The organism is Streptomyces graminofaciens, from assembly GCF_030294945.1.
In the GTDB taxonomy this organism is placed as follows: domain Bacteria; phylum Actinomycetota; class Actinomycetes; order Streptomycetales; family Streptomycetaceae; genus Streptomyces; species Streptomyces graminofaciens.
The window spans coordinates 6,543,113-6,658,455 of sequence record NZ_AP018448.1 but is presented as its reverse complement, the minus strand read 5'-3'; the positions used below and the strand labels follow the sequence as shown (position 1 = coordinate 6,658,455).

Sequence of the window (115,343 nt, the reverse complement as noted above, 5' to 3'; positions counted from 1 at the left end):
GAGTGCCGGGGTGGTCGGGTCCGTGGAAAGAGCGGCCACCCCGGCGTGCGCGGGTTGGGCCTGGTCAGAACCAGCCGGACGACTTCTTGGCGGCCTTGGCGCGGGCGGCCTCGGTGATCAGGCGCTGACGCTCGCCGTGCAGGGCGGTCAGCTCCGCGTTCAGCCGCATCTCGACGGCGGAACCGATGGAGTCCATGCGGTCCTCGGCGCCGGTGGTGCTGCGGCCCTTGTGGACGCTGCGCGCGCCGCTCGCCATGGCGCGGGTCATCGACAGGCGCTCACGGCTGGTCAGCGGCCACCACTCACCCCGCCGCACGGCTTCCAACTTCTTCATGGTCTTGCTGATCTCGCGGTCAAGGCGGCGGATGTCGGCGTTGGCCATGGTCAGTGGCTCCCTTCCGGCCCGTGCGGGTCGGGGTAGGCGCAGGGCACGCACGTGCCCAGCGAGGTCGGGATGCAGTAGCTGTAGGTGATCCGGCAGCGCGGGCAGGTGCGGCGGGCGAGCATCGCCAGGGCGAGGGCGCCCCACTTGCGCGACGTCATCGGCCGCACCGGCACCGCGAGGTCGACCCGGTAGAGGTAGGCGACCAGGGGGCCGCGCCGGTGCCGGCCGCGCATCACCTGCGCGGCCACCGGCTGACCCCCCCGGACGCAGCCCCAGCGCGCGCAGACCGCGCCGGGTGGCGTAGCCGTCCGGCGCGCACCGCCACGGGTAGGTGGGGATGCCGTAGCGGTCGCCGGTCGGGTCGAAGAACGCGGCACGGGCCACCATCAGGCGACCCGCTTCCATGCGGCGCGCAGGCGGACTTCGGATGCGGAGTGGCCGGCTGCGCGGAAGCGGGCGGACATCTCGCGGTAGGACAGGGCGGGGGTCTGGCTGTGGCGGATCTCGTCGACCAGCGCGTCAAGCTGAGCGTCCGTGAGCGCGGGCACGGACTCCAGCGCGGGAAGGGTCTCGGTGGGGCCCCACACGGGCAGTTCCCACCGGGGCGTGACGTCGGGTGTGACGCGGGTCGTCACGCTGGTCAGCGCCCTGCCGGTGTCCTCGCCGTCGCGTGCTTCCTCCAGCGTGGACCACGCCCCGGCGAGGGTCTGCGCGGTCTTGGCCTGGACGCGTGCGACGCGGGCACCGGCCTGCGTCACGGCCGTCAGCCGGGTCTCCTCGGTGGCCGCTTCCGCCCGCAGTCGGGCGCGGGCAACGGCCGCTTCGTCGCGGGCCTCTTGCTGGATTCCCCGGATCGCACCCAGCGCGGCCGGGGTGAGCGCGGTGCGCTCCCACAGCCCGTGAACCAGCCACAAGGCTTTGGCCGCCAGCGGCAACCAGGCCACGGCCAGCCACGCGCCGACGGAAGTCTCGGCGGTCAGGGCGTGCGCGACGAGAACACCGGTGGCGACCAGACCGAACGACCAGCCGACACCCGTCACCGTGCGGTTGTGGTCGCCCTGCGCGGCCAACCTGCGCTCGTAGGCGAGGGTGGCCAGCCATCCGCCGTCGATCCCTAGACCGACGACCAGCGCGACCGGCCACGGCATCGCCGTGCCCAGCCACATCAGCACCACGGCCAGGGTGAGGATCATGGACACCGCCGTCATCGCGACGGCGGGAAGAACGGTCTTTCCCCTCATGCCGCACCCCCGAGGGGAGTGGGGCCGTCGCTGTAGCCGTACAGGTGGATTTCAGCGCCCGCGTACACGGCCGACGCCTCCAGCACGCGCGTCGTGCCGTGCCCCTGCACCCGGTGCGTCACGTCCTCGGCCGGTACGGCCAGGGCCTCGCGCCACGTCTCGAACGCGTGCAGCCCGTCGTGGAAGCGCAGCGTCAGCCGCTCCGGGTAGACGTTGGACAGGTCCACGCTCGGCGCGGGCAGGTGACCGAAGTCGACCGCCAGAAGCCGCAGCACCCGCAACGGCGCGGCCATGCCGTCCAGCGTGAGCATCCCGCTCATGCCGCACCCCCCACCACAGCGACCACGACCGCGAGGACGAGCAGCGCGCCACCAGCGCACGTCAGATCGACCGCACGGCGCAGACCGGTGAACTTCACGACCGCCAGCCGGGACAGGCCCGCGATGTCGGTGGCGAGGTCCCGGGACGCGGCGGTGTCGGTGATCTGCTCAGGGGTGAGCGTCGCCCACAGCGGGAAGCCGTGGCGCCCCTTGATGTTGGGGCGCACCGACCGCAGCAGCACACCGGCCGCCGCGACCAGCACCACCATGCCGACCCCGCCCGCGACGTAGGCGGGGAGGTTGAGCGGGGTGTCCTTGGCGACCGTCCACGCACCGGCCAGCACCGCACCGATAAACGCCAGCAACAGCCCGGTCTTGGTGTCGGTCCGCGCGATCTCCGCCTTCACCTCGGCGAGTGCGGCCGTCAGGTTCTGGTCGGCGGCGCTCACGCGGCACCCCCGGGCAGGCTCGCGCCGGCCGCGCGGTTGAGCAGCGCGACGCGGGCGGCCAGCGCCCGGCGACGGGCCCGGCGGACACGGCGGATGTCCAGCTCGGTCGGGGTGCGGTCGAGGGTGATGATCTGCGCGTCCAACAGGTCGACGTCCGCCAGGATGACGGGCATCTCCTGCTCGATCGCGTCCAACTCAGCCGCCGTCGGCTCCATGAAGTCGGCGAACGCGGTAACAGCGTCCTGAACAGTCACGATGGAACTCATTGGGTCGTGTTCCTCTCACAGGGCGGAACGGCCCGTGGCGGTCCCCGGGGTGCCTCCCGGGGACCGCTCGCCGTTGTGGGTGAAGCCGCATACGACCTGCGGCACGGCCGCAGAGCAGCGGCCGGAGTGCCCCGGGCGAGATTCGATCTCGCGCCCTCACGGCTTGATGCCGGGGCGGGTGCGCGGGCCTGAGCCGCGCCGGCCACCTTTTGCGGGAGGTGACGGCCCGTACTGCGCGATATGGATCTGTGCCTCAGTCCCGCTCCTCCGAGGAATCACATCTCGGTCTCTTCGCGCGGCGTTCGTGCCCTTGGGCAGATCCGTTCTTTTGAGTCGGCGCGTGTCCCTGACGGGAGATGACCGACTGGTCTCCACTCGCCTCAGCCGGTGTCGTCACGGCCGTCACATCTGCGGTGGATCACGCTGTGGAGTTGTCGGAGCAACCCAAAGAAGGCCCTCCTGCGCTCGCTGTCCTGGGACTGCGGGGCGCTGATAAGAACCATGGCGCACAGTCCCAGGACTGTCAACAGTCCTGGGACTGTGTTTCACTTGGAGGCATCGAAGGGAGTTCGGCTGTGGCACCCAAGTGGCGTGAACTGGCGGATCGGATCGCGCAGGAGATCAGGAACGGCGAGCGGGCACCCGGGGATCAGTTGCCCCAGATCAGAGAGCTGGTCGAGGCCGGGGAAGGCTCGAAGTCCACGGTTCATCAGGCATACAAGGCACTTGAGGCCGAGGGGCTCGTGACGTCGTCACGCGGGCACGGCACAGTCGTGCGCGCACGTACGCCCCTCAAGCGGCTCGGCATTGCCCGGTACGACAAGGCGAAGTGGCGGGACGGCGACGAAGTCGCCTTCATCGCGGACCGCGTGGCGTCCGGCCGCACGTACAGCCGGAACGAGCAGACCCAGAAGGTGAGCCGGGTGCAGGCGCCGGCGGCCGTGGCCGAAGCCCACGGGCTCCCCGAGGGTGCGGACGTCTACGCGCGCGCCCGGCTCGTGAAGGAGGGAACCCAACCCACCCACACACTGACCAGCTACTACCGACCCGAGCACGTGGAAGGCACACGCATCGTCGACCCGACCCCGGGCCCGGCCGGCCGTGGCGGCGGCTTCCGTGTCCTCTATGACGCCGGATACGAGATCGACCACATGCGCGAGGAACTGTTCGCGCGCGTGCCTAGCGCCGAAGAGGCTCAGCTGCTCCAGCTCTCGCCGGGTGAGTGGGTGGTAGAACTGCACCGCACCACGTACACAGCGGACGGGACGGTCGTAGAGTTCGCCGTTGGAGTCCACGCGGCATCGCGCTTCGCGTGGTCGTACGACTTCAAGGTCCCCGACTCGGCAGCAACGGAGGGCGAGAGCGAGTGATCTCGGCTCAGGCATGGGCGGATGCTCAGCGGCTCTGGGACTTCCAGCAGATGGGTCATGAGCCGCGTCCATGCTCGGTGGCCGTTGGACTCGGCAGCCATGACCTCGGGGTGGCCGACGCCACCGCAGATCTCTTCCACCGGGGCATGGCGCCGGTCCTCCTCTTCACCGGAGCGACCAGCCGGACCACCCGCGACCGGATGCCCCGTGGCGAAGCCGAGCACTACCGGGACCGCGCGATGGAGCTGGGGGTTCCCGCGAGCGTCATCCTTGTCGAGCCGAACGCCCGGAACACGGGCGAGAACATCCGCTTCTCGCGGGCATTGCTCGAAGAGCGGCGCATCCCCGTCTCATCCGCCCTACTCGTCAGCAAGCCGTACGAGGAACGCCGGGCGTACGCCACGGCCCGGAAGCTCTGGCCCGAGATCGAGTGGGTGAGCGCGTCCACCCCCATGACGCTTCCCGACTACGTCGACTCGATCGGGGACGCGCGTCTCGTCATCGACATGCTTGTCGGTGCTCAGCAGCGACTTATGGTGTACCCCCGGCAAGGGTTCATGGTCGAGCAAGAGGTTCCCGAAGACGTTCTAGCCGCTTACGAGCGACTGTGCGGCGAGGGCTTCACGAGCCGTCTCGTGCCCGAAGCGGCGGATCGGTTCTGATGGCGGCCCATTGGCTCCCTCTTACACCGTCACGCGGACATGAAGTTTCGCAGAACCGCGCTTAGTTCCGTAGGCGGCTCGCCGATCTCCAGCGCCAAGTTTTTCCCGTCCACACGTTTTTTGAAGCGCCTCCCAAGAAAGTGAAGATAAACAGCGTGTAGGATCTCTTCGCCCGGAGCCCATTTAATGAGCTGATCGCTAGACATTTCCGAGACTTCCAGAGTTGCCGATTCCCAGTGCTCTTCGATTTCCCTGCGCAGTCCTTCAGGTTCAGGCAAGCGAGCATTAACAGCTTCCCAGATTTCCTCGGCCGTAGTGGCGTTCTTTGCGAGCTTTCCCCTCGTCTGGTGATCCATGAGCCGCACCGTTGGGATTTTTCGCGCAACTCGATTCACAATCATTGACTGACGCAGGCTCTGTGCAGCATGGATGATCTGTTCGCGCACCAATGCTGAATTGATCTCAACCTTCAGTTGTGCATCTCGCGAAATAGTCGAAGAAATTGCCTCTGCGTTAAGGAGGTAGTTCTCAATTTCGCGACAATCGAGGACGTAGACACTTCCTTTCCGCGTAAGGTCGTCAACCGCCTGGGGTGGTAGCTCATCTCTGTCGCGCAAGTACAGGACGCGGCGTAGTCCGAGGCGATCGACATTCGTCAACCACTTAGAAAAGCGATCTGCGATTCCAGCATTGTCGCCACCGCCGCCAGAGATGACAGTAATTCTCGGGTTTCTCATCACTGCGGGGAACCATGCGCTCAGGATGTCTTCATCTGACGGGCCTTCTACGAATAGCAACCGGTCAGCCGACAGTACATCAGAAATTCGTACACCTAGAGACTGGAACAATTCAACTGGATCATCTTCCACGGCCGTTAGGAAGGAGGACCCTCCCGACCTCGTTACATGCCAAAGAGACTTCTCTCCTGGGGCCCAGTCCAGCATGACTGGGCTGTGTGTAGCGGCAACGATTAGTCGATCGCTTGCCCAGGAATTAAGGAGACCCAGCAAAGCCCGCTGAGCTGCAGGGTGGAGGTTGGTTTCAGGTTCCTCTATCACAAGTGTGGACGGCGTTTCTTCGGTGAGCCCTACAACCAAGGTAAGGAGTAGTTGTTCTACTCCCGTACCCAGCTCCTTGAGGTTATGTCGAACCCCGGGAGAAAAGGGATCGGAAAATGCTACTTCCAATACATTGTTGAGCGTCGGCGTCTCTAGTCGGCCCACTTCAGGCACCATCTGCGAAATAACACTGCGAAGCTCTTTCATGGCTTGCGATCGGTTGGTCTGCAAGTTTAGGAGCACGGCAGGAAGATTACTTCCCGTAGGATCTAGACGGGGCTCACTGGCGAGACTACTTGAACGCGGCGGACCACTCCTCAATGCTTTAAAGTGGTAATATCTGGAACGCCATGATTCCAATTCGCGCATGAATTCATTAGCCTCTCCTAGCTGTCCTCTAAGTGATTCGAGTGTCCGATCGCTCTGATGTGAACTCCAGCGTTTCGAAAGGGTGATCCGTCCATCAGGAGTGCCAGACTGGCTAGGAGCTACTGAGCGGAGAGTGTGCTCTCCTGAAGCTTCTCGATCAATCCGTGCAACGCTAATCTTTTCCGAAGTGGTCCAGGTGGCCCTAATTTCTGCAACGGAGAATCCTGCGTCTGGGGCCTTTCGGAAAATAAACTCAACTTCTTTGAAGGCCCAATCGGATTCCTGTACGTGCTGCGGTACGCCATTCAGCATGGACAGGATTCTTTTACGTCTAGCGTCAGGCATGACGAAAGTTGCCGTAATCGTAGGTTCGGAATCAGCGTGAGCATTGCGATAGCCAAGACCTGGCTCGTAGCCCATCGTGCCTGCGATGACATCGAGAGATGAAAGAAGGGATGATTTTCCAGAATTGTTAGCACCAGCCACGAGAATCAGCCCTGTAGCTGGGAGATCCCATTCAGCGTGCGGAAAGGCCCGAAAGCTTTCGATTGAGACGCGACGCAGATCCATAGAGAGATAGTGCCATCTGTGTGGCTACAGCGGGTCCTGATTGACCAGCAGACCTTGCGCGTCGAGAGCAACAGGCAGCACCCAACTGCCAGGCCAGCGCAGCCGCTCGGGGCTAGCACATGGCGGCACGGCTGAGACAGGGAGATGTGCAGCGAGGCACACACGCACCGATCAGGAGGCTCAGCAGTAGCTGAGCCCCTCCCGGCCAACCTCCGGCCAGGATCGGCTATCCATGATGCCTCCAGCAGGGGAATGCACAGGTCAGCCGTAGCAGGAGTTCGTGCGACGGAACGGTCTTGAAAACCGTCGTGGCGCGAGTCACCGTGGGTTCAAATCCCACACCCACCGTAAGGTGAGAGCCTCTGGCCAGCGAAAAGGGTCGGGGGCTCTCGTCGTGTCCGCACCCCCGTGAGCGACCGCGGTTCCCCGTCGGCCGCCGGCCGATCGGGCATGGGCGGGCACGGTCATGCTTCATGCATGAGACACACGAACTCATGAGCGGGAATGACGGGCTCTCCGGGTGTGGGATCGATGGCGCCGATCCTGATGGCCACTGTCGCCACAGAGATCGGGGTGTTCGCTGCCCTCGGGCGCATCAAACGCCAACGGTGGCGCGGAGGGACCTTCTTCGCAGGCAGCTCGAACGTGGCCAGTTCGACCCAACGGTCATAGTTGGTCGGGTAGCAACGCACCGGCGCATCGCAGTGCCGGCATGTACGGGGCTCGACCCATTGCACGTCGTCCGGGTCGAACTCGGGCTCCGGTGCCGCTGTGGCGCCCTCGCTCAGGGCAAGATCGTTGGCGACCTTGTTCCAGCACCTGTCGCAGAGTTCGGATGACAGGGGAATGATCCGTCCGCGCTCACGAACGTCGGGCCCGTTCGAGGAGCACAACAGGCACTCAGGCCGGCTGACACTGTGGAGAACCGCCATTTTTTGAGTGTGAGTGCCCGGTACACCATTCAAACAGGGCGCCTTTCGGCCTTATTCGGCAAAGTCGCACTTCAGTGGCCAGATCGGCTCGCAGGCGCCACTACTGCCTCAAACCACCACTCACCACTCGCGCGGGATCACTCGCCGAAGTCGAACGCCAGGATGCACGAGGCCGCATCCAGAGTCGTATCGACCTTGCGGCCGGTGGGTTCGTGGCGACCGGGCCGGAACCAAAGGTCGGCTCAGTCCTCGTCGGAGGCTTCCCTGGCCGCCATGATCTCGGTCTCGTAGCGGTCCACGATCTGTTGTGCCGTGCGGCCGGTGAGTTTCGCGAGTTCGTCGATGGACGCGACCGCCCAGTTCGCGAGGGACAGGGCGAAGGCCATCAACTGGTCGTCGCCGTAGGCGCGCTTGATCGTCAGCAGGTAGGTCAGGTTGAGGTACGGCACGAGGTCGGGCTCGTCGGTTCGGCCTGTGTTCGTGCGCATCAGTTCGATCGTGGTCCGGGTCGCCTCCGCGCGCAGTGGCAACAGCCGGTCCCGCTCCGCGTGCACCTCCGCGAACAGTGCTCGGCGCTCTTCCCGCTCCAGTTCGTCATCCGTCGCGTCTGCGTCCACGTCGTCATCCCTCTCCGGGGACGTATGGCAGGAAACGTGCCGCGGGAGGGTGGGCGGTGCGGGCCGGCCCTTGTGGGCGGGCCGCACAAGTGGTTGTTGCTGCCTGGGGCCGCAATGGACAGGGCTGGACGGGGCCGATGACCTTCTCGCCCCGCGGCGTCAGACGGACGGGCTCGGTGGCGGGCCGCTGTCGTAGGTCCAGAGAGCCGGATGGCTGCAGGGTCGGTCCGGCCCATCGCGCCCGTCACCCTGCCCGTGCGGCTCTCACCCTGCTCGCGCCCTCAGTCGACCCGCCTGGCCAGCACCTGTCCCGGCCAGGCCCCGGACAGGAAACTGTCGGTGGCAGTGAAGCCGTTGCGCTCGTAGAACGCGACCAGTTCGCCCCCGCCGCCCGCCCAGCAGTCGACGCGCAGGAGTCGTACGCCGGCCCGCCGGGTCTCCGCCACCGCGTGGGACAGCAGGGCCGCTCCGATGCCCAGGCCGGCGTACCGGCGGTCGGAGATCAGCAGTCGGACGTACCGCTCGGGCTCCTCGGCCGGTGCGATCGGCAGCTGCGGGCTGGGGCCGGAGTCCAGCACCAGGGCTCCGACAGGGGTGCCGTCCGACTCCGCGATGTAGGGAGAGTTCTCGGTCATGTACCGCTCGACCCGCGCCACCCCGCCGGGCTTCTTCGAGTACGGCGTCGTGCCCCATTGCTCGGTGTTGCCCCGGTCGTTCATCCAGACCACCGCCGCGTCGAGCATGTGCAGGATGGCCGGTGCGTCAGCGAGGGTGCCCGGTCTGATCCGGACGTCGTCAGCGGTGTCGTTCACGGCGGGAGCTTAGGCGCTCCCCAGAGCTTGTGGCCCTGTTCCCGCCGCCCCGACATCCGTGACGCCGAAGCGACCGTCGATCTCGCCTCCCGTTCTGTGAGGCCCGTGTGGAGTGCGGCTTCGATCAGGGCGGGGGACAGTTCCTCGCCCAGGCCGTTCTCGTAGGCCCGGCAGGCTGCCCAGAAGAGGCGGGTGTTGCGTTGGCCCTCGTGGGCCGTGCGGACGAAGTGCACCAAGCCGTGGCCGTGGTCGTGGTCGTGACCGGCGTCGTGGAGAGGGCGCCGGGGTGAGGCGTGGCGGGGTGGCAGCAGGAGGCGGAGCAGCTCCGGTGGGCATGGCGCCGGTGTCAGGTGGGCCGTCCCCGGTGCCGTGCCGTAGACGCCCTGGTCCGTGCGGGAGCCGGGGCCGACCAGGTAGCCGCCGGCGCCGCGGATGTCGATGCCGGGGGCCAGGCGGCTCGCGGAGTTGGGGACGACGGCGTCGGGTGGGCCGGTGAGCCAGAGGTGGCGGCCGCCGCTGGGGGTCAGGATCACGACCGTGTCCGGGATCGTGAAGAGGTGGCGTAGGGCGAGTTCGCGCAGGGCGGTCGAGGAGTCCGTGCCCGACTTGGTGTCCAGGTCCACCCCGATCAGGTGATGGGGGCGCACACCACAGGCGATGCCGTAGCCGGTCGCCCAGGGGGCCGCGGCGAAGAGTTCGCGGATGCGGTGCGGGTCGGTGGAGGCGTCGTACACCCCGTGCCCGAAGCGGCCGCACTCGCCGTGACAGGGAGGGGGTGACGGGTCGTCCCGGTGGGGCGAGCGGAGGGCCGGGAGCTTCGAACGGGACAGGGGGATCACCGCCAGTCCGCGCTCGGCGGCGGAGAGGGCGTGTGCCAGGGCCAGCGTCGTGGCCTGCCGATCCGTGGTGGCCATGGTTCTATGTTCGTTCAGATGTTCGATAAGGGGAAGGGGGCTCGGCCGCTGTTTTGCGGTTCCAGGTCTGTTGTGCGGATCGATCGACGGTATGACGGAACGCTTCCTCCTTCGCCGGGCTTGGGGTTGCCGAGCCCGATCTCTCAGCTCGGGCGACCTCGCCGCCCGTCACGCCTCCTCGCGCGACCTTGACAGTTCCGCCGCCGGTTCCTTCAATCTGACGGGTAGTCAGAAAGGGAGGCCCCGGTGAGCGACGATCTCTCCGTACGGCTCGACGATCTCTCCGCACGACTCAAGGCGTACGAAGGCCGGCCCGCCGTGCTCGACGGCCACGGCAAGGACCCCGTCAACGCGCCCATGATCCGCCACTGGTGCGAGGCCATGGGCGACACCAACCCGGCGTACACCGGACCGGACGCCATCGCTCCGCCCACCATGCTCCAGGTGTGGACCATGGGCGGTCTGAGCGGGCACGAGGGGCGCTCGGAGGCGTACGACGAGCTGCTGGGGGCGCTCGACGACGCCGGGTACACCTCCGTCGTCGCCACCGACTGCGAGCAGGAGTATCTGCGGGCGCTGCGCCCCGGGGACGAGATCACCTTCGACTCGGTCATCGAGTCGGTGTCGGGACGCAAGACCACCAGGCTCGGCACCGGGTACTTCGTGACCACGAGAATGGATGTGCGGGTGGGGGGCGAGTCGGCCGGCACCCATCGCTTCCGGATCCTCAAGTACGCCCCGGCCAACCGGAAGAGAAAAGAGCCCGAGCCCGAGCTCGAGTCCGAGCCTCAGCGGTCCCAGCGGCCCCCACGCCCCCGCCCCGTCGTCAACCGCGACAACGCCGGGTTCTGGGAGGGCGTCGGCCGACACCGACTCCTCATCCAGCGCTGTGCCGACTGCGCCACCCTCCGCCTCCCCTGGCTCCCCGGCTGCAACGCCTGCGGCTCGCCGGACTGGGACACCGTCGAGGCGGGCGGGGAGGGGGTCGTGTACTCGTACGTCGTCATGCACCACCCGCCCTTCCCGGCCTTCGACCCCCCGTACGCCGTCGGGCTGATCGAGCTGGTGGAGGGCGTCCGGATCGTCAGCAACGTCATCGGGGTGCCGTACGACAAGGTGCGGATCGGCATGCCCGTACGGCTGGAATTCGTGCGGTACGACGACGAGTTGCAGTTGCCCGTCTTCCGCGCATCGGACGACGCCGAGGAGGTCGTGGCGTGAGAGTCGGCGACGGACTGCCCCCGCTGGAGATCCCGATCACCCGCACCCTCGTCGTCGCCGGCGCCATCGCCTCACGCGACTACCAGGACGTGCACCACGATCCGGAGCTGGCCGTACGGCGTGGCTCGCCGGACGTCTTCATGAACATCCTGACCACGAACGGGCTGGTCGGACGGTATGTCACCGATCATTTCGGGCCGTACGCCGTCCTCCGCAAGGTCGCCGTCCGGCTCGGCGCGCCCAACTATCCCGGCGACACCATGGTGCTGAGGGGGACCGTCGAGGCGATGGACGGGGACACGGCCGTCGTGCGGGTCGTCGGGGAGAACGGGATCGGCAGGCATGTGACCGGCACGGTGACGGTGATCCTGGGAGGTGCGTCGTGAGCGTACGGACGAAGGACCGGCTCGGCGGGCGCGCTGCCGTCGTCGGTGTCGGCGCGACCGACTTCTCCAAGGACTCGGGGCGCAGTGAGCTGCGGCTGGCCGTGCAGGCGGTGCGGGCCGCGCTCGACGACGCGGGGCTGACGCCGGCGGACGTGGACGGGATGGTCACGTTCACGATGGACACGAGCCCGGAGATCACGGTCGCGCAGGCGGCGGGCATCGGGGAGCTGTCCTTCTTCTCCCGCGTCCACTACGGCGGGGGCGCCGCCTGCGCGACCGTGCAGCAGGCCGCGCTCGCGATCGCGGCGGGCGTGGCCGAGGTCGTGGTCTGCTATCGGGCGTTCAACGAGCGGTCGGGGCGGCGGTTCGGCGCCGGGGTTCGGCAGCGTGAGCCCTCGGCGGAGGGGGTGGCGCTCGGCTGGACACTGCCGTTCGGGCTGCTCACACCCGCCTCGTGGGTCGCCATGGCGGCCCAGCGGTATCTGCACGCGTACGGCCTGACCCCGGAGGCGTTCGGACACGTGGCCGTCGTGGACCGCAAGTACGCGGCGACGAACCCGGCGGCGTACTTCCACGGACGCCCCATCACCCTCGCCGAACACGCGGCCTCACGCTGGATCGTCGAGCCGTTGCGGCTGCTGGACTGCTGCCAGGAGACGGACGGCGGTCAGGCGATCGTCGTGACCTCGGTCGAGCGGGCCCGGGAGCTGCCGCATCCGCCCGCCGTGGTCGTGGCCGCCGCCCAGGGCGCGAGCCGGGGTCAGGAGCAGATGACCGGGTTCTACGGGGGTGACCTGACGGGGCTGCCGGAGATGGGCGTCGTCGCCCGCCAGTTGTGGCGGACCTCGGGGCTCGGCCCCGGCGACATCGACGTGGGCATCCTCTACGACCACTTCACGCCGTTCGTGCTGATGCAGCTGGAGGAGTTCGGGTTCTGCGGGCCGGGCGAGGCCGCCGGCTTCGTCGCGGAGGAACGGCTGCCGCTCAACACCCACGGCGGGCAGCTCGGGGAGGCGTATCTGCACGGGATGAACGGCATCGCGGAGGCGGTACGGCAGTTGCGGGGGACCTCCGTGAACCAGGTCGCGGGGGCCGAGCGCGTACTCGTCACGGCGGGCACGGGCGTGCCGACCTCGGGGTTGCTGCTGGGGGCGGACGGTACCGGGTGTCACCGGTAACCGATTAAACCGGTTACCGGTGATCCCGGGCCAGTGCGGTGAGCCCGTGTACGACGTGGGCAGGTCCCTCTCAGGGGTACACCCTCAGTAGATAAGGGCAGTTCCTCCACCTCCAGTAGGTGGGGCCTGCCCCACCTCTACAACCTGAGGGGGATCAGGCTTCGGGACCTGCGGCCGATCCGCCGGGCCGGGCGCCACTTCTAGCGTGGAGCCATGACCACACCCGTCTGCACCAGCGCTTCGGACGCCGCTGCACCGGCGACACGGATCCGTCCGCCCGGTCCGCCCCGTCCGACCCGGTCGGCTCTGCCGACGCTGACGAACCTGACGCGCGCGTCGTATCCGTCGTACCCGTCGTTCTCGGCCTATGTGAAGGCACGCCAGCCGGTGCTGCTGCGGACCGCCCGGTCGCTGACCGCGAACCCGAGCGACGCCGAGGACCTGCTGCAGACCGCGCTGGCCAAGACGTACGTCGCCTGGGACCGCATCGAGGACCACCGGGCGCTCGACGGCTATGTACGGCGTGCCCTGCTCAACACCCGGACGTCCCAGTGGCGCAAGCGCAAGGTGGACGAGTTCGCGTGCGACGAGATGCCCGAGCCGGAGCCCGTGCCGGGCGGGAGCGACCCGGCCGAGCAGCAGGCGCTGCATGACGCGATGTGGCGGGCGATCATGAAGCTGCCGGCGCGCCAGCGGGCGATGGTCGTCCTCAGGTACTACGAGGACCTGAGCGAGGTGCAGACGGCCGAGGTGCTCGGAGTGTCGGTCGGCACGGTGAAGTCGGCGGTGTCCCGTGCCCTGGGCAAGTTGCGCGAGGACCCTGAGCTGGAACCTGTGCGGTAGCTCGCTCGTTGGCCTGTCGTGCGGCTCCGCGCGGACGGCCCGCTCGTAGGTTCCCTCTGATCGATCATGTCGCCCCCTAGTGACATACCGATCGGTATGTGAGCAGAATCAGCGCGACCGTTACCACCGCGTAGGCAGAGCCGCCCCGGGAGGACGCCGTGCTGAGCACCATGCAGGACGTACCGCTGTTGATCTCCAGGATCCTGACCCACGGACAGGTGATCCACGGGACGTCGCAGGTGATCACCTGGACCGGCGAGGGCGAGCCGGAACGCCGCTCCTACGCCGAGATCGGCGCCCGTACCGCCCAGCTGGCGCACGCCCTGCGCGAGGACCTCGGCGTCGAAGGCGACGAGCGCGTCGCGACCCTGATGTGGAACAACGCCGAGCACGTCGAGGCGTACTTCGCGATCCCCTCCATGGGTGCCGTCCTCCACACCCTGAACCTGCGGCTGCCCCCCGAGCAGCTCGCCTGGATCGTCAACCACGCGTCCGACCGGGTGATCATCGCCAACGGTTCGCTGCTCCCCCTCCTCGCGCCGCTGCTCCCGCACCTCAAGCCGGTCGAGCACGTCGTCGTCGCCGGGCCGGGCGACCGCTCGCTGCTGGCCGGGGCGAGCGTCCAGGTGCACGAGTACGAGGACCTGATCGCCGGCAAGCCGACCACGTACGACTGGCCCGAGCTGGACGAGCGCTCGGCCGCGGCCATGTGTTACACCTCCGGCACCACCGGCGACCCCAAGGGCGTCGTCTACTCCCACCGCTCGATCTACCTGCACTCCATGCAGATCAACATGGCCCAGTCCATGGGGCTCACGGACAAGGACCTCTCACTCGTCGTCGTCCCGCAGTTCCACGTCAACGCCTGGGGCGTGCCGCACGCGACCTTCATGACCGGCATCAACATGCTGATGCCGGACCGGTTCCTGCAGCCCGGGCCGCTCGCCGAGATGATCGAGACGCTGAAGCCGACGCACGCCGCCGCGGTTCCCACCATCTGGCAGGGACTGCTCGCCGAGCTGACCGCCCGCCCGCGTGACGTCAGCTCGCTCACCCAGGTCACCATCGGCGGCGCGGCCTGCCCGCCCTCCCTCATGCAGGCCTTCGACAATCTGGGCATGCGTGTCTGCCACGCCTGGGGCATGACGGAGACGTCCCCGCTCGGCACGATCGCCCGGCCCCCGGCCCATGTGGAGGCCGACACGGACGAGGAGTTCGCGTACCGGATCACCCAGGGCCGCTTCCCCGCCTCTGTCGAGGCCCGTCTCACCGGCCCCGCCGGCGAACGCCTCCCCTGGGACGGCGAGTCCGCCGGTGAGCTGGAGGTCCGCGGCCCCTGGATCGCGGGCTCGTACTACAGCGGCCAGGGCGCGGAACCCGTCCGGCCCGCCGACAAGTTCAGCGAGGACGGCTGGCTGAAAACCGGCGACGTCGGCACGATCAGCCCCGACGGCTACCTGACTCTCACCGACCGCGCCAAGGACGTCATCAAGTCCGGCGGGGAGTGGATCTCCTCCGTGGAGCTGGAGAACGCCCTGATGGCCCACCCGGACGTCGCCGAGGCCGCCGTCGTCGCCGTACCGGACGACAAGTGGGGCGAACGCCCGCTCGCCACCGTCGTGTTGAAGGAGGGCGCCTCGACCGACTTCGCCGCCCTGCGCGCCTTCCTCGCTGAAGAGGGCCACATCGCCAAGTGGCAGCTGCCCGAGCGCTGGACGATCATCGAGTCCGTACCGAAGACGAGCGTGGGCAAGTTCGACAAGAAGGTGCTGCGCAGGCAGTACGCGGAGGGCGCGTTGGACGTGACGCAGATCTAGGGCGTCGTCGAGCTACGCGACTCGGGGCACTGTTTCACGTGAAACAGTGCCCCGAGTCATGTGCCCCGAGTCATGTGCCGGAAGCCATGTGCGGGGTCGGCTCAGTTCGTGCCGATGCGGGCCAGCAGGTCCACGATCCGGGTCTGCACGTCCGGGCTCGTCGAACGTTCCGCGAGGAACAGGACCGTCTCGCCCGAGGCCAGGCGCGGGAGTTCGGTCTGATCGACGGCGGCGGTGTAGACGACGAGCGGTGTGCGGGTCAACTGGCCGTTCGCACGCAGCCAGTCGATGATCCCGGCCTGGTGGCGGTGCACCTGCATCAGGTCCATCACCACGAGGTTGGGCCGCATCTGAGAGGCGAGCGTGACGGCGTCCGGGTCGGACGCGGCTCGCGCGACCTGCATCCCGCGCCGCTCCAGCGTCGAGGTAAGCGCGAGTGCGATCTCCGCGTGCTCCTCGATCAGCAGGACGCGCGGCGGGTGCTGCTCGGAGTCCCGCGGCGCGAGCGCCTTCAGCAGGATGGCCGGGTCGGCACCGTACGCCGCCTCGCGCGTCGCCTGGCCGAGTCCGGCCGTGACGAGGACGGGCACCTCGGCGGCCACGGCGGCCTGCCGCAGCGACTGCAGGGCCGTCCGCGTGATCGGGCCGGTGAGCGGGTCGACGAAGAGCGCGGCCGGGTATGCGGAGACCTGGGCGTCGACGTCCTCGCGGGAGTTCACGATGACCGGCCGGTAGCCGCGCTCGCTCAGCGCCTGGTGGGTCGTCATGTCCGGCGCGGGCCACACCAGCAGCCGACGTGGGTTGTCCAGCGGCTCCGGCGGCAACTCGTCGTCCATCGGCTGTGGCTGGGGCCGGTCGGGGATCTCCACGGCGCCACCGGGCCCGTCGAGCGGCTCGGGCCCCTCGGCGGCGTTCTCGTCCGGGGCCCCTATGGCGTACGACCGCCCGGCCCCGTCGGTACCACCCACCAGCCGCGACTGCCCGGCGAGGGACGGCTGCGGCGGGAGGGGGACCTGTCCGGCGAGGGAGGGCTGGGCTACCTGGGGGGTGGTCTGCGCCGGTTGCGCTGCCTGTGCCGCCTGTGCTGCCTGTGCTGCCTGCGGTGTGAGCGGGCCCTGCCCGGCCAGGGATGGCTGGGCGACCTGCGGCTGTGCCTGGGCCGGGAGCGGGATCTGGCCGGTGGCGTGGACCTGCCCGGGCTGCGGGTGCGGGCGGGCCGCCGTCTCCGGGCGCTCGGCGGTGGGCTCGGGAGGCGTCCCGAGCTTGCGGCGCCGACCGGAACCGCCGGGCTGGTGAGGCGCGGGGGTGGCGGTGGACTGTGCCTGCGCCTGGACCTGTGCCTGGGGGGCGGCCTGACGGGCGAACGGTACGCCCTGGCCGAGGGTCCGCACGCTGATCGCCCGACCGTGGGTCGAGTTGGGGTCGAGGGGTGCGGCGACGGGCTGGGCCGCCGCGACGGGCTGGGCGGTGGCGGCAGGCGCGGCAGGGGCGACCGGAGGGGCCGTCTCGGCGGGCAGCGGCTGCGCGGCACGCGGTTGCTGCACGGTCTGCTCCGGCGGCAACGGGGTGCCCGAAGCGGGCGTCGGCTGTGGAGCCTGCCCCGCCTGTGCGGGCTGCTCGGCCGGTACGGCGGCGGGTGCGGCCGCTACCGGGATGCCCGCGCCAGAGCTGTCCTGCGCGTCCGGCCAGGGCTGCGGCTGGGGTTGGGCCTGAAGCGGGGGCTGAGGAGCGGGCTGAGGGGCAGGCTGTGCCGAGCCGGGAGACGTGGCCTGCGCGGGGACACCGGCCGCGGGGACCGGGCGGGCGTTGGCGACGGGGGCGGCAGCCTGGGCGGGCACGGGTTGGGCGGGCACGGGTTGGGCGGGCACCGGCTGGGGTGGTACCGGCTGAGGGGTGCCCGGAACGCCCTGCGCGGGCACGGGCTGCCCGGGGACGCCTTGTGCCGGAACGGGTTGTCCGGGGACGCCTTGTGCTGGAACGGGCTGCCCGGGGACGGCCTGACCGACGACGGGCTGCGCGGCAGCGACCGCCGCCGGGACGCCATGCGCGGGCACAGGCTGCTGTACGGCCCCCTGAACACCTTGCGCGGGAACCGGCTGGGCACCCGCCGCAACGCTCTGGCCCGCAATGCCCTGGCCCGGAACGCCCTGAGCCGGTACCCCCTGAGTCTGTACCCCCTGAGCCTGTACCCCCTGAGTAGGAACACCCTGCTGAGCCACGGCCTGGGCCGGGCCACCCTGCGGCGGAACGCCCTGCGCGGGCGCCACAGTGGCGGTAGCGGTCGCGGTGGAGTCCCCCTGCTGCGGAGCCGGCGCGGGGCGCGCGGCCCGGCGGCGGCCCGTGGGCGTAGGCACCGGGTGAGGCTGCGGCGGGGTGTGGTCGGCGGACGGGTCGTGCAGCGCGGCGTCATGGCGACCGTCGTCCACGCCACCGTCCGGCGCACCCGGCACCACCGGTGCCTGACCCGCACCCGGCACCACCGGCACTTGACCCGCACCGGGCCCGCCGGCGACGGCCTGGGCGCCCGGCACTGCGGCCGCGACCGCACCCTGGCCGCCGTCATCGTCGTACGAATCCTGCTGCGCGGGCAGGGCCGCGGGCGCGGGAGCAGGCATGGCGGCCGGAACCGGACCGGGAACAGGAGCCGGACCGGGAACCGGAACCGGACCGGGAACCGGAACCGGACCGGGAACCGGAACCGGACCGGAAACCGGAACCGGACCGGGAACCGGAACCGGACCGGGAACCGGAACCGGACCGGAAACCGGAACCGGACCGGAAACCGGAACCGGACCGGGAACAGCAGCCGGCAGAGGAGCGGGCGCGGGCATGGCGGCAGGCACCGGCACGGGTCCGAGCCCGGTGCCGCCGGCCTCGGCGTAGTCGGGACCCCGGTCCGCCTCGGCCGGCGGCAGTGCGAACACGGGGCGAGGGCCCTGCGCGGGCGCGGCGGCGCGCTCCTCCGCGTTGGCCAGCGCACGGCGACGTCGCCCGGTCGGCTGAGAGGAATCGGTGTCGCCGGAGGAAGCGGAAGCTGCGGCGGAACCGTCCGCACCGCTCGCCGGAGCCGCGGGGAGCGCCGGCGGCAGGGCGTTCGGGATGTGCTGTTCGGACTCCGGACGGCGGGCGCGTCGTCCGCCCGGCGGAGGCACGGGCACGCCCTGCGGCGGTACCGTCCCGCCCAGCCCGGTGGCGTTGGCGGCGGCCCCCGCGGCATGCTCGGCCGCCGTGACCACCGCGCCCTCGGCCACCGCCTCGCCGGAACCGTCGTCGCCCGTGGCCGGCAGCCCACGCCGCCGCCCAGTGCCTCCGTCGCCCTCGCCACCCCCGGCCTGCACCGGAACCGGCGCGTCAACGGCGCCCGACTCCTCGGCCCGCCGCCTGCGCCGCCCGGTGGGCGCGGGCGCGGCCTCCGCCTCGGGACCGGGGCCGTCCTCGCTCTCCAGGAACGCGTCCACCGACGACCGCCGGGCCCGCCGCCGCCCACCGGAGGCCTGCTCGGGCAGCGCGACCTCGGCCCCGCCAGCGCCCTCCGCACCGGTGGCCGCATCCGAACCCCCGCCACTCTGGGCAACCTCGATCTGGGCCGCGGGCACCGCCCCGGCGCCACCGCCGAGCGGCACCTCCAGCACATACGCGCTGCCGCTCATCCCGGGCACTTCATGGGTCTGGAGCACACCGCCGTGCGCCCGCACGATCCCCTGGACGATCGGCTGATGCACCGGGTCTCCCCCGGCGTACGGCCCGCGCACCTCGATCCGCACGACCTCACCGCGCTGCGCGGCCGCCACGACGACGGTGTTGTCCATGTAGCCACCGGCGGACATGGGGGAGTTGCCCGTCGCGTCGACCCCCGCGACATCCGCGATGAGATGCGCGAGCGCGGTCGCGAGCCGGGTCTGGTCCACCTCGGCCTCGATGGGCGGGGCGTGCACGGCGAACTGGATCCGCCCCGGCCCGATCAGCTCCACGGCCCCGTCGACACCGGCCGCGACGACCGCGTCGAGCATGACGGCCGTACGGACGAGGCCCTCCTCACCGGCGTCGATCCGCTGGTAACCCAGCACGTTGTCGATCAGCGTCGTGATGCGCGAGTACCCGGCGGTGAGGTGGTGGAGCACCTGGTTGGCCTCGGGCCACAGCTGCCCGGCGTCGTCGGCGGCGAGGGTGCCCAGCTCGCTGCGGAGCTGGTCCAGCGGGCCGCGCAGGGAGGTGCCCAGCACGGCGAGCAGCTGCTCGTGCCGCGCCGCCAGCGCCTCGTACCGGTCCTTCTCCCGCTCCCCGAGCGCCGCGTACCGCTCGTCCCCGGCGGCGAGTTCCTCGGCGTGCTGCTCGGCCAGCTCGCTCAGTTCGGCGGTGTGCTCCTCACGCGCCTTCTCCAGTTGCTCGGCGTGCTCCTTGACGAGCCGCTCCATCGCCTCGGCGTACGCCTCGGCCTCGGCGTCCTTCTCCTCGGCGAGCTTGTCGTACGGCCGCCGGTCCGTGAACGTCATCACGGCGCCGACGAGCTGGTCCCCGTCGCGCACGGGCGCGGTCGTCAGATCGACCGAGACCTTGTCGCCGCCCTTCGACCACAGCACCTGCCCGCGCACCCGGTGCTTGCGCCCGGACCGCAGGGTGTCCGCCAGCGGCGACTCGGCGTACGGGAAGGGAGAGCCGTCGTCACGCGAGTGCAGAACGAGGGTGTGCAGCTCCCGTCCGCCGAGATCACTGGCCCGATAGCCCAGTATCTGAGCGGCGGCCGGATTGACGAGAACGATCCGCCCGTCGGTGTCGGTCCCCACCACTCCCTCGGCGGCGGCCCGAAGGATCATCTCGGTCTGCCGTTGCGAACGCGCGAGTTCGGCCTCGGTGTCGATGGTGCCCGACAGATCGCGTACGACCAGCATGAGCAGCTCGTCATTGGCGGAGCCGTAACCGTCGTACGCCTGCTGCCCGTTCTCCAGATTCGCGCTCGTGACCTCGACCGGGAACTCACTGCCGTCGGTACGGCGCGCGATCATGCGGGTCGGCTTCGTCCGCCCGGTCGGGTCCATGGTGTCGGGCCGTCGCATCGAGCCCGGGATGAGCCGTGAGTCGAACTCGGGCAGCAGATCGAGCAACCCGCGCCCGACCAGGGCGGTGCCCGGCGCCTCGAAGGCCTCGAGCGCGATCGTGTTGGCGTTGACGACGGTCCCATTGGCGTTGACCAGCACCAACGCGTCGGGGAGCGCGTCCAGTATGGCTGCGAGGCGAGCAGCGCCTCGGGATGGCCTGCTGCTCACGAGACGCTTCCTCCCTGTTACCGCACCTTGCCGACCGCGGGGGCCATCTTGCCAACCGGCCCGCAGCGTGTCACGCGAGGGAGTCTACGGGCAGTGGTTGCGCTCGCGACGCCGGATGAGAGGGAGGTCGCACACCGAAATCACGGAGACGCTGTGACCGTGCGTTTCGTCCGAAGCCCTACGCGCGCGGCACGCGTACGAGGACAGGCGGGACACCTGTACGGGCGCGGCGGGCGCGGTCGCGCCGATGAGCCGGCCCTATGAGCCGAGGTCGGGCAGCAGGGGCACCAACGCGTCCCAGCGGGCGATCTCGCAGCCGTTCCCCCGGTCGAACCGGGCGTCGACGCGGCGCCCGGCCCAGGTCCCGGTGACATGCGCGGTGGCCGGACCGCCGTACTTCATCGTGCACATGCTGCCGGGCGCCACCGGGGCGAAGGGGTCCTTTCCCCAGATGGTCCGCCGGTCGAGCCGCCCGCAGGCGTCCCGTACGTCCGGGTGGTCCCCGCCGTCGGGATGGCATCGCAGCTCGAACCGCCCGTCCGCCCAGCGCCCCGCCTCGCGCACGGTGACGGTCAGCCGGTCGCCGGGCTGGGGCGCGGGCAGCAGGGCGCGCGGGGGGATGGCGCGCGGGGGGAGGGGGTGCGGCGGCACAGGGCGCGAGGGCACGTCGGCGTACGCGGCCGGGGCCGCCGGCAGCAGGGTGCCGACGGTGGCCGCGGCGAGGGAGGCGGCGGCCCCGAGGAGAAGCCGGCCGAGGGCGGCCGGGCGGGGGGATGCGGAGACGGTCTGCGACATGCCCTGACTAACGGCGGGGCGCCCACGCGGTTGCGGGACCGCGCCGGCTCGCCCCCGTTCCTCACGTTCCGGAGCCGAACCCCCTCCGACGTGCATACGGCTTTGCCCTGCGGCCTCTCCGCCTAGTACCGTGGGAGCCGATTGGTGACAGCCCACTCGGCTGTGACATCATCTGCACGCACCACTCGCGCTGGCGCGAGAGGTTGTGCTGGAGGCGTCGCCTAGTCCGGTCTATGGCGCCGCACTGCTAATGCGGTTTGGGACTTACATCCCATCGAGGGTTCAAATCCCTCCGCCTCCGCGCTTGATCACCGAAGCCCCGGTCCAACGGACCGGGGCTTCGTCGTCCCCAGATGCCGTTTTTGCAGGTCACAAGGGGTGCGGCAAACGGATTTCACATGGCGACGGCAGTCATGTAATGTTCTTCCTGTCGCCGCGAGCGGGCCGAAAGAACCGCGAGCAGCAGAAAACAAAACAAGCACTCGTAGCTTAACGGATAGAGCATCTGACTACGGATCAGAAGGTTGCAGGTTCGAATCCTGCCGAGTGCACAGCAGACCAGAGGCCCTGTGGAGTGATCCACAGGGCCTCTGGCTTTTGCGTTGACGGCAGTGTTTGACGGCAACCACTTCAAGAGTGGATTCAAGGGTGTCCAGTGATCCTGGCTCGGCGGCCCTGCTTCGCCGGGCCCGCCCCTCGCTAGGATCCCGGCTCATGGACACCAGGGGCGGGGAATCCTCACATCAGGACACGGAGAGCGGTACGGCCGTCGAGTTCGTTTACCAGCCGACGGCTGCGGACTTCGAGGAGGCGCTCCGCGGGCGAGCCCGTAGGTCACCAGCGGGCCGGGTCCAGGCGCTCATGGCGCCGCTGGTGGCGGCAACCGCCGTGGTCGTCTTCTCGGTCCTCCGGGATGCCCCGCTGCCCGTGTTGATCATCTCGCTGGTGCTCTCCATGGCAGTTGCATCCTGGGGCACCGTACGAGGGCTGCGCACCATGGCCCGCCGGATGTTCAGCGTCGTGGAGCCCTACGGGCAGTGCCGAATGGTGGCCGACGACCGTGGCGCGGTCAGTACCGGTGAGCGGGTGTCCTTCACCGTGGACTGGACTGTCTTCCGGGAGTATCTGGAGACGCCCGGGCTCTTCGTGCTGCTGGGCGGCGACCGCGCGGCCGGAGTCGCGGTACTGCCCAAGCGGGGCGCCCAGAACCCTGCGGACGTGGATCGGCTCCGGGCGATCCTGGACCGGAGCCTGAAGCGGCTTTAGACGGCTACAGGGACACTGGCCGGGCCGTCGTCATCGTCCGGATCGTTGCCGTCCCCCTCAGGGCTTTCCCGACGCGGTCGAAGGCGGAACGCTGGGAGTCGAGCCGTACGAAGGTATAGATGTCCATGGTCACTCGGATCGAGCTGTGGCCCAGGACTTCCATGATCATGCGGGCATCGGCGCCCTGCTCGTGGAGGAGGGACGCGCAGGTGTGGCGCAGGTCGTGGAAGCGGACCTTGCGGATGCCGGCGCGGATGCACAGCGCCTCGAAGGAGCGGTTCAGGTTGCGCGGCTCGATCGGGGTTCCGTTCCGTGTGGTGAAGATCAGGCCCTGGCCGTCCCCTTCCAGTTACTGCCCGCTCCCTTCCGGTCGGCGATCTGCTGGGCGCGCTGGGGACTGAGCGCGGTGACGCACTCGGCAGGCAGGGCGACGCGACGGGCCGAGCGCTGCGTCCGAGCGGCCGGGAGCCAGCGGCAGCGGAGCTGTCCAGAGTTTCTTTACTGGATCAAGGCGGCCCGCCTACGGCGGGCCGCGCGCGCTGGCGGCCATGGGCCGCCGCCGCTCCATGTCTCCGCCACCGCTCCGGCGGCCCCCACCCGCTCGTCGCGCAACATCGCCGGGGCGGACAGCCAGACCGGCGGGCAACCCAACCACTCCGAGCACCAGGACCAGGCCGACACCCACCAAGCGAGACCACGCCGCCCAACGGTCCACCGCTCCATGCCACATGCCCCACAGAGCCGCAGCCCGAGCCCAGTGGACAAGCCACGTCGGCAACGCCCAGGCCGGAGCGGGGCGCAGGCCGTGACGTATGGAAGCAGCGTGGCTGGGGCCGGTACGGGGTTGCTGGAAACACACGTGACGGGTGATCGTTCGGCGCACCCGCCGCCGTGGCTGGCTTTCGGTGGCTCAGGTCAGAACCCTTCTTCAATTCGACAACATGAGGCGGGGTTTGTGGCAGCGCCCGAATCCGAGCACGCCAACAGCCCCGGTACCATCGGCGCCGGGGTCCTGATCAGGGATTCCGCGCCGGACCACCCGGAACGCTGTCCAGGCTGAGGGTGGTCCGGCTTTTGTTGTTCGGGAGTCAGCTCAGTGCCTTGCCCACTTCGTAGACGGTGGGCCGGTCCTCCGGAGCGTGGCTGAGCATTGCGTCGATCAACTCGCCCAGCTCACCGGGCGCCTTCACAGGGCGACGCTTGCCGTTCGCCACAGCCTCCCTCTGGACCGGACGGGGGGCGTCGTCCGGGTACTCGACCGCCCGCCAGCCAGTAGCGGGTCTGTCAAACGAGCGGTGTAACTCGGGTTGTTGGAGTTACTGACGGGCTACGGAGAGGCGTCCGTCGAAGGTGATGTCGAAGGCGTTCAGCGCGGTCTTCCAGCGCATGGTCCAGCGGGCCTGTCCCTTGCCGGTGGGGTCGAGGGACATGATCGCCATGTAGACGCATTTCAGGGCGGCCTGCTCGTTGGGGAAGTGTCCGCGGGCCTTGACCGCCCGGCGGATACGGGCGTTCACCGACTCGATCGCGTTCGTCGTGCAGACGATGCGACGGATCTCGGTGTCGAACCGCAGGAACGGGGTGAACTCCTCCCAGGCGTTCTCCCACAGTTTCACGATCGCCGGATACTTTCGGCCCCAGGCATCGGCGAACTCGGCGAACCGGTCCAGGGCGGCCTCTTCGGTGGGAGCGGTGTAGATGGGCTTGAGAAGCTTGGCGATCTTGTCCCAGTCCTGGCGGGCGGCATAGCGGAAGGAGTTCCGCAGCAGATGCACGACACAGGTCTGCACGATCGTCCGGGGCCAGACGGTCTCCACCGCTTCGGGCAGGCCCTTGAGCCCGTCGCAGACCAGCATGAGCACGTCGCTGACGCCGCGGTTCTTGATCTCTGTGAGGATGTGCAGCCAGTGCTTGGCGCCCTCGCCGCCGTCGCCGGCCCACAACCCCAGGATCTCCCGTCGGCCCTCGGCGGTGACGGCCAGGGCGACATAGATGGGCCGGTTGGCGACCGAGCCGTCGCGGATCTTGACGTGGATGGCGTCGATGAAGACGACCGGATAGACGGCGTCGAGCGGGCGGCCCTGCCATTCGGCCATGCCCTCGAGCACCTTGTCGGTGATGGTGGAGATGGTCTGGCGGGAGACCTCGGCTCCATAGACCTCGGCCAGGTGGGCCTGAACCTCGCCGGTGGTGCACGCCGGAGGCTACTTCCAGGAGTACAACACCACCGTGTACCACGTGCACGCGAACGCCGGCCTCCCCAGGCGTGACGCCAACCGGATCGTCCGCAACGTCCGCACCGGTGACGTGTGGTGGACCGACGACCACTACGCCTCCTTCCACTACATGGGCCGGCACTGATGAACGAACGGGACTTATGGCCTGGCCAGTGGTCCCGGACGACTGAACGCAGGGAGGGCCGGACGTCTCCGGCCCTCCTTTGCCTTGCACCGGGAGGCCGGCCGTCCGCTGTCCGGCGGCACCCTGCGCCGCATTCAGGCCACCCTGCGCGCCGCCCTCAACGCCGTCGGCAGGCGGTGATCTCCGAGGGATCGTCCGGGGCGGGCCGCCGAGACCCACAGCAGGCGGCCCCGGTCGTCGGTGAGCGCGACCACCAGCAGGCCGTGGCACTTGTGCTTGCCGGAGTGGATCTTCCGGTTCGCCGTGCCTGTGCGCCGCCGGGTCCGTATCAGGGTGCCGTCGAGCAGGACCACCCCGCCACCCGCCCGGGTGATCTTCTTGAGCGCGCGGTCCAGGCGTGGGCCGCGGGCGGCGAGCAGGCCGACGGCCTCCCGCACCCACCGGGTGACGGTGGTGCGGTGCACTCCGTTTCCGCCGGCGAGGTCGCCGGGCCGCTGGCCACAGCGCAGCACGGCCGGCACGATGCCGGCGATCTTCCCCGCGGGCAGGGCCCGCCACCGCGAACCGATCTTCTTGCAGTGGCCGCGTATCAAGGTGGCGAGGTAGTTCAGGGTGGCGCTCGACAGCGGCAGGCGGGCGGTGCAGACAAGGCCGTCAGGCCCTCGACGGGGCTGGTGCTGTTCTTCACAAAATACGTCAACTGCCGTCGGAGGCCCGCCGGTCACGACCCGTCGCCCCGTCCCGGTGTGGCTACCGGCGTGCGGTGAACCGTCCGTCGGGCCGTTTGCGCAGCCAGCCACGATCGGCGGGCTTGGTCATCTTCGCCCGCAGCGGTTCCAGCTTCCCGCGCACCGCCGTCTCAAGTCCCAGTTCCTCGCCCACCGTCCCTCGCGAGTTTGTCGGTTCGTGTGGCCAGGCCATGCCACTGCTTGAGGCGGTTGATGCACCGCTCGACGGCGTTCCGCTGCTTGTATGCCTCGCTGTTGAAGCCGGGTGGACGGCCACCGAAGCGACCTCGCCGCAGGCGGTGGCCGACTTGGTCGGACGGCTGCGGGCTGACCGCACGGATGCCCCGGCGCCGCAGGTGGGTGCGGATATCGCGTGAGGAGTACGCGCGGTCGGCCAGAACGGCCAGGGCCTGCCCGGGCCAGAGCGGGGCACACGGATGCGGGACATCACCCTTCGAAGGCGGGTGCATCACCTGCCTGGCCTGCGGTGACGGTGAAGGCGAGGGGCCGTGCGCGGCCGTCTGCGGCCAGGTGGATCTTGGTGCTCAGCCCGCCGCGCGAGCGTCCGAGCGCGTGGTCAACGGGCTCGCCGGAGTGGGCCGCCCCTTTTCGAGTGCTCCGGCAGCGTGCTGGTGAGCTCGGACGACCATGGAGTCCACCGACACCGTCCAGTCGATGTCGTCGTCGGCGTCCGCCGCTGCCGCCGCCCGTCGGCATGCCGGCGAGTGACGTGAGTGACGAGTCATGGGGGAGGACGTGACGTGGTCCGTGGGCGTCATGATCGAGGCGTCGTCGATGTTCGGGTCGTTGACACCGTCGGACAGGAGCCGGTCGTCTTCTTCGTCATGGACCACCACCAGGGCGGGGGCCGGGCGAAGTGCCCGCCGGCCCAAGGCCGGCGGGCACTTCGGATCTCAGGGGTGCCGCCACGTGTCAGTGGCAGTCGCTCCACTTGTTGGCGCGCCCGTGGAGGATGAAGCGGAACGTCGGCTTGTTGCTGCTGTTGGTGACATTGGCCGTGCCGTCGTAGTAGTAGTCATGGTCCACGAGGGCCCTGTAACCGTAGCCGCCCCAGTTCTGGGAGGTGTGGTTCCCGCCGGCGTACCACGTGTAGCTGTCCAGCCAGAAGTGCGGGTTGACCCGCACCACGCGCTTGATGGGTCTCGCGCTCATCCATTCCGTCCTGCCGGCCGGGACGCTCATGCCGACAGTGCGCGACCAGCCCTCGGACTTGCCGTAGGACCACGAGTACTCGAACTCGGCGCCGAGGCTGAGATCGAATATCTTGCCGACGGCGCGGCTGCCACTGACGGAGCCGCCCACCGTCTTGGTGGTGGTCGTCGTGGTGGTGTAGCTCTGGGTGACGTTGTAGGTGAGGGGGCCGCCGCTGTCGCAGTTGCTTGCCGGCTCGGACCAGGCTGTTTCGGCCCCCTCATACGTCCAGGAGGACGATTGGGGGTAGTAGCAGTGGCCCTTGATCTCGCGCCAGTTCGGGTTCAGGGTGTGAAGGGTCGTGCGAGGACCGCCGTACTGGCTCGAATAGACCGGGGCCTTGCCGTAGTAGCTCCTGTCGTGCAGCTCGTGCGTGGCGATGTTGTAGTACCAGACGCTCTGGCCCTTCCGGTTGGAGCCGTCCTGGCAGATGTTCGGGAGCAGATTGTCCCATTTGCCGTTGAGGTCCGTCTCGTTCGCCGCGCTCGCGGTCGTGGCGGAGGCCAGGCTCAGGCCGCTGAACGCCAGGCCGCAGGCTGCGATGGTGAGCAGCCACTTCTTGACAGGGGTGGGGACCATTTTCGAGTTCCTTCGCTCGGTGGGACCAAACGCGGGTGAATCGGGTAGGTGGTGGTCAAGGGGGGTGTGAGCGATATTTCGCGGCCGTGAGTTGTCCGGCAACCCGGTTCAAGGGCCTAAACAAACAGGTCAGCGGCGTGTTCCCTGGAATCCGGCCCGTCGTGTCACGCGAGGGATCGCGGGGGCTGGACCGGCATACGTGTGCCCGGGCCGCCCGGCGACAGGGCGGCTCGGCGGCCGGAGGCCACTCCACCGTCAGGGAACCGACCGTCGGGGAACGTGGTGCGGCTCGTCATCGACACCAGTTGGAGCCGGTACCGGCCCGGCCGCAGCAGCGGACCGCCTCGCGGGCGCCGGTGCGGTGCAGCGGTGGTCAGTGTGGGCGGCGTGTGTCGCAGACGGGGTGGTAGGGCGCGTCGGGGATGTACAGGTGCCATTGGGCCGCGGTGAGGGTGGTGCCGGTGCGTGTGCAGGCCCGGGTGATGGCGTGGGAGGGGGTGATGGGGTACCGCTGGAGCGGAGTGTGGTCGCTGGTGGCGTAGAGGGTGGCGCTGTCGGGGCTGAAGGCGAGGGAGCGAATGGGCTCGCCGGGGGTGGGCAGGTTGCCGCCGAGGGGTTGTTGGGTGGCGGTGTCCCAGAGCTGGAGAGTGCCGGAGTCGCCGGCGACGGCGAGGGTGCTGCCATCGGGACTGAAGGCAAGGGCGTTGACGGCTTCGGGGGTGTCGTCGAGCGCCGCTGGGAAGAGGTTCGGCAGGACGCCCGTACGGTGGCGGAGGGTTCCGTCCCACAGGGCTACGCGGCCGGTCATGTCACCCGCCGCCATGCGGGAGCCGTCGGGGCTGAAGGCCAGGGCGTTGATCTGCTCGCCCTGGCTGAGGGTGCGCCGGGTGACCGGGCCGGACGGTAGCTCGGTGAGGTCCACGTCTCCGGCGAGCAACCAGCCGTCGGGGCGGACGGCCAGGTGGATACTGTCGAGGTCGTTGAGCGTGGCCGCTCTGCTGTGGCGTGCGGTGTTCCACACCTCGCCGCTCCGATGACCGATGTCGCGCGTCCTCGAGGCCACCAGTGTCCGGCCGCCGGGACCGAGCCCGACCGCGAGGACCGCCGCGGTGGATGACTGGTGCGCCAGGTCCAGCGTGGTCTGTTCGCGGTTGCGGGTCAGGTCCCAGATGACGAACCGCTGGGGGGAGGCTTCGCGGCCCGGGGCGGAGACGCTGTAGGTGAAGGCCGTGCTGTCGGGGCTGAAGGCCATCAGCGGCATGGTGTCCTGTGTGTCCAGCTCCACGGCCGGCTCGGCGGGATCGAGGGAGGCGGGCGACGGGGGTGAGGGCAGCGTACGAAGCAGGTGCCCGTCACGGGTGTCGCGCAACTGGAAACGGTAGCCGCTCCCGGACCGCTCGGCGGTGGCGAGCGTGCCGCCGTCCGGGCTGAGCAGCGCGTTGTCCAGGGGGTGGCTGCTCCACGGGGCGGTGAGGGCCGCCCCGAGGTCGAGGGAGTGGACGGTGCTGCCTTCGAGGTAGCGCAGGACCGGCCGACCGGGATCCCAGGCGAGGCCGCCGTAGAGGAGCTGTCCGTTCAGAGGATGGCGGAACACCGGGGCGTCGGGGGCCGACAGCCGCCATACCGTGATCTCGTCGTGTGCTGAGACCGCCAGGAATGCCCCGTCGTGGCTGAAGGCGATGTTCTGAATGTCCGGTTGGGTGATATCGGCGAATTGCCGTCCGGAAGCGGTGTTCCAGACGCGCACGCCGACGCTGGAGACGGCGGCGAGCCGGTCGCCGCCATCGTCGAACGCGAGCGACGAGTTGTCGTCGTCACAGTGGCTCGCTCCGGGACGCCGCCAGCCGCCGGGGAGGCTGCGGTGGCGGACGATGTCCCGGACCGTCATCGGACCGCCGTGGGGGCAGACGGCCACCAGCCGGTCGTCCGCACGCAGGGCCACGTTCGTCGGGTCGTCCGTCGCCGCCCGGAACAGCACCCGGCCGTCCGCGACGGAACGCAGCTGCACCTGATCGCCGTCGAGGTTGCTCACCAGGTAGCTGCGGTTGCTGGAACCGAAGCTGGGAAAGTCGGACGACGGCAGACGCTGCCCGGTACCGCCGGTCCACTTCCCGGCCGACGTGTCCCACAGGCCCGCGCCGCTGTCCGCAGCGACGGCCAGCACCCGGCCGTCCGGACTGGCCCCCGTCACCGGGCCGTCCGGCAGTAGCCCCGAGGCGATACGGCGGTGCGTGATCACGTCCCAGGTCTGCCACTTCCGGCCGTCCGAGCTGAGCAGCGTACGGCCGGAATCGACGAGCAGGCGCAAGGCGCCGCTGCCGGGCCCGGAGTCGGTGAAGGCGTCCAGTTCGGTTTGGGCGGCGGCGCCGAGCAGAGCCGAACGGGTTTCGGGGAGCGGGGCGATCCGCCAGGCGGCGACGCTGAGCAGCATGGCGGTCCTGGGGTCGGTCGTCCGCATCGCATCGGCAACCGCGGCGACCCGGCGGGCGGCCGTGTCGGTTGCTTCCTGCCGACTGGTCCGGTGCTGCTGCCAGGCGACCATGCCGGCGATCAGCGCCACAGCCAGGGTGGCGGAGAGTGCGGCGACGAGGCGACGTGCCCTGCGGGTGGTCCGGGTGGCGGCACGGCGTTCCGCTTCGCGGGCATCGAGCGCGGCGGTGAGGAACGCCCGCTCGGAGGAGGTCAGCTCGCCGCGCTGCCCGGGACGCCCGAAGAAATCCTCAGCGCGTACCAGGTGGGTGCCCCGGTACAGGGTTCCGGGGTCGCGGCCGAGTTCCTGCCAGGTGCGGGCGGCCTCGGTGAGGCGACGGTGGTGGCGCAGCCGCTCGCGGTCCTCCTCGATCCAGTCGCGCAGCCGCGGCCAGCAGGTGATCAGGGCCTCATGGGCGAGTTCCACGCCGTTCGCGTCCGCGGTCACCAGCCGGGCGCGGGCCAGTTGCTCGACGACCGCGGGCACCTCGGGATCCGCCCACTCCTCCAGTTCGGCGCGCTTGACCGGGCGCCGGGTGTCCGCGGCGCCCTGTCCGGGTTCGATGAGCCGGAGCAGCACCTGTCGGGCCGTCCTGGCCTGGGCGGGCGACAGCTGTCCGTAGACGTGTTCGGCGGTGGCGGCGATCGCGCCGTGCACACCGCCGGCCATTTCGTAGGCGGCCATCGTCAAGGTCCGGCCCCGGCGCCGCCGCCAGGTCTCCAGCAGGGCGTGCGAGAGCATCGGCAGCGCGCCGGGCTGATCGACGACCTCTCCGACGAGCCTGGCGGTCAGCGCCCGCTCCACCAGCAGCCCGGCGGCCGTGGCCGGCTTGACGACCGCCTCCCGCAACTCCGCCGGGGTCATCGGCCCGACCAGCAGCTGGGCGTCCCGCAGCGTATCCACGAGCCCCCGGTGTTCGGCGCACCGCCCGTAAAAGTCCGCCCGTACCGCGACGACCACCCGCAACCGGCTGCCCGGTTCCCGGGCGGCCAGGAGCAGATCAATGAATCGCGCCCGCTCGGCCCGGTCCCGGCACAGCGTGTATATCTCCTCGAACTGGTCGACGACCACCCAGCTGTCCGGCTCGCCCTCCTGCGGGGCCAGCAGCCGGCCGTGGGTCGCCGCCGGAGTGGCCCCCGGGGTGAGCACCCGGAGTACGGCCGGGCGCCCCAGTTCCCGCACGGTCCGCTGAAGCAGGGGTATCAGCCCGGCCCGCAACAGCGAGGACTTCCCGCTGCCGGACGCACCGAACACCACCGTGAACCGGTGCTCGTGCACCAGATCCGACAACTGCGCCACAAGCCGGTCGCGGCCGAAGAACAGCCCGTGGTCACCGGGCTCGAACCGCACCAGCCCCCGGTAAGGTGCCTGCTGCTCCTTCTCCTCCGCGCGTGCTGCCGCTTCCTCGTCCGCTGCTTCCTCGGCCGCCGTCTTCCACCGCAGCTCCCACTCGGCCGGGTCCGCCCCGCACGCCTGCGCGTACGCCAGCACCACCGCCAGCGACGGCAGCCGCTCGCCCGACGCCGCCTGCGCCAGCACGCTCACCGAAAAGCCCGCCCGCGCGGCCATCATCCGGTACGTCGGCTTCCCGGCCGCCTCGCGCAGCACCCGCAACTCATGGGCGAAACGCTGCACAGCACCGGCCCGAGGATCCACCGGCCGTTCAGGACGTCCCATAACCGCACCGTTCACTCGCCTCACAAGACGGAGGCAAAGCTAACCTTTGGTCGTTACGGGGCAATGACGCCCTTCGGTTCCAAAACGCTCATCGCCCTCGGCGCCGACCGCCACCCACTCGGTGGGCCGCGCGAACGCCTCCGTGCCGGTCTTCACCCGGCGGGCCGTGCCTTCACTCCAGGCGGATGCGGTGCACGTACCAGCGGTCGATCAGTGTGTCGCGGTCCACCGGCACGGACACCCCCAGCACCGGCTCGCTCCCCTCGTCCCGCACCGGGGCCACCGCCCCATCCAGGTGCACCCGCAGCCCGCGGTCCTTGAACTGGATGTCCACGACGGAGCCGACCGGCGCACCGCCGGACCGGGTGAAGCCAAAGCGGGCCTGCTCGCCGCGCCGCGCAACCAGGCGGCGGCCGCGGACTTCACGTTCCCTGTCAAGACCGTGTGTTCAGTTGGGTCCCTGCCTTCATGCCCGCAGCCAGTTGCGATCACCCGATCGAGACTCCTGTTCGACGCACACCCCTCAAGATCGGAACGACAACAGTTACTTAGTTGGTACCAGCGCACCAGGTTCTTTTGGCTCCGACAGTCGTTCGACCGCCGGCCGGTGGAGGGTCGGCACACAGGCGCAGCCAGCGAGAAGAGGCCGTCAGGGGCCGGGGTGAACGGTCGGCCACCGGTTCGAAGGTGGTACCAAAACTCGTCCGTACCGTGGAGCCCATTCACGTGCCCACATGTGAAGTCAGGCAGCCCACCTGGTCGGCGGGAGTCAGGACGGCGCACCTTCCGCTGTACTTCGCTGCTGTACCGCAACAGCCAGACCAGGGCGACGAGGGCCGTCAGCCGGGACCGTCAGGAGATGTGGCTCACCATGTAGGCGGTGCCCACACTTTCTTCCTCGGGTGAGTCCGCCTGGATCGTGAGACCCGGCCCGGCCGTGGTGAAGTCGAACCCGTTCGTCATCGGCTGCGTGCAGTCGACGCGCTTAGCTGTCTTGGCGGTGCCTGAGGCGACTGTGAAAGTGACCGTGCCCTCCCCTGCGCATGCCACCTCCACCCGCAGGGCGGTGCCGGACTTGATGGTCTTGTCCAAGTTCTCCCCGGGCACCGCGAGGGAGCCGGACGAGACCAAGCCCTCGTCCGACTCCAAGCGATCCGTCATGTCGAGCAAGTCGCGGGCTTCCTTGTTCAGCTGCTCCCGGCCGGACTGAGAGGGTGACTGCGCTGTGGGAGCCGCGGTGGAGCTCGCCGTCTTCTGGGACTGCGGAGCCTTGGACGTCGCAGGCGAGTCAGAACAGGAAGTTGCCATGCCGGTAATCAGCGCGACGGCAGTCAGAGCACTGCCAGTGTGGCGGGTGAAGCGGTACATGAGGTCCCCCGAAGTGCACTCAGAAGCCAAGCAGGTGTACAGAACCATGTGATCATCCCGTGTGAACACCCGCGTCACGCATGCAATCTGGGCACCCACGGGGCCTCGGCCACGGTAGCGAGGTAGCCCGCGGGGAACCGCCGCCGCGATCCGGCCTCTTCGGTAACCCAAAGCGTCGTTGACCTGGTGGTGCGGCAATCCCCTGTACCTGATGACCCCGGTGCTTGGTTCTTGGCCGCTGCTGGTGGCGACGGGCGGGCGGCGGTGCGCGGCCCTCGCTCCCCTGGGATCGATCCCAACTCCGTTGGGCTGCTCGGGTCTTATGGCCTTGATGGGGTGTCTTGTGCTCGTGCGCCTTGTGGTCCCTGCGGGTGCTGATGGGTCTTCCATCCCTAGGCCGGATCGCGGCGGCGGTTCCCCGTGGGCGTGCCCTGCGTCACCGGAGCAAGAGCCCCAGGTCATAGGGCGGTTGGCGCTCGCGGCCGGAGCATGACGGCTGCGAGCGCAGCGAGCCTTGACCAGGTAGAGAAAGTTGTAACTCTCAGCCGGGCTGGGCCTGAAGTCCTGCGCACGCTGCGATTCGGCGCTAGCCGGTGCCCCCTGTTCAGCGCTGACGGCAACCCTGACGGCAACGACGGCTCACAGAGGGTGTTGATCACGATCATCAGCGATCAGCCGGGAGGAAGGCGGAACCGCCGCCCAACAGCCTGCCCGATCCTACGGATCAGAAGGTTGCAGGTTCGAATCCTGCCGAGTGCACACAGGTGAGAGGCCCCGGAGAGATCCGGGGCCTCTTGCGTTTGAGGGGCGTACAGCAGCGATGTACAGCAACGGGCTCGGGGAGGAGCCCGTTGCTGGTAGGTCGCGAGACTGGGGGGCGACTGCTGTCTCCTACGTGAGCATCACCGCCACGATCACAGCGGCCACGGCCGCCGCGAGGGTCAACGCCGGCACCACGGTCGGGTGCACCTTGGCGACGTACGCCACGAAGGCCGCGCACAGCAGGGCGATGATGAGTTGGTCGGTGGTCACGCACGTGCCTTTCGACGTGGGACCCGCCCTGAGGCCTGGCAGCTGGGGCGGGTCCCCTTCCTCGGACCCGCCGCGGCATGCGGAAGGCCCCTCGTCCCTTTCGTGGGACGAGGGGCCTTCGACGGCATTGGCTATCGACCTACCTGTCCCTGAATAAGGAGAGGGGAGGTCTTCGATGTGCAACGTGTCGGGCGAGAGGCGGTTACGGCCTCGTCTTCACTTTCCACCCCTAGTGGGGTACAGAATGTGTGCTTCTACCGAGTCGTTATGGGCTGGTCCACGAGTCCTCAGCCGTTCCCAGCAGCGGTGCCGCCCATCGCTGCCGACAGCTTGCCCAGAGCCTTCCGCACCTCCTCCTCGCTTGCCTCGGCGTAGACCTCCATCGTCATGGCGATCTGCGAGTGGCGGAGGATGCGCTGAGCGGGATCACACGAAGTCTGGCGCGGCGGGCGCGCAAGGCGAACATGCGGGTGAGGTTGCCCGGCTCGATCGGGGTGCCGTACTTCGTGGTGAAGATCAAGCCCCGAGTGTCCTGCCGGAGCTCCCCGGCCGCTTTCCGGTCCCCGGTCTGCTGGGCGCGGCGCATGCGCAGGGTTTCGAGGCAGAACTCGGGCAGCGGTAGGAAGTCGTCCGACTCCTCCGTCTTGGTCTCGAGAGGCAGGCACACAGTGCATGAGGTCAGAACACGTCGTGGCTGGGGCGGTCGGCTCCACGGCTTTAGGCAGCCACTTTGGGGCGAGCCTCTAAGATCATGGCCCCAACGTCGTGCTTTAACGGGCAGGTCAACAGACTGCCCGACTCGCCGCAAGCTTACGGGGCCATGATCACTCGCCCCAAAGCAGCTCCAGCCCAAAGCCGCTCCACCGCCCGCGCGGGCACGCTCCCCGTGTCTTCGACCAGGGCTATGATCGCCAGAGTGGATGACACCCTGATACCTCGAGCTCTGACCAGCGAGGCGCAACTCCGAGAGTTGTACGCGGACCCCGGAGAGCGGGCGGTTCGCAAAGAACTCGACCACATCGACGAAATGTCACGCCGCCTTATCGCGGTCTCGCCCGTGGTGTTCGTCGCCACCAGCGATGCCAATGGCCGCTGTGACGTGGCCCCTCGGGGCGGCACCCCCGGTTTCGTCACAGTCCTCGACGAGCGTCATGTAGTGATTCCGGACGCGACGGGGAACAATCGGCTGGACAGCTACCGCAACATCCTGGCCAACGGGCACGCCGGGCTCAACTTCGTCATCCCTGGCCGGGACACGACGCTTCGTGTCAACGGCGCAGCCTGGATCACGGCCGATGAAGATCTACTGGCGCGGCTGACCCCGATCGGCAAGCCGCCGAAAACTGCCCTGGTCGTGCGGACCGACGAAGTGTACGTCCACTGCGCTAAGGCGTTCGTCCGGTCGAAGTTCTGGCGCCCCGAGGCCTGGCCGCTCAAGGCGGAGCAGCCGACGCCGGCCGAGGTCGCTCTTGCTCATCAGCGCGACCCCAACTTGACGCTCGCCGAGGTCGAGCAGGATCAGCGTGACTCCCTCCTGCATCGACTGGCCTGATATCGGTCCGCCGCGGCGACAGGCATCAAGTGTCGAGTCCTGGTTGCCGGGCCGTCCCTGGGCCGCCCGAGGCGAACCGACGTTGACAAACGATGACAGTCGGCGACCATGTCGGCGCACGTCAGAGCGATACCCCCTGGCAGGACCCGAGGTGGGAGACTCGGCCCATCACTTCCAGAAGAACTGGCAGCAGATCTGTCAAGAGGGAGTCGGTCGGCTGACATCAACGGCTGACACCAACAGGGGCGGACAGCGCCGACTAACGCCGAATGGCAACGGCCGATCAGCCAAGGAGACCGGCCGGTTGACCGAGGTTGCCGACTCCTCATGATCGACCTGATAAGGAAGCGGACCAAGTGCAAAGCGTCCGTGTGCATTCCACATCAGTCTTCAGCGTCGCTGAAGTACACCGTAAGACTCGGCCAACCGCCGTCCGCAGTGACCTCCGTATGCATGACGAGATCCTGAACCTCAACCAAGCCAAGGCTTTCGATCGAGTCTGCGACCCTACGGAGCAGCGCAGGCACGTCATCCTGCCCCGTTCCCGCCGGGTTGGCCTGCGAGAAGTGTTTGATCGTCCACGATTCCATGCGCTCATGATCGCGCAAGCCCCGACCATCACGCTGTCCCGCCGGGGCAGACCTTCCTGAGGTGCCGTACAGCAGTGGAGTACGGCCCGCCGTGCCAACGACCGGACCGCCCTCAAACCCAAGCAGCCAACTGACGCGCCTCGGAGACCTCAGCGACCATCCCGCCCATAGTCCGGGAGGAAGAGGTCCGTGCCAGACGCGTGCCAGATCCAGCGGGGAATCACGGGGAACAGCGGGGAATCAAGCGGCGATCCACCAGAGCGGCAGCGCCCTTAGTGGTCGCCGCTGGAAGTTCTTCGGGGGTTGACGTGACGGTTGGTTATGTGGTCTGGGGTGCTCAGGCGGGCAGACCGCTAAAGGGCCGCGATCACTATGCTTTTAGCGGGGTAGCCCCAGCTCCCCTGCACGCAGTCCCGCCTGGAAGCGGGAGTCGGCCTCGAGCTTGGTCATCAGCTCGGCCACACGCCGCCGGTAGGTGCGCAGTGAGACGCCGAGCCGTTTGGCTGCCGATTCGTCGGTGAGGCCCGAAGCGAGGGCTTTGAGGATCATGCGGCCGTCGGCATCGAGGTGCGGGACGTCGCTGCGCAGATAGGTTTCGAGATCGACGGCGGCGTCCCAGATCGCCCGGAACAGCGAGTGAACGCCGTCGACCAGGATCTGTGACGTCGTCACGGTGTACTCGCGGCCGGTGGAGGTCTCCTGGCCGGCAAGGATCATCACCCGCCGGTCTATGAGGATGGTCTCGTGCGGCAGCGGCGAACGGCTAATCCGAACGAAAGCGCCCTTACTCCGCACCAGCCGCAGGTGCGCGCGGGCCTCCTCGTCGGCGAGTGCCACCGGGCTGAGCAGCTTCCGAGGGGTGAAGTCAGCGGGATCCGCCGTGCGCATCCGATTCCGGACCGCGGCCCTGGCCCCCGGTTGCGACCAGGTCTGGAGATCTCGGGCGGCGCACAGGAACTCGGTCCGCGCGGACTCGAACAGATGACCTGCGCGCGCGATTAACTCTGCGTCTCCTCGCACTGAAAACACCTCTTCGTTCCGCATCCCGCCAGTCTGGCATCAAGCTGCCACGAGCTCGCTGGGAGTCGTGCCGGCGGACACCATGAGCGTCATGACGATCAAGACTTTCTCCCTCGGCGGAGAGCTGACGATCAACCGGCTCGGCTTCGGCGCGATGCGCCTGGCGATGGGCACCTTCGCTGGTCCGGCGCGAGATCCCGAGACGGGCATCGCGGTGCTCCGCCGGGCCGTGGAGCTGGGCGTGAACCACATCGACACGGCCGGCTTCTACGGCAGGGACGCGGTGTGGGCCAACGAGCTGATCCATACGGCATTGACCCCCTACCGTGACGACCTGGTGATCGCGACGAAGGTGGGGCCGTTGCCCGGACCGAACGGTGTGCCGAGCGGGCAGGCGACGGCTGATCAGCTGCGCGGCCTAGTCGAGGCGGATCTGCGCTGTCTAGGTCTCAACCGGCTCGACCTGGTCTATCTGCGGGTCGGCGGGATGACCGGGCCAGGTGGCGAGTCGATCGCCGAACGGTTCGCGGTCCTGGCTGAGCTCCGCGCGGAGGGGCTGATCAAACACCTGGGCGTCAGCAACGTCGACGGCGCCCAGCTCGCCGAGGCCCGGGCGATCGCGCCCGTCGCGGCGGTGCAGAACAGGCACACCGGTGACATGGGGCTGCTGGCGGAAAGCGAGGAAGCGGGCATCGCGTACGTGCCGTACTTCCCGCTCGGCGGCGGAGTCGGCAGCGGCCCGCTCGACGCCGAACGGCTCGGCAAGGTCGCAGCACGTCTGGGCGCGACCACAGCGCAGGTCGCGATCGCCTCGCTGCTGGCGACCTCGCCGACGGTGCTCGCGATTCCGGGTACGGGTTCTCTCGAACACCTGGAGGAGAACCTAGCGGCGAACGATCTCAGTCTCAGTGACGAGGACCTGTCTGACCTGCGAGGCTAACTGGTCGGCTCCGTAAGTCAGCTTGCCTGCCATGCCCGCTGCCGCCGCCCGCCCGATATCCTCCACTGCCACCGAGCGGCACCGGTTGAAGAAGGCAGCCTGGGGCCACAAGACCGAGTACCGGCTTCGAGTGCGCGCGCAGATCGTGCTGCATGCGGCCCGCGGGCTGCCGAACGCGCGGATCGCCGAGCTGGTCGGCGTGCACGTGGACACCGTGCGCACGTGGCGGAGCCGCTTCGCCGAGCTGGGCATGCCGGGCCTGGCCGACCGCAAGCGCACCGGACGCCCGCCCTCCTTCACCCCGCTACAGGCCGCCCAGGTCAAGGCCCTCGCCTGCCAACTGCCTGCCGAGACCGGCACGCCGCTGTCCCGCTGGACCACCCCCGAACTGGCCCGCGAGGCCGTCAAGCGCGGCATCGCGCCCTTCCTGTCGGCCTCCACCGTGCGCCGCTGGCTCGCGCGGGACGCCCTCAAGCCCTGGCAACACCGCTCCTGGATCTTCATCACCGACCCCCACTTCCGCGCCAAGGCCGCGCGCGTCCTGGATCTATACGCCCGCACCTGGAACGGCGAGCCGCTCGACGCGGACGAATTCGTCGTCAGCGCCGACGAGAAGACCTCGATCCAGGCCCGTTGTCGCTGCCACCCCACCCTCGCCCCCGGCAAGGCCCGCGCGATGCGCGTGAACCACACCTACGGCCGCGGTGGCGCACTGGCTTATCTGGCCGCCTACGACGTCCACCACGCGAAGGTGTTCGGTCGCACCGAGCCCCGCACCGGCATCGACCCGTTCATGGCTCTGGTCGCCCAGGTCATGAGCCAGGAGCCGTACGCCAGCGCCAAGCGCGTGTTCTGGATCGTCGACAACGGCTCCTCCCACCGCGGCAAGAAGGCCGCCGAACGGTTGGCTGCAGCCTTCCCCAACTCGGTGCTGGTCCACACCCCGGTGCACGCCTCCTGGTTGAACCAGGTGGAGATCTTCTTCTCCGTCGTGCAGCGCAAGGTCGTTTCGCCCAACGGCTTCACCGGCCTGAGCGAGGTCCGGGACCGGCTCCGAGCCTTCGAAGACCGCTACAACGCCACGGCACAGCCGTTCCAGTGGAAGTTCACTGCCTCCGACCTGGACGACCTGCTGGCCAGGCTCGACCAGCACACCGTCGACCACCCGGAAGAAGCCTCCGTCGGACTGGCAGCTTGACCAACCCCCGAAGGACTTCCGGAGCCGACCACTTAGTCGCAGGTCAGCAGGGCTTCCCAGGCCGGGAAACACGAGCTTCCCAAGCTGAGAGCTTTGAGGGGTGAATACCCTCCGGCGTTGTCTTCACGGACCGGCCGTCGCGGCCTGCTCTGGCCGACGACACCGGCAGCGTGGCTGAGGCCAGTGGGGGTGCAGCGAGACACACGCGCGCCCGGTCGGGCGGCCGACCCACCGCTGTGGCTGGCTGTCGTCGGCTGAGGCTCAGACGGGCCGCATCGGAAGTGCCCCGCCGTCAGTTGAACGCGGGCCTGCACCGATGGAAGTTCCGGCGGGCGTGGGCGCCTGAAGGGCGGTCCTGAACATGCCGAGCTCGGTTCGGAGATGGCCATCGCAGGCGCGTCGGTCGGGATTTATGCGGATCTTGGCTGCCACAATATGGAAACCAGATATCCTTCGCGGTTCAGATTGGCGCTATGGGCATTCGATCCACATGGCAGGCATGGAAGCGCCTGCCGTCCATGGAGAAAGTAAATCTCGGTACCGAGATGGCCACCGCAGTGGGTGCGGTCGCAGCCCTGGCCATTTCTATCGTCAGCATCAGCGTGTCGGTGTCCGCGTCGAATAAGGCTAGCTCGAACGAAGAGCTGGCGAATCGCCTTGCGGGCATGGCCTACGCGAACGATCGGATCACGAATCGCTTGGCGACCGCGTATCGCGTCGCATGGCACGTTCCTGAAGAAGGCAACGGCGCACGGCACCTCCTCATCGAAAACCGCAGTCTGGTTCCGGCCTACCGCGTCCTGCTGCTCGATGCCACAGCCAACAGGTTATACAAGATTTCGGTCCTCGGACCCTGCACTCAGTTCTCGGTCGACCCCCCTGACGGCATTAAATTCGACCAATTCACCATGCACTTCCACACCGCAGGCCAGTGGTACAAGACAGACGCAAATGGCAAAACCGTTCCCAGTAAAATCAGCGAGAAAACATTCGCCGACTACAAAGACCACAAGGACACGGCTCAAACAAGCAAGCAGAAGCCAATGTTCGAAGACCTACAAGGGTGCGGATAGTCGTCGCTGTAGGCGCGGCTAAGGGTTCCTTACGCAACGTCACACAGCCCTTGGGCATGGCGCCACACCCGCCTCGAAGGCCCGCCTCCTACGAACGCAGGTGAACACCCCTACACATAGCCCGCCACCCGCCCGCGCCAAGCCGGAGGTCTCCCTGCCCCTCCGAAGGGTGTGACGGAGTCGGCGCCCGTAGACCGTCGCAAGCGACTCGGCTGACGTCGTTCCGTCCCAGACAACGTGAGAAGCGCCAGCGCGGAGAGCAGACGGAGCGGCCAACGACGCCTCGTCGCCACCGCCCAGCAGCCGTTCGAGCTGTTCCCGCTCCAGGACCTCACCCCCGGTCTGGATCCTGCTGTACAGCAACGAAGTACAGCAACCCCAGCAACCGGCAGCGCCCAACACCAACCCTCACGGCCCTCCCCGCAGCTTGTATGACCTTCAATGACCGATCTCTACAGAGCTGCGGATCAGAAGGTTGCAGGTTCGAATCCTGCCGGGCGCACACAGGCGAGAGGCCCGGAGAGATCCGGGGCCTCTTTCGTTTGGTCGCCTTGCGATTGGGGCCCGGCGGCGGGCCGGTGTCGGGTCGGGATGGGTGACGGGTGAGGGTTACTCCGTCTTGCGTAGTTCCTCCAGGTATGCCGTCACCAGGGTTCCCGTGCGGGTGAACAGGTCGTGGAGTACGGCGATTTCCTCGGGGGTGTAGTCCGCGAGGAGTTCGTTGAGGCGGGCGTAGTACGGGAGGTAGAGGGCCTCGACCCGGGCTACCGCGGCCGGTACCGCCTCCACTCGGACCCGGCGGCGGTCGTTCGGGTCGGGGCGGCGGGTGATGTAGCCGGCGCGTTCGAGGCGGTTCAGGACGCCGGTCACCGCGCCGGTCGTGACGTGGGCCCTGGCCGCCAGGTCGCCGGCGGTGAGGAGCGTGTCACCGGCCTCCAGTACGAAGGCGAAGCAGGTCAGGTCCGTGATGTTGAGGCCCAGGCGCTGGGCCATCTCGTGCTGGCCGATGTGGCTCGTGGCGATGAGGTGATCCATCGCGGTCATGGCCTGCGCGGGTGTCGCGGTGGGGCGGGGCTTGCCCGGCATGGGTTTCCTGTTCCCTGTTCCTACTTCTCTTAGTTTGTGAGAAGTTTATGATATGAACTTCTTAGTTCGTGAGATGCCTTTGGGGTTCTTGGAATTCTACGGAGCACGGGGAGGGGCGTAGCCGCATGGCTGGTCATCTGTATGACGAGGGGCACACCGTCGCGGGGTGGGTCGGGACCGGGATCGCCACCGTGGGGAGCGTGGTGGTGGGGCTGGGGGTGTGCGTGGTGAGTGGGCCCCTGGTGGGGGGCGGGCTCGCTGTCGTCGCCCTGAGTGCGCTGGTCACCTGGGCGCTGCACCTGCGCGGGTGGGGGAAGCCACCGGGGGCGCGGCCGCGTGCGGAGTGGGGGATGCGGGTGCGGGACAGCGGTGCTCGGGGCGGCCATCCCGGGTGTCTGGGGTGCCGGATGGCCGGGCGGGGGGCGAGGGCCGGCGTGGTTGTTGTGGGTGGTGAGGGGGCTGGGCGTGTGGCGGTCGGCTCCACGGAGGGGAGTCCCGGGGGCGTCGGCTGAGGGGGCGATCGCTCCGGCTGGCGTTTTTGCTGGTCACGGGCATTGTCAGTGGCGTCCTCTAATGTCGTTGGGGATGGCACGGGCGTGGAGATGTACGGGGCTGCGGTGGGTCGGCGCTGAGCCCCTGCTGGTCTGGGAAGGCGGGCGGAGGAGTCCTCTGCCACGGGGGAAGGAAGTCGCCTTTGGGGTGGTGAACGGGGGCGTCCGGACGTGTGTCGGGGCGCGGGGGAACGCGTGTCCGCTGCGGGCCGGGGTGTCGGGGCGGAGTACGGGAGCGCGGTGCGACGAGTGTGCTCGGCTGGACCGGGCGCATTCCGTGGCCGCCGACACCGTCGCCGATGATCCACGGCCGTACCACGTGTATCTGGCATGGTTCGGGCCCGGCATAGTGAAGGTCGGGATCACGGGGGTCGAGCGCGGGTCCGCGCGGCTGTTGGAGCAGGGGGCGGTCTGCTTCGGCTGGCTCGGGCGGGGGCCGTTGATGGCCGCGCGGCGCGCCGAGGAGGTGCTGCGGGCCGCGCTCAAGGTGCCGGACCGGATTCCGTACGCCGACAAGCGGGCCGTACGGGCCGAGCTGCCCGGGGTCGGCGAGCGGGCCGGAGAGCTGGAGGCCCTGCACGGGCGGGCCCTCGCGCTCGACGGGTGGCCGGAGTCTTTGGAGCCGGTGCCGTTCCGACCGGTCGACCACGCCGGGGTGTTCGGGCTCGACGGGTTGCCGGCCGTCGACGGGGTGGTGAGCGAGCTGGTCGCGGGCGGGGCCGTGGGCGGTGAGCTGCTCGCCGTCGCCGGGCCGGATCTGAATCTGGCCACCGGGCGAGGGGTCGTCGTGCTCGACACCCGGCTGATGACCGGGTGGGAGCTGACGGCGCCGGTGGATGGGGGCGCGCGGGACGTACTGACCGTGCCGGTGCGGGAGTTGAGGAGAGGTGGGGGCGTGCAGGGAGGGTTGTTCTGAGGGGCTTGCCCGGGTGGGCCGGGGGGCGATGGTAAAGACTTTGATCCCGTTTGGATCCCGTTCGGAAAGGTGGTGGACGTCGTCCGAGGACCAGGTCGAGAGTGGTGACATGAGTGACCAGCAGATAGCACCTGTTGCCCCTGTCGCGTCCGTCGCGCCTGCGGCCTCTTCCACGTCCGTCGTGTCTTCCGCGTCCGTCTTGCCTGTTCCCGCCTTTGAACCGCCCTACTACGTCACGGTCTTCACCTCCGTGCGGACCGAGGATCAGACCGGGTACGGCGAGACCTCCGAGCGGATGGAGGAGTTGGTGCGGAAGGTGCCGGGGTTCCTCGGGATGGACAGTGCGCGGACGCCCGGCGGGTTGGCCATCACCGTGGGGTACTTCCGGGACGGGGAGGCGCTGAAGGAGTGGCGGACCAATGCCGAGCACCGGGCGGCGCAGCAGCGGGGGCGGGCCGAGTGGTACGAGCGGTACACACTGCACATAGCCAAGGTCGAGCGGAGTCATGGTTTCGAGCGGGACGGGAGCCAGGGGTGAAGCGGGAGCCGGTGGGGTGATCACGGTCGTGGGCGCGAAGAATGACCGCGCTTGCATAAGGGCGGGGTCAAGCCGTGTTCGTACGGGGCTTCGGGGGTGATCGCGAAGCTGTGGGGCGTCGGTGAGTCTCCCTAAGGGACGCCGTGGGAAATCCCTGGTCGGCGGGGTTGCTGTCCGAGAAGTCAGGGATCTTCCCAGGGGTTCCCTGAGAGGAGCCTGTGCGTTTCTCAGAAAAATCACAGGTTCCAGAAAGGGTGTTCTCAGGGGACCCCGACATGGTGTTCAGCATGACCACGACCTCGCCCCAGGGGCGCACCGAACTGCTGAGGCCGGACGGGAGCCCCGTCCGAGTGCTTGTGGTGGACGACGAACTGTCGATCACCGAACTGCTCTCCATGGCTCTGCGCTATGAGGGATGGCAGATCCGGAGTGCGGGGGATGGCACGGGTGCCATCCAGACCGCGCGGGAGTTCCGGCCCGACGCCGTCGTTCTCGACATGATGCTTCCCGACATGGACGGGCTGACCGTTCTCGGGCGGCTGCGGCGGGAACTGCCGGAAGTGCCGGTGCTCTTCCTGACCGCGAAGGACGCCGTCGAGGACCGGATCGCCGGGCTCACCGCCGGTGGTGACGACTACGTCACCAAGCCGTTCAGCCTGGAGGAGGTCGTGGCGCGGCTGCGCGGGCTCATCCGCCGTTCCGGTGCCGCCGACCGCCGCTCGGACTCCGTGCTCGTCGTCGGCGACCTGATGCTCGACGAGGACAGCCACGAGGTGTCCCGCAGCGGGGAGAACATCCACCTCACCGCCACCGAGTTCGAACTGCTGCGCTTCCTGATGCGCAACCCGCGGCGTGTGCTCAGCAAGGCGCAGATCCTCGACCGCGTGTGGTCGTACGACTTCGGCGGGCAGGCCAACGTCGTCGAGCTGTACATCTCGTATCTGCGGCGGAAGATCGACGCCGGGCGTGAGCCGATGATCCACACCCGGCGCGGGGCCGGCTACCTGATCAAGCCCGCCGCGTCATGAGCGGGCGACGACGGACGCGTACGCCGAGGCGGTTGAGGCTGAGGCGAGGACGGCAGCCGCGGACGCTGCGTACGCGGCTCGTCGTCTCCGCGGTGGCGTTGATCGCGGTGGTGGCTTCCGTCATCGGGACGGTGACGACCTTCGCGCTGAGCGAGCATCTGTACGAGCAGTTGGCGGAGAAGGTCGACGACGTCGGCAAGCGCACCGACGGGCCCAAGGGGCCGTTGCCGGACGGCGTGCAGGCCGGGGCCCCGGGCGGCACCGGCACCACCACCACCCAGACGACGGACGAGAAGCTCCAGTTCGTCACGAGGGGCGGTTTGCTGGAGGGCACGATCGGTGCCGTCGTGGAGAACGGGACCATCGTCAAGGGCGTCGTCGGCGAGCTGGCGAACTCCACCACCACGGGGCTGCCGGACATGACGGCCGTCACGCTGAGCAAGGCGGATCTCGCCGCGCTCGCCAAGGTCTCGAAGGACGGCAAGGCGCACAAGGTCACCCTTCCCGACCTGGGCGACTACCTGGTCAAGTACGAGACCAACCGCGACGACGACACGTTCTACGTGGGCCTGCCCACCGTGTCCGTCACCAACACCCTCAACACCCTCATCGTCGTCGAGCTCAGCGTCACCGGTGCCGGGCTCGTCGCCGCCGGTATCGCCGGTTCCGTGCTGGTCGGGGTCGCCCTGCGGCCGTTGCGCAAGGTGGCGTCCACCGCGACGCGTGTCTCCGAGCTGCCGTTGCACACCGGTGAAGTCACCCTCAACGAGCGGGTGCCCGAGTCGGAGACCGATCCGCACACCGAGGTCGGGCAGGTCGGGGCCGCGCTCAACCGGATGCTCGACCACATCCACAGTGCCCTGCACTCGCGGCAGGAGAGCGAGACGCGCGTACGGCAGTTCGTGGCGGACGCCAGCCATGAGCTGCGGACACCGCTCGCTTCCATTCGTGGGTACGCCGAGCTGACCAGGCGGGGCAGAGAAGAGATAGGGCCCGACACCCGGCACGCGCTGGGGCGGATCGAGTCCGAGTCCAGCCGTATGACCATGCTCGTCGAGGATCTGCTGCTGCTCGCGCGGCTCGATGCCGGGCGGCCGTTGCAGTTCGAGCAGACCGACCTGATCCCGCTCGTCGTGGACACCGTCAGCGACGCGCGGGTGGCCGGGCGGAGCCACAACTGGCGGCTCGATCTGCCGGACATGCCCGCGCTGGTGTCGGCGGACGCCGCACGGCTTCAGCAGGTGCTGGTCAATCTGCTGGCGAACGCGCGTACGCACACACCACCCGGTACGACCGTCACCGCGCGCGTACAGCGGCGCGGGCCGTGGATGTGCGTGGACGTCGAGGACAACGGGCAGGGCATCCCGCAGGAGTTGCTCCCGCATGTGTTCGAGCGGTTCGCGCGAGGGGACTCCTCGCGGTCCAGGGCCTCCGGTTCGACCGGTCTCGGGCTCGCCATCGTGCAGGCCGTGGCGGCCGCGCACGGCGGTGCCGTGACCGTCGACAGCGTGCCCGGCAGGACCGTGTTCACCGTGCATCTGCCGGCCCTCGGCCGCGACATGCCCCTGCTCGACGACGCCGCCAACTGGCAGCTCGACGACGCGGAGTACGGCCTCGACCACGGCGCCGACCAGGCTGTAACCGACGCAACAAACTGGCAATCGGACTCACAGGCACAGCACAGCGTCACCACACGGGCATAACAGAGCCGTTCGCGAATCTCGGTGTCATGCGAACCGACTCTTCTCCCGGCAACCTGCCGGCGCGGGAGCACCTCCCGGCCGGAAACGCCGGTACGCCTGTCCTGGACGTAGTGATCCCCGTCTACAACGAGGAGAAGGACCTCCAGCCGTGCGTCCGCAGACTGCACGAGCACCTCGCGCGCACGTTCCCGTACGCGTTCCGCATCACGATCGCGGACAACGCGTCCACGGACACCACTCCTCAGGTGGCCGCGCGGCTGGAGGCGGAGATCCCCGAGGTCACCTCCTTCCGCCTGGAGCAGAAGGGGCGCGGGCGGGCGCTCAGGACGGTGTGGTCCGCGTCCGACGCGCCGGTCCTCGCCTATATGGACGTGGACCTGTCCACCGACCTGAACGCGCTGCTGCCGCTGGTGGCCCCGCTGATCTCCGGTCACTCGGACCTCGCGATCGGCTCGCGGCTCGCCCGCTCCTCCCGCGTGGTGCGCGGCCCGAAGCGGGAGTTCATCAGCCGCGCGTACAACCTGATCCTGCGCGGCTCGCTCCAGGCCCGCTTCTCGGACGCGCAGTGCGGGTTCAAGGCGATACGCCGGGACGTGGCCCAGGTGCTGCTGCCGCTCGTCGAGGACACCGGCTGGTTCTTCGACACCGAGATGCTGGTGCTCGCGGAGCGGGCCGGGCTGCGGATCCACGAGGTGCCGGTCGACTGGGTCGACGACCCGAACTCGACCGTCCACATCGTGAAGACCGCGACCGACGACCTCAAGGGTGTGTGGCGGGTCGGCAGGGCCCTCGCCACCGGATCGCTCGCGCTGGACCGGATCGCACGGCCGTTCGGGGACGACCCCCGCGACCGCGAGATCCAGGACGTACCGCGCGGCCTCGCCCGCCAGCTCCTCGGCTTCTGTGTCGTGGGCGGCCTCTCCACCCTCTTCTACCTGCTGCTCTACAGCGGCTTCCGGACGTTCTCGGGGTCGCAGATCGCCAACGCGCTCGCCCTGCTCGTCTCGGCGGTCGCCAACACGGCGGCCAACCGGCGCCTCACCTTCGGTGTCCGCGGCCGGGGCGGTGTCGTCAAGCACCAGGCGCAGGGCCTGGTGGTGTTCGGCATCGGCCTCGCCCTCACCAGCGGTTCGCTCGCCGCACTGAACGCGGCGACCTCGGCCCCCGCGCACTCCACGGAACTGGCGGTGCTCATCGCCGCCAACCTCGCGGCGACGGTGCTGCGGTTCCTGCTCTTCCGGGCGTGGGTCTTCCCGGACCGGCGTGACGGGGGCTCCTCGGAGGGCTCGACCGTCGTCGCCTCGCACCAGCCCGACCACGCCGCCTCACTCGTCCACGCGACCTCGGCGGCGGTACGCCCGGGGCAGCCCGGCCCGTACGGCCACCAGGACCGGTTCCAGCCGCTGGGCCGGCGCCCGGCGGCAGCCACGGACAACCGCGCCGAGTACGCCTCCGCGCCCCAAGCCCCGTACGCGACAACCCCGTACGCAACATCCCCGAACGGCTACACCCCCAACGGCCCCACCCCGAACGCCCCGTTCCCGTACGGCACATCCCCGTACACGACGACCCAGTTCCGCGCCGGAGATGCCGCGGACCGCACCTGGGGGGACGCGACCATGCAGATGCGGCCGGTGCGCCCGCACGATCAGGATTCGAGGAACGCACGATGACCACGCAGTTCGAGACGACGAGCCGGCCAGGGGGGCCGGGCCCCGACCTGGGGTCGCCCACGACGAGAACAGCCATGCCGGAACCGGTGGTTCCGGAAGCGCCCGAGGCGCCGACCGCGCCCGACTCCGGTGAGCCCAAGCAGCCCCTCGGGCGCAGGCTCTGGAGGGGTCGGCCGGAGGACAACCGCTGGGTGCGCCCCGGCTTCCTCCTCGCGCTGCTGCTGATCGGCGGCCTCTACACCTGGAACCTCACGGCATCCGGCTACGCCAACTCCTTCTACTCGGCGGCCGTGCAGGCGGGCAGCCAGTCCTGGAAGGCCTTCTTCTTCGGCTCGCTCGACTCGGCCAACGCCATCACCGTCGACAAGCCCCCGGCCTCGCTCTGGCCGATGGCGCTGTCGGTGCGGCTCTTCGGGCTCAACTCCTTCGCGATCCTGTTCCCGCAGGTGCTGATGGCGGTCGCCACCGCCGGGGTGCTGTGGGCGGCCGTACGCCGTCGCTTCAACGCCACGGCCGGCTTCATCACCATGGCGGTGTTCGCGCTCACGCCCGTCGCCGCGCTGATGTTCCGCTTCAACAACCCGGACGCCTCCCTCGCGCTGCTGATGGCCGCCGCGGTCTACTGCACGCTCCGCGCGATGGAGAAGGCGCAGACGAAGTGGCTGGTCTGGGCCGGTGTCGCCATCGGCCTCGCCTTCCTGGTCAAGACCCTGCAGGCGTTCCTGATCCTGCCGCCGCTGGCGATCGTGTACGTCGTCTTCGCGCCGGCCTCGGTGAAGAAGCGGGTCAGCCAGGTGCTGCTCGCCGGGCTCGCGATGGTCGTGGCCGGTGGCTGGTGGGTCGCGATCGTCGAGCTGTGGCCGGCGTCCTCCCGCCCGTACATCGGCGGCTCGCAGAACAACTCCTTCCTGGAGCTGACCTTCGGCTACAACGGCCTCGGCCGGATCAACGGCGAGGAGACCGGCAGCGTCGGCGGCGGTGGCGGCGGCAACGGCGGCGGTAACTGGGGCGAGACCGGTTGGGACCGGATGTTCAGCTCCTCGATCGGCGGCCAGATCTCCTGGCTGATCCCGGCCGCGCTGATCCTGCTGGGCGCCGCGATCTGGGCGACCCGCAAGCTGAAGCGCACGGACACCACCCGTGCGGCCTTCCTCCTCTGGGGCGGCTCCCTGCTGATCACCATGGTGATCTTCAGCTTTATGCAGGGCATCTTCCACGAGTACTACACCGTGGCCCTCGCCCCCTACATCGCTCCGCTGGTCGGTATGGGCGCGGCCCTGCTCTGGGACCAGCGCGCCAAGTTCTGGGCGTCGATCACGCTGGCGGCCGCGATGACGGCCACCGCGGTCTGGGGCTACGTCCTGCTCAACCGCTCCTCCGACTACCTGCCCTGGCTGAAGTGGGTCGTGCTGGTCGGTGGTCTGGTCGCCGCGCTCGGCCTGGTCTTCGTCGGCAAGCTCGGCAAGCAGCTGGCCATGGGCGTCGTCGGGCTGAGCATCGTGACCGCGCTCGCCGGTCCTACGGCGTACACGCTCACCACTCTCAACGAGGGGCACACCGGTTCGATCGTCACGGCTGGTCCGTCCGTCCAGGGCGGCCGGGGCGGCGGCCCCGGCGGCGGTGGCGGCGGTATGGGCGGCGGTCCTGGCGGTGGCGGTATGCCCGGCCAGCAGGGTCAGCAGAACGGCCAGAACCAGCAGGGCGGTCAGAACAGCCAGAACGGCCAGAACGGCAACGGCCAGATGGGCCAGCCCCCGACCGGCGGCTTCGGCGGCGGCCAGAACAACCAGCAGGGCCAGGGCCAGCAGAACCAGCAGCAGAACCAGCAGCAGGGCCAGGGCGGTGGCCAGACCCAGAACGGCGACGGCGGTCGTATGGGTGGCGGCGGCGGTGGCGGCATGGGCGGTCTGCTCAACGGCGCCTCCGTCAGCGACGAGGCCAAGGAACTGCTGGAGAAGAACGCCGGCGACTACACCTGGGCCGCCGCCGCGATCGGCGCCCAGAACGCGGCGAGCTACCAGCTCTCCACCGGCGAACCGGTCATGGCCATCGGCGGCTTCAACGGCACCGACCCGTCCCCGACCCTCGCGGAGTTCAAGAAGTACGTGGAGGAAGGCAAGATCCACTACTTCATCTCCAGCGGCTCCGGCGGCGGCATGGGCGGCAGCAGCAACGGCACCTCCTCGCAGATCAGCTCCTGGGTCCAGGAGAACTTCGAGACGGTGACGGTCGACGGCACGACGTTCTACGACCTGACGCAGGCGAAGTGACGCAGGCGAAGTGACGCAGGTGGCCCAGGGTCTGTCGCCCTAGCGACAGGCGCGGTTCGAGCGGGGCGGTGGCCCGGGGAGTGAGCACCCCGGGCCACCGCCCTTTCGTATGCGGAAGAGCGGAAGAAGAAGGCGCTCGTACGGCGCCGAATATCGCGTTGTACGCCGTATAGGAACTGTTCTACGGTGTAGAACATGCCGTCTCCCCTCGCTTCCCAAGGCCACCCCCAGCGCTGGCTGATCCTCGGTGTCATCTGTCTCGCGCAGCTGACCGTGCTGCTGGACAACACCGTGCTGAACGTGGCGATCCCCTCCCTCACCGAGGAGCTGGGCGCGGGCACGGCCGACATCCAGTGGATGATCAACGCGTACTCGCTCGTGCAGTCCGGCCTGCTACTCACCGCGGGCAGCGCGGCCGACCGCTACGGCCGCAAGAAGATGCTGATCGCGGGCCTCGCCCTGTTCGGCGTCGGTTCGCTGGTCGCCGGACTCGCCGACTCCACCGGGCAGTTGATCGCCGCGCGGGCCGGTATGGGGGTCGGCGGGGCGCTGCTGCTCACCACGACCCTCGCCGTGGCCATGCAGATCTTCACGCCCGAGGAGCAGCCGAAGGCGATCGGCATCTGGGCCGCGGTCAACGCGCTCGGCTTCGCCGCCGGGCCCCTCCTCGGCGGGTTCATGCTCGGCCACTTCTGGTGGGGGGCGATCTTCCTGATCAACCTGCCGGTCGCCGCGCTCGGTCTGGTGGCCGTCGTCGCCCTGGTCCCCGAGTCCAAGAACCCCCGGGGCGACCGGCCGGACCTGCTGGGCGCGCTGCTGTCGACCATCGGCATGGGCTCGCTGGTGTACGCGATCATCTCGGGCCCCGAGCACGGCTGGGCGTCCGGCCGGGTACTGGCCACGGCCGCCGTCGCCGTCGTGGTCCTCGGCGCCTTCGCGTACTGGGAGAGCCGGATTCCGTACCCCATGCTCGACCTGCACTTCTTCCGCGACCGGCGGTTCACGGGCGCGGTCGCCGGAGCGGTGCTCATCACCTTCGGCATGGGCGGAGCGCTGTTCCTGCTGACCCAGCATCTGCAGTTCGTGCTCGGCTACGACGCGTTGGAGGCGGGCCTGCGAACCGCGCCCCTCGCCCTGACCGTGGTCGTGCTCAACTTCTCCGGGCTGTCGGCGAAGTGGACCGGGAAGCTCGGGCTTCCGGTGTCGATCGCGGTAGGGATGGTGCTGATGTCCGGAGGGCTGGTGTCCATCGCGCTCGCCCCCGGCGGCTACGGGGGGACGCTGGCCGGGCTGGTGCTGATCGGCGTCGGCTGCGCGATCGCCAACCCCGCGATGGCGCACGCGATCATGAGTGCGATTCCGCCGGCCAAGGCGGGGGTCGGGGCCGGGATCAACGGCACGCTCGCGGAGTTCGGGAACGGGTTGGGCGTGGCGGTGCTGGGGGCTGTGCTGAACTCCCGGTTCGCGGCGGTGGTTTCCGTGGCGGCGGGTTCGTTGCCGGCTGCGCTGGCTTCGGCGGGGTCTTCTCAGGAGAGGGAGCGGATCACTGACGCGTTCTCCTCCGGGCTGGCGACGAGTCAGTTGGTGGGGGCCGTGGCTGTGCTGCTCGGGGGGTTGGTGGCGGCGGTTCTGCTGCACAGGGCGGAGAGGATCGAGACGGAGGCTGTCGTCGCCCACTAGCCAGGGGGGTGGTCAGGTGAGCGTGGGGGCGCAGCACGCCTAGGGCCCTTCTGATGGATCGCCGCTCCTTCTCCCACGGAGATCCATCAGAAGGGCCCTAGCATCGTCACCAGTGGGCGAACATCGTCGTGTCTTGGAAGGTACTCATGGTGAGGGCAGCCGGTCGGGCCGAAGGTGGGGTGCGGGCCAGTGTCTGGCTGGAGGGCCGGGCGCGGGCCGGGCGCGGGGGACAGCCGTCGGGGCTGGACCGGGAGCGGATCACGGAGACGGCCGTACGGCTGCTCGACGCGGAGGGGCTGGCCAAGTTCTCCATGCGGCGGCTGGCCGCCGAGCTGAAGGTGACCGCGATGTCGGTCTACTGGTACGTGGACACCAAGGACGACCTGCTGGAACTGGCCCTGGACCGGGCGTTCGGCGGAGTCCGGCTGCCCGCGCAGGACTCCGCCGAGGACTGGCGGGACCAACTGCGCACGCTCGCCGAGGAGTACCGGGCGGTGCTGGTCCGCCACCCCTGGGTGTCGCCGCTCGCGGGCACCTTCCTCAACATCGGCCCGCACTCCCTGGACTTCTCGCTGGCCGTGCAGCGCGTGATCCGCACCACCGGGCTGCCGGCGCACGGCCAGGCCGGGGCGATCGCGGCCGTCTTCCAGTTCGTGTACGGCTTCGGGACCATCGAGGGCCACTTCGTCCAGCGCTGCGCCGACGCGGGCATGACGCAGGAGGAGTACTTCCGCCACGCCATGACGGCGGTGACGGAGAACCCCGGACTGGGCGAACTCGTCCAGACGTCCGCCGACCTCATGGAGGCCCGCGGCGGCGACACGGTCGAGGAGATGCGCGAGCGGGACTTCACCTACGCCCTGGAGACCCTGATCGCGGGCATCGAGGTGATGGTCGCCAGGGGCTGACCGTACTGCGGCTCAGCCCTCGTCCTCCACAAGCCGGGCCGGGAAGCCGCCCGTCGCCACCGGTCCCCACTTCACCGGCGTGACCCGGATGATCGACTTGCCCTGCTTGACCATCGCCTCGCGGTACTCGTCCCAGTTCGGGTGTTCGCCGGAGATGTTGCGGAAGTACTCCACCAGCGGCTCGACGGAGTCCGGGGAGTCGATGACCTCCGCCGTGCCGTCGATCTGGACCCAGGGGCCGTTCCAGTCGTCGCTCAGCACGACGACGCTGACGCGCTCGTCGCGCTTGGCGTTCCGCGTCTTCGCGCGCTCGGGGTACGTGGAGACCACGATCCGCCCCGCGTCGTCGACACCGCAGGTCAGCGGCGAGGCCTGGGGGCTGCCGTCGGCCCGCCGGGTCAGGAGGAGGGCGCGATGCCGGGGGCGTACGAAGTCGAGCAGTTCGTCGAGCGAGACCGTGGTGTTCGTCGCGATGTACCTAGCCATGGGCGCAGCCTAGGCCCTCGTACGCCCGCCGAGCGTGACCCTGCCCGACCTTGTTGTGCCTATGCCTGGGGCAGGCTCTCGCCCTGGACCGCCTGGATGTCCAGCTCCACCTTCAGTGTCGTGCCGATCGCCGCGATCCCCGCCCGCACCACCTGGTTGTAGTTCATGGCGAAGTCCTCGCGGCGGAGTTCCGTCGTCGCGCGGAACGCGGCCCGCGTGCCGCCCCAGGGATCGGTCCCCGTGCCCAGGTACACGAGGTCCAGATCCACCGGCCGTACGACCCCGCGCAGGCTCAGTTCGCCGTGGACCCTCCAGCGGTCCTGGCCGGCCGGGGTCAGGCCCGTCGAGACGTAGGTGATCTCCGGGTGGCGCTCCACGTCCAGGAAGTCAGCCGACCGCAGGTGGTCGTCCCGCATGCCGTTGCCGGTGTCGACGGAGGCGGCCCGGATCACCGCCTCCACCCGCGACTTGGTGCCCTCGTCCGGGGTCGGCGCGATCTCGACCGAGGCCGAGAAGTCGGTGAAACGGCCGCGCACGCTGGAGATCCCCAGGTGCTGGGCCATCGCCGCGACGGAGGAGTGGGCCGGGTCGACGGTCCAGGGGCCGGGCGGCGGCAGCTCGGTCCCGCCCAGGCGGGCCAGGGTCACTGTCCCCACGTCCACCCGGCGGCTGGCTGTGACGAGGGCGCTGGAGGCCACCGGCGCATAGCCGACCGCCGTGACGATCACCGTGTACGCGCCGGGTGCGAGCGCCGTGGGATGGCGCACGCACCCCTCCGCGTCCGCCTCGGCCCGCAGCACCTGTGTGCCGGTGATGTCGGTCACCGTGACGACCGCGTGTGACACGGCCCAGCCGTCCCGGGTACGGATCCTCGCGGTCAGTCCCATCCGACCCAACTCCTCATCCGTCTCTCCGGACAACTACTCGCCGGGGTGGGCCAGTTCGATGTCGTGGCCGTCGACACCCGTACCGGTGACGGTCAGGGCGGTGGCCGCCGGCGGGTAACCGGTCGCGATGACCGAGTAGTCGCCGCCGTCCAGGTCGGTGAAGGCGTACGCCCCGTCGGCCCCTGTGGTCGCGGTGCCGACCACGTTGCCCGCCGCGTCGACGAGGGTGACGCGGGCGTCGCCCAGCGGCCCGCCCGGCGCCCGTACGACCCCCTGGAGCCGGGCCCCGGCCTCCAGGTCGACCTCGACACGGGTGACCCCGGCGCCGCCGATCTCGACGGGCAGGGCGCGCGGGCGGTACCCGGCGGCGTTCACGGCGACGGTGACGGCACCCGGGACCAGCTCGCCGAAGCCGAACTCGCCCTGCTCACCGCTCTTCCCGGTGGCCAGCACCTCCCCGCGCACATCGGTCACGACGACCATGGCGTCCTTGACGGGCAGTGCGGCTCCGGCGGCCCGTACGACACCGCTCAGGCCGCTCGTACCGCTGAGGAGGATGTCGTACGCGAGCGGCTCGGCGTTCACGACGATCGTGGAGGCCTGCGGCTGGAAGCCGTCGGCGGAGGCGATGAGGACGTACGACCCCGTGCCGGGCGCGTCCACCTCGTACGTCCCGTCGGGCTGTGCGACCGAGCGGTCGAGCTGGTTGCCGCCGAGGGAGATCAGGGTGACGGCGGCGCTGGGGACGGGGGCGTTCTCGGCGCCGCGTACGTGTCCCCGTACGGGGATGCCGGTGACGGGCGCGGGCGTCTGTTCCACGGCGACCGGAGCCGGAGCCACGGCCGGAGCCACCGCCGGAGCCACGGCCGGGGTCTCGGTGCCCGGCGTTCCGGCGGCCTCCGCCGCCTGGGCCATCGCTCCCTTCGTCCGCAGCGGGACCTCCTTGATGAAGAAGGAGAAGAGCAGGGCGAGGACGGCGACCGGCACGGAGTAGAAGAAGATGTCGGCGATGCCGTGGCCGTACGCGCTCTCCAGGACCGTCCGCAGCGGGGCGGGCAGGGAGTCCATGTCCGGGATGCTGTCGGAGGAACCGGACAGGCCGGCGGCGTACTTGGGGTCGAGGCCGGTGAGGCCGTCCTTGACGTACTCCGTGATCCGGTGGGTGAGGACCGCGCCGAGGGCCGAGATGCCGATGGTGGAGCCGAGCGAGCGGAAGAAGTTGACCGTGGAGCTGGCGGCGCCGAGGTCGGTCGGGTCCACCTGGTTCTGGGTGCACAGGACCAGGTTCTGCATCATCATGCCGACGCCCAGACCGAGCAGCGCCATGAAGATCGCGACCCGCCAGTACGGGGTGTCGTACCGGATCGTGCCCAGGAGCCCAAGGCCGGCCGTCAGCAGCACGCCACCGGCCAGGAGCCAGGCCTTCCACTTCCCCGTCCGGGAGATGAACTGACCGGAGACGGTCGAGGCGACGGCGAGGCCGCCGATCATCGGGATGGTCATGACGCCGGACATGGTCGGCGACTCGTCGCGGGCCAGCTGGAAGTACTGGCTGAAGAAGATGACACCCGCGTACATCGCGGTGCCCACGAACAGCGCGGCGACGGAGGCGAGGGTGATGGTCCGGTTGCGGAACAGGCGCAGCGGGATGATCGGCTGGCTGGCCCTCGTCTCGACCAGGCAGAAGAGCGCGAACAGCGCGATCGTGCCGCCGACCATCGTGTACGTCTGCCAGGACAGCCAGTCGTACTTGTCGCCGGCGAAGGTCACCCAGATCAGCAGCAGGCAGACCCCGGCGGTGATGAGGAAGGCGCCGGCCCAGTCGACCTTGACCTCTCGCTTGATCACCGGGAGGTTCAGGGTCTTCTGGAGCACGATCAGGGCGAGGACGGCGAAGGGCACGCCGACGTAGAAGCACCAGCGCCAGCCGAGCCAGCTGGTGTCGGTGATGACACCGCCGATCAGCGGGCCGCCGACCATCGCGGTCGCGAAGGTGGCGCCGAGGTAGCCGCTGTACCGGCCACGTTCGCGCGGGGAGATCATCGCGGCCATGATGATCTGCGCGAGGGCCGTCAGGCCACCCATGCCGATGCCTTGCACGGCGCGGAACGCGATGAGCATGCCCGTGTTCTGCGACAGACCGGCGGCCGCCGAGCCCGCCACGAAGACGACGAGCGCCAGCTGCACGAGCAGCTTCTTGGAGAGCAGGTCGGCGAGCTTGCCCCAGAGGGGGGTGGACGCCGTCATCGTCAGCAGCGAGGCCGTGACGACCCAGGTGTAGGCGCTCTGGCCGCCGCCGAGGTCGTTGATGATGTCCGGCAGGGCGTTCGAGACGATCGTGGACGACAGGATCGCCACGAACATGCCGAGCAGCAGGCCGGTCAGGGCCTCCATGATCTGCCGGTGCGTCATCGGGGCGTGGTCGCCGCCGCCGGCGCCTTTGGCGGCGTCTCCTCCGTGCTTGGCGTGAGCAGCCCGCACACCGGCTGGTGTGGTCGTTGCCATGGTCTTCCTTTTCTTCTCTGTCCTATGCGGGTGTACGGGTGGGGGTGGTGTCGGTGGTTCTGGCAATGCCGGTGGTGCCTGTGGTTCCGGTGGTGCTTGTCGTGTCCTCGGAGTACGGGGCTCGTGGGTCCGCCCGGCAGTCGTCGAAGCTCTCGCGCAGCCGGGCCAGGAGGCGGGCGAGTTCCGCGACCTCCTCGGCGGGCCAGTCGTTCAGCCGGTCGGTCATCATCCGGGTGCTGCGGCGGTGGAGCTCGTCGACCATGGCCAGGCCCGTGGGGGTCAGGCGCAGGATGCGGGAGCGTTTGTCCGCCGGGTCGGGGAGGCGGTCGATCCAGCCCCGGTCGGCCACATGGGCGACATGGCGGCTGGTCACCGACATGTCCACCGCGAGCAGTTCGGCGAGCCTGCTCATACGCATCTCGCCGTGCCGGGCGAGGAGGGACAGGACGCCTGCGGAGGCGCCCGCGCACTCGGGGGGAAGGCTCCGGGTGAGTTCCCGGCGTACGGCTCCTACGGCGCTGAGCTGGCGGGCCAGTTCCCCGTAGTACGTCTGCTCCGCCATGCCTGTGGCCCGCCTCCCTCTTTGTTGCTTAGGGCAACCATAAGACCATAGAGGTGATTGGTTGCTACAGGCAAACTAATTCGGGCGTTCATGGCTCAAGTCTTGGCAAAGGAGGAGTGTGGGGCGGGGCTGTGGACAACCCCGCTTGGTACTGAAACCCGCATTCGCTAGGGTCTCGGGCCATGGCTAACAACCAGGGCCCCCAGGGCAACCAGGGCAACTACGACCCCGCGGGCAGCACTCAGATGTTCCGTGCCTTCGTCGATGAGAGCCCGCAGGCGGCTCGGCCGACGGCGGCGGCCTCCGGAGGGCCCCGTGTAGGCGTGATCATCGGCGTGGTCGTCGCGGTGGCGATCGTCGCGGCGGTGGCTTGGCTGGCGCTGAAGTAGGCGAACCCGCTGCGCCGGAGAGCTCGGGTGGGTGGGGCTGTCCGGCGGGCGCGGAAACTGCGTGACCAGCCCCACCGGCCCGCAGATGGGCCGGGGCGGCGGGGGCGGCAGGGGCGAGGAAACGCCCGACCGCCGGCGCGCACGTTCGTCAACGGCACCCGGCGGTCACACGTGATCGTTGGATCAGTCGGAGATGAGCCCCTCCCGCAGCTGCGCCAGCGTGCGGGTCAGGAGGCGGGAGACGTGCATCTGGGAGATGCCGACCTCCTCACCGATCTGCGACTGCGTCATGTTCGCGAAGAAGCGGAGCATGATGATCCGGCGCTCGCGGGGCGGCAGCTTGGCCAGCAGCGGCTTCAGCGACTCGCGGTACTCGACACCCTCCAGTGCCGTGTCCTCGTAGCCGAGGCGATCCGCCAGCGAGCCCTCGCCGCCGTCGTCCTCGGGAGCGGGAGAGTCCAGCGACGAGGCCGTGTAGGCGTTGCCCACGGCCAGGCCGTCGACGACGTCCTCCTCCGACACGCCCAGTACGGCGGCGAGTTCGGTGACCGTCGGGGAGCGGTCCAGCTTCTGGGACAGCTCGTCGCTGGCCTTGGTGAGGGCGAGGCGCAGCTCCTGGAGGCGGCGCGGGACCCGGACCGACCATGACGTGTCGCGGAAGAACCGCTTGATCTCGCCCACGACCGTCGGCATCGCGAACGTCGGGAACTCCACGCCCCGTTCGCAGTCGAAGCGGTCGATCGCCTTGATCAGGCCGATCGTGCCGACTTGGACGATGTCCTCCATCGGCTCGTTCCGTGACCGGAAACGAGCGGCTGCGTAGCGCACCAGCGGGAGGTTGAGCTCGATGAGGGTGTCCCGGACGTAGGCACGTTCGGGGCTGTTCTCGTCGAGCGCGGCCAGCCGCAGGAAGAGGGAGCGGGACAGGGTGCGGGTGTCGATGTTCCCCGACACCGGCAAGGCCGGGATCTCAGCGGCCGGAGGAGCCTCGGGACCGGGCAGGTCCGGAAGTTCCTGAATGTCCTGAGGGGCCTGGAGAGCGTCGGGCGCGATCTCGCCCTTGGCGAGCGTGAGCACCTTCGAGCTGCCCTGGTCTGCGGACATGCCACCCCCTTTGGGTCGCGGACGGTCGCGGCGGACGCTCCGTCGTAAGGAACGCAGCCTCCACCTGAATACCGGCGGCGAGGCCACGGCAAACGCGCTTCCGGAAGAATGTCACACGTCGGCAACGCGATGTAGTGACATGTCGACATGGCAGGGGTGAATCGGCCCTGGAAACAGACGGTCTGACGTCGTTTCGGCAGAGAACTGTCGGAAAGAGGCGTGGTAACCGATTCGCCCTCGCAGGTGATACCTCGACAGCGCATTCGTTTACGGCCATGGCCTGGGCACGCGCACCGCTGGCCGATTCTGTGCGCCCCGCCTGCCTTTGTGCGCCCCGTGTGCCCCATGGTCCATCAGCGACTCTGCGGGAGTTCGCCAGTTACCGACGGTCACGCCCGCGGGAACCCCGCCGAGGCGGATGAAGCCGGCTGTGCCGGGCGGCCGAAGTCGCCTACGCCTCGATGCGGTTGGCCGAGCGCAGCCGGGCGAAGCTGCGGGCGAGCAGCCGGGAGACGTGCATCTGGGAGACGCCGAGCTCGGCGCTGATCTGGGACTGCGTCAGATTGCTGTAGTAGCGCAGCAGAAGGATGCGCTGCTCGCGTTCGGGAAGCTGGACGAGGAGGTGCCGCACGAGGTCGCGGTGTTCGACGCCGTCGAGCTCGGGGTCCTCGTAGCCGAGCCGGTCGAGCAGCCCCGGCAGTCCGTCGCCCTCCTGGGCGGCCTCCAGCGAGGTCGCGTGGTACGAGCGTCCGGCCTCGATGCAGGAGAGGACCTCGTCCTCGCCGATGCGCAGCCGCTCGGCGATCTCGGCGGTGGAGGGTGCGCGCCCGAACGCGGTGGTGAGGTCCTCGGTCGCGGTGTTCACCTGCACCCACAGCTCGTGCAGTCGGCGCGGGACATGGACCGTACGGACGTTGTCGCGGAAGTAGCGCTTGATCTCGCCGATGACGGTCGGCATCGCGAAGGTCGGGAACTGCACGCCCCGGTCGGGGTCGAAGCGGTCGATGGCGTTGATCAGCCCGATGGTCCCGACCTGGACCACGTCCTCCATGGGCTCGTTGCGGGAGCGGAAGCGGGCGGCCGCGTAGCGCACGAGCGGGAGGTTCGCCTCGATGAGCGCTCCACGTACGCGGTTGTGCTCGGGGGAGCCCGGCTGCAGCACCTTGAGCTGTCCGAAGAGCACCTGGGTGAGGGCCCGGGTGTCGGCGCCTCGACTGCGCGGAGGCGCGGGCTCCTCGACCGGCGCTTCCTGTGCCGGCGCTTCCTGGAGCGGGGCTTCCTGGAGCGGCGCTTCCTGGAGCGGGGGCGTGGTCTCTTGGGGTGGGACTTCCTGGGGTGGGACTTCCTGGGGTGGAGCTTCCTGGGGTGGTGCTTGAGGCGCAGTACTGGCCGGCACGGTCAACTCCACCTCGTGATCCGTCAACTCAATCAACTCATCCGTCAAAAGCGGTCATAGCATCACAAGACATGTGTACTGTTTGCAAGCACCGCATAACGCCGTGTTGAACCAAGAGTTGGGGTAGAAGGCGCAAAAAACCCCGCACCGCTCGGGTGCGGGGTCGGCCGTGCAGCCGTACGGCTCAGAACTCGTAGTCGGCGATCACCCACGTGGCGAACTCGCGCCACAGTGCGACGCCCGCCTGGTGCGCGGGGTGCTCGACGTACGTCTTGAGCGCGGCCTCGTCCTCGAACGCGGAGTTGATGGCGTAGTCGTACGCGATGGGCCGGTCGCTGATGTTCCAGCCCAGCTCCCAGTGGCGCAGTTCGGGGATCTTGCCTTCGAGGGCGCGGAAGGCGGCCGCGCCCGCCACGACACGGGGGTCGTCGCGCTGGACGCCCTCGTTGAGCTTGAAGAGGACGAGATGGCGGATCATGGGCGCTCCCGGGCGGTGCGGCGGTACGGGGTCAGTCGCCGCCGTTGGCGATCCAGGTCATGAAGTCGCCGATGGACGAGGCGGCGTTCGAGATGCCCTCGAACCCTATCTGGACATAGTCCGCGGCCTTGGCCGGATCGGTGATGATCACGTAGAGCGCGAAGATCACGAGCACGAACACCGCGATCTTCTTTCCCTGCACCGCCACCGCGGCCTCCCCCGTCACATGCGTCCCAATTTCCGGCGGTGAGTGTAACCCGGCCATGTGTTCGCAGGAATGGGGCAAGATCGCGGCACGGGCGGCACGGGCGGCAAGCACGACCCGACGGCGACTACGGCAGCACGAAGGGCCCCGTCTTGCGACGGGGCCCTTCTTCGGCGGTAGCGGAGGGATTTGAACCCTCGGTGACTTGCGCCACACTCGCTTTCGAGGCGAGCTCCTTCGGCCGCTCGGACACGCTACCGAGGGAGACCTTACAGCAAGGTGGGGCGTGGTTTGAAATCCGTATTCGGCGCCGCCGCCAGAGGTCCTCAGCGAGTGCGGAAGAAGTCCGTGAGGAGCCCGGCGCACTCCTCCGCGAGGACGCCTTCCACCACCTCGGGGCGGTGGTTGAGCCGCCGATCGCGTACGACGTCCCAGAGGGAGCCGGTGGCGCCGGCCTTCTCGTCGCGGGCGCCGTAGACGACCCGGTCGACCCGGGACTGCACGAGGGCGCCCGCGCACATCGTGCAGGGTTCCAGGGTGACGACGAGTGTGCAGCCGGTCAGCCGCCACTCTCCCACCCGTCTCCCGCCACCATCCTTGCCGGAGGCGCTTCGCGCCGCTGCATTCAATGCCGCCGCCGCGCGACGGACCGCCAGCACCTCGGCGTGGGCGGTCGGATCGCCCGTCGCCTCGCGCTCGTTGTGGCCGGTGGCGAGGACGGTCGTGCCGTCCGGCGCGAGGACGACGGCACCCACGGGCACGTCCCCGCCCTCGGCGGCCCGCCCGGCCTCGTCCAGGGCGAGCCGCATCGCGGCCCGCCAGCGGTCGCGTACGGGGTCGGGGCCCGGTGCCCGGGGGTCCGGTGCCCCTGCGCCGGTCGAGTCTGCCGACACGTTCGGGCCGGGCGTGTCGTCGGCTTCGGTCGCTTCGGTCACCGTGGCCTAACGGACCGTTTCCAGGACCTCCGAAGCTCCCAGGGCCTCGGCGATCGTGCCGAGTGCGTCGTCGGCGTCCAGAGCGCGCAGCTCCTTCTCGCTGACGCCGAGGTCGTCGAGGATCTCGGTGTCACCGACCGGGCTGTGCGGTACGGCGTCGGCGGCGGCGGAGCTGTCGTCCTCGTCGCCGTCGGACTCGGACTCACCGTCCTCCGTTCCGTCGAGGTCCAGGGAGTCCAGGTCGGGGATGTCGTCACCGGGCTCCCTTCCGAGCAGTTCGTCGGTGAGCAGGATCTCGCCGTAGCTGCTGCGGGCAGCGGCGGCGGCGTCCGAGACGTAGATACGAGGGTCGTCCTCGCCGTCGATCCGGACGACGCCGAACCAGGCGTCCTCCTGCTCGATGAGCACCAGCACCGTGTCGTCCTCGGGCGAGGCTTCACGGGCCAGTTCGGCCAGATCCGACAGGGTTTCCACATCGTCGAGCTCTGTGTCGCTCGCTTCCCACCCGTCTTCGGTGCGCGCGAGCAGTGCGGCGAAGTACACCGTGACTCTCCCACTGGTCATAGGCGTGCCGGTTGGGGGTCCCCCCGGCGGAGGCTGATGGGCGGGGAGGCTAGTCGCGCCGAGCCCCACCCACTCGGAATCGTGGCAGAAACAGAGCGTCCAGGGGACGTCTTCGGCCCCCTGTGTCTGGCTGTTTTGATCGCCGGTCGGCCCGGCGCTCACCAGTACGTCTGTTGCCGCCACCAGCGGATCGTACGCGCAGTTCCCCGCCGTATCCGCACGGCCACCCCGCCGGAGCCCCCGGGAGAGCCCGCGCGGCCCCGCCTTCGAGGGCGTGGCTACCAGCGGAAGGTGCGCATGCGCATGGCGTGACGGAGACGGGCGGCCTTGGCGCGGCGGGGCTGGACGCGGTCGCGCAGCTCCCGGGCCTCGGTCAGGTCGCGCAGGAACTGCGCGCGGCGCCGCCGCCGCTCGGTCTCGGCCTCCCGCTGCTCCGGGGACCCGGACGCGTCGGACGGTTCGTCGGCTGTGCCCCGCATGTCGCGCATAGGCTCACCACCTCGGTTGCGTCCCTCCCACTTTCCCTCCGACGGGGGGTTTGATGCCACCGAGCGGGTGAACTGCGGCGTAAGTGGTGTGCGAACCGTGCGGGAGCCCCCTGCTGTTGCCCCGGTTACTGTTGTGGTCATGCGTCTCCACGTCGTCGACCACCCCCTGGTCGCCCACAAGCTCACCACGCTGCGCGACCAGCGCACCGACTCCCCGACCTTCCGTCGTCTCGCCGACGAGCTGGTCACCCTGCTCGCCTACGAGGCCACGCGGGACGTGCGCACGGAGCAGGTCGACATCACGACGCCGGTGGCGTCGACGACCGGCGTCAAGCTCTCCCACCCGCGCCCCCTGGTCGTGCCCATCCTGCGGGCCGGCCTCGGCATGCTCGACGGCATGGTCAGGCTGCTGCCGACCGCCGAGGTGGGCTTCCTGGGCATGATCCGCAACGAGAAGACGCTCGAGGCGTCCACGTACGCCACGCGCATGCCGGAGGACCTCTCCGGGCGCCAGGTGTACGTCCTCGACCCTATGCTCGCCACCGGCGGCACCCTCGTCGCCGCGATCCGCGAGCTGATCCGGCGTGGCGCGGACGACGTGACCGCCGTGGTGCTCCTCGCCGCGCCCGAGGGCGTCGAGGTCATGGAGCGTGAGCTGGCGGACACGCCGGTGACGGTCGTGACGGCGTCGGTCGACGAGCGCCTGAACGAGCACGGCTACATCGTGCCGGGCCTGGGGGACGCGGGCGACCGGATGTACGGGGCCGCCGAGTAGTTCCCCACGGGGCTTCCCTCACGGGGGTGGTCCCCGCGGGTTCGGTTCAGCAGGTCTTCGACGCGGTGGGCGTCGGCTCGGGACTGGTCAGGGCGGCCAGGGCCTTGTCGGCGTCCGCCTTTCTCGTGAGGGCCTTGAAACCGGTGCCGATGATGAGGTCGACCTCGGTGGCCTTCTCACGGCCGTCGGTCCTCAGCTCGGCGCCGGTGAGCTGGGTGCCGAGGACCGGCAGCGCCGCCGCCTCGGCCGCCTTCGCGCCGAGCAGGAGCGCGGTGCCGTCGACCTTCTTGTCGTACTTCGCGGTCGCGTTGCCCACGTCGCCGATCCGGAAGCCGCGCTTCTTCAGCTCGTCGGCGGTGTCCTTGGCGAGGCCGCTGCGGGGCGTGGCGTTGAGGACGTTGACGGTGATCGCGCCGGGGGCCGGGAGCGCCTTGGCGGAGGCCGACGGGGAGGGGGTGACCCTGGCCCCGCAGTCCGCCTTGGGGCCGGCCGCGGCGACCTTGTCGTCGTCGCCCGAGAACACGTCGACGAGCTGGAGTGTTCCGTAGCCGACGAGTCCCAGGGCGGCCGAGGACGCGACGATCGCGAGTACGAGCCTGCGGCGCCTCTTGGGGCGGCGCAGTCGCGGGTACTTGTCCCCCGTGATCCGGTACTGGCCGCCCATGCCGGGAGGAGTCAGCATGCTCATGGGCGCAGCGTAGTGCCGTTGGGCGGTGATGCCTACTAGATGATCATTGACCGGGCCGGGGTCCAACCCGAAAGGGCCAACCGGCGACGGGCGACGCGTCCTAGCCGAGTTCGAGGACGCGGGCGTGCAGGACCTGGCGCTGCTGGAGGGCCGCGCGTACGGCGCGGTGGAGGCCGTCCTCCAGATACAGGTCGCCCTGCCACTTCACCACGTGTGCGAAGAGGTCGCCGTAGAACGTGGAGTCCTCGGCGAGGAGGGTCTCCAGATCGAGCTGCCCCTTGGTCGTCACGAGCTGATCGAGGCGGACCGGGCGCGGCGCGACGTCCGCCCACTGCCGGGTGCTTTCCCGGCCGTGGTCGGGGTACGGCCGGCCGTTTCCGATGCGCTTGAAGATCACACGGAAAGCCTACCGGTCGAGACGTTCCGGGCGCAGCCATGGCGCCGGAGTGCGACCTCGGAAAGGCCGAGCAAAGCGGATTTTCTGGGTTTTTTAGGGCGACTCGAAGGGGTGAAGCGCGGGTGGGTGGGCCGTGTGCGCGGGAGAGCTCGGGTGGGTCGGGTGCGTTGGCGGGTGCGGGTACGACGTGGTTCCTCGCGCAGTTCCCCGCGCCCCTGGAAGCAGGGGCTGCGCCCCTTGCTTTTGTCTTCAGGGGCGCGGGGAACTGCGCGACACGCCCCCACCGGCCCGCAGACGAACAACCGGCCCGTGCGACCCACCCGTCTACTTGCCGGAGGCCTTCGCCGCCTTCGCCGCCGCCTTCATCTCCTGCTTGTGGGCACGGACCTTCGCCAAGGAGTCAGGGCCCGTGATGTCGGCGACCGAGCGGAAGGACTCCGGTTCGCCGTAGGCGCCCGCGGCCTCCCGCCAGCCCTCCGGCTGTACGCCGAGTTGTTTGCCGAGCAGGGCCAGGAAGATCTGGGCCTTCTGTCTGCCGAAGCCGGGGAGTTCCTCCAGGCGGCGGCGGAGTTCGCGGCCGTCGGCGACGCTCTTCCAGACCAGCTCGGCGTTTCCGTCGTAGTGCTCGACGAGGTACTGGCAGAGCTGCTGGACGCGCTTGGCCATCGAACCGGGGTAGCGGTGGACGGCCGGCTTCTCGGAGAGCAGCGCGGCGAAGGCCTCCGGGTCCTGCGCGGCGATCTCGTGCGCGTCCAGGTCGTCCGCGCCGAGCCGGTCCGCGATGGTGCGCGGCCCCTTGAACGCCCACTCCATCGGCACCTGCTGGTCCAGCAGCATCCCGACGAGCGCGGCGAGCGGCGAGCGCCCGAGGAGTTCGTCGGCCTCGGGGTCCTGGGCGAGGTGAAGGGTGACGTCCATGGCCCGATCATGCCGCGTGGGGCGGCGGGTCGCCCGTCAGCCCGTGCCGGCCCGTGTCCGCCGCCGTCAGGCCGGCCGCCAGTACCCCAGCGCGTGCAGGCGCTGCTTCGGGACGCCCAGTTCCTTGCGGACGTAGGCGGAGAGGGTGCGGGTCGTGGCGGTGTCGCAGGCGATCCAGACGTAGGCGTCCGGGTGGGCCTTCAGCAGGTCGGGGAGGTCCGCCTTCACCCGGGCGACGAGGCGGTCGCCGGCGCGGATCTCGTGGCGGGCGGGGTCGGTGCGGAAGGGGAGGCCGTCGGTGCCGCCCTCGAACCAGATCGTCGCCGGCGACGAGTCCAGCGCTTCCAGCAGGGAGTTGACGGCGGGGAGCGAGGCCGGGTCGCCGATCGCGAAGACGTGGGTGGGCTCCGGGTCGGGGCGCTCGAAACCCGTGCCGTGGACCGTCGCCTCGATCGTGTCGCCCGGCTTCGCCGTCCTCGCCCAGTCGCCGGCCCGCCCCTCGTGGAGGGCGAACTCCAGGCTGAAGGTGCCGGCCGCCGGGTCCGGGTCGACCAGGGTGTACGCCCGCTGGTGCGGCTTGCCCGCGTCGGAGAACCAGAGGCGGACCCACATCGTCGGATGGACCCCGGTGGTGGCGAGCATGCCGCCGTCGGTGAGGTGCAGCCGCCGGTAGTGCGGGGTGACGTCCTCGGCGCCGGTCACCGTGCACACGAAGTCCTTCGCGCGCAGCAGTCTGAGGACCGCTCCCTCCCAGCCGTGCCCCTGCCCCATGTCCTCTTCACCCTTCACGTACGCTTCCACCACGGGTTGCTTAGGTGAGGCTAACCTAAATCACAGGTCGCGGACAGGAACAGGCACAGGCACGGCAATGAGCACTGCGAGCACTGAGAACCGCTACGGCGTACGCCCGGCACATCCGGAAAGTCCCGCACACCCCGCGCACGGGACCTACCGGGACGCCTGGGGCATCCCCCACCTCCGCGCCGCCGACGCCCACGCGCTCGCCCGTGCCCAGGGCCGGGTCACCGCGCTCGACCGCGCCTGGCAGCTGGAGGTCGAACGCCATCGTGCCCAGGGCACCTCGGCCGCCTTCCTCGGTACCGAGGCCCTCGGCTGGGACCTGTTCGCGAGACGGGCCAGACTCGACGACACCGCCAGACGCTGCTTCGCCGAGCTGGAGCGACGGGATCCGGAGACCGCCGACTGGGTCCGGGCGTACGTCGAGGGGGTCAACGAAGGGCTCGGGGAGGGCGCCGGGCGCACGCCAGAGTTCGCGCGTGTCGGGCTCGCGCCCGGGCGCTGGGAGCCCTGGCACCCGCTCGGGGTCTGGCTGGCCACACACATCCTCTTCGCCGGGTTCCCCGCGAAGCTCTGGCGCGAGGAGGCCGTACGGCATCTCGGCGCCGACGCGGTCGGCCTCTTCGCCACCGACGGGCCCGCGACCTCCGGCAGCAACGGATGGCTGGTCGGCGGGGACCGTACGGACACCGGGCAGGCGGTGATCGCGGGGGATCCGCACCGGTTCATCGAGGAGCCGGGGGTGTACCAGCAGATCCGGCTGTCGTGCGACGAGTTCGACGTGGTGGGGCTGGCGGTGCCGGGGCTGCCGGGCATCGCGCACTTCGGTCACACGGGGACGGTCGCCTGGGCGATCACCAACGCCATGGCCGACTACCAGGACCTCTACCGGGAGCGGCTGCGTCGCACCGATGCCGAGGGGGGCGTCGAGGCGCTCGACCCGGACGGGGAGTGGCGGGCCGCCCGTCGGCATGTGGAGACGGTCGAGGTCGCGGGTGGGGATCCGGTCGAGGTGGAGGTGGTCGAGACTCCCCGCGGACCGGTCGTCATCGGTGGCGTCACGACGGAGGGCCCCGGTCCCATCAGCCTTCGTTACCCGCCGCGCGTCACCGGGGACCTCGGCCTCAGCGCCCTGCTCCCTCTCCTCCGGGCACGTGTAGTGGGCGATGTGGACCGGGCGTTCGACCGGTGGGCCGAGCCCGTGAACGTCGTCCAGGCCGCCGACACCCGGGGCGGGCTGCTGCACCGCGTGGCGGGCCGGGTGCCGGTGCGCGGCGAGGCCAACCGGACGCGGATCGTGGACGCGTGGGTGCCGGGCCACGAGTGGGAGGGCTGGCACGAGACGCCGTACGGCATGGTCGAGGACGGGGTCGCCGTCATGGCCAACCAGCGGGGTCCGGCGAGCCCGCTGGGCGTGGAGTTCGCGCCGCCGCACCGCGCCGACCGGATCCGGGAGCTGCTGGGTGAGAAGCGGGTGTGGTCGGCGGGGGACATGGCCGCCATCCACATGGACACGCATCTGGCGTCCGCCGGGCCGCTGTTGGACCACCTGGCCGCCCTCGACGATCTGACCCCGGCGGCGGCCGCCCTCCGGGCGCGGCTGCTGGGCTGGGACCGGCGGATGGACGCCGGGAGTGTGGAGGCGGCGGAGTACGCGGCGGTGCGGGGTGCGGTCGTACGGGGGCTGGTGGCGCAGCCCGTGTGGGGCGCGCTGGCGGTTCCGCCTGCCTACCCCGAGGTCTTCCGGCCCTGGCTCTCCCTCACGGTCCGGGTCGGGTTCGCGCTCGAACATCTGCTGCGGGCGGAGGAGTTGTTCGGCATCGACCGGGGCGTGGTCGTGCGGGCGGCGGTGGAGGAGGTGGCGGCCGAGGGCGAGGGGCGTACGCCGTGGGGGGACCGGCATCGGCTCGCGCCCTGGCGTGCTCTCGGTGACACGCCGTACGGCGAACCCGGGTTGTCCGGTGACCACGACTGCGTGCTGTGCACGTCCGCCGTGCCCGGGATCACCGAGCTGAGCGCGCGGGGGCCTGCCGCTCGGTACGTCTGGGATCTGGGGCGGCGGGAGGACAGCCGGTGGGTGGTGCCGTTCGGGGCGTCGGGGGTTCCCGGGTCGGCCCATCACCGTGACCAGCTTCCCCTGTGGGTCGAGGGGGGACTCGTTCCGGTCGTCACCGACTGGGACCTGCTCGAGATCGAACGGGACGAACCGGGGGGAGCCGGGGGGTACGCCGCGCGTGTGGCCGTTCATGAGCAGGTGGTCGACGGGTTCGGGGTGGTGCGGCTGCTGCCGCTGGATGCCGGGGCCGACGCGGAGGTGGTGCACGCGTGGGTTCGGGAACCTCGTGCCGAGTTCTGGGGCATGAACGGGCTCACGAAGGAGGAGGTCGCGGAGGTCTACGCCCATCTGGACACGCTCGATACGCACCATGCGTTTCTCGCGGTGCTGGACGGGGAGCCCGTCGGGCTCTTGCAGACGTACGAGCCGGAGGCGGACCGGGTCGGTGAGGTGTACGACGTCGAGCCCGGGGACATCGGTGTGCATGTGCTGCTCGCGCCTGCGGGCGTGGGGGGCGTGCGGGCCGGGTGGTCGTCCTCGCTGCTCTCGGTGTTCGCGTCGTATGTGCTGGTCGGGCTGGGGCGGCGGAGGGTCGTCGTCGATCCGGACGAGCGGAATGTGAAGGCCGTCGAGCGGTTCTTGCGGCAGGGGTTCGAGGAGGGGCCGGTGGTCGTGCTGCCCGAGGTCGATCTGCCGGATGTGTATCTGCCGGAGAAGCGGGCGCGGTTGGCGTTCCTGCGGAGGGAGCGGGTCTAAGGAGCCGGGGTCTTTTGGAGCTCGGCGGATGAGGGTGAGGGTGTGGTGGCGGGTGCGGGTGCGGGTGCGGGTGCGGGTGCGGGTGCGGGTGCGGGTGCGGGTGCGTTGCGATTGCTCGCGCAGTTCCCCGCGCCCCTGAACGCGGCGTACGTCCCTTCCGTACGTATCCGGGAGTCAGGAGACGGCGGATGTGGATCCGGAGCGCGAACGTGGGCCGAGGCAGGGACGACGGGGAACGGCGTGGCGGGACCAGAGGCCGGCGGCGTCTGATGTTGTCGGGCGCCGTGCTGGTCCTGTTCCAGCTCGGTTTCCTCCTCGGCGGCGCAAGCCCCGCATCCGCACACGCGGCCCTTACGAACAGCACCCCCGCCGACGGAGCCGTCCTCGACTCCGCCCCCCGCGACATCACCCTCTCCTTCACCGAGTCGGTGAGCCTTCTCGACGACTCCGTCCGTGTCATCGATCCGGAGCAGCGGGCCGTCGACGTCGGAGAGCCGGGGCGGGTGAAGGGGCGGTCCGAGACCGTCCGTGTGACGCTTCCGGACGGTCTCGCCGAGGGCACGTACACCATCGCCTGGCGCGTCGTCTCGGCCGACAGCCACCCCGTCTCCGGCGCCCTCATCTTCTCCGTCGGCGAACCCTCCGCGACCGCCGCCGCGCTCCCCGCCGACCTCACCGAGGACCCCCTCGCCTCCTCCTTCTACGACATCACCCGCTACTTCGCGTACGGCGGCCTCGCCCTCCTCATCGGCCTGGTCGTTTTCATGGCGTATGTCCTGGGCGCCTACACCGACGCCCTGCGCAAGCCCCTCCTCGGCGGCTGGGCCGTTCTCGTGCTGGCCACCGCCGCCCTGCTGCTGCTCCGGGGACCGTACGAGCGGGGCACCGGCCTCGGCGCCGCCCTCGACCCGGCCGTGCTGCGCGCGACGGCCACCAGCAGGCCGGGGCTGGCCCTGCTCGCCCGGCTGGTGCTGCTCGCGGCGGCCGCCCTCGTGCTCGTGCGAATGAGGAAGCGGGCCGGCAAGGGCCTGCTCGCCGGTGGGGGGCTCGTCGCTCTGGGGCTGGCCCTGACCTGGGCGGTCGCCGAGCACGCCTCCGCCGGTATCCAGGTGCCGGTGGCGATGACCTCCTCCGTGCTGCACCTCGGCGCCATGGCGGTCTGGCTGGGCGGACTCACGGCCCTGCTCACCGTGCTGTACCGCGACCCCGAGTCGCTGTCCGCCGCCATGGTCGCCCGCTTCTCCCGGCTCGCCTTCGCCGCCGTGACCGTCCTCGTCGTCACCGGCGTCTACATGTCCTGGCGCGGCCTCGGCTCCTGGTCCGCGTTCACCGATACGTCGTACGGGCAGATCCTCGTCGCCAAGTTGGGTGCCGTGGTGCTGCTGCTTGCCGCTGCGGGGGTGTCCCGGCGGTGGACCGGGCGGATGGTCGCGGAGGAGGCCCCGGCGGTCGCTGTGCCCGCGCGGGTGCCGGAGCCCGTGGGGGCCGTGGCGGCGCGGGACGACGCCGAGGGGGTGGCCCCGGAGGGCACGGCCGACGGCCCGGACCCCGGGTTCGCCCGGCGCCGTACCGCCCTGCGCAGCTCCGTGCTCGCCGAGTTCACCGTCGGGGTCGTGGTGCTCGTCGTCACCACCGTGCTGACCGGCACCCTTCCGGGGCGGGCGGAGGCGGACAGCGCCAAGGCGGCCGAGGCCTCCGGTGCGGTGGCGCCCGGGGAGATCACCGCGTCCTCCACGACGGTCCCGTTCGACGTCGGCACCCCGAACGGTCACGGCAAGGTGCAGATCGACCTCTCCCCCGGCCGCGTCGGCAAGAACTCCGTGCAGGCGGTGCTGTTCGGGCCGGACGGCGGCATCGCGACCGTGCCCGAACTGCGGCTCTCCTTCGTGCTGAAGGCACGGAAGATCGGCCCGATCGACGCCAAGCTCAAGAACCTGGGCGGGTACTGGGGGACCGACACCCTTCAGCTGCCGTTGGCGGGCACCTGGACGATGCGGGTCACGGTGCGTACGACCGACATCGACCAGGTGACCGTGGAGAAGACCGTACGGGTCGCTCAGGGCGCGTCCCCGGGCGCGTCAGCGGGTTGACGGGGTTGATGCAGCGGCGCTCCGGCGAGTGATTTCGACGGGGTGCCGTCCACGCCGGCCGGCCGGTCCCCGGCGACCATCACGCGGTGCATGACGCGCGGGAAGTCCAGATGAGCCGTGTCGCTCGGGGCGAGGTGGACGGTGGCGCGGTTGTCCCAGAGCGCCACGGAACCCGGCTCCCAGCGGAAGCGGACCGTGTACTCGGGTCGGGTGATCTGCTCGATGAACAGTTCGAGGAGTAGGCGGCTCTCGGCCCGGGTGACGTCGACGATGTTCTCGACGTAGTACGGGTTGACGTAGAGGACGCGCTCGCCGGTCTCCGGGTGGACGCGGACCACCGGGTGCACGGAGGCGACCTGGTGGTCCTGAAGGTGGCGGAGGTACGGGTCGGGGCCGGAGCGGGCCAGGTAGCCGACGCCCAGGCGGTGTTCGGCGCGCAGGCCGTCGGCGAGGCGGCGTACCGGCTCGGACAGGTGCGCGTAGGCGGTGGCCAGGTTGGCCCAGGTGGTGTCGCCGCCGTACGGGGGCACGCGTTCGGCCCGCAGGAGCGTCAGGGCGGGCGGGTCGATGCGGGCCGTGTGGTCGGCGTGCCAGCCGCGCAGCGTGGAATGGCGGCGGCGCTCCAGCCATTCGGACTGGTCCATGCCGTGTTTGCGACCCAGCTCGTGGCGGTCGGCGGTCGTCTCGATCTCGGGGAAGTCGGGCGGTGACACCGAGCCCCGCGAGCGGAGCCGGATCGGTTCGCCGAAGCGGCGCGCGAAGGCGATCTGGCCCGCGTGGCCGAGCCGCTGCTCCCGGAAGAAGAGCACCTTCCAGCGCAGCAGCGCCGCGCGGATGCCCGCGACGGTCGTGTCGTCCAGGGGGCCGGAGAGGTCCACTCCGTGGATCTCGGCGCCGATGTGCCCGGCGGCGGGCCGTACGTCGAGTCCGTCGTCGAGTCGGCCGTCGAGTCGGCCGTCGAGTCCGCCGGTCGGTTCCTCTGCGTTGACGCTCATCGGTGTGCCCTTCCGTTTCCGTCCGGCTTCCTGATCCACTCCCGTCCGACTGCCTACCCCGTCACCAGGCCCGTGCAGCCCCGCGCGGCACGATGCTCAACGGCCACCAGGCGTGGCCGGAGGGTCCGGTCGGGTGCCGCCGCCGGGTCCGGCGGGAAGATGGGGTCATGACCGACAAGCTCACCGTAAGCGTCCTGGGCACCGGCATCATGGGTGCCGCGATGGCCCGCAACCTCGCCCGCGCCGGGCACACCGTCCGTGCCTGGAACCGCAGCCGTGACAAGGCCGAGCCGCTGGCCGCCGACGGCGTCCGCGTCGCCGACACCCCCGCCGAGGCCGTCGAGGGCGCCGATGTCGTCCTCACCATGCTGTACGACGGCCCGGCCGCCCTCGACGTCGTACGGCGGGCCGCGCCCGCCCTGCGCCCGGGGACCGTCTGGGTGCAGTCGACCACCGCCGGCGTCGAGGCGGTCGCCGACCTCGCCGCACTCGCCGACGAGCACGGACTCGTCTTCTACGACGCCCCCGTGCTCGGCACCCGTCAGCCCGCCGAGGCCGGGCAGCTGACCGTCCTCGCGGCGGGGCCGGGCGAGTACCGGGCGACGGTGACCCCGGTCTTCGACGCAGTCGGCGCCCGTACGGTGTGGACCGGCGAGGACGGCGCGGCGGGCACCGCCACCCGGCTCAAGCTCGTGGCCAACAGCTGGGTGCTCGCCGCCACCAACGCGGCCGGTGAGGTCCTCGCCCTGTCGCAGGCGCTCGGCGTCGACCCGCAGAGCTTCTTCGACGTCATCGCGGGCGGCCCCCTCGACATGGGCTATCTGCGCGCCAAGTCCGCACTCGTCCTCGACGGCAAGCTCTCCCCGGCCTCCTTCGCGGTGGCGACGGCGGCGAAGGACGCCCGGCTGATCGTCGAGGCGGGCGAGCGGAACGGCGTACGCCTGGACGTGGCCGCCGCGAGCGCCGAGCGCTTCGAGCGGGCCGCCGCGCAGGGGCACGGCGACGAGGACATGGCCGCCGCGTACTTCGCGAGCTTCGAGGAGGACAGCCCCTCGGCTGCATCAGACAGCCCCTCGGCTGCATCAGACAGGCCTTAGGCGGTCGTGGTCGGGCGTGGCTCTCCGTGGAAGACCTGTGCGGTGTGCCAGGCGATGTGGGGTGCCGCGACCGGCCGCGCCCCCGGCTGGGGGCCGATCAGCGGGCGGCCGGCGAGCGCGGTGACGTGCTCGCGGGCGGCGGCACTGCGGCCGACGAAGGCCTGCGAGACGAGGACGCGGTGGCCGGTGTCCACACCGAGGACGCCCTTGTCGAAGAGTTTGTGGTGCAACGAGCACAGACACAGCCCGTTCTCGACCTCGTCCGGCCCCTCGAACGCCCACCACCGCACATGCGCCGCCTCCAGCCCGACCGGCACCGCGCCGAGCCCGCCGCCCGCGCCACCGCCGAGGACACCGTCGTATCCGCAGAACGCGCACTGGTACTCGTACGCGGTGAGGACCAGCTCCCGCATACGGCGGTCCCGTTGTCTGCGCGCGGCTGTCCGCCCTCCGGCCTCCGTCCGCTCCAGGTCCAGGTCCAGGCCCACGGCCTCGCACAAGTCGCCGTGCAGGGAGGGCGGGAAGTGCTGGTCGAGCAGGACGCGTGCCATACGGGGGAGCAGCGAGGGCTCCCGCCGCAGCCTGGCCCGCAGGTCGGGGGCCAGCCGCCCGGCGGCCCGTGTCCCGCGCAGCTCCCGCACCCCGGTGCCGGGGCTGCCCGCTCCGAGGTCGGTGCGCACCTCCCAGACGCCGTCGTTCACGAGGTGGTGGAACGGGTAGGAGGGCGACGTCCTGTTGCCGGGGCCGTACTCGGCCAGCAGCCGCTTCAGGTCGCCCTCCACCGCGCTGTACCGCAGCTCGCCCTCGGCGTCCTCCTGGAACCGCCCGAGCGCGTACAGCAGCAGCAACGGCTTGTGCGGGGCCCGGGCACCGCTTCTGCTCCACTGCCGTAAGTTCGCGGTGCGCTCCAGCCAGTCCAAGGACACGGCTTCAGGACTGGTACGGCTGCTGCTGCGGCTGCCCGTGGGTCTGGCCGCCGTGGCCGCCGCCCTGGGCCTGGGCCTCCAGCCGCTCCGCCTGCTCCTTGTCGACCTTCTGCTCCACGCCGCAGAACGTGCACTGGGTGACGTACTTCGTGGAGACCGGGAACAGCGGCACGAAGAACAGCGTGAACTTCGTGACGCGCTTCCTGAGCGTGTGCGCGGCGGGGTTGCCGCAGTGGCCGCAGACCAGCGTCAGTATCGCGAGCTGGTACAGGTACCCCTTGGTGCCAAAGATGATGAACATGCTGTCGGTCCTTCCTGGAAGGGTCTCTGCCGACACAGTGCCATGGACCTCCCTCTGACCCATCAGTATTCGAGAAGCGCGGACCCCTCTCGGGCACCTAGCGTGAGGCCATGGGGAATCACGACGAGGGAGCCGCGATGAGCAGGGCCAAGGGGACGGCCGACGGGACGGCCAGGGGGACGGACACCCATACGCGTTCGGACTCGGCCGCGCCGCACGCCGCCGACAGCCACGATCTGATCCGGGTGCACGGCGCGCGTGAGAACAACCTCAAGGACGTCAGCATCGAGATCCCGAAGCGCCGGCTGACGGTGTTCACCGGCGTCTCCGGCTCCGGCAAGAGCTCGCTGGTGTTCGACACGATCGCCGCGGAGTCGCAGCGGCTGATCAACGAGACGTACAGCGCGTTCGTGCAGGGCTTCATGCCCACGCTGGCGCGGCCCGAGGTCGATGTGCTGGACGGTCTGACCACCGCGATCATCGTCGACCAGGAGCGGATGGGCGCCAACGCCCGCTCCACCGTCGGCACGGTCACGGACGCCAACGCGATGCTGCGCATCCTGTTCAGCAGACTCGGGCAGCCGCACATCGGCGGGCCGAACGCGTATTCGTTCAACGTGCCCTCGGTGAAGGCCAGCGGCGCGATCACCGTGGAGCGCGGCGGCAAGACCAAGGCGGAGAAGGCCACGTTCAACCGCCTCGGCGGCATGTGCCCCCGCTGCGAGGGCATGGGCTCGGTCAACGACTTCGACCTGACGGCGCTGTACGACGACAGCCTGTCGCTCAACGAGGGCGCGCTCACGGTCCCCGGCTACAGCGTGGACGGCTGGTACGGCCGTATCTACCGCGGCTGCGGCTTCTTCGACCCGGACAAGGCGATCAGCAGGTTCACCAAGCGGGAACTGCACGACCTGCTCTACAAGGAACCGACCAAGATCAAGGTCGAGGGCATCAACCTGACGTACGAGGGGCTGATCCCGAAGATCCAGAAGTCGTTCCTGTCCAAGGACGTGGACGCGCTGCAGCCGCACATCCGGGCCTTCGTGGAGCGGGCGGTGACGTTCTCGACCTGTCCCGAGTGCGACGGCACCCGGCTCGCCCCGGAGGCACGGTCCTCGAAGATCGGCGGGAAGAACATCGCCGAGGTCTGCGCGATGCAGATCAGTGACCTGGCCGACTGGGTCCGGGGCCTCGACGATCCGTCGGTGGCGCCCCTGGTGGCCGCGCTCGGGCACGCGCTCGACTCGTTCGTCGAGATCGGGCTCGGCTATCTGAGCCTCGACCGTCCCTCGGGCACGCTGTCGGGCGGCGAGGCCCAGCGCACGAAGATGATCCGCCACCTCGGCTCCTCCCTCACCGATGTCACGTACGTCTTCGACGAGCCGACGATCGGGCTGCACCCGCACGACATCCGGCGGATGAACGACCTGCTGCTCCAGCTGCGCGACAAGGGCAACACCGTGCTGGTCGTGGAGCACAAGCCGGAGGCGATCGAGATCGCCGACCATGTCGTGGATCTCGGCCCGCGCGCCGGCACCGAGGGCGGGGAGGTCGTGTTCGAGGGCAGCGTGGACGGTCTGCGGGCCAGCGGCACGCTCACCGGGCGGCACCTGGACGACCGCGCTGCGCTGAAGCCGTCGGTACGCAAGCCGTCGGGGGTGCTGGAGGTGCGGGGCGCCACGCTGAACAACCTCCAGGACGTGTCCGTCGACATCCCGCTCGGCGCGCTGGTCGTCGTCACGGGCGTGGCGGGCTCCGGCAAGAGTTCGCTGATCCACGGCTCGGTGTCCGGGCAGGACGGGGTGATCACGGTCGACCAGACCGCGATCCGCGGCTCCCGGCGCAGCAACCCCGCGACCTACACGGGCCTGCTCGACCCGATCCGCAAGGCGTTCGCCAAGGTCAACGGCGTGAAGCCGGCCCTGTTCAGTGCCAACTCCGAGGGCGCCTGCCCCACCTGCAACGGCGCCGGTGTCATCTACACCGATCTGGCGATGATGGCCGGGGTGGCCTCGCCCTGCGAGGAGTGCGAGGGGAAGCGGTTCCAGGCGTCGGTCCTGGAGTACCACCTCGGCGGCCGTGACATCAGCGAGGTGCTGGCGATGCCGGTGGCCGAGGCGGAGGAGTTCTTCGGCGCGGGCGAGGCGCGTACGCCGGCCGCGCACAAGATCCTCGAACGGCTCGCCGACGTCGGCCTCGGCTACCTCACCCTCGGCCAGCCCCTCACCACCCTCTCCGGCGGCGAACGCCAGCGCCTGAAGCTGGCCACGCACATGGCGGAGAAGGGCGGCGTCTACGTCCTCGACGAGCCGACCACCGGCCTCCACCTGGCCGATGTGGAACACCTGCTCGGCCTCCTGGACCGCCTGGTCGACTCCGGCAAGTCGGTCATCGTCATCGAACACCACCAGGCGGTCATGGCCCACGCCGACTGGATCATCGACCTCGGCCCCGGCGCGGGCCACGACGGCGGCCGCGTCGTCTTCGAGGGCACACCGGCGGAGCTGGTCGCGGGGCGGGGGACGCTCACGGGGGAGCATCTGGCGGGGTATGTGGGGGGATGAGGGGGAGCCCTGGGGGCTGGGAGCCTGGGGGCTTTGGCGCTTTGGGGGCGCCCGGGGTCTCAGTAGGGCGGCGCGCCTCGCGCGTCGGAAGGCGAGGCGCCCGGGTCCCCAAAAGGCTCTGCGCCCGGGTCCCCTACAAGGCTCCGCACCCGGATCCCCAAAAGGCTCCGCACCCGGGTCCCCAAAAGGCTCCGCGCCCGGCGGTCCTCAGAAGTCCGGCTGTCCCGTGCGGCGAAAAGTGCGGCGGTAGCTGTCCGGAGGTACCCCGACCGTGCGGTTGAAGTGTCGGCGCAGTGTCGTGGCGGTGCCCATGCCGGTGGCCGTCGCGATGGCGTCGACGCTGTCGTCGGTGGTCTCCAGCAACTCCTGGGCGCGGCGGATCCGCTGGGTCAGCAGCCATTGCAGCGGCGTGGTGCCGGTCACCGCCCTGAACTGGCGGCCCAGATGGCGCGAACTCATGTTCGCCCGGCGGGCCAGATCCTCCACGGTCAGCGGCTCGTCCAACCGCTCGATCACCCACGGCAGCAACGCGGCGAGCGGATGGTCGTCCCGGGCGGGCACCGGGGCGGCCACGAACTGGGCCTGCCCACCGGCCCGGTGCGGCGGTACGACCAGCCGGCGGGCGACGGCGTTGGCGACCGCCGAGCCGAGGTCGAGGCGTACGAGATGCAGGCACAGGTCCAGCGCGGCGGCCTTGCCCGCTGACGTGAGCACGCTGCCGTTGTCCACGTAGAGGACGTCCGGGTCGACCTCCACTCCGGGGTGGCGGGCGGCCAGGACCTCGGTGTGCGCCCAGTGCGTGGTCGCGCGCCTCCCGTCCAGCAGCCCGGCCGCGGCCAGCACGAACGCGCCCGTGCACAGCGAGGCCACGCGTACCCCCGCCGCATGGGCCGCCCGCACCGCGTCGACCAGCTCGGCGGGCGGGGGCTCGTCGATGTCCGCCCAGCCCGGGACGATCAGCGTGTCGCCGGGCGCGAGCCGCCCGAGCCGGTCGAGCCCATGCTCGGGCTCCAGCCGGAACCGCCCGACCCGCACGGCGCCCGCCCCGCAGACGGCCATGTCGTACCAGGGCCCGTCCACCCCGGCAGGGGCGGCGTCGAACACCTCGTACGCGATGCCCAACTCGAAGTTCAGCATCCCGTCGGTGACGGCGAGGGCGACGGTGCCAGGATTCATGTCCGGAATTGTATGGGGCAGGTCGTTCCGGACACTAGTGGCGGAGCGCGGTGGTTGGAAGGATGGTCGCAACGGACCAGACAGGTCGGGCAAACATTCGAGCACGGTGGGGGAACCATGGGCACGAACCCGGAACAGGCGACGGCGACAGCGACTGCCGCAGAGACAGCGGCGGCGACACCGGCAGCGACGGGGACAGCGACGGTGACGGTGTACGGCGCGTACGGCCACACCGGCCGGTTCGTCGTCGCGGAGCTGCGCAGACGCGGATACGTCCCGGTCCTCGCCGGCCGCGACGCCGACCAGTTGAAGACGCTGGCCGCGTCCGCTCCCGGCCTCGACGACATCCGGCCGGCCTCGGTGGACGACCCGGCCGCACTCGACCGCGCGCTCGAGGGCGCGGCAGCCGTGATCAACTGCGCCGGTCCCTTCGCGATGACGGCGGCCCCGTTGATCGAGGCGGCCCTGCGCGCCGGGATCCCGTACGTGGACGTGGCAGCCGAGATCGAGGCCAACGTCGACACGTTCGCGCACTTCACGGACCGCGCCCGGGCCGAGGGAACGTTGATCGTCCCCGCGATGGCCTTCTACGGAGGCCTGGGCGACCTGCTGGTCACCGCCGCGATGGGCGACTGGACGGAGGCCGACGAGGCGCACATCGCGTACGGGCTGAGCGGCTGGCACCCCACGCCCGGGACCCGCGCCGCGGGCAGCGTCTCCCGCGCCCGGCGCGACGGCCGTCACGTCCGCCACACCAAGGGACGGCTGGAGTACGGCCACGCCACCCCGACCTCCATGGACTGGCCCTTCCCGGCCCCGCTGGGCACCCGGCCCGTCATCGCCGACTTCACGATGGCGGACGTGGTCACCGTCCCCAGTCACCTCTCCATTCCCGAAGTGCGCACCCACATGACGACGGAGGCGGCAGGCGACCTCGCGTCCCCGGACACCCCGCCCCCCACCCCGGCCGACGACCACGGCCGCTCCGCCCAGACCTTCCTCGTCGACGCCGTCGTACGCTCGGGCGGCACCGAACGGCGCGCGGTGGCGAGGGGCCGTGACATCTACGCGGTCAGCGCGCCGCTGGCGGTGGAAGCGGTCCATCGCATCCTCACGGGCGCGATCAGGACGCCAGGCGAGGCCAGGACACCAGGCGAGGCCAAGTCGCTCGGCGAGACCGGGCCGCTCGGCGTCACCTCCGCAGGCGCGCTCTTCGACGCCCCCGACTTCCTGCGGGCCCTGTCCGAACACATCTCCGTCGAGCTGAGCTGAGTTGCAGGCCGAGTTGAGCCGGCCGTGCCGAGCCGTGCTGAGGCCAGCCGTGCTGAGGCCAGCCGTGCTGAGGCCAGCCCGGCTGAGGCCAGCCCGGCTGAGGCCAGCCCGGCTGAGGCCAGCCCGGCTGAGGCCAGCCCGGCTGAGGCCAGCCCGGTGCTGGGCCAGCCCGGTGCTGGGCCAGCCGTGCCGAGGTCAGCCGAGCCGAGTCAACGGCAGCCGCCCAAGCACCACGGCGGGCCGCCACCACGAACCGCCCGCAAGCGCCCTAAAACGTTTCATCACTATCCCCCCGTCACTTTCGCCCCACCCGTTGACCGAATTTCCAGCCACCCTCTAACCTCCGGGCACCCCTGAAACCTTTCACCCCGAGGGCGCCCCATGACCACACCCCTGCCGCGCCGGAGACTTCTCCAGCTGGGCGGCGTCGCGGCCGCCTCCGTCGTCCTCGGCGGACCCGGCGCCGGACCCGTCCCGGTGGCGGCAGCCGCCACGCGGGGCAAGGGCGCGCCCCCGGCCCCCACCGGCATGCTGACCGATCTGCTGCCGCAGGGCCTGGGCAGCACCGCCGGGCGGCGCCCCCGGTTCAGCTGGCAGGTCCCCGACTTCGGCGCGGGCACCCTCCAACGGGCCTACCAGCTGCAACTCGCCGCCACCCCGGCCGGATTCGAGGCCGACGACCTGATCTGGGACAGCGGCAAGGTGACCTCCGCCGCCTCCACCGCCGTCGCCTACGACGGCCCGGCACTCCAGCCCCGTACCGCCTACTGGTGGCGGGTCAGCAGCTGGTCGGACCGGAACAAGCGGTCGTCCTGGTCGAAGCCGGTGCTGATGGCCACGGCGGTCGAGGACGAGTGGCAGGCGGAGCCGATCTGGGCCCCGGCCGGGCCGACCATGACCGACGGCACCCTCACCACGCGGCTGAAGATCACCGCGGTCGCGGCCGGCGTGTGGTTCCGCGCCACGAGCACCGCCAACAACTACATGTGGCAGCTGCGCGCCGGCAGCACGGCCGGCGTCCTCCGCAAACACGTCTGCGTGAACGGCACGTACAGCGTCCTGGGCGAGGTCACACTGCCCTTCCCGGTCACCACCGGCGACTGGCTGGACCTCTCGATCACCATGACGGGCTCCACCTTCACCACCACCGTGAACGGCACGGCCGTCGACACCACCACCCACACCCGCTACACCTCCGGCAACATCGGCCTGCGCAACGGCCTCACCGAGTCGCAGGTCTACGACAGCGTCCGTTTCACGGCGGCCGACGGCACCGTGCTGCTCGACGACGACTTCGCCTCCGACAAGGGCACGTTCGCCGCCGGTACGGTCTCCGGAGGCGTCCTCACCTTCCCCACCGGCGCCTCCTCCCTCTCCTCCTACGGCGCCGACGACACCTGGGCGCTGCTGCGCCACGAGTACGAGCTGGAGGCCGGCGACGGCAAGGGCATCGCGGCGGCCGTACTGCACGTCGCGGCGACCTCCGCGACCCCCGCCCGGCAGTACGTGGCGAAGGTGTGGAGCAACGGCAGCGTCGTCGGCTACGCGTCGGTCCGCTCCGGCACCGGTGTGGCGTACCAGTCCTTCGACATCACCGGCACCCTGCGCAGCGGCGGGACCAACGCCCTGGCCGCGCTCTGCCACACCACCTCGCAGCAGAAGTTCCTGGCCCAGCTGGAGATCACCCACACCGACGGCAGCCGCACCACCATCGCCTCCGGCGGCGACTGGAAGGCCCACCGCCAGGCCGGCCTGCTCCCCGCCAAGGGCAGCGCGGGCAGCAGCTACTTCACCGCGCCCCAGGAGTACTGGGACCTGCGCTACGAGCCCACCGGCTGGACCGAGCCCGACTTCGACGACACGGACTGGCTCACCCCGGCGTCCCGCACCGCGATCGACGGCCTGGTCCCGGCCCCGATCGAACCCGTACGCCTGCACTCCGTCACCCCCGCCTCCGTCACCAAGGTGGCCGACGGCCGCTGGCTGGTGGACCTGGGCCGGGAGATCGTCGGCGGACTGTCCCTGGAGATCACGGGCAGCGCGGGCGACACGGTGGAAGTACGCCTCGGCGAGGAGCTGAACACCGACGGCACGGTCAGGTACCAACTGCGCGCCACGAACACGTACCGCGAGGTGTGGACCCTGCGCGACGGCGCCCAGCGCTTCGAACACTGGGGCTACCGAGGCTTCCGCTGGGCCGAGTTGCGCACGTCGCTGGACCTGGCCGGGGCGAGTGTCGAGGGTCGCGCCTGGAAGCTCGACTGGACCGACTCCGACTCCTCCTTCACCAGCTCGGACCCGGACCTCGACCGCGTCTGGGACCTCTGCCGCTACTCCATCGAGGCCACCCGCGGCGACCTCTACCAGGACACCCCGACCCGCGAACGCGGCCCCTACGAGGGCGACGCCCTGATCAACCAGCTCTCGGAGTACGGAGTCCAGCGCTCCTACGCCCTGGGGCGCTGGTCCAACGACTACCTGGTCCGGCAGGGCACCTGGCCCACCGAGTACCGCCTGATGTGCGCGATATCGGCCTGGGAGGACTACCTGGCGACCGGCGACGACCGCCAACTCGCCAAGGACTACGACCTCCTGACCGCCAAGAACCTCACCTCCTACCTGGGTTCCGACGGCCTGGTACACAAGTCCCCCGGCAACACCAGCCAGAACCTCGGCGACCTCGTCGACTGGCCCACCGCCAGCCGTGACGGCTATGTCTTCACGAACGTCAACACGGTCGTCAACGCCTTCCAGTACGCGGCCTTCGACGCCCTGTCGAACTGCGCCAAGGCCCTGGACAGGCCGGACGAAGCGACAACACTCCGCACGCAGGCGGACACCCTCGCCGCGGCCATGCGCGACACCCTGCTGGACAGCGGGGCCGGCGCCTTCCTCGACGGCACCGGCACGACCCACAGCGCCCAGCACGCCACGGCGTTCCCGGTGGCGCTCGGAGTGGCCGACGCGTTGGACGCCGACGTACTGACGAGACTCGGCGCCACGCTCGCCTCCGGCGGCATGAAGGTGAGCGTGTACGGGTCTCAGTTCCTGCTGGACGCCCTGTTCCGCCTGGGTCGCGCGGACGCCGCGCTGGCCCTGCTCACCTCCAGGTCCACGAACTCCTGGCTGCACATGCTGGACGACCTGAAGGCCACCATCGTCACCGAGGCCTGGGACCCGTCCCTGAAGTCGAACACGACCTTCTCCCACGCCTGGGCCTCGGCCCCCGCCAACGCGGTCGCCCGCCACATCCTGGGCGTCCAGATCACGGAACCGGGCGCCGCCGCCTTCCGCATCCGCCCCCGAACGGGCCCCCTGACCCGGGCTACCGGCACGGTCCCGTCCCTGCGCGGCCCGGTCAAGGTCTCGGTACACCGCACCACCGACACCCACGCCCTCCGCGTGACCCTGCCCCCCAACACCCGAGCCGTCCTGGAACTGGAGATCGGGGACACGCCCCCGACGGCCTACGAGGTCACGTCATGCGCCCCGGGAACCACTTCAGCCCCCAAGGTGACGTCGTCCACCGACCTGACGGGAACGGTCCTACGGGTCGGGCCGGTGGGCTCGGGGACCACGACGGTGGCGCTGAAGGGGTAGCCGGCAGACGGGGCCGTCTCAGCGGCGGGTGAGCCAGCGGCCCACGCCGACCACCGCGGTGATCAGAACGACCAGTACGACGGCGATCGCGATCTTCGCGCCTGTGTCCATGACGTTGAACATGCGGGTCTCCTTCAGAAAGGTGATGAGTGGCTGGTCGTGCGGGTCAGGATTTCCGGGGGCCTTCGGAGGACGCACCGGGCCGGTGGCTGAGCAGGTCCCCCGGCTGGCACTGCAGGACTTCGCAGATCCGGGTGAGGGTGGTGAACCGGATCGCCTTGGCGCGGCCGTTCTTGAGCACGGAGAGGTTGACGTTGGTGACGCCGACGCGGTTGGCGAGTTCGGTGAGGGTCATGCCGCGCTCGCTGAGGAGCCTGTCGAGGTGCACCTCGATGTCGTGCCCCTCGTGGTCGTCGGCGGGCGCCATCAGACGACCCCTTCGAGGTCCTCGCGCATCGACGTGCCCGCGCGGGTGATCCGAGCGAAGCTCAGCAGGCCGAGACCGATCAGTACGGCCAGGGAGGGAAATGTCCACATGTCCTGCTCCAGCCAGGCCCAGGCCGTGAAGTCAACGCTCTTGGCCAGTTCCGCGAGCAGGGCCGCTCTGGCGTTGGCCTCGGTGATCTCGACGACCAGGCTCCCGACGAGCAGCCACCAGCCGAGCAGGCGGAACCGGGCAGCCGTCCGCATGGTGTAGACACCCTCGCGCGCCGCTCCCTGCAGCAGCCGGTGCAGCAGGAAGAGGCTGCTGATCAGGAGCAACGTCGATGGCAGTCCGGTGAGTTCGTCGAGGAAGCGCAGGTATGCGCCGGGCTCTTCGGCGCAGTAGCGGGGGATCGAGTCGACCTGCGCCCCGATCTCGGTGGCGGCAGGGAGGGGGGTGACGGAGCTGGTGGTCGACTCGTCGGTGATGCAGACGAAGGAGCCGCCCCAACTGCCACGGACGATCGAGACGACGACCCCTACCGTCAGCAGGCCCAGCAGGATGCGCAGGGCGACGGACACGACCGTGGCCATCGGTTCGAGCATCTTCCGGTCTTCGGTCATGGCGCCCCGCCTCGCTTATCGTTTATCGATGTTATCGATAAACGATAGGCCGGTCGGGTGTGCGAAGCAACCCCACATGTCACGGCGGGCGCCGGGCGGGGTCGGCGTTCCTGACGTCGTCATCGGACGACGTCGGAGGGCACGACGGCCGCCGGGCCGCCGACCGCCGTCGCCGCACAGGACGCCGTAGGCTCGGTGGAGGGGATGTGCCGAGCGGCCGTGCCAGTGCGGAGAGCCGTCCCATGACCTGCCAGTACACCGTCACATTCGACTCCGGTGCCGATCCGTCCACCGCCCGGGTCGGGGGCAAGTGCGCCGGTCTGCTGAGGATGACCGGCCTCGGGATACCGGTGCCGCCCGGGTTCGCGGTGACCACCGACGCCTTCGACGCCCTGGTCGACGGCGACGGACTTCGCGCCGAGGTGGCCTCCGTCCTCGCCGGGCTCGACATCTCCGACACGGCCGGAACCGAGACGCGTGCCGCCGAGATCCGCCGACTGGTCACCGAGCGGCCCGTGCCGTCCCCGGTCGCGACGGCCGTCACCGCGGCCTACCAGGTCCTCGGGGCCGCCGGGGACGTCCCCGTGGCCGTAAGGTCGAGCGCCGAAATGGAAGACCTGCCGACCGTGAGCTTCGCCGGGCAGTACGACACCTATCTGTGGGTCCGGGGGGCCGACGCCGTCGTCGACGCCCTGCGCCGCTGCTGGGCGAGCCTGTGGACCGCGCGAGCGATCACCTACCGCGCCGCCAACGGTGTGCCCGAGCGGGAGCTGAGCATGGGAGTCGGCGTGCAGAGAATGGTCGACGCCCGCACGGCAGGGGTGGCCCTGACCGTGAACCCGGCCGACGGCGACCCCTCGAAGATCGTCATCGACGCCGGCTGGGGACTCGGCGAACCGGTGGTGTCCGGTGAGATGACCCCCGACAACTACGTCGTGGACAAGGTGCTGCTCGTCCCCGTACGGACGACCGTGTCGCCGAAGCACCACGAACTGGTCGTGGCTCCGGACGGGCGCGGGCTCGTCCGGCGTTCGGTCGAGGACGCCCGCCGGAGGAGGGTCTGCCTGGAGCCCGCCGAGGTCATCGCGGTCGCCGGGCTGGCCAAGGACGTCGAGCGCCACTACGGCTACCCGCAGGACATCGAGTGGGCCATCGCCCGTGCCCCGACGGCGGCCCCGGACGGCGGCGGACCCCGGGTGCTGTTGCTCCAGGCGCGGCCCGAGACGTTCTGGAGCCGCAGGCCACGCGCGAGAGCCGCGGTGGTGCACGGAGCGGGCGTCTCCAGCATCGCCGACACCATGCTCGGCCTCGGGAATCTCCCCACCTGAGCGACCCGAGCCCCAGGCCCGGTCACCCCCAGGCCCGACGAAGGGACCTCGCATGGCGACCCAGCAGCAGCGCACGCCGTCCGGACATCGCACGCCGTCCGGACAGCCCACGCCGTCCGGACAGCGCACGCCGTCCGGACAGCCCACGCCGTCCGGACAGCGCACGAGTTTCCCCAGCCCCTATGAGCAGCCGCCGCCCGCCGGGGCCGAGGACTGGCGGAGCCTGTATCCGTACCACGTGCTCTTTCAGCCCGAGCGGCGTGCCGTGGAGGAGACGAAGTTCTGGTTCTGCGACAACCAGCACTGGCCCACGGTGCTCAAACCGTTCGAGACGATCGGCCCCGAACTGGCGGCGAAGTGCCTGGGCCAGTTCAACACCCGGTACTTCCTCATGCCGCCGGCCAACGGCATGGAATGCCGCGTCCACCATGGCTACGTCTACCTCAGCCCGGTCGCGGTGGACCGGGACGAGACGGTGGCGCGGGTGCCGGAGTTCCTCCGGCGCGCCGGATACTACTTCGAGCACTGGGACACGCTGCTGGACAACTGGAAGCGCAAGGTCCTCGCCACGATCCGGGAGCTGGAGGCGCTCCGGTTCGCCGAACTGCCCGACGTCCAGCCGTACGAGGAGATCGAGCGCGGCGTCGGGCTGGACGCGACCGACGCCCTGCTAGGCGGGTACGACCAGCTCCTGGCGCTGTGCCACCGGGCATGGCAGTACCACTTCGAGTTCCTCAACCTCGGCTACGCGGCCTACCTGGACCTCTTCCAAGCGTGCAGACAATGGTTCCCCGCCATCCCGGACCAGGCCGTCGCGGCCATGGTCCAAGGCGTGGACATGGAGCTGTTCCGCCCGGACGACGAGCTGAAGCGGCTGGCGAAGCTCGCCGTCGAACTGGGCCTGGAGCACCTGCTGACCGTCCCCGGCCCCGGACAGCACACCCTCGACGCCGTCGCACTCGCGCCAAGGGGCCGGGACTGGCTGGATGCCTGGCGAACAGCCCGCGACCCGTGGTTCAACTTCACCTCGGGCAACGGCTTCTACGCCGACGACCGGTACTGGCGGGACCACCCCGCCCTGCCCCTGGGCTACATCCGCGACTATGTCCTGCGGCTGCGCCGGGGCGAGAACATCGACCGGCGCGTGTCCGAACTCGTCGCCGAACGAGACCGGATCACCGGCGAGTACGCCGCGCTGCTCGACCCCGCCCAGCGCACGGACCTCGAGGCCAAACTGCGGCTCGCCCGACAGGTCTACCCGTACGTGGAGAACCACAACTTCTACATCGAGCACTGGTCCATGGGCGTCTTCTGGCGCAAGACCCGGCAGTTGTCCGCGCTCCTGCACCGGGCGGGCTTCTGGCCCGGTGAGAACGACCTGGTGTACCTCACGCGCGACGAGGCCCGCGGCGCGCTGTTCGACTTCGCGGCCGGCTGGGCGCGGGGCTCCCCGTCGATCGGCCCCGACCACTGGCCGCCCGAGGTGGAACGGCGGCGGCGGATCGTGCACGCCCTCGCGTCCCGGCGCCCGGAGCCGGCGCTGAACCGGCCGCCCGCCGCCGTCACGGAACCGTTCAGCATCATGCTGTGGGGCATCACCAGCGAACGGGTCAGGTCCTGGCTGGCCGGCCACTCCACCACCGGCGACCTGACCGGCCTGACCGGCCTGGCCGCCTCGCCCGGACGTGCGGACGGCCCGGCCCGGATCGTCCACAGTCCCGCCGAGCTGGACCTCGTACAGGAGGGGGAGATCCTCGTCGCGCCGGTCACGGCGCCCAGTTGGGCCCCGGTGTTCAGCCGGATACGGGCCACGGTGACCGACATCGGCGGGGTGATGTCGCACGCCGCCATCGTCTGCCGGGAGTACTCCCTGCCCGCTGTGACGGGGACCGGGTCGGCGTCCACGCGTATCAGGACGGGGCAGCGGATCCGGGTGGACGGCACGGCCGGCACCGTCACCCTCCTCGACTGAGTCGCTCGTACCGAAAGGAGACCGGCATGGTCCCCACACCCCTTCCCGTCCTCCCGCTCGCCCCCTCGCTGATCCCGCCGGCGGACGAGGTGCCCGCACTGGGGTGCCTGACCGGGGTCGAACAGGAGATCTGGGGCCGCGCCCAGCCGTATCTCGACGTGCGGGACAACGACGCGCACTCGCTCTGCGCCCACGGACTTGCCGTCGCGCTGCTGACCGCGGTGCCACAGGCCCGTGCCGACGTCGTGCTCCCGGCGATCCTGCTGCACGACACCGGCTGGAAGACCGTCGACCCGGCACGCATCCTGCCCGCCATCGCCCCCGGCTCCCACGACCCCGAGACCGTCCGCAGACACGAGACGGCAGGCGCCGTCATCGCCGGCCGCATCCTCACCGCCATCGGGTACCCGCAGGAGGACACCGCGCGGATCATGGAGATCGTCGACGGCCATGACACCCGGCGGTACGCCCTGAACGCCGACGACGCGGTGGTCAAGGACGCCGACAAGCTGTGGCGGCTCACCCCGCACGGGCTGCGGACCGTCGGCTCCTGGTTCTGCCTCGACACCGAGCAGACGCTGCGAATGGTCCTGTCGAACACCTACGACCGGCTGCTCACCGGAACGGGCCGCGCGATCGCCCGAGCGCTGGTCGCCTGTACGGGGCTCGACAGCGGCCCGCAGCGGCCGGCGATCAGCGGTCGGTACTCATGGGTGAGCGGCGGCCATTCAGGTTGATTACGAACATATAGCGCACCACGCTGGACACCATGGACACGTCGCACCTCCTCGGACTGGTCGTGACCGACCGGCGGGGGCTGATCACCGGGTGGAGCCCGGGGGCAGCACGCCTGCTGGGCCACACGGCCGCGGAGGCCGTGGGGCAGCCGGTCGCGGAGCTGCTGGGCCTGACGGACGCCGATCGGCTCGGGGAACAGCACATGGCGCCCGGGGAACAGCACATGGCGCCCGAGGAGCAGCACATGACGACCGAGGAACAGCACATGGAGCTCGCGGTGCGGCACATGGCGCTCGCGGTGCGGCACAGGGACGGCAGCCTGCTGACGCTGCCGGTCTCCCGCTATCCACTGGCCGCCGACCCGGCCGGGTGCGAAATCGGGCCCGGTTCGGTCCTGGTGGTCGGCCCGCCGCCCATCGGGTCCGCGCTCCGGGAGCGCGAGGCGTTGGCGGCCTGGACTCTCGAAGCCTCGCCGATGGCGCTCACGGTCTACGACACCGACCTGCGCTGCGTGTGGCAGAGCGACCGGATGCGCCGCCTCAGCGGAATCTCCGACGAGCAACGGCGCGGGCGCCGCCTCACCGAGGTTCTGACGGGCCCGGACGCCGTGGAGTGGGAGGAGCGGATGCGGCTGGCCCTGCTGACGGGCGAGGAGCAGGTCGGCGAAGTCAAGGGCAGTTTCCTGGCGGGGTCCGCCTCCCGGATCTTCAGTGTCTCCGCGACACCGTTGCAGGACGACCGGGGCCAGACACTCGGCGTCTGCACCACCGTGACGGATGTGAGCCGCGCCAGCCGTGACCGAGAGCGCCTGGCCCTGCTGAACGACGCGAGCGTCCGCATCGGCAGCACCCTGGACGTGACCCGGACCGGCCAGGAGCTGACCGAGGTGGTGGTGCCCAGGTTCGCCAACTTCGCCCGCGTCGACCTGCTGGAAAACCTCCTCAGGGGCGACGAGCCCGCCCCCGGGCCGATCGTCGGGGCCGTCCGGCTGCGCCGGATCGCGGAGCTGAACCTGTTCGAGGGTGTCCTGGAGGCGCAGACCACCGCCGGCGACTCCGACGTCTATCTCGCCAACTCACCCGCGGCGCTCTGCCTGGCCAGCGGACGCTCGGCGGTGTACCGGACCGAGGACCCGGTGATCCGCGCCTGGGAGGCCTTGAGCACGGCCCGGCAGGCGAAGATCGCCCGGTTCGGGACGCACTCGTGGATGCTGGTGCCGGTCAGGGCCCGGGGAGCGACTCTCGGTGTGGTCATGTTCACCCGAACCCGCGAGACCCCCGAGCCGTTCGAGCCCGGTGACCTCTCCCTGGCCGAGGACCTGGTGGCCCGTGCGGCGGTGAGTCTGGACAACGCGCGGCGGTTCACACGGGAGCGCGCGGCGGCACTCGCGCTTCAGCGAAGTCTGCTTCCGCAGCGACTGCCGCACCAGTCGGCGGTGCAGGTGGCCTCGCGTTATCTGCCCGCGTCACCAAGCATTGGAGTGGGGGGCGACTGGTACGACGTGATCCGGCTGTCGGGCGAGCGGGTGGCCCTGGTGGTCGGGGACGTGGTGGGGCACGGGATCCACGCGGCGGCGGCGATGGGGCGGCTGCGGACCGCCGTGCGTACGCTCGCCGACGTCGATCCGACCCCGGACGAACTGCTGACCCGGCTGGACGACCTGGTGATCCAGTTGTCCGAGGAGGCGGGGGGCGACCCGGGCGGCGATCCGGCCGCGGACATCGGTGCGACGTGTCTGTACGCGGTGTACGACCCGGTGTCGGGGCGGTGTTCGCTGGCCCGGGCCGGTCATCCGGCGCCCGTTCTGGTGGCACCGGACGGGGTGGCCGGGTTCCTGGAGCTCCCCGCCGGGCCGCCGCTCGGCCTGGGAGGTGTGCCGTTCGAGTCGGTGGAGGTGACGCTGCCGCCGGGGAGTCTGCTGGCGCTGTACACCGACGGCCTGGTCGAGTCCCGGCAGCACGATCTGGACGTCGGCCTGGAAGTGCTGCGAAGGGCACTGACCGAGCCTGCCGACGCACTGGAGGACGTGTGCGAACACGTGGTGAGGACGGTGCTCCCGCACGGACCCGCCGATGACGCGGCGCTGTTGCTGGTGCGGACTCAGGCGCTGGACGGGCGGCGAGTCGCGGCGTGGGACGTGGCGGCGAACGCGGCGGCGGTGTCGCGGGTGCGTTCGGAGAGCGTGCGCAGGCTGGTGTCCTGGGGCCTGGAGGAGGCCGCGTTCGTGACCGAACTGGTGGTCAGTGAGCTGGTGACGAACGCCATCCGGTACGGCGGTTCCCCGATCCAACTGCGGCTGATCCATGACCAGGTGCTGACCTGCGAGGTCTCGGACGCGAACAGTGCCGCGCCCCACCTGCGGCGGGCGCGGGTGTTCGACGAGGGCGGCCGAGGTCTGCTGCTGGTCGCACAACTGACGCAGAGATGGGGGACGCGGCAGACCTCGACGGGCAAGACGATCTGGTGCGAGCAGGCCCTGCCGACCGAGACCGAGCCGAACCGGCCCGACGGGCCGGCGTCGGCCGAGGCGGCATGACCGGGGCGGCATGACCGGGGCGCGGACGACATCTCGGCACCGACGCCGCCTCGCACGAGGCGGGACCCCAGTTGCCGCCAGCGCCTCGGCCATCTGCGAGTACGGCAGCAGCGCTCCTCTTCGCAGGGCCGCCTCAACCGCGGCGCGAGCAGCAACTGTTCGCGACTGCGCCGAAGTTCTGCGCGGGAATTCCCGGCTGCTTCCGCATTACGGTTCTGGGATGCGCGGGCCTTGATCTCATCGTTCTCGATGTGATGCTGCCGTTGGTCGACGGGCTCGATGTGTGCCGCATTCTGCGCACCGAGTAGGACGTCCCGATTCTGCCGCTCACCGCCCGCACGACCGAGGAGGACATGCTCCTCGGCCTCGACCTGGGCGCCGACGACTACCTCACCAAGCCGTACAGTCCCCGCGAACTGACCGCGCGGGTCCGGGCGTTGCCGCGCAGGTCCAAGAGGGCCGACGGCGCGGCGGAGCCCGCGGTACTGCGGGTCGGCGCGGTGGAGCCGGACACCGCGCGCTTCGAAGTCCGGGTGGAGGGGCGGCCGGTGGCGCTGACCGCATCCGTAAGAACCGGCTCCGCCCCAAGTTAGGCGCACAGCTGCGGCACCAATCCGTGTGGCCGTAAGGCGGGCTACTGCCCCAAGCGGGAGCAGACCCGGCTGCTTCGGGACGCGGGCGTACGGGACGGCCGTCTCCATGACCCTCGCCACACCGCCGCGACCGTCCTCCTGATCCTCGGCGTCCCCGACGTCGTGATCGACTCGATCAGGCGGACTGAAGCTCTATGCGAGGTCAGAGTGTGTGGGTCTCCTCTTCCCGCTCCGAGAGGAAGTCATCGAGCAGCGCGAAGAGGGTCGTGATGACACGTTCTTCCTGCTCCGGTGAGAGCTGCCAGTGATCCCAGCTCTCATCAGGGAGGGCGATGTGACGGACCAGCCCCATCCAGGCGTGGTTGCATTCCCGGCCGCGCCTGGCCACCAGCCAGTCACGCCAGCCGTCGAGCCCGGGGCCGCCGTGCCGCCGGGCGTGGGCGTGGTAGCCGATCAAGAAGCTTTCCACCCGGGCGAGTGTGGCCTGACCCACGAACACCTCGGGGCCCTCGGACACGAAGGCCCAGTACTCACGCTCACTCATGTCTATGAGACTCACCCGCTCATCCTTCCGCATCGAAGCCGGTCGTCCCCGATCCCGAGCAAGCGGCGGGCGGCCAACTGAGACGGAAACTGAGACGGACAACGACGAAGGGCCCCACCGCGAACGGTGGGGCCCTTCGACATCGTGCCCGGTGAGGCACTGGCGGAGGATACGAGATTCGAACTCGTGAGGGGTTGCCCCCAACACGCTTTCCAAGCGTGCGCCCTAGGCCTCTAGGCGAATCCTCCGCCAGGAACATTACATGACGGCGGGGAGTGGTTGCGAACTCGTTCGAGGGTGGGTGATCAAGAGGGAGGGGAGGTGGGGGACGCGGGTCGGGTGCCCCGGCGGATCGGGTAGGCTGGGGGCAGCCCCTCACGCGGCGCTATCTGACTGAACTCCCCCAGGGCCGGAAGGCAGCAAGGGTAGGTTGGCTCTGGCGGGTGCGTGAGGGGTCTTTGCGTGCTCCGGGGCGGGGGAGCGTGGGCTCTGGTTCCGCCGCGGCCCCGGGTTGTCAGTGGGCGCCTATAACCTCGTATGTGTGTCGTCTCTCGCGCTGTACCGCCGCTATCGCCCGGAGTCATTCGCCGAGGTCATCGGGCAGGAGCATGTCACCGACCCGCTGCAGCAGGCGCTGCGGAACAACCGGGTCAATCACGCGTACCTGTTCAGCGGGCCGCGCGGCTGCGGCAAGACGACGAGTGCGCGCATTCTGGCGCGGTGTCTGAACTGCGAGCAGGGGCCCACGCCGACGCCGTGCGGTGAGTGCCAGTCGTGCCAGGACCTGGCGCGGAACGGCCCGGGGTCGATCGACGTCATCGAGATCGACGCCGCGTCTCACGGTGGTGTCGACGACGCCCGTGAGCTGCGCGAGAAGGCGTTCTTCGGGCCCGCCGGCAGTCGGTACAAGATCTACATCATCGACGAGGCCCACATGGTCACGTCGGCCGGTTTCAACGCGCTGCTGAAGGTCGTCGAGGAGCCGCCGGAGCACCTCAAGTTCATCTTCGCGACCACCGAGCCCGAGAAGGTCATCGGGACGATCCGGTCGCGTACGCACCACTATCCGTTCCGGCTCGTGCCGCCCGGGACGCTTCGTGAATACCTCGGCGAGGTCTGCGGGAAAGAGAAGATCCCGGTCGAGGAGGGTGTGCTGCCGCTGGTCGTGCGGGCGGGCGCCGGTTCCGTGCGTGACTCGATGTCCGTCATGGACCAGCTGCTGGCGGGCGCGACCGACGCGGGTGTGACGTATGCCATGGCCACGTCCCTGCTGGGGTACACGGACGGGTCGCTGCTCGACTCCGTCGTCGAGTCCTTCGCTTCGGGGGACGGGGCGGCGGCCTTCGAGGTCGTGGACCGGGTGATCGAGGGCGGGAACGACCCACGCAGGTTCGTCGCCGATCTGCTGGAGCGGCTTCGGGATCTGGTGATCCTGGCCGCCGTGCCCGATGCCGTCGAGAAGGGGCTCATCGACGCGCCCGTCGAGGTCCTCGAACGCATGCAGGCCCAGGCCGGGGTCTTCGGCGCGGCCGAACTCAGCCGGGCCGCCGATCTCGTCAACGAAGGGCTGACGGAGATGCGGGGCGCGAACTCGCCCCGACTCCAGCTCGAACTCATCTGCGCACGCGTGCTTCTCCCCGCGACATACGGCGACGAGCGCTCCGTCATGGCCCGCCTCGACCGACTGGAGCGGGGCGTCAACTTCTCCCATGGCGGCCCCGGGCCCGCCATGGGCTACGTGCCCGCGCCTGATGTGCATGGCGCCATGGCCGGCGGAATGGCCGGTGGGGTGCCTGGTGGCGGGGCTCAGGCGGCGGGCATGGTGCCGCCGGGGGGCGGTGCCGCCGCGGCTCGGGCTGCTGTGCGAGGGGGCGGGGCGCCGGGCGGGGGCGCGGGTGTTCCGCAGAGTGTGCCGGGTGCGGCGGGCGCACCTGGTGTTCCTGGTGTTCCCGGTACGGCGGCTGCTCCGGGTGCGGATGCGTACGGCGCTGGGCAGGCGAGGCCGCCTGCGGCTCCTGCGCCCGCACCTGCGCCCGCGCCCGGGCACGCACCTGTGTCCGGGCCTGTTTCGCCCCCGGTTGCGGGCGCTCCGGCGGAGGCTCAGCAGGCTGGGCCCGCCGTGCCTGCCGCTTCAGTCCCGCCGGCGAACGCACCGGCACCCGCGCCCGGGCCGGGAGCCCCTGCCGCTCCCGCTCCCACTTCCGCCGCCCCCGGCGCCTGGCCCACACCCGCAGCCGCGGGCAGTGGGCGGCGTCCCGGCGGGTGGCCGACGGCCACGCCTGCCGGTGGTGGGGCCCCGGGCGGAGGCCAGGCACCGGCGGCACCGGCTGCCGCCGCGGCCGCCCCGGCGGGGCCCGGCCCCGCCGCCGCTGCCCCGGCTCCCTCCGGCTTCGCTCCCGTCGCCGGTGGCCTCGACCCGCGCGTGCTGTGGCCGAACGTCCTGGAGGCGGTCAAGAACCGCCGCCGCTTCACCTGGATCCTGCTCAGCCAGAACGCGCACGTCGCCGGTTTCGACGGCACGACACTTCAGATCGGCTTCGTGAACGCGGGCGCCCGGGACAACTTCGCGAGCAGTGGCAGCGAGGACGTCCTGCGGGCGGCGCTGACCGAGCAGTTCAGCGTGAACTGGAAGATCGAGGCCGTCATCGACACCTCCGGCGGCGGCGCGGGTGCTCCCGGCGGTTACGGGGGTGCCGCTCCCGCCACCGGTGGCTACGGCAGCGGTTACGGCGCAGGCGGCGGCAGCGGTTACGGCGGAGGCGGTGCCGGTGGCTACGGTGGCGGGTCGTCCGCCCCGGCCGGGCGCCCTGCCGCGCCCCCCTCCGCTCCGGCGCCCGGCCCGGCGTCCCCGGGACAAGCCCCGCACCAGCACTCGGCCTCGACGGCCCCGCCCATTTCCGCGCCCACCCCGCCTCCGGCCCCGGAGCCGCCCCCCGTCTCCCCCGAGGACGACACCCCCGAGGACGACGACCCCGACCTCGACGAGTCCGCACTCTCCGGCCACGAACTGATCGTGCGGGAACTGGGCGCGACGGTGGTGGAGGAGATCGCCAACGAGTAGCGGGCGGGGGCGACCACTGTGCCGCCGCCGCTCGACACACCCGCCCCGTGCCTACGACCTGACCTACGCCCTACGGCCCCACCCCGCCCCGCTCGCCGCACGTGCTGCCCGGCGCACACCCGCATGGACGCTTCGCGTAGCGGCCGCGAGCTGCGACGCCCCGGGGACGGGCTAACCGAGACCTGGCCTTCGCCCTGTGGCTTTCGCCCCGTGGCTTTCGCCCTGTGGCTTTCGCCCCGTGGCCTGGCCGCTCCGCCCCGCCCGGCCGCCGTACGTGCTGCCCGCCGCTCACCCGCACGGACGCTTCGCGTAGCCGCCGCGAGCTGCGACGCCCCGACGAGCTACCCGGCGGCCCGGCCGACCCACCCCCGCCAGCCGCACGCCCTCACCCCCCTCAAAGTCCCCGCGTGCCCCACAGTCCGCACGGGCCTGCCCTCCTCCGCAGCCGCGAGCCCCGCCCACGCCCACCCTGCATGGACCGCCCGAACGCGCGCACCGCCTGCCCCCAGCCAAGTGCCGCCCCAAGCCCGGCCACGCGCACCACCGACCCCCCAGCCAAATGCCTCCCCAAGCCCCGCCCCTCCCCCTCGTCCGCCGCCTTCCCTTTCCCCCTCACCCCCCACCCCTCGTGCGATCCCACAACCCCCACTCGTCCCACCCCTCGGAAGCCCCCACAAACAGACCCACCCCGGCCGGTTAGGCTGAACCCCGTGAAGGTCCTTGTCATCGGTAGCGGTGCTCGCGAGCACGCGCTGTGCCGTTCTCTGTCCCTCGACCCCGACGTCACCGCACTCCACTGCGCACCCGGCAACGCGGGCATCGCGGAGGTGGCCGAGCTGCACGCGGTCGACGCGCTCGACGGCGCCGCCGTGACCGCGCTGGCGACCCGGCTCGAAGCCGAGCTGGTGGTGGTCGGGCCGGAGGCCCCGCTCGTCGCCGGTGTCGCCGACGCCGTACGCGCGGCCGGCATCCCGGTGTTCGGACCGTCGGGGGAGGCCGCCCAGCTGGAGGGCTCCAAGGCCTTCGCCAAGGAGGTCATGGCCGGCGCCGGCGTGCCCACCGGGCGGTCGTACGTCTGCACCACCCCGGAGGAGATCGACGAGGCCCTCGACGCCTTCGGCGCGCCCTACGTCGTCAAGGACGACGGGCTGGCCGCCGGCAAGGGCGTCGTGGTGACGCCGGACCTCGCCGAGGCCCGCGAGCACGCGCTCGCCTGCGGCCGGGTCGTCATCGAGGAGTTCCTCGACGGCCCCGAGGTCTCCCTCTTCGCCATCACCGACGGCGAGACCGTCCTCCCGCTACAGCCCGCCCAGGACTTCAAGCGGGCGCTCGACGGCGACGAGGGCCCAAACACCGGCGGCATGGGCGCGTACTCGCCGCTCCCGTGGGCCGACCCGAAGCTCGTCGACGAGGTTCTCCAGACCGTTCTGCAGCCGACCGTCGACGAGATGCGCCGCCGCGGCACCCCCTTCTCCGGCCTGCTCTACGCCGGCCTCGCGATCACCAGCCGTGGCGTACGGGTCATCGAGTTCAACGCCCGCTTCGGCGACCCGGAGACCCAGGTCGTCCTCGCCCGCCTGAAGACCCCGCTGGCCGGCGTCCTGCTCGCCGCAGCGAACGGCACCCTGGCCGACCTCGAACCCCTCCGCTGGAGCGACAACGCGGCCGTCACCGTGGTCGTGGCCTCCCATAACTACCCCGGCACCCCGCGCACCGGCGATCCCATCACCGGTCTCGACGCGGTGGCCGCAGAGGACGCCCCGCACGCGTACGTCCTGCACGCCGGAACCAGGCGCGACGGCGACGACGTGGTCAGCGCGGGCGGCCGCGTCCTGTCCGTCACGGCCATCGGCAAGGACCTCCACCAGGCCCGCGACCGCGCGTACACCGCCGTCGGCCGTATCGACCTGGACGGTTCCCAGCACCGTACGGACATCGCGGCGAAGGCGGCCGCCGGAGCCTGATCCCCGCCTGCCCGCCTGCCCGCTTGCCGGCCTGCCTGCATGCCCGCCCGTCCGGCCGACCTCCAGTGCCGCCCCCGACGGGTACGCCTCCCGGGCCCCGGAATCCCTTGGGAATCCGGGGCCCGACCCTTCCCCAGCGTCATCCACCTCTCCCCAAAGCCATTCCATCGAGTGAGCGATGGCCCATACGGCTGACGTGGGCCGAGGCCCCAACTAGGGTGCGGCGCAAGTGTTCCGGCACTTGGCCCACCGGCATTGCGATGTCAGGGGTGGGTGCCACAGTGGGGGAGTGAGCAACGTCAGGGCAGTCGGCGGGGGCCACTGCGACGAGACACCGTCGCAGCAGGCGCCGCGTGGGACAGCAGGGGGTGACGTCGGGTCGTGACCGGCATGGGTGGTGAGGAGGCGGGCGCGCAGGCCGCGCGTTCCCGGGCGCTCGCCGTGCTACGGGTGCGCAGTCGGGCACTGGCCGTGGCCCTGCTGCCCGCAGCCGTCGCCGTGGTCCTGCTCGCCGGCGGTTCCACGGGCCACCTCACCGGCCCCGGCTGGTCCGCGGCCGCCTGGGTCATGACCGGCGTCGCCGTGGTCGTCCTTCTCTGTGCCGTCGGCGTCGCGCTCGTCGTGGCCCGCGCCCGGCCCGCCGTGAGCCCCACGGTCCCGGTCACCGAGGAGGCCGCCCCCGACCTCTACCGCCTGGTGCGGGACCTGGCCGACCGTCTGGACGTCCCGCCGCCCTCCGCGATAGCCCTCACTCCGGACTGCGACAGCTGGCTGGAGGACCGCACGCACCCGGCCCAGAGCCGCCCGGACAACAACTCCGCCGCACCCTCGTCGACCGACTCCGAGACCGACAGGGACACCGCCTCCGACAGCAACAGTGACGAGATGTCCGGCGTACGTGGCCTGTCGCCGCCCCGGCGGCATCGCCCGCCCACCGCGCCCGTGCTCGTCATCGGCTCGCCGTTCCTGTGGTGGATGCGCGTGGGCGAGCTGCGCGCGGTGCTGGCCCCGGTCGTCGCCGGTACGGGACCGTCGGCACACCCGGACATAGCCGCGGCCCGTCGTTTCGTACGAGGGCTGGACGCGGCCGTGGCCGTCACCTCGGCACCCTCGCGCATTCCGCCCTCTCGGACGGTCCTGGCCGGTGTCGGCTGGGTGACCCGGCTGCTTCTGCGCAGCTGCCGGGAGCACGCGGCCGAGATGGAGCGGGGTGTGGCCGCCGGGGCGGCCGAGCGTGCACAGGCTGTGGACTACGGTCTGCGGATCGTCGCCCAGGAACAGGTCGGCCTGGCCTACGCGGGCTGGGACCGGCTCCTCACGCGCGTGGCCCTGCCCGCCTGGCGGATGGGCCGCTGGCCGTCGCGGCTCGACGCGGGGGTGGTCGCCGCCCTCACGGAGCTGTCGCGCCGGGACCGCCTCGCCGAGGGCTTCACCTCCCGGCTCGGCGAGCGCCCCGCCTGTGACCTGCTCGAAGAGCCCGGCACGGTCGACGAGGCCGCGTCCCTTCTCGCCGCCCGCCTCTTCCACGGTGGGCCCGCCGAGCCCGGCCCCGACTGGGCCCCGGTGGACTGGGACGAGTACCCGGACGAAGTCGTCGACCGTAAATGGCGTACCGACGCGGCCCGCCTCCACCGCGTCCTGGACGCCCTCGGAGTCCAACGCGCCACAGGCACGACAAGCTCGGCGAACCCGGCCCCCGGCGGCCCGACCCTGGCCCGAGTGATGGACCACCTGACGGCGGCCTCGGAGGGCTCCGACGACGACCGGCTGCACCACGACGAGTTCGAGGCCGAGACCGAGCCCGAGCCCGAGACCGAGACCGAGGCGGAGACGGCGGCAGCAGCCCAGGCAGGACCAGACGCGGAGAAACGGAACATATCCGGCGCCGCCCCGCACCTCGGCGCCGCCCCGCTCCCCGACGCCGGGCCGCCGCCCGCCCGGGCCCCGCTCCCCGACCCCGACCCCGACCCGCTCCATCCTGACGCCGACGAAGACCCACCCCCACCCACCCCCCACACGGCCGCCCTCACCACCGCCCTCACCGCCGAGCTGGCCCGCGAGGAAGCCGCCACCCCGGCCACGCCGCAGCCGGGCGGCGCCGAGGCGCAGGGCCCCGACCGGGCCTTGTGGGACGACGATCTGCTCCCCCTCTTCCCGCTGCAACCACCCCGCACCGGCCGCGAACTCCTCGCCGAGCACGTCACCGCGATGGTGTGCTGCGCCGCGATGGACACGGCCGGCGCCACCCCGGGCCTCGACTGGCTGGACGGCCCCTCCCTCCTGGTCAACGGAGAACGGGCCGCCGACCTCGCCCCCCGCGTCCTCACCCTCGTCGAGGACGGCGACCCCGCCCCCCTCCGCGACTGGCTCCGCCACCTCGGCGTCCGCCCCGAGAAGCCGGTCCGCCTGGTCTGACCACACCCACCACCGACCTCCCGCGGCGGGCCCACCGACGAGTGCGCCGACGGGCCCGCCGACGGTCCACCCCCAACCGCCCACCCGGAGCCCCTCGTTCCGTTCTTCCCCCGCGCATCAAATAGCAACGAACGGTGACGGAGTGCGTGCGTAATGTGATGTGCTGGGACCGATCGCGTACGTAGCAAGGGCCTGCGACAGCTCACGGGGGCACGAGGGAGGGGACAACTCATGGGCTCGGACCGCCTGAACTACTCAGTCAGCCCGGACCACCCGGACCACCTGAACCACCCAGACCACACGGACCACCGGGACCACCAGAACGACTCAAACCACGCGGCCCCCACAGACCACGCGGCCCCCACAAACCCTGCGGCCCCCACAGACCTCCCAGACCACACACCCTCCACAGACCACACGCCCGCCCCACCCCGCCCCACCGCCGGAGGCGCCCACATCCCCCGCTGGGAGTCCGGTGCGCTAGCCCACGCCGTGACCGACCCCTTCGGCCAGGGCCCCGTCCCCTGGCTGCGGGGCAACGTCACGTACTTCGACGACACCGGCCAGGTCGTCCCCTGGTACGTGGACCCGGCCCTGCCCCCGCCGCGCGGCGCCGCCAAAGGGCCCCGTGTCCCCGGCCCCCGCCCCGCCGCCGGAGGCCCCCGCTCGGCCGACGACGTGCACCGCCAGATCAAGGGGTTCACCGCCACCGGCGCCGCCTCACCCGGCGAGTCCATCGACTTCCACATCACCGTGGACCCGCCCCAGGAATTCGGCGTCGACATCTACCGCGTCGGCCACTACGGAGGCGACGGCGCCGCCAAGATCACCACCAGCCCCCGCCTCTCCGGGATCGTCCAGCCCCCGCCCCTCACCGCCGACCGCACGGTCTCCTGCCACCACTGGTGGCTCTCCTGGCGCCTGCAGATCCCGAGCTACTGGAACATCGGCGCCTACGTGGCGGTCCTCACCACCGCCGACGGCTACCGCTCCCACATCCCGTTCACCATCCGCGACGACCACCCGGCCGACCTGCTCCTCGTCCTGCCCGACATCACCTGGCAGGCGTACAACCTCTACCCGGAGGACGGCCGCCTCGGCGCCAGCCTCTACCACGCGTGGGACGAGGAGGGCCGGCTCCTCGGCGAGTCCGACGCCGCGACGACCGTGTCCTTCGACCGCCCGTACGCCGGCGCCGGCCTCCCCCTCCACGTCGGCCACGCCTACGACTTCATCCGCTGGGCCGAGCGCTACGGCTACGACCTCGCCTACGCCGACGCCCGCGACCTGCACTCCGGCCGCGTCGACCCCAGCCGCTACCGAGGCCTGGTCTTCCCCGGCCACGACGAGTACTGGTCGTCCCCGATGCGCCGCACCGCGGAGCTCGCCCGCGACCAGGGCACCTCGCTCGTCTTCCTCTCCTCCAACACCATGTACTGGCAGGTGGAGCTGAGCCCGTCCCCGTCCGGCACCCCCGACCGCCTCCTCACCTGCCTGAAACGCAGGGGACCCGGCAAACCCGCACTGTGGCGCGAAATCGACCGCCCCGAGCAGCAGCTGATGGGCATCCAGTACGCGGGCCGGGTCCCCGACCCCCACCCCCTGGTCGTGCGCAACGCCGACCACTGGCTCTGGGAGGCGACCGGCGCCCACGAGGGCGACGAGCTGGAGGGCATGGTCGCCGGCGAGGCCGACCGCTACTTCCCCCGCACCCCGCTCCCCGAGCACCAGGGCCGCATACTCCTCGCCCACTCCCCGTACCGCGACAGCGAGGGCGCCCTGCGCCACCAGGAGACCTCCCTCTACCGTTCCCCCTCCGGCGCCCTGGTCTTCGCATCCGGGACGTTCGCCTGGTCCCCGGCCCTGGACCGTCCGGGCCACGTGGACACCCGGGTCCAACGAGCCACCGCCAACCTCCTGGACCGCATCTGCAAACGCGACTGAGCCCCCTCCCGCAACAGACCCGAGCCCACACGCCACCACAGCCCTGAGGCCACCACAGCCCACACGCCACCACAGCCCTGAGGCCACCACAGCCCACACGCCACCACAGCCCTGAGGCCACCCACCTCGACACGCCCCCCCGCCCCTGCCCACCCGCCCCCACAGGCCCGAACCCGCTCACCCCGACGCCGGCCAGGACCAACCCAACCCTGGCCAAGACCAACCTCCCCGATGCGGGACAATCGAGCCACTTGGACATCACCACGGGGAGGAACCGTGTCCGGATTCGTAGAAAAGCCCGAGCCGCTCCAGGTTCCGGGCCTGGTACATCTGCACACCGGCAAGGTGCGCGACCTGTACCAGAACGAGGCGGGCGACCTCGTGATGGTCGCCAGCGATCGCATCTCGGCCTTCGACTGGGTGCTCCCCACGGAGATCCCCGACAAGGGCCGCACGCTCACCCAGCTCTCTCTCTGGTGGTTCGACCAGCTCGCCGACCTGGTCCCGAACCACGTCCTGAGCACCGAACTCCCGGAGGGCGCCCCCGCCGACTGGGCCGGCCGCACCCTCATCTGCAAGTCGCTCAAAATGGTCCCGGTGGAGGCCGTGGCCCGCGGCTACCTCACCGGCTCGGGCCTGCTGGAGTACAACGACTCCCGTACGGTCTGCGGCCTGGCCCTCCCCGAGGGCCTGGTCGACGGCAGCGAGCTGCCCGCGCCGATCTTCACCCCGGCCACCAAGGCCGCCGTCGGCGAGCACGACGAGAACGTGTCGTACGAGGAGGTCGCCCGCCAGGTCGGCGCGGAGACCGCCGCCCAGCTGCGCCAGACGACCCTCGCGGTCTACGGCAGGGCCCGTGACATCGCCCGTGACCGGGGCATCATCCTCGCCGACACCAAGTTCGAGTTCGGCTACGAGGGCGACAGCCTGATCCTCGCCGACGAGGTGCTCACCCCCGACTCCTCCCGCTTCTGGCCGGCCGACCTGTGGGAGCCGGGCCACGCCCAGCCGTCCTTCGACAAGCAGTACGTACGCGACTGGCTGACCTCCGCGGAGTCCGGCTGGGACCGCAAGAGCGAGCAGCCCCCGCCGGCGCTGCCCGAGGAGATCGTCACCGCGACCCGCGCCAAGTACATCGAGGCGTATGAACGCCTGACGGGCATGGCCTGGTCGTAGCAGGAGACGGGCAACGCGAAGGGCCCCCGGGAAACCGGGGGCCCTTCGCGTAATGGAGCGGACGACGAGGCTCGAACTCGCGACCTCAACCTTGGCAAGGTTGCGCTCTACCAACTGAGCTACGTCCGCATGCGCCGTGGCGCGAGGCCAACTATACCCAACCTCGCTCCCGCGCGAGCCGCACCGCCGCGTGCCGATTCTCCACCCCGAGCTTCGAGACGGCCGACGACAGATAGTTCCGCACGGTCCCCTGGGACAGGGAGGCGCGCTCGGCGATCTCCGCCACAGGTGCCCCGTCGGCGGCGAATTCGAGCACCTCCGCCTCGCGCGCGGTCAGCGGCGAGTCCCCGGCGGAGATCGCGTCGGCGGCCAACTCCGGGTCCACATAACGACTTCCCGCGTGCACCGTACGAATGATCTCGGCGAGCCGTTGCGCACTGACCGTCTTGGGGACGAACCCTCGCACACCCGCCTCAAGCGCCCGCTTCAGATGCCCGGGCCGCCCGTGACCGGTGACGATCAGCACCCGGCAGCCAGGAAGTTCGGCCCGCAGCGATGTGGCGACCCTCACACCGTCCGCGCCGGGCATCTCCAGATCCAGCACGGCCACGTCCGGCCGGTGCGCGACCGCCATCGCCAGCGCCTCCGGCCCGCTCGCCGCCTCCGCGACGACGACCAGGTCGTCCTCCAGGGCCAGCAGCGCGGCCAGCGCACCCCGGATCAGATGCTCGTCGTCGGCGAGCAGCAGCCGCACGGGCCCCGCCGCCCCGGGTACGGCCGTCATGACGCGCCCTCGCCGACGACCGAACCGGCGCGCCCGCCGGACGCCCCACCCGCGCGCCCGCCGGACACCCCAGCCGCGCGCCCACCGGACATCGCCCCCGTACGGGCCACCGGCACCCGAGCCGTCACCCGGAACGCGTCGCCCGCCACCGGCCCGGCCTCCAACGTCCCGTCCACCGCCGCGAGCCGCTCCCGCAGTCCGGCGAGCCCGGACCCACCACCGCCGGGCTCCTGCCCGACACCGTCGCCTCCGGCGCTGTCCACAGCCCCGGCACCCCCGGCCACCCGTATCCCGTCGTTCTCCACGGTCAGTACCACCTGCCCCTCGCTCACCTTCAGCACCACCGAGCACTGCCCGGCGTTCCCGTGCCGCAGCACGTTCGTCGTTCCTTCCCGCACCACCCAGGCGAGCGCGGACTGCACCTCGCTCGGCAGCCCGGCGGCGTCCGCCCCGTCCACCGAGCAGTCGATGCCTGCCGCCGCCAACACGCCCTGCGCACCGGCGAGTTCGACCCCCAGATCGGCCTCGCGGTACCCCCGTACGACATCGCGCACCTCTCGCTGCGACTCCTGGGCGATCCGCTGGACCTCGATCATCTGGTCCACGGCCTCGGGTCGCTCGCGCCGGGCCAGCTGGATGGCCAGCTCGCTCTTCAGGGCGATCACGGCGAGGTTCCGGCCCATCACGTCGTGCAGATCGCGGCCGAAGCGGAGTCGTTCCTCGGCGACGGCGAGGCGGGCCCGGGTCTCGCGGGCCTCGTCGAGCTCGTAGACGGCGTTGAGCAGCCAGACGGAGAAGGCGGCCGTCCAGGCGAGGATGCTTGCGCCGATCCCCACGAACACCGAGGTGGCCAGCGCCTCGGGCCCGGGGACCCCCAGGGGGAACCCCACGAGTCCGGCGCCCGCGGTGAAGCCGGCGACGAGCGCGTACACCCGCCGCCGGTCGCGGACACCGAGCGCGAGGGTGCCGACGCCGAAGACCAGCACGGTCCCGAAGGTCGCGCCCGCGATGGTGTCGACATCGTCGCCGGCCGGGCCGTGCTCCGCGATCCCGATGGCGATGACGGCGATCAGCACGGTGACCACGGCGAGCGTCCACAGCTGCCGTACGGGTTTCTCCCGGCGGCCGCGCGTCCAGTCGAGCGCCCGAGAGGAGGTCACCGCGAGAACCACGGCGTGCGCGCACACCATCAGCAGCAGCCAGATCCTCACCCAGGGCCCCACCTGGCTGGCGGCCTGCAGCCCGACCGCGGCGACCTCGGCCACCGCGAAGAAGTGGAACGACCACCTCGTGTATGTCTCGACCTTGGCAGGAGTGGTCTTCCCCCGCCACCAGGCCCCCGGCCCCCGCATTCCCCGACTCCCCTCAGCGCCGCGGTTCCCAGCGGAACCACCGCCGTACAGCAAACACCGCGAGCACGGTCCAGACCAGCGCGGTCGCGACGGCGCCCAGGGTCTCGTACACGGACAGGTCACCGGTCCAGCCGCCGCGCACCAGCGTGATGACGGGCGAGAGCGGCAGCAACTCGCAGACGGAGGCGACCCGTTCGGGCAGGACCTCCAGCGGAACGGTGATCCCGGAGCCGAGCATCGACACGAACATCAGCGGCAGGGCGGTCACTTGGGCGCTCTCCGCCGTCTTGCTGAAGGAGGCCGTGACGGCCGCGAGAGCGGCGCACATCACGACGCCCGACAGCACTCCCAGTACGGCGAGTTGGGGCGCGGCCGGGGCCCCCAGGTCGAGCAGGACCGTGGAGCCGATGGCCAGCAGCACGCACTGTGTGAGCCCGATGCCGACGGCGGGCAGCGCGGCCCCGGCCAGGATCTCGGGGTCGCGCAGCTCCCCGGTGCGCAGCCGCTTGAGGACGAGTTCCTCACGGCGTACGACGTAGACGTTGGTGAGGGCGCTGTAGATCGCGAAGAGCAGCGAGAAGCCGATGCCGGCGGGCAGCAGCACGGTGCCGAGGCTGAGCCCCGCCTTCTCCAGATCCATCTCCTCGGTCGCCGAGCGCACACTGAGCGGCAGCAGCAGCGGTACGAGCACCACCGTGACCAGCGTGGCCCGGCTGCGCCCCAGCAGGGTCAGCTCGGCCCTGGCGAGGGCGGCCATCCGGCTCGTGACCGTCGTACGACCGGTGTTCACGACGGCACTCATACGGCCGACTCCTTCTGGTGCGACTCGGTAGGGGACTCGGTACGGGACTCGGCAGCCGTCTCCCGCGCGATCCGCAGGAACGCCTCCTCCAGCGAGGCGGACCGCACCTCCAGGCGGCCCAGCTCGACGTGGGCGTCCTCGGCCCACCGCAGCAGCGCGGTGGCGGCCCGCTGGAGCTCGCCGGTGCGCAGCACGATCGCGCGGCCGTTCTCCTCGTGTCCGATGACGCCCAGCTCGGCGAGGGGCGGCAGGTCGCCGAGGAAGTACCCGGCGGGCAGTTCGAAGGAGATCCGGGACGGCTGGGACGCGGTCACCTCGGCCGGTGTGCCGGTCGCCGCGAAGCGCCCCTCGTGCAGGATGGCCAGCCGGTCGGCGAGCCCCTCGGCCTCCTCCAGGTAGTGCGTGGTGAGCAGCACGGTCGTACCCCCGTCGCGCAACTCCCGTACCAGCTCCCACGTGTCCCGGCGGCCCTCGGCGTCGAGCCCGGTCGTCGGCTCGTCGAGGAACAGCGCCTCGGGCCGCCCGAGGAGCGCGAGCGCCAGGTCCAGACGCCGCTTCTCACCCCCGGACAACTGCTTGATCCGTACGCCGGCCCGGCGCCCGAGCCCGACGATTTCCAGGGCCTCCCCGGTGGGCCGGGCCCCGCTGGTGCAGCCCGCCCACATCCGTACGGTCTCGGCGACGGTCAGCTCGGAGGGGAAGCCACCCTCCTGGAGCATCACGCCGATCCGGGGCCGCACGGCCGCCCGTTCCCTGTAGGGGTCGTGCCCGAGGACCCGCACCCGGCCGCCGGACGGCGCCGCGAGTCCCTCCAGCAGCTCGACCGTCGATGTCTTGCCCGCGCCGTTGGTGCCCAGGAGCGCGAAGATCTCCCCCCGGCCGACGGAGAACGTGATCCCCCGCACGGCCTCGAAACCGCCCCCGTACACGCGCCGCAGGTCGGTGACCTCAATCACGCCTTCGCGCCCGTTCGTTTCCATGACCCAAGCGTCCCGGCGGTTCGGCGCACGCGGCAGTGCGCGGTGTCATCACTGCACATGACAAATGTCAGAACGCCCGGAGAAGCGCAGGGGAAGTGCGGAGCACGACGAAGGCCCCGGTCGTGATGACCGGGGCCTTCATTCAAGAGCGGACGACGAGGCTCGAACTCGCGACCTCAACCTTGGCAAGGTTGCGCTCTACCAACTGAGCTACGTCCGCATTGCTTCCGACCGGCTCCCACCGATCGGCGCGAGCATCAGCCTACCTGATCCACAACAGTGGTTCGATCGGCGATGCAGAGCGGGTGACAGGAATTGCACACTGCGCCTTCCCCCTGGAAGGGGGATGTTCTACTACTGAACTACACCCGCGTGACACTCCGTGGGCCGGGACTTTTCTGTCCTTGCCCCTCGGCGTGCTCCAGACTCTAGCTGACCAGGTGGGGTGCAACGCAAGTCGGTTGTTCCCGGGACGGGGCGAGGGCCCAAGTCGGGTGCCCGCAGGGCTCGCTGACGAACCCTGAGGACACCGCATGCCACCGCCTGCTACTGCGCCTCGGCGAACGCCTCGTAGACCTTCTTGGGGATCCGGCCGCGCGCGGGGACGTCCATCTTGTTGGCCTGGGCCCAGGCGCGGACGGCCGCGGGGTCCGGGGCCACCTGAGTCTGCTTGTACGCCTTGCCCGACTTCGACCTCTTGCGGCCGGCCTCCACGTAGGGCTCCAGGGCCTCGCGCAGTTTCTCGGCATTGGCTTGGTTCAGGTCGATCTCGTACGACTTGCCGTCGAGTCCGAAGGCGATCGTTTCCGCCGCTTCCGAGCCGTCGATGTCGTCAAAGAGAGTGACTACGACACGCTGCGCCACGAATATCGGTCCCTTCGTGCGACATCTGCTGCGGTTGACGTGCCAAGACGTCCCGGAGATGCCGACTGTCCGCCTGTTATTGGGTAAAGTATCGGCTATTGCCAATTCATTTGTACAGTGCTTGGCATTGCAATGTGAAGACAGACTTAAACCGTCCGCGTGTCTCGCGCGCAATAGCTGTCGGGGATCTTTCCCAGAAATTTTCGCCGCGCCACCCGGCCGATACCTGATCGTGACGGCGCTCACGCGTGCCTCCCGTAGTTTCCTACGAATCTACTCGCGTAGAAATTTTGTACGGGTAGTCTGAAGGAACCTGCTCAGCACCACACACCGGGAGTGCCAGTGGCACGCGTCGTAGTCGACGTCATGCTCAAGCCGGAGATCCTCGACCCCCAGGGCCAGGCGGTGCAGCGCGCGCTGCCGCGCCTCGGTTTCGAAGGCGTCTCCGACGTACGTCAGGGAAAGCGATTCGAACTGGAAGTGGACGGACCGGTGGACGACGCCGCGCTCGCCCGCATCCATGAACTGGCGGAATCCTTCCTCGCCAACACCGTGATCGAGGACTTCACCGTCAAGGTGGAGGAAGTCGTGGAGGCAGGAAAGTGACCGCTCGTATTGGCGTCGTCACTTTTCCGGGCAGCCTCGACGACCGGGACACACAGCGGGCGATCAGGCTCGCCGGTGCCGAACCCGTCGCGCTCTGGCACAAGGACAAGGACCTCAAGCAGGTCGACGCCGTGGTGCTGTGCGGTGGTTTCTCCTACGGCGACTATCTCCGTGCCGGTGCCATCGCGCGCTTCTCCCCGGTGATGGAGAGCGTGATCGCGCAGGCGAAGTCGGGATTGCCGGTCCTCGGCATCTGCAACGGCTTCCAGATCCTCACCGAGGCCCACCTCCTCCCGGGCGGGATGCTCGGCAACGACCACCTCCACTTCATCTGCCGCGACCAGAAGCTGCGGGTGGAGAACGCGGACACCGCCTGGACCGCTGACTACAGCGCCGGCCAGGAGATCCACATCCCGCTGAAGAACATGGACGGCCGGTACGTGGCCGACCAGTACACGCTGGACAAGCTGGAGGCCGAGGGGCGGGTCGCGTTCCGTTACCTCGACTTCAACCCCAACGGCTCGCTCAACGACATCGCCGGCATCACCAACGAGGCGGGCAACGTCGTAGGCCTCATGCCGCACCCCGAGCACGCCGTGGAGCCGCTCATCGGCACCGGCCGCACCGACGGCCTCCCCTTCTTCACCTCGATCCTCAAGAAGCTGGTCAACGCATGAGCCGGACGCCTCTGGACACGGTCGAGAACGCGGCCGCGACCCCCGACGTCGAGCTGCCCTGGGCCGAACTCGGTCTGAAGAAGGACGAGTACGAGAGGGTCGTCGAGATCCTCGGCCGCAGGCCCACGGGTGCCGAGCTGGCCATGTACTCGGTCATGTGGTCCGAGCACTGTTCGTACAAGTCCTCGAAGGTGCACCTCCGCCAGTTCGGCGAGAAGGCGCCCCAGTCGGACGCCCTCCTCGTCGGCATCGGGGAGAACGCCGGCGTCGTGGACGTCGGCCAGGGCTACGCGGTGACCTTCAAGGTCGAGTCGCACAACCACCCCTCGTACGTCGAGCCCTACCAGGGCGCGGCCACGGGCGTCGGCGGCATCGTGCGCGACATCATCGCGATGGGCGCCCGTCCGGTCGCGGTCGTCGACCCGCTGCGCTTCGGCGCCGCCGACCACCCCGACACCAAGCGCGTCCTCCCGGGCGTCGTCGCGGGCATCGGCGGCTACGGCAACTGCCTGGGCCTGCCCAACATCGGCGGCGAGGTCGTCTTCGACGCCTGCTACCAGGGCAACCCGCTGGTCAACGCCGGTGCCATCGGCGTCATGCGGCACGAGGACATCCACCTCGCGAAGGCGTCCGGCGCGGGCAACAAGGTCATCCTCTACGGGGCCCGCACGGGCGGCGACGGCATCGGCGGCGCGTCGATCCTCGCCTCCGAGACCTTCGACGACGCCAAGCCGTCGAAGCGCCCGGCCGTGCAGGTCGGCGACCCCTTCCAGGAGAAGCTCCTCATCGAGTGCACCCTGGAGGCGTTCCAGGAGAAGCTGGTCGTCGGGATCCAGGACCTCGGCGCGGCAGGCCTGTCCTGCGCGACGAGCGAGCTGGCGTCCAACGGCTCCGGCGGCATGCGCGTGACCCTGGACGACGTCCCGCTCCGCGACTCGACCCTCTCGCCCGAGGAAATCCTCATGAGCGAGTCGCAGGAGCGCATGTGCGCCGTCGTCGAGCCGGAGAAGGTCGACCGCTTCCTCGCGATCTGCGACAAGTGGGACGTCATCGCCACGGTCATCGGTGAGGTGACCGACGGCGACCGCCTGGAGATCTACTGGCACGGCGGCAAGATCGTCGACGTCGACCCGCGCACGGTCGCGCACGACGGCCCGGTCTACGAGCGCCCGTACGCCCGCCCGTCCTGGCAGGACGCCCTCCAGGCGGACGACGCGAACAAGCTGCCGAGGCCCGCGTCGAGCGAGGAGCTGCGTGAGCAGGTCCTGAAGCTGGTCGCGTCCCCGAACCAGGCCTCCAAGTCCTGGATCACCAGCCAGTACGACCACTTCGTGCAGGGCAACACGGTCCTCGCCCAGCCCGAGGACTCGGGCATGATCCGCATCGACGAGGAGAGCGGCCTCGGCGTCGCCATCGCGACGGACGGCAACGGCCGCTACGCGAAGCTGGACCCGTACCACGGCGCCCAGCTGGCCCTGGCGGAGGCGTACCGCAACGTCGCCACCACCGGCGCCAAGCCCCTCGCCGTCTCCGACTGCCTGAACTTCGGCTCGCCCGAGGACCCGGCTGTCATGTGGCAGTTCGCGGAGGCGGTACGCGGTCTGGCGGACGCCTGCCTGCAGCTGGGCACCCCGGTGACCGGCGGCAACGTCTCGCTCTACAACCAGACGGGCGAGGCGGCCATCCACCCGACCCCGGTCGTCGCGGTCCTGGGCGTCATCGACGACGTGGCCCGGCGCACGCCGGTCGCCTTCCAGGAGGAGGGCCAGCTGCTCTACCTCCTCGGCGACACCCAGGAGGAGTTCGGCGGCTCGGCCTGGTCGCAGGTCGTCCACGACCACCTCGGCGGGCTGCCCCCGAAGGTCGACCTGGAGCGCGAGCGCCTGCTGGCCGAGATCCTGATCTCCGCCTCCCGCGACGGCATGATCGACTCCGCGCACGACCTGTCCGACGGCGGTCTGATCCAGGCGGTCGTGGAGTCGGCGCTGCTCGGAGGCAAGGGCGCGCGCCTGATCGTCCCCGACGGCCTGGACGCGTTCACCTTCCTGCTGTCGGAGTCGGCGGGCCGCGCGGTCGTGGCCATCCCCCGCTCCGAGGAGGTCCGCTTCAACGACATGTGCGGCGCCCGGGGCCTCCCGGTCACGCGCATCGGCGTCGTCGACGGCGACTCGGTGGACATCCAGGGCGAGTTCGCGCTCACCCTGGAGGAGCTGCGCACCGCCCACGAGGGCACGATCCCGGCGCTGCTGGCGTAGCACCCGTGGCACCACTGAAGGCCCCGCCCGGCTTCTTCGGGCGGGGTCTTCGACTGTGCCCCTCCGCATAGGCTCACCCCATGCCCCCGGCCAAGAAGCGCCCCCGCGCCTACGACCCCGCCAAGACCCGCAAGGCCGTGCTGGCCCAGTTCGGGACCGTACGGGAGGCGGTGGGCGCCCTCACCGCCGAGCAGCTCGCCCTGCCCACGCGGCTCGGCGGCTGGGCCGTGCGGGACCTGGCCGCGCACCTCACCATGGCCGTGGAGACCGTCAGCCGTAATCTCGACCGGGACGAGCCGCCCAAGGCGGATCTGACCCTGCTGGACTGGCCCTTCGCCACCGCCGTCCGGGCCGGCGACATCGCCGAGGGCACCCGGGACCTCGCCGCGGCCCACCCCGACCTCGACGCCCTCTACGCCCGCACCGAGCGGCGCCTCACCGAGGCCCTCGCCGGCGCACCCGGCGACCGTCTCCTCGCCGCCCGTACCGGCGCCATGACGCTGGAGGACTACCTGGTCACCCGTACCGTCGAACTCGTCGTCCACACCGACGACCTGAACGCGGCCGTCCCTGGCCTCGACCTCCCGTACGACCGGCACGCCCTCGCCACCTGCACCCGCCTCCTCGCGGACGCGCTCGCCGCCAAGGCCCCCGGCGGTTCGACCGAGGTGCGGATCCCGCCGTACGCCGTGGTGCAGTGCGTCGCGGGGCCGAGGCACACCCGGGGCACCCCGCCGAACGTCGTCGAGACCGATCCGCTGACCTGGATCCGGCTCGCCACCGGCCGCCTCGACTGGGCCACCGCCCTCGACGACGCCAAGGTCAGCGCGAGCGGGGAACGGGCCGATCTCAGCAAGCTGCTCCCCCTCATGGCGTAAGCCGCAAGGCCGGTGGAACCGCCCACCCACCCCACCCGTCCCACCGGCATGGACAAGCAGCGACTGGCCCTCACCGCCCTGATCCTCCTCCCGTTCCCGCTCCTCGCGGCCTGCGGCACCGAGTCGGGCAGCGACTCCGGCAGCGGTTCCGTCGGTTCCGGTTCGACGAAGACGACCGTCACCGGCGTCCACTGGAACGTCGACAGCCTCACCGTCGACGGGAAGACCGAGAAGGCCCCCGACAGCGCGTATCTGCAGATCGCCGACGACGGCGAGGTCAACGGCAACTACGGCTGCAACGGCTTCGGCACGACCGCCACCGTCAAGGGCGACACGATCGCCTTCGGCACCGCCCAGTCCACCGACATGGCCTGCCTCGGTACCCCGATGGAGTTCGAGGAGGCCTTCGCCGGCACGCTCACCGACGGCGAGTTCACGGCCGAGCGGGCCGACGGCAAGCTCACCCTCACCTCGAAGAAGGGCGCCACCGTCAAGCTCAGCGAGGAGAAGCCCGCCGAGCTGTACGGCACCAAGTGGCAGATCAACTCGCTCATGGACCACGAGGTCGCCCAGTCGCTCCCCGAGGAGGTGGGTGACAAGGCCTGGTTCACCCTGGACGAGAAGAGCGGCAAGCTCACCGGCAGCCTCGGCTGCAACCGCGTCACCGCCGAGGCGACCGTGAGCAAGGACAGGATCACCCTCGGCAACCCGGGCACCACGCGCCGGATGTGCTCCGACTCACTCATGGCCGCCGAGAAGAGCCTCCTCAAGCTCTTCAAGAGCACGCTGGAGTATCGGATCGATCACCGCACCATCACGCTGACCAGCGAAAACGACCTGGGAATCAGTGCGGTGGCCGACAAGTGACGTCCGGCCGGGCGCAGTCGGGGAGCGGGGCGGGCGACATCACCGGATTCGGACCGGTGCGCGATCTCGCCTACACTCGGTGGCGTGCCACGTGGTGACGGACGACTCAACCACGACCTTCTCCCCGGCGAGAAAGGCCCCCAGGACGCTTGCGGCGTCTTCGGAGTCTGGGCCCCGGGTGAAGAGGTCGCCAAGCTCACGTACTTCGGGCTCTACGCCCTCCAGCATCGGGGCCAGGAATCCGCGGGTATCGCGGTCAGCAACGGCTCCCAGATCCTCGTCTTCAAGGACATGGGCCTCGTTTCCCAGGTCTTCGACGAGACCTCTCTCGGTTCGCTCCAGGGTCACATCGCGGTCGGTCACGCCCGCTACTCGACCACGGGTGCCTCCGTGTGGGAGAACGCCCAGCCGACGTTCCGCGCCACCGCGCACGGTTCCATCGCGCTCGGCCACAACGGCAACCTGGTCAACACGGCGCAGCTCGCCGAGATGGTCGCCGACCTGCCCAAGAAGGAGGGTGGCCGGACGCCGCGCGTCGCGGCCACCAACGACACCGACCTCCTCACCGCCCTCCTCGCCGCCCAGACGGACGAGGACGACAAGCCGCTGACCGTCGAGGAGGCCGCCCACACGGTCCTCCCGCAGGTCAAGGGCGCCTTCAGCCTCGTCTTCATGAACGAGCACACCCTCTACGCGGCCCGTGACCCGCAGGGCATCCGCCCGCTGGTCCTCGGCCGTCTGGAGCGTGGCTGGGTCGTGGCCTCCGAGTCCGCCGCCCTCGACATCTGCGGCGCCTCCTACGTCCGCGAGATCGAGCCGGGCGAGTTCATCGCCATCGACGAGAACGGTCTGCGCAGCTCCCGATTCGCGGAAGCGAAGCCCAAGGGCTGTGTCTTCGAGTACGTGTACCTGGCCCGCCCGGACACGGACATCGCCGGCCGGAACGTGTACCTCTCCCGGGTGGAGATGGGGCGAAAGCTGGCCAAGGAAGCCCCGGCCGACGCCGACCTGGTCATAGCGACGCCGGAGTCCGGCACCCCGGCCGCCATCGGCTACGCGGAGGCCTCCGGCATCCCGTTCGGCGCCGGCCTGGTGAAGAACGCGTATGTCGGCCGTACGTTCATCCAGCCCTCCCAGACGATCCGCCAGCTCGGTATCCGCTTGAAGCTGAACCCGCTGAAGGAAGTCATCAAGGGCAAGCGCCTGGTCGTCGTCGACGACTCGATCGTGCGCGGCAACACCCAGCGCGCGCTGGTCCGGATGCTCCGCGAGGCGGGCGCCGCCGAGGTCCACATCCGGATCTCCTCTCCGCCCGTGAAGTGGCCCTGCTTCTTCGGCATCGACTTCGCCACCCGCGCCGAGCTCATCGCCAACGGCATGACGATCGACGAGATCGGCACGTCCCTGGGCGCCGACTCCCTGGCGTACATCTCCATCGACGGCATGATCGAGGCGACCACCATCGCCAAGCCGAACCTCTGCCGCGCCTGCTTCGACGGCGAGTACCCGATGGAGCTGCCGGACCCCGAGCTGCTCGGCAAGCAGCTCCTGGAGACCGAGCTGGCCGCCGGACCCGCCGCCACGGCCGCGACCGACGCGATCCGTCGTCCCTAGCCGACCGGCCAGCCCGTAACACCTGCTTATCTGCAGTAACGACACGAAAGTTCTCACCGTCATGTCTGAGACAACTGGTGCCAGCTACGCAGCGGCGGGCGTCGACATCGAGGCGGGCGACCGCGCCGTCGAGCTGATGAAGGAGTGGGTGAAGAAGACCCAGCGCCCCGAGGTCCTCGGCGGCCTCGGCGGTTTCGCCGGACTCTTCGACGCCTCCGCCCTCAAGCGCTTCGAGCGCCCGCTGCTCGCCTCCGCCACGGACGGCGTCGGCACGAAGGTCGACATCGCCCGTCAGCTGGGCGTCTACGACACGATCGGCCACGACCTGGTCGCGATGGTCATGGACGACATCGTGGTGTGCGGCGCCGAGCCGCTGTTCATGACCGACTACATCTGCGTCGGCAAGGTGCATCCCGAGCGCGTCGCCGCCATCGTCAAGGGCATCGCCGAGGGCTGTGTGCTGGCCGGATGCGCCCTGGTAGGCGGCGAGACGGCCGAGCACCCGGGTCTCCTGGGCCCGGACGACTTCGACGTCGCCGGCGCCGGTACGGGCGCGGTGGAGGCGGAGCACCTGCTCGGCCCGGATCGTATCCGGACGGGTGACGCGGTGATCGCGATGGCGGCCTCCGGTCTTCACTCGAACGGGTACTCGCTCGTCCGGCACGTCCTGCTGAACCAGGCCGGTCTCGCTCTTGACGCGCACATCGACGACCTCGGCCGCACCCTCGGCGAGGAGCTGCTGGAGCCCACCAAGATCTACTCGCTGGACTGTCTGGCCCTCACCCGCACGACCGAGGTCCACGCCTTCAGCCATGTCACGGGCGGCGGTCTCGCGGCCAACCTGGCCCGCGTGATCCCCGACCAGCTGCACGCGACGGTCGACCGCTCCACCTGGACCCCGGATCCGATCTTCGACCTCGTCGGAAAGACCGGCCGGGTCGAGCGCCTGGAGCTGGAGAAGACCCTCAACATGGGCGTCGGCATGATCGCCATCGTCCCGCAGGAGTCCGCGGACGTGGCACTCACCACCCTGGCCGACCGCGGGGTCGA

Annotated in this window: 95 protein-coding genes, 8 tRNA genes, 1 other RNA gene and 8 pseudogenes (1 of these 112 cut by a window edge); 51 read left to right on the top strand and 61 right to left on the bottom strand. The window is 70.3% G+C overall.

Going from position 1 to position 115,343, the window contains the following annotated elements; all coding sequences use genetic code 11:
• Positions 1-64: 64 nt before the first annotated feature.
• The 6 genes and pseudogenes from SGFS_RS28755 to SGFS_RS28730 form a co-directional block, all read right to left on the bottom strand.
• Positions 65-382, bottom strand: a complete 318-nt coding sequence (locus SGFS_RS28755; RefSeq protein WP_286254589.1) for a hypothetical protein — start codon at positions 380-382, stop codon at positions 65-67.
• A gap of 2 nt (positions 383-384) precedes the next feature.
• A pseudogene (locus tag SGFS_RS28750) lies at positions 385-772 on the bottom strand (RRQRL motif-containing zinc-binding protein).
• Positions 772-1,626, bottom strand: coding sequence for a protein spdB (locus SGFS_RS28745; protein ID WP_286254588.1), 855 nt, complete (start codon positions 1,624-1,626; stop codon positions 772-774). Before SGFS_RS28745 ends, SGFS_RS28750 begins: the two are co-directional and overlap by 1 nt.
• Entirely contained in the window at positions 1,623-1,946 is a 324-nt protein-coding gene (locus SGFS_RS28740) for a hypothetical protein (protein ID WP_286254586.1), read from the bottom strand. Before SGFS_RS28740 ends, SGFS_RS28745 begins: the two co-directional genes overlap by 4 nt.
• The gene (locus tag SGFS_RS28735; protein WP_286254584.1) at positions 1,943-2,395 is read right to left on the bottom strand and encodes a Pycsar system effector family protein; all 453 of its coding nucleotides are present in this window, start codon (positions 2,393-2,395) and stop codon (positions 1,943-1,945) included. The genes SGFS_RS28740 and SGFS_RS28735 overlap by 4 nt, the downstream gene beginning before the upstream one ends.
• Positions 2,392-2,661, bottom strand: coding sequence for a DUF6284 family protein (locus tag SGFS_RS28730; RefSeq protein WP_286254583.1), 270 nt, complete (start codon positions 2,659-2,661; stop codon positions 2,392-2,394). The genes SGFS_RS28735 and SGFS_RS28730 overlap by 4 nt, the downstream gene beginning before the upstream one ends.
• Positions 2,662-3,236: 575 nt before the next feature.
• Between SGFS_RS28730 and SGFS_RS28725 the strand changes: the two genes are divergently transcribed.
• On the top strand, positions 3,237-4,031 hold the full coding sequence (locus SGFS_RS28725; RefSeq protein ID WP_286254582.1) for a GntR family transcriptional regulator: 795 nt from the start codon (positions 3,237-3,239) through the stop codon (positions 4,029-4,031).
• The gene (locus SGFS_RS28720) at positions 4,028-4,693 is read left to right on the top strand and encodes a YdcF family protein (RefSeq protein WP_286254580.1); all 666 of its coding nucleotides are present in this window, start codon (positions 4,028-4,030) and stop codon (positions 4,691-4,693) included. The genes SGFS_RS28725 and SGFS_RS28720 overlap by 4 nt, the downstream gene beginning before the upstream one ends.
• Positions 4,694-4,722: 29 nt before the next feature.
• On the opposite strand, the gene SGFS_RS28715 is transcribed toward SGFS_RS28720, so the two are convergent.
• Positions 4,723-6,690: an AAA family ATPase gene (locus SGFS_RS28715; RefSeq protein ID WP_286254579.1), complete on the bottom strand. Its 1,968-nt coding sequence runs from the start codon at positions 6,688-6,690 to the stop codon at positions 4,723-4,725.
• Between the two features lie 264 nt (positions 6,691-6,954).
• Between SGFS_RS28715 and SGFS_RS28710 the strand changes: the two genes are divergently transcribed.
• A tRNA-Ser gene (locus SGFS_RS28710) sits at positions 6,955-7,035 on the top strand.
• 119 nt (positions 7,036-7,154) lie between these two features.
• Here SGFS_RS28710 and SGFS_RS28705 read toward each other — a convergent pair.
• The 4 genes from SGFS_RS28705 to SGFS_RS28690 form a co-directional block, all read right to left on the bottom strand.
• Positions 7,155-7,622, bottom strand: a complete 468-nt coding sequence (locus SGFS_RS28705) for a DUF6083 domain-containing protein (protein WP_286254578.1) — start codon at positions 7,620-7,622, stop codon at positions 7,155-7,157.
• A gap of 242 nt (positions 7,623-7,864) precedes the next feature.
• Positions 7,865-8,239: a hypothetical protein gene (locus SGFS_RS28700; protein WP_286254577.1), complete on the bottom strand. Its 375-nt coding sequence runs from the start codon at positions 8,237-8,239 to the stop codon at positions 7,865-7,867.
• Positions 8,240-8,520: 281 nt separating this feature from the next.
• Positions 8,521-9,051 carry a GNAT family N-acetyltransferase gene (locus SGFS_RS28695; protein ID WP_286254576.1) on the bottom strand — a complete coding sequence of 177 codons (531 nt, stop codon included), beginning with the start codon at positions 9,049-9,051 and terminating at the stop codon, positions 8,521-8,523.
• Positions 9,048-9,965, bottom strand: coding sequence for a bifunctional DNA primase/polymerase (locus tag SGFS_RS28690; protein WP_286254574.1), 918 nt, complete (start codon positions 9,963-9,965; stop codon positions 9,048-9,050). The genes SGFS_RS28695 and SGFS_RS28690 overlap by 4 nt, the downstream gene beginning before the upstream one ends.
• A 246-nt stretch (positions 9,966-10,211) precedes the next feature.
• Between SGFS_RS28690 and SGFS_RS28685 the strand changes: the two genes are divergently transcribed.
• The 5 genes from SGFS_RS28685 (at position 10,212) to SGFS_RS28665 (ending at position 15,410) form a co-directional block, all read left to right on the top strand.
• Positions 10,212-11,186, top strand: coding sequence for a bifunctional MaoC family dehydratase N-terminal/OB-fold nucleic acid binding domain-containing protein (locus tag SGFS_RS28685; RefSeq protein ID WP_286254571.1), 975 nt, complete (start codon positions 10,212-10,214; stop codon positions 11,184-11,186).
• Complete coding sequence (locus SGFS_RS28680) at positions 11,183-11,572, top strand: MaoC family dehydratase (RefSeq protein ID WP_286254569.1); 390 nt, start codon at positions 11,183-11,185, stop codon at positions 11,570-11,572. Before SGFS_RS28685 ends, SGFS_RS28680 begins: the two co-directional genes overlap by 4 nt.
• Entirely contained in the window at positions 11,569-12,750 is a 1,182-nt protein-coding gene (locus SGFS_RS28675; protein WP_286254567.1) for a lipid-transfer protein, read from the top strand. The genes SGFS_RS28680 and SGFS_RS28675 overlap by 4 nt, the downstream gene beginning before the upstream one ends.
• Positions 12,751-12,963: 213 nt before the next feature.
• Complete coding sequence (locus SGFS_RS28670; RefSeq protein ID WP_286254564.1) at positions 12,964-13,593, top strand: SigE family RNA polymerase sigma factor; 630 nt, start codon at positions 12,964-12,966, stop codon at positions 13,591-13,593.
• A 158-nt stretch (positions 13,594-13,751) separates the two neighbouring features.
• Positions 13,752-15,410, top strand: a complete 1,659-nt coding sequence (locus tag SGFS_RS28665; protein ID WP_286254563.1) for a long-chain fatty acid--CoA ligase — start codon at positions 13,752-13,754, stop codon at positions 15,408-15,410.
• Between the two features lie 101 nt (positions 15,411-15,511).
• On the opposite strand, the gene SGFS_RS28660 is transcribed toward SGFS_RS28665, so the two are convergent.
• Both SGFS_RS28660 and SGFS_RS28655 read right to left on the bottom strand, forming a co-directional pair.
• Entirely contained in the window at positions 15,512-20,674 is a 5,163-nt protein-coding gene (locus SGFS_RS28660) for a PAS domain-containing protein (protein ID WP_286254561.1), read from the bottom strand.
• A 258-nt stretch (positions 20,675-20,932) separates the two neighbouring features.
• On the bottom strand, positions 20,933-21,469 hold the full coding sequence (locus tag SGFS_RS28655) for an SSI family serine proteinase inhibitor (RefSeq protein ID WP_286254559.1): 537 nt from the start codon (positions 21,467-21,469) through the stop codon (positions 20,933-20,935).
• 210 nt (positions 21,470-21,679) lie between these two features.
• On the opposite strand from SGFS_RS28655, the gene SGFS_RS28650 reads away from it, so the two are divergent.
• The 3 genes from SGFS_RS28650 (at position 21,680) to SGFS_RS28640 (ending at position 22,735) form a co-directional block, all read left to right on the top strand.
• Positions 21,680-21,770 (top strand) — tRNA-Ser (locus tag SGFS_RS28650).
• Between the two features lie 177 nt (positions 21,771-21,947).
• Positions 21,948-22,020: transfer RNA gene (locus SGFS_RS28645), tRNA-Arg, on the top strand.
• A gap of 163 nt (positions 22,021-22,183) precedes the next feature.
• Positions 22,184-22,735: a YcxB family protein gene (locus SGFS_RS28640; RefSeq protein ID WP_286254557.1), complete on the top strand. Its 552-nt coding sequence runs from the start codon at positions 22,184-22,186 to the stop codon at positions 22,733-22,735.
• 4 nt (positions 22,736-22,739) lie between these two features.
• On the opposite strand, the gene SGFS_RS28635 is transcribed toward SGFS_RS28640, so the two are convergent.
• From SGFS_RS28635 to SGFS_RS28620, 4 genes and pseudogenes are all read right to left on the bottom strand, one after another.
• Complete coding sequence (locus SGFS_RS28635; protein WP_286254555.1) at positions 22,740-22,904, bottom strand: hypothetical protein; 165 nt, start codon at positions 22,902-22,904, stop codon at positions 22,740-22,742.
• Between the two features lie 3 nt (positions 22,905-22,907).
• Positions 22,908-23,018: pseudogene (locus SGFS_RS28630) on the bottom strand (tyrosine-type recombinase/integrase); the annotation flags it as partial.
• A gap of 805 nt (positions 23,019-23,823) precedes the next feature.
• Positions 23,824-24,012, bottom strand: a pseudogene (locus SGFS_RS28625) (protein kinase family protein); the annotation flags it as partial.
• Between the two features lie 39 nt (positions 24,013-24,051).
• Positions 24,052-24,927, bottom strand: a pseudogene (locus tag SGFS_RS28620) (IS256 family transposase); the annotation flags it as partial.
• Between SGFS_RS28620 and SGFS_RS28615 the strand changes: the two are divergent.
• Positions 24,923-25,096 carry a ribonuclease domain-containing protein gene (locus SGFS_RS28615; protein WP_350284019.1) on the top strand — a complete coding sequence of 58 codons (174 nt, stop codon included), beginning with the start codon at positions 24,923-24,925 and terminating at the stop codon, positions 25,094-25,096. The pseudogene SGFS_RS28620 and the gene SGFS_RS28615 overlap by 5 nt on opposite strands.
• A gap of 166 nt (positions 25,097-25,262) precedes the next feature.
• Here the strand turns inward: SGFS_RS28615 and SGFS_RS28610 are convergent.
• From SGFS_RS28610 to SGFS_RS28570, 9 genes and pseudogenes are all read right to left on the bottom strand, one after another.
• A pseudogene (locus SGFS_RS28610) lies at positions 25,263-25,728 on the bottom strand (transposase family protein); the annotation flags it as partial.
• 118 nt (positions 25,729-25,846) lie between these two features.
• The gene (locus SGFS_RS28605; protein WP_286254551.1) at positions 25,847-25,978 is read right to left on the bottom strand and encodes a hypothetical protein; all 132 of its coding nucleotides are present in this window, start codon (positions 25,976-25,978) and stop codon (positions 25,847-25,849) included.
• Positions 25,956-26,516, bottom strand: a pseudogene (locus tag SGFS_RS28600) (IS5 family transposase); the annotation flags it as partial. The gene SGFS_RS28605 and the pseudogene SGFS_RS28600, both read right to left, overlap by 23 nt.
• 241 nt (positions 26,517-26,757) lie before the next feature.
• Positions 26,758-27,615: a hypothetical protein gene (locus SGFS_RS28595; RefSeq protein ID WP_286254549.1), complete on the bottom strand. Its 858-nt coding sequence runs from the start codon at positions 27,613-27,615 to the stop codon at positions 26,758-26,760.
• 373 nt (positions 27,616-27,988) lie between these two features.
• Positions 27,989-31,762 (bottom strand): nSTAND1 domain-containing NTPase, encoded by a 3,774-nt coding sequence (locus SGFS_RS28590; RefSeq protein ID WP_286254547.1) that lies wholly within the window; start codon positions 31,760-31,762, stop codon positions 27,989-27,991.
• Between the two features lie 172 nt (positions 31,763-31,934).
• Entirely contained in the window at positions 31,935-32,096 is a 162-nt protein-coding gene (locus tag SGFS_RS28585; protein ID WP_286254545.1) for a hypothetical protein, read from the bottom strand.
• 518 nt (positions 32,097-32,614) lie between these two features.
• Positions 32,615-33,130, bottom strand: a complete 516-nt coding sequence (locus tag SGFS_RS28580) for a hypothetical protein (RefSeq protein WP_286254543.1) — start codon at positions 33,128-33,130, stop codon at positions 32,615-32,617.
• An 891-nt stretch (positions 33,131-34,021) separates the two neighbouring features.
• A complete protein-coding gene (locus SGFS_RS28575; protein ID WP_286254541.1) occupies positions 34,022-34,162 on the bottom strand; it encodes a hypothetical protein in 141 nt (46 codons plus the stop codon).
• A 287-nt stretch (positions 34,163-34,449) separates the two neighbouring features.
• A pseudogene (locus SGFS_RS28570) lies at positions 34,450-34,814 on the bottom strand (site-specific integrase); the annotation flags it as partial.
• A gap of 252 nt (positions 34,815-35,066) precedes the next feature.
• Between SGFS_RS28570 and SGFS_RS28565 the strand changes: the two are divergent.
• Entirely contained in the window at positions 35,067-35,714 is a 648-nt protein-coding gene (locus SGFS_RS28565; protein ID WP_037688430.1) for an MSMEG_1061 family FMN-dependent PPOX-type flavoprotein, read from the top strand.
• A gap of 383 nt (positions 35,715-36,097) precedes the next feature.
• Here the strand turns inward: SGFS_RS28565 and SGFS_RS28560 are convergent, their stop codons facing one another.
• Entirely contained in the window at positions 36,098-36,304 is a 207-nt protein-coding gene (locus SGFS_RS28560; RefSeq protein ID WP_060905572.1) for a hypothetical protein, read from the bottom strand.
• Between the two features lie 378 nt (positions 36,305-36,682).
• A complete protein-coding gene (locus SGFS_RS28555) occupies positions 36,683-37,348 on the bottom strand; it encodes a helix-turn-helix domain-containing protein (protein ID WP_286254538.1) in 666 nt (221 codons plus the stop codon).
• Between the two features lie 67 nt (positions 37,349-37,415).
• Between SGFS_RS28555 and SGFS_RS28550 the strand changes: the two genes are divergently transcribed.
• The 3 genes from SGFS_RS28550 (at position 37,416) to SGFS_RS28540 (ending at position 40,535) form a co-directional block, all read left to right on the top strand.
• Positions 37,416-38,264 (top strand): oxidoreductase, encoded by an 849-nt coding sequence (locus tag SGFS_RS28550; RefSeq protein WP_286254537.1) that lies wholly within the window; start codon positions 37,416-37,418, stop codon positions 38,262-38,264.
• A gap of 31 nt (positions 38,265-38,295) precedes the next feature.
• Positions 38,296-39,462, top strand: a complete 1,167-nt coding sequence (locus SGFS_RS28545; protein WP_286254536.1) for an IS630 family transposase — start codon at positions 38,296-38,298, stop codon at positions 39,460-39,462.
• A gap of 473 nt (positions 39,463-39,935) precedes the next feature.
• Positions 39,936-40,535, top strand: coding sequence for a hypothetical protein (locus SGFS_RS28540; protein WP_286254534.1), 600 nt, complete (start codon positions 39,936-39,938; stop codon positions 40,533-40,535).
• Positions 40,536-41,144: 609 nt separating this feature from the next.
• Here the strand turns inward: SGFS_RS28540 and SGFS_RS28535 are convergent.
• The gene (locus SGFS_RS28535) at positions 41,145-41,621 is read right to left on the bottom strand and encodes a MarR family winged helix-turn-helix transcriptional regulator (RefSeq protein WP_286254532.1); all 477 of its coding nucleotides are present in this window, start codon (positions 41,619-41,621) and stop codon (positions 41,145-41,147) included.
• 125 nt (positions 41,622-41,746) lie between these two features.
• Between SGFS_RS28535 and SGFS_RS28530 the strand changes: the two genes are divergently transcribed.
• The 9 genes from SGFS_RS28530 (at position 41,747) to SGFS_RS28490 (ending at position 52,888) form a co-directional block, all read left to right on the top strand.
• On the top strand, positions 41,747-42,133 hold the full coding sequence (locus tag SGFS_RS28530; protein ID WP_286254531.1) for an HGxxPAAW family protein: 387 nt from the start codon (positions 41,747-41,749) through the stop codon (positions 42,131-42,133).
• 73 nt (positions 42,134-42,206) lie between these two features.
• On the top strand, positions 42,207-43,088 hold the full coding sequence (locus SGFS_RS28525; RefSeq protein WP_286254530.1) for a DUF2797 domain-containing protein: 882 nt from the start codon (positions 42,207-42,209) through the stop codon (positions 43,086-43,088).
• Positions 43,089-43,197: 109 nt separating this feature from the next.
• A complete protein-coding gene (locus SGFS_RS28520; RefSeq protein WP_286254527.1) occupies positions 43,198-43,626 on the top strand; it encodes an antibiotic biosynthesis monooxygenase family protein in 429 nt (142 codons plus the stop codon).
• A 287-nt stretch (positions 43,627-43,913) separates the two neighbouring features.
• Entirely contained in the window at positions 43,914-44,654 is a 741-nt protein-coding gene (locus tag SGFS_RS28515; RefSeq protein WP_286254525.1) for a response regulator transcription factor, read from the top strand.
• On the top strand, positions 44,651-46,357 hold the full coding sequence (locus SGFS_RS28510; RefSeq protein WP_286254523.1) for a sensor histidine kinase: 1,707 nt from the start codon (positions 44,651-44,653) through the stop codon (positions 46,355-46,357). The genes SGFS_RS28515 and SGFS_RS28510 overlap by 4 nt, the downstream gene beginning before the upstream one ends.
• Positions 46,358-46,383: 26 nt before the next feature.
• A complete protein-coding gene (locus tag SGFS_RS28505; RefSeq protein WP_286254521.1) occupies positions 46,384-48,030 on the top strand; it encodes a bifunctional glycosyltransferase family 2/GtrA family protein in 1,647 nt (548 codons plus the stop codon).
• Positions 48,027-50,300: an ArnT family glycosyltransferase gene (locus SGFS_RS28500; protein ID WP_286254519.1), complete on the top strand. Its 2,274-nt coding sequence runs from the start codon at positions 48,027-48,029 to the stop codon at positions 50,298-50,300. The genes SGFS_RS28505 and SGFS_RS28500 overlap by 4 nt, the downstream gene beginning before the upstream one ends.
• Positions 50,301-50,495: 195 nt before the next feature.
• Positions 50,496-51,980 (top strand): MFS transporter, encoded by a 1,485-nt coding sequence (locus SGFS_RS28495; RefSeq protein WP_286254516.1) that lies wholly within the window; start codon positions 50,496-50,498, stop codon positions 51,978-51,980.
• Between the two features lie 146 nt (positions 51,981-52,126).
• Positions 52,127-52,888, top strand: coding sequence for a TetR/AcrR family transcriptional regulator (locus SGFS_RS28490; RefSeq protein ID WP_286254514.1), 762 nt, complete (start codon positions 52,127-52,129; stop codon positions 52,886-52,888).
• A gap of 12 nt (positions 52,889-52,900) precedes the next feature.
• Here the strand turns inward: SGFS_RS28490 and SGFS_RS28485 are convergent, their stop codons facing one another.
• The 4 genes from SGFS_RS28485 to SGFS_RS28470 all read right to left on the bottom strand — a co-directional run bounded on the left by SGFS_RS28485 (position 52,901) and on the right by SGFS_RS28470 (position 57,328).
• Positions 52,901-53,374 (bottom strand): PPOX class F420-dependent oxidoreductase, encoded by a 474-nt coding sequence (locus tag SGFS_RS28485; RefSeq protein WP_286254512.1) that lies wholly within the window; start codon positions 53,372-53,374, stop codon positions 52,901-52,903.
• 59 nt (positions 53,375-53,433) lie between these two features.
• Positions 53,434-54,261, bottom strand: coding sequence for a YceI family protein (locus SGFS_RS28480; RefSeq protein WP_286254510.1), 828 nt, complete (start codon positions 54,259-54,261; stop codon positions 53,434-53,436).
• 33 nt (positions 54,262-54,294) lie between these two features.
• Positions 54,295-56,673, bottom strand: coding sequence for an MFS transporter (locus tag SGFS_RS28475; RefSeq protein ID WP_461852286.1), 2,379 nt, complete (start codon positions 56,671-56,673; stop codon positions 54,295-54,297).
• A 115-nt stretch (positions 56,674-56,788) separates the two neighbouring features.
• Positions 56,789-57,328 carry a MarR family winged helix-turn-helix transcriptional regulator gene (locus tag SGFS_RS28470; protein ID WP_286254504.1) on the bottom strand — a complete coding sequence of 180 codons (540 nt, stop codon included), beginning with the start codon at positions 57,326-57,328 and terminating at the stop codon, positions 56,789-56,791.
• A gap of 182 nt (positions 57,329-57,510) precedes the next feature.
• On the opposite strand from SGFS_RS28470, the gene SGFS_RS28465 reads away from it, so the two are divergent.
• Positions 57,511-57,717: a hypothetical protein gene (locus SGFS_RS28465; RefSeq protein WP_286254502.1), complete on the top strand. Its 207-nt coding sequence runs from the start codon at positions 57,511-57,513 to the stop codon at positions 57,715-57,717.
• Between the two features lie 183 nt (positions 57,718-57,900).
• Here SGFS_RS28465 and SGFS_RS28460 read toward each other — a convergent pair whose 3' ends face one another.
• The 8 genes from SGFS_RS28460 to SGFS_RS28425 form a co-directional block, all read right to left on the bottom strand.
• A complete protein-coding gene (locus SGFS_RS28460; RefSeq protein WP_286254500.1) occupies positions 57,901-58,821 on the bottom strand; it encodes an RNA polymerase sigma factor SigF in 921 nt (306 codons plus the stop codon).
• A 451-nt stretch (positions 58,822-59,272) separates the two neighbouring features.
• On the bottom strand, positions 59,273-60,229 hold the full coding sequence (locus SGFS_RS28455) for an RNA polymerase sigma factor SigF (RefSeq protein WP_286260110.1): 957 nt from the start codon (positions 60,227-60,229) through the stop codon (positions 59,273-59,275).
• Positions 60,230-60,401: 172 nt separating this feature from the next.
• Positions 60,402-60,695, bottom strand: coding sequence for a Dabb family protein (locus tag SGFS_RS28450; protein ID WP_286254498.1), 294 nt, complete (start codon positions 60,693-60,695; stop codon positions 60,402-60,404).
• A 31-nt stretch (positions 60,696-60,726) separates the two neighbouring features.
• On the bottom strand, positions 60,727-60,903 hold the full coding sequence (locus tag SGFS_RS28445) for a hypothetical protein (RefSeq protein ID WP_286254496.1): 177 nt from the start codon (positions 60,901-60,903) through the stop codon (positions 60,727-60,729).
• A 171-nt stretch (positions 60,904-61,074) separates the two neighbouring features.
• Positions 61,075-61,159 (bottom strand) — tRNA-Ser (locus SGFS_RS28440).
• A gap of 67 nt (positions 61,160-61,226) precedes the next feature.
• Positions 61,227-61,709 (bottom strand): tRNA adenosine(34) deaminase TadA, encoded by a 483-nt coding sequence (gene tadA / locus SGFS_RS28435; RefSeq protein WP_286260108.1) that lies wholly within the window; start codon positions 61,707-61,709, stop codon positions 61,227-61,229.
• 132 nt (positions 61,710-61,841) lie between these two features.
• Positions 61,842-62,378: a tRNA adenosine deaminase-associated protein gene (locus SGFS_RS28430; protein WP_286260107.1), complete on the bottom strand. Its 537-nt coding sequence runs from the start codon at positions 62,376-62,378 to the stop codon at positions 61,842-61,844.
• Between the two features lie 299 nt (positions 62,379-62,677).
• Positions 62,678-62,878, bottom strand: coding sequence for a hypothetical protein (locus tag SGFS_RS28425; protein ID WP_434028217.1), 201 nt, complete (start codon positions 62,876-62,878; stop codon positions 62,678-62,680).
• 148 nt (positions 62,879-63,026) lie between these two features.
• Between SGFS_RS28425 and upp the strand changes: the two genes are divergently transcribed.
• Positions 63,027-63,662 carry a uracil phosphoribosyltransferase gene (upp, locus tag SGFS_RS28420; protein WP_286254493.1) on the top strand — a complete coding sequence of 212 codons (636 nt, stop codon included), beginning with the start codon at positions 63,027-63,029 and terminating at the stop codon, positions 63,660-63,662.
• 46 nt (positions 63,663-63,708) lie between these two features.
• Here the strand turns inward: upp and SGFS_RS28415 are convergent, their stop codons facing one another.
• From SGFS_RS28415 to SGFS_RS28400, 4 genes are all read right to left on the bottom strand, one after another.
• Positions 63,709-64,326, bottom strand: a complete 618-nt coding sequence (locus tag SGFS_RS28415) for a LytR C-terminal domain-containing protein (RefSeq protein WP_286260106.1) — start codon at positions 64,324-64,326, stop codon at positions 63,709-63,711.
• A 124-nt stretch (positions 64,327-64,450) separates the two neighbouring features.
• On the bottom strand, positions 64,451-64,747 hold the full coding sequence (locus SGFS_RS28410; protein ID WP_003955420.1) for a type II toxin-antitoxin system VapB family antitoxin: 297 nt from the start codon (positions 64,745-64,747) through the stop codon (positions 64,451-64,453).
• 324 nt (positions 64,748-65,071) lie between these two features.
• Complete coding sequence (locus SGFS_RS28405) at positions 65,072-65,665, bottom strand: HhH-GPD-type base excision DNA repair protein (RefSeq protein WP_286254473.1); 594 nt, start codon at positions 65,663-65,665, stop codon at positions 65,072-65,074.
• Between the two features lie 66 nt (positions 65,666-65,731).
• The gene (locus tag SGFS_RS28400) at positions 65,732-66,436 is read right to left on the bottom strand and encodes a siderophore-interacting protein (RefSeq protein ID WP_286260105.1); all 705 of its coding nucleotides are present in this window, start codon (positions 66,434-66,436) and stop codon (positions 65,732-65,734) included.
• A gap of 97 nt (positions 66,437-66,533) precedes the next feature.
• Here SGFS_RS28400 and SGFS_RS28395 point away from each other — a divergent pair, with 97 nt between their 5' ends.
• Together SGFS_RS28395 and SGFS_RS28390 are read left to right on the top strand one after the other, a co-directional pair.
• On the top strand, positions 66,534-69,275 hold the full coding sequence (locus SGFS_RS28395) for a GNAT family N-acetyltransferase (RefSeq protein WP_286254472.1): 2,742 nt from the start codon (positions 66,534-66,536) through the stop codon (positions 69,273-69,275).
• A 269-nt stretch (positions 69,276-69,544) separates the two neighbouring features.
• Complete coding sequence (locus tag SGFS_RS28390; RefSeq protein ID WP_286260104.1) at positions 69,545-71,365, top strand: copper resistance CopC/CopD family protein; 1,821 nt, start codon at positions 69,545-69,547, stop codon at positions 71,363-71,365.
• Here the strand turns inward: SGFS_RS28390 and SGFS_RS28385 are convergent.
• On the bottom strand, positions 71,332-72,360 hold the full coding sequence (locus SGFS_RS28385; RefSeq protein ID WP_286254470.1) for a TauD/TfdA dioxygenase family protein: 1,029 nt from the start codon (positions 72,358-72,360) through the stop codon (positions 71,332-71,334). The two genes, SGFS_RS28390 and SGFS_RS28385, sit on opposite strands and share 34 nt — an antisense overlap.
• Positions 72,361-72,527: 167 nt before the next feature.
• Here SGFS_RS28385 and SGFS_RS28380 point away from each other — a divergent pair, with 167 nt between their 5' ends.
• Complete coding sequence (locus SGFS_RS28380; protein WP_286254468.1) at positions 72,528-73,457, top strand: NAD(P)-dependent oxidoreductase; 930 nt, start codon at positions 72,528-72,530, stop codon at positions 73,455-73,457.
• On the opposite strand, the gene SGFS_RS28375 is transcribed toward SGFS_RS28380, so the two are convergent.
• Positions 73,454-74,377 (bottom strand): phosphorothioated DNA-binding restriction endonuclease, encoded by a 924-nt coding sequence (locus SGFS_RS28375; RefSeq protein ID WP_286260103.1) that lies wholly within the window; start codon positions 74,375-74,377, stop codon positions 73,454-73,456. The two genes, SGFS_RS28380 and SGFS_RS28375, sit on opposite strands and share 4 nt — an antisense overlap.
• 10 nt (positions 74,378-74,387) lie before the next feature.
• Complete coding sequence (locus SGFS_RS28370) at positions 74,388-74,684, bottom strand: zinc-ribbon domain-containing protein (RefSeq protein ID WP_286254466.1); 297 nt, start codon at positions 74,682-74,684, stop codon at positions 74,388-74,390.
• 137 nt (positions 74,685-74,821) lie between these two features.
• On the opposite strand from SGFS_RS28370, the gene SGFS_RS28365 reads away from it, so the two are divergent.
• Positions 74,822-77,248 (top strand): ATP-binding cassette domain-containing protein, encoded by a 2,427-nt coding sequence (locus SGFS_RS28365; RefSeq protein WP_434028216.1) that lies wholly within the window; start codon positions 74,822-74,824, stop codon positions 77,246-77,248.
• A 207-nt stretch (positions 77,249-77,455) separates the two neighbouring features.
• On the opposite strand, the gene SGFS_RS28360 is transcribed toward SGFS_RS28365, so the two are convergent.
• Positions 77,456-78,424 carry a helix-turn-helix domain-containing protein gene (locus tag SGFS_RS28360; protein WP_286254463.1) on the bottom strand — a complete coding sequence of 323 codons (969 nt, stop codon included), beginning with the start codon at positions 78,422-78,424 and terminating at the stop codon, positions 77,456-77,458.
• Positions 78,425-78,541: 117 nt separating this feature from the next.
• Here SGFS_RS28360 and SGFS_RS28355 point away from each other — a divergent pair, with 117 nt between their 5' ends.
• Both SGFS_RS28355 and SGFS_RS28350 read left to right on the top strand, forming a co-directional pair.
• A complete protein-coding gene (locus SGFS_RS28355; RefSeq protein ID WP_286254462.1) occupies positions 78,542-79,696 on the top strand; it encodes a saccharopine dehydrogenase family protein in 1,155 nt (384 codons plus the stop codon).
• Between the two features lie 381 nt (positions 79,697-80,077).
• On the top strand, positions 80,078-83,296 hold the full coding sequence (locus tag SGFS_RS28350; RefSeq protein WP_286254461.1) for a family 78 glycoside hydrolase catalytic domain: 3,219 nt from the start codon (positions 80,078-80,080) through the stop codon (positions 83,294-83,296).
• A 166-nt stretch (positions 83,297-83,462) separates the two neighbouring features.
• Here the strand turns inward: SGFS_RS28350 and SGFS_RS28345 are convergent, their stop codons facing one another.
• Both SGFS_RS28345 and SGFS_RS28340 read right to left on the bottom strand, forming a co-directional pair.
• Positions 83,463-83,723 carry a helix-turn-helix domain-containing protein gene (locus SGFS_RS28345; RefSeq protein ID WP_286254460.1) on the bottom strand — a complete coding sequence of 87 codons (261 nt, stop codon included), beginning with the start codon at positions 83,721-83,723 and terminating at the stop codon, positions 83,463-83,465.
• The gene (locus SGFS_RS28340) at positions 83,723-84,343 is read right to left on the bottom strand and encodes a hypothetical protein (protein ID WP_286254459.1); all 621 of its coding nucleotides are present in this window, start codon (positions 84,341-84,343) and stop codon (positions 83,723-83,725) included. The genes SGFS_RS28345 and SGFS_RS28340 overlap by 1 nt, the downstream gene beginning before the upstream one ends.
• A gap of 242 nt (positions 84,344-84,585) precedes the next feature.
• Here SGFS_RS28340 and SGFS_RS28335 point away from each other — a divergent pair, with 242 nt between their 5' ends.
• The 5 genes and pseudogenes from SGFS_RS28335 to SGFS_RS28315 all read left to right on the top strand — a co-directional run.
• A complete protein-coding gene (locus SGFS_RS28335) occupies positions 84,586-85,671 on the top strand; it encodes a PEP/pyruvate-binding domain-containing protein (protein WP_286254458.1) in 1,086 nt (361 codons plus the stop codon).
• 52 nt (positions 85,672-85,723) lie between these two features.
• Positions 85,724-87,643 (top strand): PEP-utilizing enzyme, encoded by a 1,920-nt coding sequence (locus tag SGFS_RS28330; protein ID WP_286254457.1) that lies wholly within the window; start codon positions 85,724-85,726, stop codon positions 87,641-87,643.
• 26 nt (positions 87,644-87,669) lie between these two features.
• Positions 87,670-88,380: an HD domain-containing protein gene (locus tag SGFS_RS28325; RefSeq protein WP_286254456.1), complete on the top strand. Its 711-nt coding sequence runs from the start codon at positions 87,670-87,672 to the stop codon at positions 88,378-88,380.
• A 32-nt stretch (positions 88,381-88,412) separates the two neighbouring features.
• Positions 88,413-90,917, top strand: a complete 2,505-nt coding sequence (locus SGFS_RS28320; protein WP_286254454.1) for a SpoIIE family protein phosphatase — start codon at positions 88,413-88,415, stop codon at positions 90,915-90,917.
• A 254-nt stretch (positions 90,918-91,171) separates the two neighbouring features.
• Positions 91,172-91,477 (top strand): annotated as a pseudogene (locus SGFS_RS28315) (response regulator transcription factor); the annotation flags it as partial.
• Positions 91,478-91,712: 235 nt separating this feature from the next.
• Here the strand turns inward: SGFS_RS28315 and SGFS_RS28305 are convergent.
• Together SGFS_RS28305 and SGFS_RS28300 are read right to left on the bottom strand one after the other, a co-directional pair.
• On the bottom strand, positions 91,713-92,054 hold the full coding sequence (locus SGFS_RS28305) for a hypothetical protein (RefSeq protein ID WP_286254452.1): 342 nt from the start codon (positions 92,052-92,054) through the stop codon (positions 91,713-91,715).
• A 160-nt stretch (positions 92,055-92,214) separates the two neighbouring features.
• Positions 92,215-92,302, bottom strand: a tRNA-Ser gene (locus SGFS_RS28300).
• Positions 92,303-92,420: 118 nt separating this feature from the next.
• Between SGFS_RS28300 and ffs the strand changes: the two genes are divergently transcribed.
• The 6 genes from ffs to SGFS_RS28270 all read left to right on the top strand — a co-directional run bounded on the left by ffs (position 92,421) and on the right by SGFS_RS28270 (position 102,614).
• Positions 92,421-92,517, top strand: an RNA gene (gene ffs, locus SGFS_RS28295) — signal recognition particle sRNA small type.
• 78 nt (positions 92,518-92,595) lie between these two features.
• A complete protein-coding gene (locus tag SGFS_RS28290) occupies positions 92,596-95,115 on the top strand; it encodes a DNA polymerase III subunit gamma and tau (RefSeq protein WP_286254451.1) in 2,520 nt (839 codons plus the stop codon).
• A 710-nt stretch (positions 95,116-95,825) separates the two neighbouring features.
• Positions 95,826-97,079 carry a phosphoribosylamine--glycine ligase gene (gene purD, locus SGFS_RS28285; protein WP_286254450.1) on the top strand — a complete coding sequence of 418 codons (1,254 nt, stop codon included), beginning with the start codon at positions 95,826-95,828 and terminating at the stop codon, positions 97,077-97,079.
• A gap of 381 nt (positions 97,080-97,460) precedes the next feature.
• Positions 97,461-99,494 carry a M48 family metalloprotease gene (locus tag SGFS_RS28280; protein WP_434028083.1) on the top strand — a complete coding sequence of 678 codons (2,034 nt, stop codon included), beginning with the start codon at positions 97,461-97,463 and terminating at the stop codon, positions 99,492-99,494.
• A 492-nt stretch (positions 99,495-99,986) separates the two neighbouring features.
• A complete protein-coding gene (locus SGFS_RS28275; protein ID WP_434028082.1) occupies positions 99,987-101,438 on the top strand; it encodes a N,N-dimethylformamidase beta subunit family domain-containing protein in 1,452 nt (483 codons plus the stop codon).
• A 276-nt stretch (positions 101,439-101,714) separates the two neighbouring features.
• Positions 101,715-102,614: a phosphoribosylaminoimidazolesuccinocarboxamide synthase gene (locus tag SGFS_RS28270; protein WP_286254449.1), complete on the top strand. Its 900-nt coding sequence runs from the start codon at positions 101,715-101,717 to the stop codon at positions 102,612-102,614.
• Positions 102,615-102,667: 53 nt separating this feature from the next.
• Here SGFS_RS28270 and SGFS_RS28265 read toward each other — a convergent pair.
• The 8 genes from SGFS_RS28265 to SGFS_RS28230 all read right to left on the bottom strand — a co-directional run bounded on the left by SGFS_RS28265 (position 102,668) and on the right by SGFS_RS28230 (position 107,396).
• A tRNA-Gly gene (locus tag SGFS_RS28265) sits at positions 102,668-102,743 on the bottom strand.
• 22 nt (positions 102,744-102,765) lie between these two features.
• Positions 102,766-103,398 (bottom strand): response regulator transcription factor, encoded by a 633-nt coding sequence (locus SGFS_RS28260; protein WP_286254447.1) that lies wholly within the window; start codon positions 103,396-103,398, stop codon positions 102,766-102,768.
• Entirely contained in the window at positions 103,395-104,750 is a 1,356-nt protein-coding gene (locus SGFS_RS28255; protein WP_286254445.1) for a sensor histidine kinase, read from the bottom strand. Before SGFS_RS28255 ends, SGFS_RS28260 begins: the two co-directional genes overlap by 4 nt.
• Positions 104,751-104,763: 13 nt before the next feature.
• The gene (locus SGFS_RS28250; protein WP_286254443.1) at positions 104,764-105,552 is read right to left on the bottom strand and encodes an ABC transporter permease; all 789 of its coding nucleotides are present in this window, start codon (positions 105,550-105,552) and stop codon (positions 104,764-104,766) included.
• Positions 105,549-106,532: an ABC transporter ATP-binding protein gene (locus tag SGFS_RS28245; protein WP_286254442.1), complete on the bottom strand. Its 984-nt coding sequence runs from the start codon at positions 106,530-106,532 to the stop codon at positions 105,549-105,551. Before SGFS_RS28245 ends, SGFS_RS28250 begins: the two co-directional genes overlap by 4 nt.
• Positions 106,533-106,679: 147 nt before the next feature.
• A tRNA-Gly gene (locus SGFS_RS28240) sits at positions 106,680-106,752 on the bottom strand.
• 80 nt (positions 106,753-106,832) lie between these two features.
• A tRNA-Gly gene (locus SGFS_RS28235) sits at positions 106,833-106,904 on the bottom strand.
• Between the two features lie 174 nt (positions 106,905-107,078).
• Positions 107,079-107,396, bottom strand: a complete 318-nt coding sequence (locus tag SGFS_RS28230; protein WP_286254440.1) for a histone-like nucleoid-structuring protein Lsr2 — start codon at positions 107,394-107,396, stop codon at positions 107,079-107,081.
• 342 nt (positions 107,397-107,738) lie between these two features.
• Here SGFS_RS28230 and purS point away from each other — a divergent pair, with 342 nt between their 5' ends.
• The 7 genes from purS to purM form a co-directional block, all read left to right on the top strand.
• Entirely contained in the window at positions 107,739-108,002 is a 264-nt protein-coding gene (purS, locus tag SGFS_RS28225; RefSeq protein WP_055514060.1) for a phosphoribosylformylglycinamidine synthase subunit PurS, read from the top strand.
• Complete coding sequence (gene purQ, locus SGFS_RS28220) at positions 107,999-108,679, top strand: phosphoribosylformylglycinamidine synthase subunit PurQ (protein WP_286254434.1); 681 nt, start codon at positions 107,999-108,001, stop codon at positions 108,677-108,679. The genes purS and purQ overlap by 4 nt, the downstream gene beginning before the upstream one ends.
• Positions 108,676-110,934, top strand: a complete 2,259-nt coding sequence (purL, locus tag SGFS_RS28215; protein WP_286254432.1) for a phosphoribosylformylglycinamidine synthase subunit PurL — start codon at positions 108,676-108,678, stop codon at positions 110,932-110,934. The genes purQ and purL overlap by 4 nt, the downstream gene beginning before the upstream one ends.
• 80 nt (positions 110,935-111,014) lie before the next feature.
• Positions 111,015-111,812, top strand: a complete 798-nt coding sequence (locus SGFS_RS28210) for a maleylpyruvate isomerase family mycothiol-dependent enzyme (protein ID WP_286254430.1) — start codon at positions 111,015-111,017, stop codon at positions 111,810-111,812.
• Positions 111,813-111,860: 48 nt separating this feature from the next.
• The gene (locus tag SGFS_RS28205; RefSeq protein WP_286260098.1) at positions 111,861-112,679 is read left to right on the top strand and encodes an META domain-containing protein; all 819 of its coding nucleotides are present in this window, start codon (positions 111,861-111,863) and stop codon (positions 112,677-112,679) included.
• 84 nt (positions 112,680-112,763) lie between these two features.
• Positions 112,764-114,293, top strand: a complete 1,530-nt coding sequence (gene purF, locus SGFS_RS28200) for an amidophosphoribosyltransferase (protein WP_286254428.1) — start codon at positions 112,764-112,766, stop codon at positions 114,291-114,293.
• Positions 114,294-114,354: 61 nt separating this feature from the next.
• Positions 114,355-115,343, top strand: the 5' portion of a protein-coding gene (gene purM, locus SGFS_RS28195) for a phosphoribosylformylglycinamidine cyclo-ligase (protein WP_286254425.1). Its footprint extends 79 nt past the window's final position; only the first 989 of its 1,068 coding nucleotides appear in the window; the start codon lies at positions 114,355-114,357; its stop codon lies beyond the right edge, outside the window.

Coding starts and splice junctions, on each gene's coding strand:
- SGFS_RS28755 (WP_286254589.1), bottom strand. CDS start 382: ATGGCCAACGCCGACATCCGCCGCCTTGACCGCGAGATCAGCAAGACC.
- SGFS_RS28745 (WP_286254588.1), bottom strand. CDS start 1,626: ATGAGGGGAAAGACCGTTCTTCCCGCCGTCGCGATGACGGCGGTGTCC.
- SGFS_RS28740 (WP_286254586.1), bottom strand. CDS start 1,946: ATGAGCGGGATGCTCACGCTGGACGGCATGGCCGCGCCGTTGCGGGTG.
- SGFS_RS28730 (WP_286254583.1), bottom strand. CDS start 2,661: ATGAGTTCCATCGTGACTGTTCAGGACGCTGTTACCGCGTTCGCCGAC.
- SGFS_RS28715 (WP_286254579.1), bottom strand. CDS start 6,690: ATGGATCTGCGTCGCGTCTCAATCGAAAGCTTTCGGGCCTTTCCGCAC.
- SGFS_RS28705 (WP_286254578.1), bottom strand. CDS start 7,622: ATGGCGGTTCTCCACAGTGTCAGCCGGCCTGAGTGCCTGTTGTGCTCC.
- SGFS_RS28690 (WP_286254574.1), bottom strand. CDS start 9,965: ATGGCCACCACGGATCGGCAGGCCACGACGCTGGCCCTGGCACACGCC.
- SGFS_RS28670 (WP_286254564.1), top strand. CDS start 12,964: ATGACCACACCCGTCTGCACCAGCGCTTCGGACGCCGCTGCACCGGCG.
- SGFS_RS28655 (WP_286254559.1), bottom strand. CDS start 21,469: ATGTCGCAGACCGTCTCCGCATCCCCCCGCCCGGCCGCCCTCGGCCGG.
- SGFS_RS28640 (WP_286254557.1), top strand. CDS start 22,184: ATGGACACCAGGGGCGGGGAATCCTCACATCAGGACACGGAGAGCGGT.
- SGFS_RS28635 (WP_286254555.1), bottom strand. CDS start 22,904: ATGATCATGGAAGTCCTGGGCCACAGCTCGATCCGAGTGACCATGGAC.
- SGFS_RS28595 (WP_286254549.1), bottom strand. CDS start 27,615: ATGGTCCCCACCCCTGTCAAGAAGTGGCTGCTCACCATCGCAGCCTGC.
- SGFS_RS28590 (WP_286254547.1), bottom strand. CDS start 31,762: ATGGGACGTCCTGAACGGCCGGTGGATCCTCGGGCCGGTGCTGTGCAG.
- SGFS_RS28580 (WP_286254543.1), bottom strand. CDS start 33,130: ATGTACCGCTTCACCCGCCACACTGGCAGTGCTCTGACTGCCGTCGCG.
- SGFS_RS28565 (WP_037688430.1), top strand. CDS start 35,067: ATGATCGCCAGAGTGGATGACACCCTGATACCTCGAGCTCTGACCAGC.
- SGFS_RS28560 (WP_060905572.1), bottom strand. CDS start 36,304: ATGGAATCGTGGACGATCAAACACTTCTCGCAGGCCAACCCGGCGGGA.
- SGFS_RS28555 (WP_286254538.1), bottom strand. CDS start 37,348: ATGCGGAACGAAGAGGTGTTTTCAGTGCGAGGAGACGCAGAGTTAATC.
- SGFS_RS28550 (WP_286254537.1), top strand. CDS start 37,416: ATGACGATCAAGACTTTCTCCCTCGGCGGAGAGCTGACGATCAACCGG.
- SGFS_RS28545 (WP_286254536.1), top strand. CDS start 38,296: ATGCCCGCTGCCGCCGCCCGCCCGATATCCTCCACTGCCACCGAGCGG.
- SGFS_RS28540 (WP_286254534.1), top strand. CDS start 39,936: ATGGGCATTCGATCCACATGGCAGGCATGGAAGCGCCTGCCGTCCATG.
- SGFS_RS28535 (WP_286254532.1), bottom strand. CDS start 41,621: ATGCCGGGCAAGCCCCGCCCCACCGCGACACCCGCGCAGGCCATGACC.
- SGFS_RS28530 (WP_286254531.1), top strand. CDS start 41,747: ATGGCTGGTCATCTGTATGACGAGGGGCACACCGTCGCGGGGTGGGTC.
- SGFS_RS28525 (WP_286254530.1), top strand. CDS start 42,207: ATGGCACGGGCGTGGAGATGTACGGGGCTGCGGTGGGTCGGCGCTGAG.
- SGFS_RS28520 (WP_286254527.1), top strand. CDS start 43,198: ATGAGTGACCAGCAGATAGCACCTGTTGCCCCTGTCGCGTCCGTCGCG.
- SGFS_RS28515 (WP_286254525.1), top strand. CDS start 43,914: ATGACCACGACCTCGCCCCAGGGGCGCACCGAACTGCTGAGGCCGGAC.
- SGFS_RS28510 (WP_286254523.1), top strand. CDS start 44,651: ATGAGCGGGCGACGACGGACGCGTACGCCGAGGCGGTTGAGGCTGAGG.
- SGFS_RS28505 (WP_286254521.1), top strand. CDS start 46,384: ATGCGAACCGACTCTTCTCCCGGCAACCTGCCGGCGCGGGAGCACCTC.
- SGFS_RS28500 (WP_286254519.1), top strand. CDS start 48,027: ATGACCACGCAGTTCGAGACGACGAGCCGGCCAGGGGGGCCGGGCCCC.
- SGFS_RS28495 (WP_286254516.1), top strand. CDS start 50,496: ATGCCGTCTCCCCTCGCTTCCCAAGGCCACCCCCAGCGCTGGCTGATC.
- SGFS_RS28490 (WP_286254514.1), top strand. CDS start 52,127: ATGGTGAGGGCAGCCGGTCGGGCCGAAGGTGGGGTGCGGGCCAGTGTC.
- SGFS_RS28485 (WP_286254512.1), bottom strand. CDS start 53,374: ATGGCTAGGTACATCGCGACGAACACCACGGTCTCGCTCGACGAACTG.
- SGFS_RS28480 (WP_286254510.1), bottom strand. CDS start 54,261: ATGGGACTGACCGCGAGGATCCGTACCCGGGACGGCTGGGCCGTGTCA.
- SGFS_RS28475 (WP_461852286.1), bottom strand. CDS start 56,673: ATGACGCACCGGCAGATCATGGAGGCCCTGACCGGCCTGCTGCTCGGC.
- SGFS_RS28470 (WP_286254504.1), bottom strand. CDS start 57,328: ATGGCGGAGCAGACGTACTACGGGGAACTGGCCCGCCAGCTCAGCGCC.
- SGFS_RS28465 (WP_286254502.1), top strand. CDS start 57,511: ATGGCTAACAACCAGGGCCCCCAGGGCAACCAGGGCAACTACGACCCC.
- SGFS_RS28460 (WP_286254500.1), bottom strand. CDS start 58,821: ATGTCCGCAGACCAGGGCAGCTCGAAGGTGCTCACGCTCGCCAAGGGC.
- SGFS_RS28450 (WP_286254498.1), bottom strand. CDS start 60,695: ATGATCCGCCATCTCGTCCTCTTCAAGCTCAACGAGGGCGTCCAGCGC.
- tadA (WP_286260108.1), bottom strand. CDS start 61,709: ATGCGGCTCGCCCTGGACGAGGCCGGGCGGGCCGCCGAGGGCGGGGAC.
- SGFS_RS28425 (WP_434028217.1), bottom strand. CDS start 62,878: ATGCGGGGCACAGCCGACGAACCGTCCGACGCGTCCGGGTCCCCGGAG.
- upp (WP_286254493.1), top strand. CDS start 63,027: ATGCGTCTCCACGTCGTCGACCACCCCCTGGTCGCCCACAAGCTCACC.
- SGFS_RS28415 (WP_286260106.1), bottom strand. CDS start 64,326: ATGGGCGGCCAGTACCGGATCACGGGGGACAAGTACCCGCGACTGCGC.
- SGFS_RS28405 (WP_286254473.1), bottom strand. CDS start 65,665: ATGGACGTCACCCTTCACCTCGCCCAGGACCCCGAGGCCGACGAACTC.
- SGFS_RS28400 (WP_286260105.1), bottom strand. CDS start 66,436: ATGGGGCAGGGGCACGGCTGGGAGGGAGCGGTCCTCAGACTGCTGCGC.
- SGFS_RS28395 (WP_286254472.1), top strand. CDS start 66,534: ATGAGCACTGCGAGCACTGAGAACCGCTACGGCGTACGCCCGGCACAT.
- SGFS_RS28390 (WP_286260104.1), top strand. CDS start 69,545: ATGTTGTCGGGCGCCGTGCTGGTCCTGTTCCAGCTCGGTTTCCTCCTC.
- SGFS_RS28385 (WP_286254470.1), bottom strand. CDS start 72,360: ATGAGCGTCAACGCAGAGGAACCGACCGGCGGACTCGACGGCCGACTC.
- SGFS_RS28380 (WP_286254468.1), top strand. CDS start 72,528: ATGACCGACAAGCTCACCGTAAGCGTCCTGGGCACCGGCATCATGGGT.
- SGFS_RS28370 (WP_286254466.1), bottom strand. CDS start 74,684: ATGTTCATCATCTTTGGCACCAAGGGGTACCTGTACCAGCTCGCGATA.
- SGFS_RS28365 (WP_434028216.1), top strand. CDS start 74,822: ATGAGCAGGGCCAAGGGGACGGCCGACGGGACGGCCAGGGGGACGGAC.
- SGFS_RS28360 (WP_286254463.1), bottom strand. CDS start 78,424: ATGAATCCTGGCACCGTCGCCCTCGCCGTCACCGACGGGATGCTGAAC.
- SGFS_RS28355 (WP_286254462.1), top strand. CDS start 78,542: ATGGGCACGAACCCGGAACAGGCGACGGCGACAGCGACTGCCGCAGAG.
- SGFS_RS28350 (WP_286254461.1), top strand. CDS start 80,078: ATGACCACACCCCTGCCGCGCCGGAGACTTCTCCAGCTGGGCGGCGTC.
- SGFS_RS28345 (WP_286254460.1), bottom strand. CDS start 83,723: ATGGCGCCCGCCGACGACCACGAGGGGCACGACATCGAGGTGCACCTC.
- SGFS_RS28340 (WP_286254459.1), bottom strand. CDS start 84,343: ATGACCGAAGACCGGAAGATGCTCGAACCGATGGCCACGGTCGTGTCC.
- SGFS_RS28335 (WP_286254458.1), top strand. CDS start 84,586: ATGACCTGCCAGTACACCGTCACATTCGACTCCGGTGCCGATCCGTCC.
- SGFS_RS28330 (WP_286254457.1), top strand. CDS start 85,724: ATGGCGACCCAGCAGCAGCGCACGCCGTCCGGACATCGCACGCCGTCC.
- SGFS_RS28325 (WP_286254456.1), top strand. CDS start 87,670: ATGGTCCCCACACCCCTTCCCGTCCTCCCGCTCGCCCCCTCGCTGATC.
- SGFS_RS28320 (WP_286254454.1), top strand. CDS start 88,413: ATGGACACGTCGCACCTCCTCGGACTGGTCGTGACCGACCGGCGGGGG.
- SGFS_RS28305 (WP_286254452.1), bottom strand. CDS start 92,054: ATGAGTGAGCGTGAGTACTGGGCCTTCGTGTCCGAGGGCCCCGAGGTG.
- SGFS_RS28260 (WP_286254447.1), bottom strand. CDS start 103,398: ATGACGGCCGTACCCGGGGCGGCGGGGCCCGTGCGGCTGCTGCTCGCC.
- SGFS_RS28255 (WP_286254445.1), bottom strand. CDS start 104,750: ATGCGGGGGCCGGGGGCCTGGTGGCGGGGGAAGACCACTCCTGCCAAG.
- SGFS_RS28250 (WP_286254443.1), bottom strand. CDS start 105,552: ATGAGTGCCGTCGTGAACACCGGTCGTACGACGGTCACGAGCCGGATG.
- SGFS_RS28245 (WP_286254442.1), bottom strand. CDS start 106,532: ATGGAAACGAACGGGCGCGAAGGCGTGATTGAGGTCACCGACCTGCGG.
- purL (WP_286254432.1), top strand. CDS start 108,676: ATGAGCCGGACGCCTCTGGACACGGTCGAGAACGCGGCCGCGACCCCC.
- SGFS_RS28210 (WP_286254430.1), top strand. CDS start 111,015: ATGCCCCCGGCCAAGAAGCGCCCCCGCGCCTACGACCCCGCCAAGACC.
- SGFS_RS28205 (WP_286260098.1), top strand. CDS start 111,861: ATGGACAAGCAGCGACTGGCCCTCACCGCCCTGATCCTCCTCCCGTTC.